Source organism: Taylorella equigenitalis ATCC 35865 (assembly GCF_000276685.1).
GTDB lineage: Bacteria > Pseudomonadota > Gammaproteobacteria > Burkholderiales > Burkholderiaceae_B > Taylorella > Taylorella equigenitalis.
Window position 1 is genome coordinate 461,374 of sequence record NC_018108.1, and the last position, 115,343, is coordinate 576,716.

Consider the following 115,343-nt stretch of genomic DNA (forward strand, 5'->3'; position numbering starts at 1 on the left):
AGTTTGCCATGTTAAATCCTAGTGATGATATTGTGGATTGGGTTTTACGCACTGTTCCTACCATGGGTGCAGGTTGGTGTCCTCCTGGGATGTTGGGTATTGGAGTTGGTGGCACAGCAGAGAGGGCTATGCTTATGGCTAAGCAGGCTCTTATGGAAGATATCGATATGTACGAACTTCTCGCTCGAGGTCCGCAAAATAAACTTGAAGAACTTCGCATTGAGTTATACGAAAAGGTTAATGCTCTCGGTATCGGTGCTCAAGGATTAGGGGGCTTGACCACAGTTCTTGATATAAAAATCAGGACATTTCCAACCCATGCTGCTTCTAAGCCTATTGCCATGATACCTAATTGTGCAGCGACTAGGCACGTTCATTTTGTATTGGATGGTTCAGGGGTGGCAGAGTTGCCAGTACCATCGTTAGATTTATGGCCAGATGTAGAGTGGGCTCCTGACTATAACAAATCTAAGCAAGTGAATTTAGATGAGTTAACTCGTGAGGAGATTGCTAGCTGGAAGCCTGGTCAGACATTGCTTCTTTCAGGTAAGATGCTCACTGGACGCGATGCCGCACATAAGCGAATTCAGGATATGCTAGCAAAAGGCGAGACATTGCCAGTTAACTTTGAGGGCAGAGTAATTTATTACGTTGGTCCTGTAGATCCTGTACGAGATGAGGCGGTCGGTCCTGCGGGTCCTACGACTTCCACACGTATGGATAAATTTACCGAAACCATGCTTAGCAAAACAGGTTTGCTTGCGATGATCGGAAAAGCAGAACGTGGTCCTGTAGCTATTGAAAGTATTAAAAATCACAAATCTGCTTATTTAATTGCTGTCGGAGGGGCTGCTTATCTTGTATCTAAAGCGGTCAGAAGTGCTAGGGTTGTTGGTTTTGAAGATCTTGGCATGGAGGCTATATATGAATTTGAAGTTAAGGATATGCCAGTAACCGTCGCAGTTGATTCTAATGGTGACTCAGTTCATACTTCAGGACCTAAGATGTGGGCTCTTAATATAGAAAAGATTGCTAAAGGTCAAAATAAGTAGTCTTAATTAAGGGTTTTTCATAGTTACACTTGTAACCTCTTTATTTAAAATTAAAACACTAAGCCACATAGACTTAGTGTTTTTTTATTTAATGAGGTGCCATATGAAAAATTTTAGTAAGTCGTTTTTAGTTTGTGTCTTAGCGATGAGTTCCTTTGGTGCCCATTCTGCAGGAAAAACACTAATTTATTGCTCTGAGGGTAGTCCTGCAGGGTTTGATGGAGCACAGTACTCGGCTGGTACTGATTTCGATGCTTCCTCTAATAATGTTTTTAATGGTCTGCTTATGTTTCCACGAGGTGAGACTAAGGCTGTCCCAGCTTTAGCTGAAAGTTATGAAGTTTCTGAAGATGGGCTGATTTACACCTTTAAATTGCGTAAAGGAGTTAAGTGGCATACGACTAGCTACTTTACGCCTACACGTGAATTTAATGCAGATGATGTTGTATTCACTTTTGACCGATTAAGTAATAAAGAAAACCCATTTAACAAAGCCTATAAAGTAGATTTTCCATACTATACAGATATGGCTTTAGATAAAATCATCAAATCCGTAGAAAAAGTAGATGATTACACAATTAAATTAACCGTTAATAGGCCTGATGCTACATTGATCCAAACTTTGGCTATGCCTATAGTTGCAATTTATTCTAAAGAATACGCAGATAAGCTATTAGCTGACGGAAAAGCAGAGATGATTAACCAAGCTCCAGTTGGGACTGGTCCATTTGTTTTCCAGAGATACCAAAAAGACTCTCAAATTCGTTATAAAGCTAATAAAGAGTATTGGAATAAGGACGATATGCCGTTAGTGGATAATTTAATATTTTCTATTACAAAGGATCCTTCTGTAAGAGCTCAGAAACTTTATGCAGGTGAGTGCCAAATCATTGCCCAACCACTTCCAGCAGACGTCGATAAAATGAAAGCCGATTCTAATCTAAAAGTTCTATCTCAACCTGGATTTAATGTGGGATATTTAGCTTATAACTCAGAGAAAAAGCCTCTTAATGATGTAAGAGTGCGTAAGGCTTTGGATATGTCCATTAATAAGGAAGAAATACTTAAATCCGTTTTCCAAGGTCAGGGTGAGTTAGTTTCAAATTTAATGCCAGTTTCTCAATGGAGTTATAACGAAAAAATTAAAAACCGTCCATATGATGTGGAGGGAGCAAAAAAACTTTTAGCAGAAGCTGGTTATCCAAATGGATTTGAAATTGAGCTTTGGACATTGCCAGTATCACGCCCTTATAACCCAAATGGTCGTTTGATGGGTGAGCTTATACAATCAGATTGGTCTAAAATCGGGGTTAAGGTTTCACTTAAAACTTATGAGTGGGGTGAGTACTTAAAACGAGCTCAAGAAGGGGATCACCAAATCGTTATGTCAGGATGGACAGGGGATAATGGAGACCCTGATAACTGGCTAGGAAATCTATCATCATGTAGTGCCATAGGTGGAAGTAACTATTCCCGTCTATGTATCAAAGAGTACCAGACTCTTTTAGATGAAGCACGATCAGAGACTGATGTTGCTAAACGTACCGAGCTTTATAAAAAAGCTCAAGAGTTATTCTTTGAAAACGTCATAACAACTAATATAGCTACTTCAGTTATTAATGCACCTATGCGTAAAAATGTTGAAGGTTTCAAAATCAGCCCATTCGGTTCAACTCAATTTACCGGCGTGAGCTTAAAATAATTTTTTAATGGAGTTTACAAATGAAAAAAATCTCACAAAAATTTCTATTATCCTCGATGCTTATGGCATTTGCGGGTGTAGCTAGTGCTGCTGGAGGTACTTTAGTATATTGTTCTGAAGGTAGCCCAGCTGGTTTCGACACGCCTCAATACACTGCTGGAACGGATAATGATGCTTCAGGTCGTAATGTTTTTGATAGCCTATTGTCATTTCCTCGCGGTGAATCAAAATCAGGTCCTGGATTAGCTGAAAGTTATGAAGTTTCAGAAGATGGTCTTGTATACACATTCAAATTGCGTAAAGGAGTGAAGTGGCACTCAAATAATTTCTTTAAGCCTACACGTGAATTTAATGCAGACGACGTAGTATTTACCTTCGATCGCTTGGCAAATAAAGATAATTTCTTTAATAAAGCATACCCTGCATCATTCCCATACTACACAGATATGTCATTGGACAAAATCATTAAAACTGTAGAAAAAGTGGATGATTACACAGTTAAGATGACCCTTAATAAACCAGATGCTACTCTTACTCAGACACTTGCGATGGCATTTGCAGTTATTAACTCTAAAGAATATGCTGAGCAACTAGTTAAGCAAGGTAAACCAGAGCTTATCAACCAACAACCGATTGGTACAGGTCCTTTTGTTTTTGTTCGTTACCAAAAAGATGCACAAATCCGCTATAAAGCGAATAAAGACTATTGGGACAAAGACGATATGCCTTTAGTGGATAACCTAATCTTTGCTATTACAAAAGACCCATCAGTTCGTGCTCAAAAATTAAAAGCGGGTGAATGCCATATCATGTCTCAACCACTTCCAAATGATGTGGCAGAGATGAAAAAGAACGATAAATTAAAAGTTATGCAAAGCCCTGGTTTCAATGTTGGGTACATTGCTTATAACACAGAGAAAAAGCCATTTTCAGATCCTAAAGTTCGTATCGCATTAGATATGGCTCTTAATAAGAAATCAATTCTTGATGCTGTCTACGCAGACCAAGGTCAATTGGTTCCAAATCTTATGCCTGAAACTCAATGGTCATTTAACAAAGATGTTAAAGTTCGCGACTATGACGTTGAAGGTGCGAAAAAACTTCTTGCTGAAGCGGGCTATCCTGATGGTTTTGAGTTAACACTTTGGACATTGCCAGTTTCTCGTCCATATAATCCAAATGGTCGCTTGATGGGTGAGTTAGTTCAATCAGACTGGGCTAAAATTGGCGTTAAAGTTACTCTTAAAACTTATGAATGGGGTGAGTATCTAAAACGTGCTAAAAATGGTGAACACCAAGTGGTTATGGCTGGTTGGACAGGGGATAACGGGGACCCAGACAATTGGTTGGGTAATCTAGCTTCGTGTGATGCTGTAGGTGGTTCGAACTATGCACGCTTCTGCTATGCTGATTTCGATAAGCTAATCACAGAAGCTCGTTCTAATACTGATACTGCTAAACGTACTGAGTTATACCAAAAAGCTCAAGTGGTATTTCATGAGCAAACTCCTAGCTCAACTATCGCTACTTCTATCGTTAGTGTACCTATGAGTAAAAAAGTTGAAGGCTTCAAAATCAGTCCGTTTGGAGCTTTTGAGTTTAATGGTGTAAGTATTAAATAATAGAAATATCTAATATTATTTCTTATAAATTTGTATTAGTAGTTATACTTAGTTAGCCTCAAGGTGGATATAGATTCCGCTTTGAGGCTGTATACTTATCGGCGTTAGTTTTTTGGAATTACTTGATGTTTGCATTCCTTGTTAGGAGGATTCTTCTCCTTATCCCCACATTTTTTGCTATTACAATTCTAACCTTCCTTTTGATTCATGCCATACCTGGTGATCCGGTTCAAATCGCATTGGGTGAGAGATCGGCAGATCCTGAAGTTTATAAAAGCATGATTGAACGATTGGGTTTGGACAAGCCTTTATATGTGCAGTACTTTAACTATTTAGGCGATTTATTTTCTGGTAATTTTGGAAAATCTTTTGTCACATCAACAAGTGTTTGGGATGAATTTACTTCCCTATTTCCAGCCACATTAGAGCTAGGGATTATGGCATTAATTTTTGGAACTGTATTTGGGATACTACTTGGAGTTCTAGCGGCTGTTAAGCGAGGTTCAATTCTAGATCATGGTGTTATGGGATTATCACTTACTGGATATTCTATGCCTATTTTCTGGTGGGGTTTGATGCTTATTATGTTTTTTTCAAGCTACTTAGGATGGACTCCTGTTTCAGGACGTCTAGATCTTGTTTATGACGTACCTCCTGTAACCGGATTTATGCTTATAGATTCATTCTTGGCAGAGAGGGCAGATGAATTTAATGATGGTGCATTTCTTGATGCGGTGCATCATTTGATATTGCCAACCATAGTATTAGGAACTATTCCACTTGCCGTTATTTCTCGTATGACTCGATCTTCAATGCTTGAAGTTATGGGTGAGGATTATGTTCGCACTGCGAGAGCTAAAGGCCTATCTCCTCGTCGAGTTATTTTTGTGCACACATTGCGTAATGCACTAATTTCTGTTGTAACTGTTATTGGATTGCAGATTGGTACTCTTTTAGGCGGAGCGGTCCTCACAGAAACCATCTTCTCTTGGCCTGGTATCGGAAAATGGCTTGTAGACTCGATTTTTCGTAGAGATTATCCAGTAGTTCAAAATGGTTTATTGATAGTTGCAGTTCTAATTATTGTTGTTAATCTACTTATAGATGTAGTTTATAGAATTGTTAACCCTCGCATGAGACACGCAAAGTAGGAGTATAAGATGAATAATAACGAGACTAATACTGTGCCTGCATCCGAATCAGCTACTGTGCCTATAACCGTATCCGAGCATGTGTCTACATCTGGATCTGTGCCAGTATCCAATCCTGTGCCTGCATCTAATTCTGTGCCTACATCTGGGCATACAAGTACATCTGTGCCCGTACAAAACAAAAGCTCGGCACTTGATATAAGAGAGGCTGTACAAGCCGATATCGAGAAAAATCGAGAATCCTTTGATTATCCTTCTCCTTTAAAAGATTTTTTGAATCATTTTTTCAAAAACAAAGGTGCAGTGATTGGCCTTCTGTTTTTGCTACTTATGATTTTGGTCGCAATATTTGCACCATATGTTGCTCCCTACAGTCCTGTGGAGCAGTTTAGGGATCATATGTTGCAGCCTCCAGTTTTTCAAGAGGGTGGGACTTCTCAATTTATTTTAGGTACTGATGAAGCGGGTCGTGATATCCTCTCCCGTATCATACATGGTGGTAGGTTATCTCTTTTTATCGGTATCTGTGCCGTTGTATTAACGCTTATTCCTGGTGTGATATTAGGACTACTTGCAGGTTTTTATCCTAAAGTGCTAGGTAAGCTTATTATGCGTTTTGCTGATATTATGATGGCATTGCCTTCAGTATTGCTTGCCATTGCTATTATGGCAATAATGGGTCCTGGAATTGTGAATGCCATGATTGCAATTGCTGTTGTAGGTCTGCCAGGTTATATACGTTTAGTACGTGGGTCAGTAATTAGTGAATTAAATAAAGACTATGTTACTGCAGCTAAATTATCTGGTGCTAGCATTTTTAGATTGATGTTTGTGGCAGTGTTTCCAAACTGTATGGCCCCGATTATCGTTCAAGCTACTCTTGGCTTCTCATCTGCAATTTTGGATGTGGCGGCCCTAGGCTTCTTGGGGCTAGGGGTACAACCTCCATCTCCTGAATGGGGTACTATGCTTGCCACTGCCCGTGACTACATATCAAGAGCATGGTGGGTGGTTACATTCCCTGGGCTTACAATTTTATTAACTGTAATTGCGATTAATCTTATGGGTGATGGTTTACGTGATGCACTAGATCCAAAACTTAAACAGGCTGCTTAATTACTGGGATTCACGATGTCATTATTAGAAATAGAAAATTTATCAGTAAGGTTCGGTACAGAGCAAAAACCTTTCTATGCTGTTGATGGTTTAAGTATCAACATGGACTATGGAGAAATTCTTGGTATTGTTGGTGAATCAGGGTCTGGCAAATCGGTCACGATGATGGCTTTTATGGGGCTTTTAGCTTCGCAAGGAAAAATTACTGCGGATCGTATTCGATTTGACGGTAAGGATATGCTTAATATTAGCAATAAAGATAGAAGGAAAATAATTGGCAAAGATGTTGCCATGATATTTCAGGATCCGATGACCGCTTTAAATCCTAGCTTCACGGTGGGCTTTCAGATTAAGGAAGTTTTGAAACTTCATATGGGTCTTAAAGGCAAGGTTCTTCATAATCGTGCAGTGGAACTTATGAAGATTGTTGAAATTCCTGAGCCTGAGTCTCGTCTCGAAGCATATCCACATCAATTATCTGGCGGTATGAGCCAACGCGTAGCCATTGCTATGGCGATTGCCTGTGAACCTAAATTGCTTATCGCCGATGAGCCTACAACTGCTCTCGATGTAACGATTCAGGCACAAATTATGGAGCTACTTCTTAATCTCCAAAAAAATAACAATATGGGTTTAATTCTTATTACTCACGATTTGGCAGTTATTACTGAGATAGCACAAAAAGTCTGTGTTATGTACGCAGGTCAAGAAGTTGAGCTAGGTAAAGTTCCAGACACGTTTTACAGGCCAGCCCATCCTTATACGGAAGCTTTGCTTGCTTCTATTCCAGAAGCAAGTCAAGGAGCGTCGCGATTAAAAACATTGCCAGGCATTGTGCCAGGTCAGTACGATAGACCAAAAGGATGTTTACTTTCCCCTCGTTGCCCATATGTTGAGGAGAACTGTTTACACCACAAGGTGCCTCTAACATACGGTAAGGATCGGGTGGTTCGATGTATCAAGCCTCTTATAGATGTGAGGGGCGAATCTAAAATTGATCTAAATACTATGGAGGTTCAAAATGTCTAATAATACACAACCTCCTGTCGTTTTAAAAGTTCAGGACCTCACAAAATTTTATGAAGTTGGATTGGGGCTATTTAAAGGCAATGCTACCGTTAAAGCCCTAAATGGTGTTAGTTTTGAACTTAGAGCGGGTAAAACGCTGGCAGTAGTAGGTGAGTCTGGGTCAGGTAAATCCACACTCGCACGTCAACTAACTATGATTGAGCATCCTACATCTGGTCAGATGTGGGTGGACAATGAAGAGATTGATTTTAATAATTCATCTCAGATAAAGGGTATGCGTAAAAAGGTTCAGATGGTTTTCCAGAACCCATACGGATCTCTAAATCCTCGACGCAAAATTGGAGAGCAGCTTGCAGAGCCACTTTTGATTAATACTGACTTGACGGCCTCACAACGGCGTGAACGTGTAAATGACATAATGAAGGTTGTTGGGCTTAGACCTGAACACTACTACAGATATCCGCATATGTTTTCCGGGGGTCAGAGACAGCGCATTGCCATAGCAAGGGCTATGATTCTAAATCCTAAAATTGTTATTGCGGATGAGCCTACTTCGGCACTTGATGTATCAATACAAGCACAGGTGCTCAATTTGTTTATGGACCTTCAGGAGCAGTTACATACTGCGTATGTGTTTATTTCTCATAATCTTTCTGTGGTCGAGCATGTGGCGGATGATGTTCTTGTTATGTATCTTGGAAAAGCGGTTGAGATTGCACCTAAGGAAAAATTATATTCGTTTCCTAAGCATCCATACACAAAGGCATTGCTATCTGCTACGCCTTCAGTAAATCCAGAAAAAAAATATGAGCAAATAAAAATTGTAGGTGAGCTTCCGAGCCCTATAAATCCTCCCTCTGGCTGTTCATTTCATAAGCGCTGTCCGCATGCTCAGCCAATCTGTTCTCAAAAAGAGCCAGTATTGCGTGATGTTGATGGAAGCATGGTGGCATGTCATTTTGCAGGAGAAGTTTAGGTATGCTTCCTAACTTGATGAAGGTAGTTGAAATTTCTGAAGCTGGTGGACCTGAGGTCCTACAGGTTAATGAGAGGGCATTGCCACAACTTGAAGCGGGAGAGGTTTTAATTAAGGTCGTAGCTGCAGGTGTAAATAGACCCGATGTATTTCAGCGCATGGGCATATATCCGCCACCAGATGGGGCTTCGGATTTGCCTGGTCTTGAAGTGTCAGGTGTTATTGTGGATGGCGATTTTGGTGGCAATGGTTTTCATATAGGCGACCGTGTTTGCGCACTTACACCAGGCGGTGGATATGCTGAATATTGCAAAGCTCCTGCATCGAATTGTCTGCCATTGCCCAAGGGAGTAGACTTTATTGGGGCTGCCAGTTTGCCAGAGACGTATTTTACTGTCTGGTCAAATGTTTTTGATATAGCTCATTTGGAAACTGGGGATTCACTGCTTGTGCATGGTGGGGCTTCAGGTATCGGCACTTCTGCTATTCAAATTGCAACTGCACTAGGACATAAGGTGTATGTAACTGTGGGTTCTGATGAGCGTGTAATCGCTATAGAGGCTTTAGGTGCGACCAAGGGTATAAACTATAAAACTCAGGATTTTGTTGAGGAAATATTGAAACTTACTGACGGTAATGGTGTAGATGTTGTACTTGATATGGTCAGCGGAGAATATTTAAATCGCGATATTAAATGTGCAGCTATTGATGGTCGCATAGTTGTTATAGCTCAATTAGGTGGTAGTAGGGCTGAAATTAATAGTGGTTTGCTCATGCGCAAACGTGTTACTCTTACTGGGTCTACATTAAGACCAAGATCTGTTGAATACAAAGCCAAAATAGCTAAGGAACTGAAAGAGCGAGTGTGGCCCCTAATAGAAAAGGGAATGATTAAACCTGTTATAGATCGTGTTTTTGATTTTCAAGATGCCTCAAAAGCCCATGAATACATGGAGTCAGGCAATCATATAGGTAAAATAGTTTTAAAAATTTCAGATGAAATTGCGTAACGCTCAAATCGAAGACCTTGATTCGATTCTCGATTTACAGCATATTGCCTACCCTGAGTATCTGCACGAAAGTAGGGAAACGTTTCAATCTCGCATCTCCCACAGTCCGCAAAATTGCTGGGTCGTGGAAGACGATAAGGGCATAATTTGTGCATATCTTCTTGCGATAATTGAGGATATATGCAATATACCTAGCCTTGGTCAGGTTATAAAAAAGTCCACGCTCGCAGATTGGAATGAGGCTCAGAATGCAGGTCAGACGAAGGCTCAGAATGCAGGTCAGATTGTGCTTTTCCTTCATGATATGGTTGTGTCGCCTGATTGCAGGGGTCAAGGCATTTCAACTATGCTTTTGGACCATGAGCTAGCAGTCTCTCATTCACAGGGAGTTTCAGAAGCATATCTCGTTGCAGTCCAAGGAGCAGACCGCCTTTGGGCTAGGTATGGTTTCAATTTAATTGATGGCAATGCCCTTGCTTTCGATCTTTCCTCCTATGGACCCACAGCTAAGCTTATGCATATGCATATTTCCCCACATAAGTAATTACATATTTAGCTAAAATATGGTTTTTTTTAGTTAAGTAATTTAAAATAATAGATTACATTTTAAAAAATTTACTAAATTGGGTTTAATCTTGGATGCATTAACCATACCTCTTATAGTTGGAAATTGGAAGATGAATGGCAGTATACAAGCCAATCATACCCTTTTGTCAGCACTACTAGACGGTATTGCTTTGTGGTCACTGCCTATAAAGCAAGAGGTGGTTGTTTGCCCTCCATTCCCTTATCTTCATCAAGTTCGCGATATTTTAGCGATGGATGGTGCTGATTCATTTGATCCGATTTCTTTAGGGGCTCAGGATTTAAGTTTTAATCAAAATGGCGCTCACACGGGTGATGTTTCGGCTGAGATGCTTAGAGATTTTGGATGTGATTGGGTTATTGTAGGTCACTCCGAGCGTAAGGCTACTCATTCTGAAAGTACTGCTGTTGTAGGCCTAAAGGCTAAGATGGCAGTTGATTATGGTATTACGCCTATCGTCTGTTTGGGTGAGAGCCTTGAGCTTCGAGAAGCTGGGCAGGCTTTGCATGCTATTGATGTTCAACTTCAGCCTATACTTGAATTTGGACCTGATCTTATTAAGTCTTGTGTCTTTGCTTACGAGCCAGTTTGGGCTATTGGCTCAGGAATCATTGCGAATAGTGAGCAAATTTTTGAGATGCACTCACATATTCGAAAGCAAATTCAGTCGGTAGTAGGTCAAGAGGGTAATCCAATACGCATTATTTATGGAGGCAGTGTTAAGCCCGAACAGGCTAAAGAATTATTTAGTTTAGATTGTGTTGACGGTGCCCTTGTAGGTGGTGCTTCTTTGAACCCAGACGAGTTCTTGAGCATTATTGAGGCATCTTCTTAAAAGAGTTTATTTATGTCATCTTATTTATTTCCTATTTTAGTTGTTATCCAAGTAATTAGCTCATTAGCAATTATTGGTTTAGTTCTTTTGCAACAGGGCAAAGGGGCTGACATGGGATCGTCTTTTGGCGGCGGTTCTGCAGGTAGTTTATTTGGAGCGGCTGGGTCAGCGAATTTCTTTTCTCGAATGACTAAGTGGGCTGCTGTAGCATTTTTTGCATCAACTTTGGGATTGGCTTGGGTAAGCTCAGGAGGTGGCATAAAGGCACCAAAACCAACTGACGGAGGTAGTGTTATGGAAGGCTATTCCGCTACACCAGTTGTGCCTGGGGCTGGTAGTGTTGCTGGTAGTGCAGTGGTTGGTGGTGACGAGGGTAATTCTACGACTGGTAATGCGGTGCCATCTGTACCCAAGGCTGACGGTGGCTCTGATACTGGATCTACCAATGTAGAATCGGGCAATGCGGTGCCAAGCATTCCTCAAACCAACAGCAAGCCAAATACCGATAACAAAACTCAGGAAGTTCAAGAAAACAAAACTTCTGTTGACACTCAAACTCCTGCTGAGCTCAAAAAAGAGGACGATGTAAAATCAGAATCTGAAGTTAACGCTGAAGTTAAACCTGAAACTGAGGTTAAACCAGAGCCTGAAGCTAAGTCAGAGCCAGAAATTAAAACTGAAGGCGATAATAAAACCGATAGCGAAAAGGATTCATTAATAAATCCAACTAATCCTCAGTAAATTCCTCAAAGCACCCGTGGTGGAATTGGTAGACACGCTATCTTGAGGGGGTAGTGACCACAGGTCGTGCGAGTTCAAGTCTCGCCGGGTGCACCAATCGCATTAATCGTCAAAATATCCACTTTTAACAATCATTACATAACTTATTGATTTGCAAGTGTTTTAGAGGTTCTGCACGTTCCAATAATATACTTGAAATTGCATAAATTATGCATTTTAAAAATGAAACTGCACCAAAATTGCACCAAGAATTGCACACAAAATGCACCAAGAATTGCACACAAACTGCACACAAAAATCATTAAAATTCTAAAGTTTATCTAGTGAGGTTTTAGATGGAAAAATAAATGAAGGTTTCGCCCTTGTCTGAGAATTTCCTATGAAAACTTCCAATAAATCCTCTATTACTAATTCGATTTCTTTTAATAAATTCTCAATGGTATCAGATTCAACGATTAAAGATTTTAAGTCAGGGCTAGTGGCATAATAAACATTAGCCTCTTCATCGTGCTTGATAATAATACGTAAACTTAGAGGAATACCCAGCTTAGCAAAGGACTTCCAAAACGGCAATCCAATTCGATAACCTAACATATTAAATTTCGATAACACCCAATTATCATAATCTCACAATAATATAATTTTACATTGCCATCATTTGGTTTAAGAACCAACATAAAAGGAGGTTCTCCTAAAAAAAAGAACCCCACTATAACCTCACTACCTCAAACCATTATTGGTATACAAATCTCTGCCTAAATATTTACGGGTTTTGAATTCGTTAAAAGCAATCATTAGTAAAGTAATACCCCAAAATATAGGGTACTCAATACCACCCCCGTTCCATGTCCATGCAAATCCTTTGACGGTTACAAGGGCATAGGCAGCTAAGAACAGCACAGCAGCACCCCCGATAGCTGCCCACCTTGTGGCAATTCCCAACACCAAAGCAATCCCTGCAAGCATCTCTGCTATAAATGCAATAATCACGAAAGTAGAAGCTGGCTCAAATCCAGCCTTTGCGAAAAAGCTCAAAGTACCAGGGTTCAACGCCCCATCCACCCACTTGCTCAATGCATGTGGAAAAAAACTTAAACCAGACCATATACGTAAAATGTTCCAAGGATTCCCTAAATTGAAAGATTCACCACGAATAGCAAAATCACTTTTATAAAACATATTTCCTCCTAAATGACCTTTTTGCAATTTATCCCTATTTTATATAGGGTTATACAAAGTGATGCAATCCATATTCCAAATTAGGGAAATCTATAGCAACAAAAAATGCCTAAAAAATTTATTGATTTCCAAAAGCAACCCATATATATGTGTTAATATCATCTCGTTAGTCCAATAGGACTTTAGTTAGGGCTTAGCCCTTTTTACTCAGAGGAGTTACATTATGTCATTAAAAAAATTTGCTCTAGTTGCTGCTCTTTCTGCTTTCGCTGCACCAGCTTTTGCAGCTGAGTGTTCAACAGTTCTTGAAGCAAACGATGCTATGCAGTACAACAAAAAAGAAATCGAAATCAGCAAATCTTGCAAGGATTTCACAGTTGAACTTAAACATGTAGGTAAAATGCCTAAAGCAGCTATGGGTCATAACTTTGTGCTAGTTAAAAAAGCTGATTCTAAAGCAGTTGCATTAGACGGCGGTAAAGCTGGTCCAGCTAAAGATTACATCCCAGAAGGTGATGCTCGTATCATCGCTCATACTAAAATGATTGGCGGTGGTGAATCTGATAAAGTGACTTTTGAAGTTTCAAAATTAGATCCAGCTACAGAGTATCAGTACTTCTGCACATTCCCTGGTCACCAATCTATCATGATTGGTAACATTAAATTCGTAGACTAGTTTCCAGTCTAAGTATTTTTGCCCGCCTTGTGCGGGCTTTTGTTTTTTTACAACATTAACATTTTGGCAATGTTTTCTGATTCTACAATTTGAATTCCCTTTAAAAGTTAAAGTAATTTATTAAGTTTTATAGGCTCTAAATGAGAATAAGCAAATTTTCCATAGGAATGCACAGGTTGTAAAAAAATCACAAAAAACTAAATATTTGTCTCATCTTTGCACATAAAACAACATTTATTTGGTTTTTTTTAAATAAAGACTAGCAAGAAGTCTTAAAATTTGTTTGAATATCATTAACTTCCCAAACGGGGATAATTTTTAGGGTTGTAGATATTTAAGTATTTAGATGTTTGCTACTCTGTTTTTCAAATCTTACGGAGATTTATAAATGAAAAAGACTTTATTAGTTGCTGCTCTACTTGCTGGCTTCGTTGGTGCTGTAGAAGCTAAAACTTCTGTAACTCTATACGGTCGCATTGATGCTGGTATCGGTTACTCTCAATCTACTGATCGCTATGAAGGTCCTAACGGTGGCGAAAAACGTGATTCAACTTTTGGTGCTATCGTAAATGGTCAAAGTTCTTCTCGTTGGGGTTTAAAAGGTTCTGAAGACTTAGGAAACGGTCTTTCAGCTATCTTCCAATTAGAACAAGGTTTTGATGGTGTTGTTGGTACTAACAAAAAATTAGCAGATAACAAATTATTTGATCGTAAAGCTATCTTAGGTCTTAAAGGTGGTTTCGGTACTTTAACTGTTGGTCTACAAAACAACATCGCTGATGACATTATTTCTCAAGGTTTAGATTGGGGTCTAGCTGATGCTGGTGATGCTCACGGTGCTTTATCTTATCGTATTTCTAAACTACCTACAGTCAAATACTTATCTAACGATAACGGTGGTTTAGTATTTGGTATCCAAGTAGGTCACAGCCGTGCAGAAATTAAAGATCAACAAGACGTTAATGTTGGTGCTACTCGTGTAGTTACTACTGACTCATACTTCGGTATCGGTTTAGGTTATACTCAAAACAAGCTATCACTTGGTGTCGCTTTCGATATGGAAACAGGTCGTGTTAAAAACACTGACGCAGCAGGTAACACTGTAACAACTAAAACTGATGCTAAAGCAGTTACAATTGGTGGTGGATACGATTTCGGACCAGTTGAGTTGTTCTTAGGTTATGGTCGTCAATGGGACGGTTGGATTAACGGTAATCCTTTAGGCGTTAAGGTTATGGTAGATCCAGCTCATCCAACAAACGATCCAGAACCAATCTCTAACATGTGGTTCGCTGGTGTTTCTGCACCAGTTGGTGAAGCATCTAAAGTTCACTTCAAATACTGGGGTGGTAATGCTACTGGAAACGATAACGTAGATAACACTACAGTTATGGGTCACGGTTTCTCTTTAGGTTTCGAACACAAGTTATCTAAACGTACTAACGTTTATGTTCAAGGTTCATATGCATACACTAAAGGCGACTGGGAAGGTGCTAGATCAGACTCTAGTTCAGAAGTTAAAGTTGGTCTTCGTCACCGTTTCTAATCTAAATTATTCTTAAATAATTAGATAGTCTACCCCCGAGATTTCGGGGGTATTTTTATAATTTTATTTAAAATAAAATTCTTTTAACTACCCCCCATAAGTGGTAAAATCAAGCAGCTTCAAAATAAATTACAAATTATGACTGCAGAATATTTTCCTGTTTTACTTTTCATTGTTATAGCAACTGTATTTGGAGCTTTTCTCGTTTTTACTGGTGCTATGCTTGGTCCTCATAAGCCTGATTCCGAAAAAAATTCACCTTACGAGTGTGGTTTTGTTGCATTTGAAGATGCTAGGATGCGCTTTGATGTTAGATATTACTTAGTAGCCATTCTTTTTATTCTATTTGATTTAGAATTAGCTTTCCTATTTCCCTGGGCTATTGCAAATGATCATATTGGTCTTGTTGGTTTTGGGACAGCCCTGCTTTTCCTTTTCATCTTAACTGTAGGGTTCGTCTACGAGTGGAGAAAGGGTGCATTGGATTGGGATTAATTCAGGAATAGTTTATGTCTGATACCTCTAATAATAAAGGTTTTTTAGTAACCTCTACGGATTCTGTATTGCACTGGTTGCGTACCGGATCCATGTGGCCCGTCACATTCGGTTTAGCCTGTTGTGCCGTCGAGATGATGCATGCAGGTGCTGCTAGATATGATCTCGACCAATTTGGTATTATCTTTCGTCCTAGTCCTAGACAGTCAGATATTATGATTGTTGCAGGTACTCTTACTAATAAGATGGCTCCCGCATTACGCAAAGTCTACGACCAGATGGCAGAACCTAGATGGGTTGTATCTATGGGTTCTTGTGCTAATGGTGGGGGATATTATCACTATTCTTATGCCGTTGTTAGAGGGTGTGATCGAATTGTTCCCGTAGACATTTATGTGCCTGGTTGTCCTCCTACTGCAGAAGCTTTAATATACGGTATGCTTCAACTTCAAAATAAGATGCGTCGTACGCTTACTATTGCCAGAGAGAAATAGAGGAAAGTATGAGGGACATTGAAGATTTAAAAGCTAGCCTTATTCAGAGTATAGGAGATAAATTCCCTATAGTTGAACATGTACATGAGATTACTATTGATGTACCATCTTCCGATTGGGTTCAAACCTGTATTACCTTAAGGGATCATGTAGATCTTCGGTTTGATATCGCAGTTGATTTGTGTGGGGTTGATTACTCTAAATATGGTTTTCCAGGGAACTCTACGATTAGTAAATTTCCTAATAGATATGCCGTAGTTCTGCATCTTTTAAGTACAGTGCATAATAGTCGTGTCCGTGTTAGAACCTTTGCTCTAGATGACGAGCTTCCTATGGTCCGTTCTTTGACTGATGTATGGGCAAATATTGGGTGGTTTGAGCGTGAAGCCTTCGATATGTTCGGTATCGTGTTTGAGGGGCATCCAGATTTGCGTCGCATACTTACCGATTATGGATTCATCGGTCACCCGTTACGCAAAGATTTTCCAGTTTCTGGTTACGTTGAGATGATATTCGATGAGGAGCAAAATCGTGTCGTATATCAACCAGTTTCAATTGAGCCTCGTGAAATTACACCTCGCATTATTCGCGAAGAGGGATATGGAGGTATAGATAATGTCTGAATTACAAAACTATACTCTTAATTTTGGACCTCAACATCCTGCAGCACATGGTGTGCTTCGTCTAATTCTTGAACTTAACGGTGAGGTTATACAAAGAGCGGATCCCCATATAGGTTTACTGCACAGGGGTACAGAGAAGCTTGCAGAGTCTAAGACGTTTTTACAAACATTGCCATACATGGATCGTCTTGATTATGTGTCCATGATGTGTAATGAGCATGCATATGTTATGGGGATTGAGCGACTTCTTGGTATAGAGGTTCCGATTCGTGCTCAGTATATTCGTGTGATGTTCGATGAGATTACGCGAATTCTCAATCATCTTATGAGTTTAGGATCTCATGCTCTCGACGTGGGTGCCATGGCTGGTATGCTGTACATGTTTAGAGAGCGCGAAGATTTGATGGATTGTTACGAAGCGGTATCTGGAGCTCGTATGCATGCTGCCTACTATCGTGTAGGTGGTGTATATCGAGATTTGCCTGAGACCATGCCCAAGCATGAAATCGATTCCAAATATAGAAATGTCCGTGAGATGAAACGTCTAAATCAAGCACGAGAAGGTTCTTTGCTCGATTTCATTGAGGATTTCACCCAAAGATTCCCTAAATGCGTTGATGAGTATGAGACACTTTTAACTGATAATCGTATTTGGAAGCAGCGCCTAGTTAATATTGGAATTGTTGAACCTGAAAGGGCTAAAGCTCTAGGTTTTTCTGGGGTTATGTTGCGTGGTTGTGGTATAGAGTGGGACTTACGTCGTAAGCAACCGTATGAGGTTTACGATAAGCTAGAGTTTATGACACCTGTAGGGGTTAACGGTGATTGTTATGACCGTTATTTGTGTCGTATAGCCGAGCTTCGCGAAAGTAATAAAATTATTGCCCAATGCGTAAAATGGCTTAAGGAAAATCCTGGTCCCGTGATTGTAGATAATCATAAAATTGCTCCTCCAAAGCGTGAACTTATTAAATCAGGGATGGAGGATTTAATTCACCACTTTAAATTTTTTACCGAAGGTTTTAAAGTGCCTGAAGGAGAAGTTTACTCTTGTGTAGAGCATCCTAAGGGTGAGTTTGGAGTCTATATAATTTCAGATGGAGCTAATAAGCCTTATCGTTTAAAAATAAGGGCTCCTGGGTTCGTACATTTGCAATCTTTCGATGAGATGACCCGTGGTCATATGATTGCAGATGCGGTTACTGTTATCGGAACCCAAGATATTGTATTTGGTGAAATTGATCGCTAGTTGTGCTAGCAAGTTATTTGGTAGAACTGTATGTTGCTTTCTAATAAAGCTTATGAATTAATAGATGCTGAACTCAAGAAGTATCCTGAGGATCAGAGACAGTCTGCAGTGATGTCCGCTTTACGAATCGCTCAAACTGAGCTGAATTGGGTATCTCCCGAGGTTGTGCAGGATATTGCCACTTATTTAAATATGCCCGTTATGGCTGTTCAGGAAGTTGCTACTTTTTACAACATGTATGAGCTTCAGCCTGTGGGTAAATACAAAATTACAGTCTGTACCAATTTGCCATGTGCTTTGAGAGAAGGCGTTCAAACCATAAATTATCTACAAGAGAAACTTGGGATTGGCATAGATGAAACCTCGCAGGACGGACTGATTACCATTAAATCAGGTGAGTGTATGGGTGCGTGCGGGGATTCTCCAGTACTTCTTATAAACAATCATCATATGTGTGTACGTATGGATAAAGCTCGTATAGATGAACTTATAGATGATATTTATAAAGAAGAGGGTGTAGAGCCAGCATTTAAAACTGTGGCTTCTATTGAGGAGTCTTCTACTAAAGTTGCTTCCCTAGATCCAAGTTCTATCGAAGCACCAAGTGGCTCTCCTAATGTGGTTAAAGTAGACCCCTCTCAAACTATGACTTCAGGACTTAGACCTGCTGATTCTGGAGAGGCATTATGAGCTTCATAGAAAAATACTCTCAAGGACTTAATTCTAATCCATCGGGTAATCTAGATGATAGTATGATTTTCCATGGTCGCCATATCAAACCTCAGATATTGGCAGATTTAGATGGTTCTAATTGGCATCTAGAAGATTACGTAAAACGTGGTGGATATGAGGCGATTAAAAAAATACTTACCACTGGATTAAAGCAAGAAGACATCATTGCCGAGCTTAAAGCTTCTGGACTTCGTGGTCGTGGGGGTGCAGGATTCCCGACTGGTTTGAAATGGAGTTTTATGCCTAGGGCTTTTCCTGGGCAAAAGTATATAGTTTGCAATTCCGATGAGGGAGAACCAGGAACTTTTAAAGACCGTGACATATTAAGGTTTAATCCTCATTGCATTATTGAAGGCATGATTATCGGTGGTTTTGCTATGGGTGTAACACGTGGCTATAACTACATACATGGTGAGATTTTTGAAGTTTATGAGCGTTTCCAAGAAGCTATTCATGAAGCGAGAGCTGCTGGATATCTGGGTTCTAATATTCTTGGAACTGATTTTTGTTTTGATCTAGAAGCTCATCACGGTTATGGTGCTTATATTTGCGGCGAAGAAACTGCCTTACTTGAATCTATTGAAGGTAAAAAAGGTCAGCCTAGATTTAAGCCTCCATTTCCAGCTAGTTTTGGTCTTTATGGTAAACCTACTACCATTAATAATGCTGAGACTTTTGCGGCAGTGCCATGGATTATCCGAAATGGTGGACCTGCATATTTAGAAGTCGGATTGCCTAATAATGGGGGTACGAAACTATTTTCCATTAGTGGAGACGTTGAAAAACCAGGTACCTATGAAATACCCCTAGGTACTCCATTTTCAAAATTATTGGAATTAGCTGGTGGCATGAGAGAGGGACGTCCATTAAAAGCTGTTATCCCAGGGGGGTCAAGTTCACCAGTATTGCCTGCAGAAATCATGATGCAAACCAATATGGATTATGATTCAATTTCCAAAGCAGGATCCATGTTAGGTTCCGGTGCTGTAATAGTTATGAATGACACTCGTTGTATGGTTAAGTCTCTACTTCGTTTATCTCATTTTTATCAGGACGAAAGCTGTGGTCAATGTACACCTTGTCGTGAAGGTACTGGATGGCTATATCGTTTAGTACATCGTATCGAGCACGGACACGGAAAATTAGAAGATTTAGATCAACTCGATAGAGTTGCGGGAAACATTATGGGACGCACGATATGTGCATTAGGAGACGCTGCGGCCATGCCCGTTCGTGGTTTCTTAAAACATTATCGTGATGAGTTTATCTACCATATCGAAAATAAAAAGTGCCTTGTTGCACCTTATAACTAGGACTTTTATATATTATGATAGAACTTACAATCGATGGCAAACCAGTACAAGTCGAAGACGGTACGATGATTATCCAAGCTGCAAATAAACTTGGAATCTATATACCGCATTTTTGCTATCACAAAAAATTATCTATCGCTGCTAGTTGTCGCATGTGCTTAGTTGAGGTCGAAAAGGCCCCTAAAGCTGTGCCAGCCTGTGCTACTCCTGTTACTAATGGAATGGTGGTTTACACAAAATCCCCTAAAGCTAAAGCAGGTCAGGAAGCAGTTATGGAGTTTCTGCTTATTAATCACCCGCTTGATTGTCCTGTTTGTGATCAGGGCGGTGAGTGTCAGTTGCAGGATTTGGCTGTAGGGTACGGCTATTCAACTTCACGTTATGACGAAGAAAAACGTATCGTTCTCCATAAAAATCTGGGTCCATTAGTTTCAGCTGAAGAAATGTCTCGATGCATTCACTGTACTCGTTGCGTTCGATTTGGTCAGGAAATTGCTGGTCAGATGGAATTGGGTATGGTTTATAGGAACGAAAAGTCTGAGATTACTAACTTCCTAGGAAAAGCTATTGAATCTGAGCTTTCGGGTAATATGATTGACGTTTGTCCAGTAGGTGCCTTAACTTCTAAACCTTTTAGATTTGAAGCTCGTACTTGGGAGCTCGCACGTAGAGAAACCATTAGTCCTCACGACAGTGTGGGTTCAAACTTAATTGCACAAATTAAAAACAATGAAGTTTTACGTGTATTGCCACTGGAAAATGAATCCGTTAACGAATGTTGGATTTCAGATAGGGATAGATGGTCATATGAAGGTCTATTGTCTGAAGATCGTTTATCTAGCCCTATGATAAAAACTTCTAATAATGTGTGGAAGGAGGTTGATTGGGCTGAGGCTTTGAATTACGTTGCAGATAACCTTAAGGATAAGGAGTCTCTCGGTGTACTAGCTAGCGAAAACAGTACATTAGAGGAATTGTATTTACTCAAAAAAATAGCAAATCATTTGGGTTCTCAAAATATTGATACAAATTTAAGGGCTAATGATCAAAATCTTGCTAAGTGTATCGATGGAGTGCCTTGGTTGGGAGTTCCTATCGAGGAATTAAGCCGTCTAGATTCTGCGATTGTAATTGGTTCAAATTTACGTAAAGATCATCCCTTATTTGCTCAGCGATTAAGGCAGGCTGCACGATTTGGGGCTTGCATTGCTACCATAGATAGCTACGGCGAGGATCCGAAAATTCCTTTAGTAGCTCGCATTAATGCTAAACCATCTGAGCTTGCTTCTAAAATTTCTCAATTAACTGATGTTTTCAATAATCACAAAGAAGGTGACCAATTCGACACAACTGATGTAAATCAATTGATAGCATCTCGTGTGAGTGGATTTGAAAATTCTCTTGTCCTTGTTGGCAGTGCTGTCACGAACGCACCTAATGCCAGTGAGTTATTGTTCGAAGCTCAAAATTTGGCGAATGCTATGGGAGCCAAGCTAGGCTTTTTAACATCAGGAGCTAATACAGTGGGTGCCTATACTGTTGGAGCTGTTGCTAGAACTGGTCTATCCGCAAGTCAAATGATTGATAAAAAGCTTTCTGCGTTTATTGTTCATAATTTAGAGCCAAAATTTGATATGGAATATGGTCTGAAAGCTGAGTCTGTTCTTAAAGACTCGTTTGCCGTGGCTCTGACGCCGTATGCTTCTGATGCAATGGATTGGGCTAGGGTAATATTGCCAATAGGACCTTTTACTGAAACTTCTGGAACCTTTATTAATGCTGAGGGCAGACGCCAATCTTTTAAAGGTGTAGTTTCTGGTCTCGGAGAATCTAGACCAGCTTGGAAAGTGCTTAGAGTATTAGCGAATCTATTGGGTGTGCCTGATTCTAACTTTAACGATTCTGAAGAGATTGCTAATCAAGCACTTTTAGAGACTCGTCAAAATCAGCTTTCAAATAAAATACTTGAGATGTCTGAGTTATCATCTGCTGAGGATTCTTCTACTGAAGAACCTTCTATTTCAGAAGTAGCATCTGATGAAGAGTTTAAATTTGAGCGTGTTGCTGAAGTTCCTATCTACAAAACGGATTCGATTGTACGGCGAGCATTATCACTGCAAAAAACTGAAATCAGCACCTCACCTTTTGTTCAATTGAGTAAATCCGATATGGATACATTAGAGCTCAGTAGTGGTGATAGTATTAAAGTGTCTTCAAAATTAAACTCTGCTACTTTTACTGTAGAGCTTAATGAGTTATTGGCAGAAGGCACGATACGCATTTCTCAGGGATTTGAGGAGACTATCAAATTGGGTAATTCCTACTCTATGATTAAAGTGGAGCGTATGTAATGAATATTTGGTCATGGTTTACTGACGGTATTGCTCGACTTCATGTTTGGGGAGCGGACTTTTTTGGTCCAACCTTATGGATGATTATTTGGTATGTTTTGATGATTTTAGTCATCATTTTACCTATAGTTATTTTGGTAGCATTTTTAACTTTGTGGGAGCGTAGGCTTATTGCGTATATGCATGTGCGTCGTGGACCTAATCGTGTTGGTCCATCTGGATTGCTCCAACCGTTTGCTGATGTTTTAAAGCTTTTAACTAAAGAAGTAATCATTCCCGCTAAAGCAAATAAAGTATTATATTTATTAGCAACCCTAATCACACTAGTACCAGCTCTTGTAACATGGGCTGTTGTGCCTTTTGGACCAGAAGCAGTTCTTGCTGATATAAATGCAGGTCTGCTTTTCGTTATGGCAGTTACTTCATTGGGTGTATATGGAGTTATTTTGGGTGGATGGGCTTCAAACTCTAAGTATCCTTTGATAGCTGCTATGAGGGCTTCTGCTCAGATGATTTCGTATGAATTGGCTATGGGGTTTGTACTCCTTACTGTATTGCTAATATCTGGCACGCTAAAGATGAATGGTGTTGTTCTTCAACAAACAGAAGGGTGGTTTGCTGAACATGGAATTACCTTTATGTCATGGAATTGGTTGCCATTATTTCCATTATTTATTATTTACGTGATTTCATCTGTAGCAGAAACTAATAGGCATCCGTTTGATGTTGTAGAGGGTGAATCAGAAATTGTAGCTGGTCATATGGTTGAGTACTCTGGTATGGGTTTTGCTATGTTCTTTTTGGCAGAATACGCAAACATGATACTTTTGTCTTCTATGGCATCTATATTCTTCCTAGGTGGTTGGACTAGTCCACTGAATTTTGCACCTTTTACATATATACCAGGTTGGATTTGGCTTGGTTTAAAAGCATTTGTTGTGGTTTCTTTCTTTATATGGTTTAGAGCTACATTCCCTAGATATCGCTACGATCAAATAATGCGTTTAGGTTGGAAAATTTTTATTCCTCTTACTGGTATATGGTTTTTAATCATTGCCATATGGAAAAATTCTCCGCTTAGTATTTGGAATTAGGAGTTGTTGTGAGTTTTGCTAAATCATTTGCTGGACTTTTTCTAACTGAACTCTTAAAAGGGATGGCAGTTACTGGAAAGTATTTTTTTAAACCCAAGTTCACACTTAGATATCCATACGAAAAGACTCCTATGTCACCTCGTTTTCGTGGACTTCATGCCCAAAGACGATATGAAAATGGGGAAGAGAGATGTATTGCATGTAAGCTTTGCGAAGCAGTTTGTCCTGCTATGGCTATTACAATTGAATCACATGAACGTGAGGATGGTGCTCGTAAGACATCTAGATACGATATTGATTTAACTAAGTGTATTTTCTGTGGTTTCTGTGAGGAAAGCTGTCCTGTGGAAGCTATCGTTGAAACTCACATCCATGAGTACCACGGCGAAAAAGCAAGCGACTTGTACTTCACTAAAGATATGTTGCTTGCAATCGGTGACAAATATGAACCTGAAATCGCTGCTCGAAGAGCGATAGACGGTAAGTACCGATAATAGGTGTATGAGATATGACATTTACTGATATTTTATTTTACTTATTAGCTATAGTTCTGCTTTATGCAGGTGTGCGGGTAGTACTTGCAAGGCATCCAGTCGTGGGCGTACTTCATTTGATATTGGCATTTTTTAATGCATCCATGTTGTGGATTTTAATTGGAGCAGAGTTCTTGGGCCTACTATTAATAATTATATATGTAGGTGCAGTCATGGTGCTTTTCTTATTCGTAGTGATGATGGTAGATGTGGTGCCAGAGACCTTGCGTAAGGATTTTCGTACTTACCTTCCTATTGGCTTAGTGGTAGGTGGTGTCATGGTTGCAGAGATTGCGTTTATCCTTGGATCTGCTTATTTAGATTCCTCATCACCTAAATCATGGCCAGATACTTATAACAATACATTGGCCCTTGGTATTGAGATGTATAGTAAGTATTCTTATCCTATTCAAGTTGGTGCATTAATTCTTCTAGTGGGTATGATTGCAGCAATTGCTTTGACTCTACGTGAACGCAAAAATCGTAAATATGTTTTAGTTAGTGATCAGTTGAAAGTAGAAGCTAAAGATCGTGTTAGATTGGTTAGCCTGCCCTCAGAGCCACTTACCGTGCCTAAGCCTGAAGTTATTGAAGAAGAACCCATTGCTGAGCAAGCACCTAAGAGTGAATCTTCTAAGAGTGATGCTCCTAAGAGTGAAGCGAAACCAAATAGCCCTAAGGTTGAAGCCAATAAAGCAGAAACATCAAAATCTGATGCTCCTAAAACAGATGCAACTAAATCAGAAGCTAAAGTGGAGGTTAAATAATAATGTCCATTACACTTGCACACTATTTAATCCTAGCCGCTATTTTATTTGCACTGGGAGTTTTTGGGATATTCTTTAACCGTCGTAATTTAATTGCTCTTCTTATGTCTTTGGAGTTGATTTTATTAGCGGTTAATATCAATTTTGTGGCGTTTTCATTCTGGCACACCGTAGATGGACTACCTGATTCTGCAGGTCAAATTTTTGTATTCTTTATTTTGACTGTGGCCGCCGCCGAAGCCGCCATAGGTCTAGCAATACTGGTCTTATTGTTCCGTAAACTTAATTCTATTAACGTCGATGACGTTTCGCAATTGAAGGGCTAAGGTTTATGAATATGTCTACACTTTCACCAACTTTACTCATAGCAATTGCATTAGCTCCCTTGTTAGGTGCAATCCTATCTGGCCTATGTGGTACTAATTTTCTTGCAAACTTTGTATCTCGAAGAGGAGCACATTTAATTACAATTGTACTGGTTGCATTTTCTGCTTTAGCTTCTGGATACGTTTTATATGAAGTAATAGTAAACAATGCCTACTTCAATGAGATGTTTTACACATGGTCCCAAATCGGATCTCCTACTGATGAATCGCATTTTGCTATAGAAGTAGGATTTCTAATTGATCCATTAAGTGCAATGATGATGGTCGTAGTTACATCAGTCTCATTGATGGTTCATATTTACACAATTGGATATATGGCAGATGATCCTGGGTATCAAAGATTTTTTGCTTATATTTCACTATTTACCTTTTCAATGCTCATACTTGTTATGGGTAACAATATGCTACTACTGTTTTTCGGTTGGGAGGCAGTTGGTTTAGTTTCTTATTTGCTTATCGGATTTTGGTTTACTAAAGAAACAGCAATATTTGCAAATATGAAGGCATTCTTAGTAAATAGGGTTGGTGACTTTGGGTTCTTGCTTGGTATTGGTTTATTATTTGCCTACTCTGGATCTCTAAATTATTCAGATGTGTTTGCACAGGCAGATCGCCTAGATCAAATTACAGTTATGGGTGATTGGCATTTGCTTACCCTAGCTTGTATTTGTCTATTTGTGGGGGCAATGGGTAAATCAGCACAAGTTCCATTACATGCTTGGCTTCCTGATTCTATGGAAGGTCCTACCCCTATATCAGCCCTAATTCACGCAGCTACAATGGTTACAGCGGGTATATTTATGGTGGCTCGATTCTCACCACTATATGAATTAGCTCCAAGTGCCTTATCATTAATTATTATTGTTGGGGCCATAGGTGCATTATTCTTGGGTTTACTTGGTTTAATTCAAAATGATATTAAACGTGTAGTAGCGTACTCTACTTTATCTCAACTGGGATATATGACTGTCGCTCTGGGAGCATCGGCATATTCAGTTGCTGTTTTCCATCTGATGACACATGCCTTTTTCAAAGCTCTATTATTCCTAGGAGCTGGGTCAGTTATTATAGGAATGCACCATAATCAAGATATTCGTTATATGGGTAATGTGCGTAAGTACATGCCTATAACGTGGATTACATTTCTTATAGGTACTCTGTCACTTGTCGGTACTCCTTTCTTCTCTGGATTCTATTCAAAAGAACACGTAATTGAGGCAGCTAAACATGCAGATGTGTGGGGTGCTGGTTTTGCTTACTGGGCAACTTTAATTGGCGTGTTTGTAACTTCACTCTATTCTTTTAGGTTGTATTTCCTAGTGTTCCATGGAGATGAACGCTACCATTTAGCACCTGTCGAAGATCATCATGATGATGGACATGTCGAACATGATTATGGACATTCTAAACCTCATGAATCTCCATTAGTAGTCACTATCCCATTAATTCTTTTAGCTATTCCTTCAGTTTTTGTAGGTGCATGGGCAGTTGACTATATGCTATTTGGTGGATTCTTCAAAGAGGCCATTTTTATCGACTCTAATGTACATCATGCCTTAAAAGAACTTGAGCATCATTTCCATGGTTGGGTTGAATATGGTATGCATGCATTTACGACAGTTCCTTTCTGGTTGATGATTGCAGGATTTGTAGTTGCATTTTATTGCTATGTCATCGATAAGACATTGCCATCCAGAATTGCTAAATCTATACCTGGTGTGTTGCGTGTCCTAGAAAACAAATACTATGTGGATTGGGTATATGAAAACATATTCGCTGCGGGAGCTCGTAAAATTGGACGTTTCCTCTGGAATGCCGGAGATAAAGGCATAATCGAGGGTGTGTTTATTGGAGGGGCTACACGCATCGTAAACTTGCTAGCTGCAACTGGACGATTCTTCCAGTCTGGGTATATTTACCATTATGCGTTCGTGATGATTGTGGGTCTCATGGTTTTAATAACTTTGTTCTTAATTATGAAGTAAGGTAAGCATATGACATCTTCTATTCCTTGGCTAACCTTATCGATTTTTGTACCTGTTATCGCAGGGCTATTTGTGCTTTTCTTTGGTAGTGATGAGAGGGCAGAGTATACCCGAAGGATGGCTTTAATAGGTGCTATTGTTAGTTTTGTAGTTACCATACCCTTAATTGCAGGATTTGATGCATCTACTTCAAACTTTCAATTTGAAGAAAATATCGCTTGGATATCTGCATTTAATGCTCACTACCATTTAGGTGTAGATGGTATAAGTGTGTGGTTTATTTTATTAACAGCCATAACTAATATTTTAGTTATTGTTGCTGGCTGGGAGGTCATTAAGTCACGTATATCTCAATATATGGCGGCGTTCTTGATACTTTCAGGATTAATGATAGGGGTTTTTGCATCCATTGATGGTTTACTATTTTATGTATTCTTCGAGGCTACTCTAATTCCTATGTACATTATCATAGGTGTTTGGGGTGGTCCAAATCGCGTCTATGCAGCCTTCAAATTCTTTTTATACACCCTTTTAGGTTCATTACTAACTCTGGTTGCATTTATTTATCTATACAGTCAATCAGGCACATTTGATATTGCTCAGTGGCAGGACTTACCACTTGCGTTAACCCCACAATTATTTATATTTTTCGCATTGTTTGCTGCATTTGCAGTCAAAGTTCCTATGTGGCCAGTACACACATGGTTACCAGATGCCCACGTTGAGGCTCCTACTGGAGGCTCCATGGTTTTAGCGGCGATTATGCTTAAACTTGGTGCATATGGCTTTTTGAGATTCTCACTGCCAATCACACCCGATGCATCTCAGGAAATGGCATGGCTTATGATAACGCTTTCTCTTGCGGCCATTATATACATTAGTCTCGTTGCGATTGTTCAAGAGGATATGAAAAAACTTATTGCCTATTCTTCAGTTGCACATATGGGCTTTGTTACTTTGGGGACATTTCTCTTTACTTCAATTGGTATAGAGGGTGCCATTATACAAATGATTTCACACGGTTTTGTATCAGCAGCTATGTTCATGTGCATAGGTGTTATGTATGATCGTTTGCATTCAAGACAAATCAAAGACTATGGTGGTGTTATTAATGTGATGCCTAAGTTTGTCACTTTCTTTGTGCTTTTCTCAATGGCAAATAGTGGCCTTCCAGGTACTAGTGGATTTATCGGTGAATTCTACGTTATCTTAGCAGCTGTTCAACATAATTTCTGGATAGGTCTTCTAGCAGCTACATCGCTTATTTTGGGTGCCGCTTACTCATTATGGATGGTCAAACGTGTTGCCTACGGTCCTATACGTAATGTTCACGTAAGAGATATGTTTGATATTGATTCTCGTGAGTTTGCGATACTTGCTATATTGGCATTGTTTACGATATTTATGGGTGTTTACCCACAAGCATTTACTGATGTAATGCATGCTTCTGTTCAAAACTTACTTGAGCATGTGTCTCATTCAAAACTTTAAGGGCTATATGAATGGATAATCAATTTAATTATGTTCTTGCACTACCTGAGATCATACTTTGCGTATTTGCGATATTGATTCTCTTAAGTGATGCCTTTTTTCGTTCCGTTGATAGTGTCACTAGCTATTTATTATCGATTGGAACTCTAGTTTTAACGCTTGTAGTCACGTTATTTCAATGGACTCAAGATGTCAGTGGATTGACTTTTTACAATAATTTTATTGTCGATTCATTTGCACATTTTCTTAAAGTTTGTTCAATTATTGCCGTACTTGTGACTTTTATATATGGTCGTAGATATGTAGTTGAAAGGCATATGGTTAAGGGCGGGGAGTTCTATTCACTAGCCTTATTCGCATTGCTAGGACAGTTCGTGATGATTTCCGCTTCTAGTATGCTTACGATTTATCTTGGCTTAGAGTTGATGTCGCTTTCATTATATGCCTTAGTAGCCGTCCGTCGAGATAGTTTATTAAGTATCGAATCTGCTATGAAGTACTATGTTTTAGGATCATTAGCTTCTGGCTTTATGCTTTATGGTATTTCACTTCTATACGGATCAGTGCATGGTCTTGGTTTAGCTCAGATGGCTTCTGTTTTAGCTAGTGGTGAATACCACCCTATGGCTTTTTACTTGGGTATGGTTTTTGTTGTTGCTGGCATTGCATTTAAATTGGGTGCCGTACCATTTCATATGTGGTTGCCAGACGTATATGGTGGAGCTCCTACCATCGTAACTCTTACAATCGCTTCAGCTCCTAAATTAGCTGCTTTTGCTATGGCAATGCGCTTTTTAATCGAGGGTATGCATACTCTACATGATATTTGGCAGCCGATGTTAATTATTATGGCAGTACTATCACTTGTTATTGGAAATTTAACCGCCATAATGCAAACCAACTTCAAACGTATGCTTGCATATTCAACAATTTCACACATTGGTTTCGTGCTACTTGGTTTGCTTTCAGGAGTTGCAGATGATCAGTTAAATTCAGGAGCTTATGGTTCAGCTTTGTTTTATATAATCATCTACGTACTAACTACATTAGCTACTTTTGGCGTGATTCTATTTATGAGTAATCGAGGGTTCGAAGCTGATGAAATTTCGGACTTAGCTGGTCTTAATAAGCGTTGTCCACTTTTGGCGTTTGCTATTTTATTACTCATGTTTTCGCTTGCTGGAATTCCGCCACTAGTTGGATTCTATTCTAAACTCGTGGTCCTTCAAGCGGTACTATCAGCTGGATATGTAAGCTTAACAGTAGTAGCAGTTATTTTCTCTTTAATAGGTGCTTTCTACTATTTGCGTGTGGTTAAAACAATGTATTTTGATGAACCTCCAGCAAACCCTGTACCTTTAGCTCCAGTTAGTGCTGCGGGATATGGAATTTTTGCATTAAATTCTGCATTAATAGTTTTACTCGGTATTACGCCTGGTTGGCTTATGAGCCTATGTGTTCAGGTTATTGATCAGTCTTTAAGATTTACCAACTGATAGATGTATCCTAACTATTCCATTTGGATTATTTTAGTAATCGCTTTTGTAAGTGCAAATCTTTCATTTTTATCTGAAAGAATGTTTGCATTTTCTCCTATGAGAGTTTCCAATGAACCCTCATCTAAATCTTCATTGTTTTATTTTGTTAGATTTTTAATATGGCTTAGTTTCTTTTTATGTGCGGCTTATTTATCTAGCAATGTTCTTCTTGATTTACCGGTTCGTGTAGCTGGTTTATTGATTATGGTCGTGTGCTTTGTAATTCCTGGAATTGCCACTAGAAAACACGTTCAGTTTAAAAACATTTTTATTAATTTGTATGAGCTGATTTTCTTTTTGATATTTGTAGGGTCTGTAGGGTTTTTTATCGAAGGCTACTATGCGAATTCAGTACCTCTTGGTTGGCAGTTTTATGCGGTAGGAATATGCATATTTCTACTTATGGCATTTCCGGGTTTTGTGTGGCGTCATCTGATGAACCATCCTCATCTTCCAAAACACAAACTTCAACAAGAGGTTTAATTAATCTTTGGCTTGGCTTCTAAATCCACTCAAGCACTATGTCCAGCCCGCCAAAATTAATACAGCAATTCACATCATCAGAATCCTGAACTGCAGGCTTGGCATGGTAGGCCACTGCTAAATAAGCCTCGTGCATCATATGCAAATCATTCGACCCATCCCCTATGGCAATGCATTGAGCTTTCGTAGCTTGCATTCGGTCCCTGGCATCGATTAAATACTTAGCCTTTGCAAAACCATCCACGATATCCCCTAAGACCTCACCAGTTAAATACCCTTCTTTATCTATACCAAGAGTATTAGAATGGACTTCAGAAATACCTAATTTTTTTTGAAGGGCATCGGTAAAAAATGTAAATCCGCCAGATACCAAAAGAGTGTGTACTCCAGCCTCGTGTGCGGTTTTAAGCAAAACCTCTGCTCCTTGATTAAGTTGTAGTCGCTCCTTCAAAACTCGCTCTAGTACATCACTATGAACCCCACGAAGCATACTTACGCGACGCCTTAAACTTTCTTTGAAATCGCGAATTTCCCCTCGCATCGTGGCTTCTGTAATCGTAGCAATATCCCCGCCACGACCTGCTAAAGCCGCAATCTCATCTATACATTCAATATTAATAAGCGTGGAGTCCATGTCCATTGCCAAAATTTTAATATCAGCCCAAGATGGTGTGCCTTCTGGAAGGTAAGCAAAATTCAGACCTTTTGAGCGTGCATCGCCCTTAGCTTTAAGTAGCGACCCATATCCATTTAAATCCTTTAAAATTAAGCTATTCACACAACCTCCTGAGGTGTAAGGTGAAGTATTAAATCACGTACAATTTGAATCCGTCTCTCAATCTCAAAATTATCCTCGAATTCAATCCGTAGCTTAGTTGGTCCTTGCAATTTTATCTTTCTGTTTTTTTGAATTAATTCAATAATAATCGCAGGGTCAATTATCTCCTGACTTATATCAAAGTGCAGGGTGGCAATATCCTCGCTAACATCCACTTTTTTTATTGCTAGTTTTTCAGCTAATATACGCAGTCTATGCGAATGTATAAGCAATTTAGCAGCCAATGGTATCGGCCCAAATCTATCGACCAATTCTGCTTGCATATCTATAACATCACCTTCGGTTTTTTGCAATGCAAGTCGTTTGTATATCGTAAGGCGAGAGTGTACATCGGGACAATATTCTTCTGGTAATCGAGCTGAGGTATGTAAATTAATTTCAGTACCCAAATCAAATGGTGACTCAAGATCGGGTTCCTTACCGTTTTTCAAAGCATCCATGGTTTTGTTAAGCATATCAGCATAAAGTGTAAAGCCCACTTCATGGATATTGCCAGATTGTTGTTCGCCTAAAACTTCTCCTGTTCCGCGGATTTCAAGGTCATGCATTGCAAGATAAAATCCTGCTCCTAATTCCTCCATAGCCTGTATCGCCTCAAGACGCATCTTGGCTTGACGTGTGATAGCCTCATCTCCTGGTGTTAATAAATAAGCATATGCTTGATGATGTGACCTACCCACACGACCGCGTAATTGGTGTAACTGTGCCAAACCTAACTTATCTGCACGATTTATTATTATTGTGTTAGCGGTTGGAACGTCAATGCCTGTTTCAATAATCGTGGTACATAACAACAAATTAATCCGTTGATGATAAAAGTCCTTCATAACAGCTTCAAGTTCACGCTCACTCATTTGCCCATGAGCCACACCAATCCTAGCTTCTGGCAATAACTCCTCAAGCATAGCCTTTCTGTTATGAATGGTATCAACTTCATTATGTAGAAAATAAAGTTGCCCACCGCGCTTTAATTCACGCAAAACAGCTTCGCGTATCGTACTTTTATCTTCTCGCCTAACAAATGTCTTAATGGCTAATCGTTTTTGTGGTGCTGTGGCAATAATGGACAAATCGCGTATTCCCTCAAGTGACATACTTAATGTGCGCGGTATCGGAGTTGCCGTTAGGGTCAATATGTCAACCTCAGCCCTCAAAGCCTTTAAAGCCTCTTTTTGTCTTACACCAAACCGATGTTCTTCATCAATAATAATCAAACCTAAGCTTTTAAATTTAACTTTATTTGATAAAACTTTATGTGTCCCTATAACAATATCAACGTTGCCATCCGAACAGCCATTTATTGTTTCATTTAATTCTTTTCCAGTTCGGAATCGAGAAAGTAATGCTACGTTTATAGGCCAATCAGCAAACCGATCTATAAATGTTTGAGCATGTTGTTCTGCTAGCAATGTTGTGGGACACAGAATAACAACCTGTTTATTGTTAGCGACTGCAATAAAAGCGGCTCTTAAGGCAACTTCAGTTTTACCGAAGCCTACATCACCGCACACAAGCCTATCCATGGGTTTATCGCTAGCCATATCTTCTAAAACTGAGTCTATTGCTTGTTGTTGATCAGGAGTTTCCTCAAAATCGAAGCCTTCTGAAAACTGGTGATAGTCTTCAAGTGGAATTTTGAATTTGTATCCCTCGCGCATAGCTCTTAATGCGTATAGATTAAGAAGTTCTGCAGCAGTATCTCTAACTTGTTTGGCAGCTTTTTTGCAGGCTTTTTCCCATTGACCAGAACCAAGTCTATGAAGTGGAGCACTTTCGGGATCGCTTCCAGAATAACGGGAGATTACGTGAAGATGCGAAACAGGAACATATAATTTCGTGTCACCCTCGTAGTTAATTTGTAGCATCTCAACGGTTTCCCCATTTACTTCTAGATGCACAAGTCCTTGATATCTACCAATCCCATGTTGAGCATGCACAATCGGATCGCCAACTTGAATTTCCGACAGGTCGCGAACCATTGCATCAACATCTGTGTGCTTTTCTCTTTTTCTTTTAATGTGTGGTAGGGCGGCTGTATCAGGAAATAAATCGTTTTCTGAAAGAATATGTACATCAATATCGCTTAGAGTAAACCCCTTGTTTATAGGGGCTACAACCATAGCAAAATTTGCTGTGCCACTGATGAATGAAGCTATATCAAGGTTCTGAAGAACTACGTCAACTGATAGACCTGACTCATATAATCTTTGAGACAGAATTTCTCTGCGTCCAGCAGAATCGACACAGAGGAGTACTTTAGTATTGTTAACAGATAAAAGATTTATAAGATCAGCAAAGGGCTCTGGACTTCTTTTTCGTACAGATATTTTCGGAGGCTCTTTTATAGCAATTTCAGGGGAGGCAATATCCGAAAGATGGAGTCGTTGGAATTTATTTAGCTTCTTAAAAAACTCCTCAGCTGTTAAAAATAACTCATGAGGGGCTAAAACAGGGCGTTCGCGGTCGGAATATAAAAATTTATAACGCTTTTGAGTGTCTGCATGAAACTCACTAATTTGCTTATTTATGTCACCTATAGTGAGAGTGATTGCATCAGTAGGCAAATAGTCAAAAATAGTGGCCGTTTCATCGAAAAAAAGTGGAATGTAATACTCAATCCCAGCGAAATTTATACCATTGCCCACATCGCGGTATGGTATGGCTTTTGTGGGATCGCCCTCAAACTTTTCCCTAAACTTGTTGCGGAAAGTATTTCTAGCTTGCTCATCAAAAGGATATTCTCTACCAGGTAGTAGCTGCACTTTATCAACGGATAATGCACTTCTTTGGGTGTCAACATCGAATGTGCGTATGGTTTCAATTTCATCATCAAACAAATCCAATCGATATGGAATTTGTGATCCCATAGGATATATATCGATTATTCCGCCACGTACTGAATATTCTCCCGAAGCCGTAACTTGATTTACGTGCTGATAGTTTGCGTCTGTGAGTTGTGAGATAAGTGCTTGTTCATTAATTCTATCTCCACGCTTAAATAAAAATGAATAAGCCCCTAAAAAACTAGGTGGTGATAATTTATATACAGCAGTGGTAGCTGGAATAAGAACCACATCAACTTTACTATGATGAAGTAAATTTAAAGTTTTTAAACGCTCTGAAATTAAATCCTGATGCGGAGAAAAAGTATCATATGGCAATGTTTCCCAATCTGGAAACAGCTGAACGTTTAATTCGCCATTAAAAAGTTTAATTTCGTTTAGAAGACGGTGGGCCTCTAGTGGATCCGCACAAAATATGGCAATGCACTTTTTCTGTTCACGGGCTAATTCGCTAATCCACAAGGCATCGCTAGATCCATGTAGTTTTGGAATATCAAATCGATTACCAGTTTTTAGATTTTTCGGAATCTGAATGGAATCAAAAATGTTAGAAGCGAAGGAGGCTGACACAACAGAGATAATCTATTAGAAAGCTAATAATTATAGCTTAGTATAATGTTTGTAAGATTAAATTAGACACCAATTAATATGTCAATATTCGCAATCATACCAGCTGGGGGTGTTGGTCTAAGAGCTATTAAAAATAATTTAAACACCCCAGTGGAGCATATCATCCCAAAGCAATACAAACTAATTTCAGGACTGCCTATGATTATGCATTCAGTTAAAACACTTAGTGATTGTGCAGATATTAAGTCCATACATATTGGTATATCTGATAGTGATGAATTTGCGTATGAATTGGAGTTACCAGAACATTGCCACTTGCATACTACAGGAGGGCTGAATAGGGCGGATACTGTTTTAAACACTTTGCTGGAATTGGAGTTTACGCAAGATGATTGGGTTCTTGTTCATGATGCCGCTAGACCTGCACTTAAAGCAGAGGATTTGCAAAATTTAATCAATACTTGTTTGAAAACAGGAATCGGTGGGATTCTTGCTAGTAAAGTGGGTGATACCATCAAAGGTTCTGAAGCAGGCTCTAATCTAGTTGCCAGAACTGTAGACAGATCTAATCTTTGGCAGGCTCAAACTCCTCAGATGTTTAAAGCCCTTGAATTAATTAATGCTTTGAAAGGGGCCACAGATTCAGTTACGGATGAAGCTTCGGCAATTGAGTTGTATGGAGGTACAGTCCAATTAGTTCAGGCTAGTAGGCATAATTTAAAGGTCACATGGCCAGAGGATTTTGAAATGATGGAAAGCATGTTAAAAGGTTCAGATGTAAAAGAAGGACCTGATAGGTCTGATATATCTGATAGGACCGATAAGGTGGATAGGACAGAAAGTTCGAATGGATTATATTCCATAAGAGTAGGGCAGGGGTTTGATGTTCACGCCCTCGTTGAAGGTCGACCATTAATTATAGGAGGGGTTGAAATCTCACATACCCATGGTTTGCTTGGCCATTCTGATGCTGATGTTCTTCTACATGCATTGACAGATGCACTTCTTGGGGCGGCTGCTATTGGGGATATAGGTACTTTATTTCCAGATACAGATCCAAAGTATAAAGATTCGGATAGTCGCAAGTTACTAAAAGAAGCATATGAAAAAGTTTCTTCATCAGGATGGAATGTTATAAACATTGATTCTACTATTCATGCACAAGCTCCAAAGATGAGACCACATATACCTGCCATGATAAAAAATATTGCCTCCGACCTTTTTATAAATGAGCAACAAATAAATATTAAAGCGAAAACAAATGAGGGTTTGGGATATCTTGGACGAAAAGAGGGCATAGCAGCAAACGTGTCCGTGCTGCTAGCCAAAAGATAGAGGTTTAGACAGAGTCTTTGCTTGCTAGTACGCCTGCTACGGCATTAACCACTGCCGCTATGCGTCCTACATCCTGAATTTGCTCGGTAGTGTAACCAGCTTCTTTAGCCCCTTTTATATGAGCTTTAATGCAATGGTCGCACTTGCCGATTATTGAAGCAGCTAAACCATATATTTCAAAATGACCTTTTTCGATGCCACCGCTTGTAGCATATGCATTCATGCGAAGTTTCGCTGGTATATTAGCTAACTCTTCGCTTAAATTTGCATATGGATAATAAGTGTTATTCATCCCCATAAGCGATGAAGCAGTTAAGGCACCATGTAACTCAGTCTGATCAAGCCCTTCTTTAAATAGGCTAACTAGATATTTGTCTTTCAAAGCATAGGCAGCAGATAGTGCAACACCTTTCACTTCAACTTCAGATAAGCTTGATCTAGCAATAGTCCCATCTAGGTTTAGCCTTACGTCTTTTGCCCAATCAGGGATTGCTTCTTTAAGTGTATTTAAAAATTCCATATCAACTCCTATTAAAAAGCCCGACTTATCGTCGGGCTCTCAGTAATTTCAATTAAGAAAGAGTAGCACCGCCCGCAGCTCGGTTACAACCGCACAGCTCCTCAGTTTGAAGAGCATCTAGTATGCGAAGAGTTTCCTCTGGGCTACGTCCAACGCTTAGATTATTAACAGTTACGTGCTGAATAACATTATCCGGGTCAACGATGAATGTAGCACGTAATGCAACTCCAGCATTTTTCTCGCGAACACCAAGTTGGTCTAATAAAGAACCAGTTGTGTCTGCAAATGAATAGTGACCTAGTTTGCTTAGGTCGCTATGATCACGGCGCCAAGCAAGTTTAACGAATTCATTATCCACTGAGCCACCCATAAGAACAGCATCACGGTCCTCGAAATCTTTAGCTAAATTGTTAAAACCAACGATTTCAGTAGGGCAAACGAAAGTAAAGTCTTTTGGATAGAAGTAGATAACTTTCCATTTTCCTGGGAATGAGCTTTCAGTAATCTCTTCGAAAGCACTAACGCCATCTTCGTCTGGGTTGTTAAAACCAGGTTTTACACCTGTTACTTTGAATGGGTCTAATTTATCACCAACAGTTTTCATAAATAATCTCCTTTATTTATAGGGGGAATGGGTTAATGAAATATTATCACAAAAACCATTATATATAAATTTTATTAAAAACGCAATTCTGATATAAAAAATTTATCTATCTAGGTCTTCCTTTAGACTTAAGCGTCACCCTGCACAAAAGTCCCACAGGCAGGTTTTTTAGTACTTCAAAGTTGCCATTTACTGATTTTGTTAACTTATCTACTATAGGCAGACCCAAACCAGAACCTTTTACTCCAGACCTAGCTGGATCACCCCGTTCGAAAGGTTTCATAAGACGCCATAATTCATCTGTATTCAGTCCTGGTCCGTTATCCTTAACTTCTATAATTATGTCGCTTAGTTTTCTATAACAATTCAAGGTTATGACTAAAGTTCTGTTTGGTTGTTTTGCGTACTTAATAGCATTATCGATTAGATTACCTAAAATACGATTTAGATTAACTTCAGAAATTTTTGAATATAGGTTAGGCTCAATACTGTAATAGAATTTCCCACCCACGGCATTAATCATAACTTCCTCGGCATGACAAAATAACTCAATAGCTTCAGATATATTCAAAGCATCATTATTTTCTGTTGGCAATGCATTAGAGTACTCCGAAATTTGATGCATTATTCTATCAATCTGTTTTAAATCGGTATCTATGTTATTTTTAGCTTCTTCATCAATACCAGACATTTCAACTTCTAGTCTTATACGTGTAAGAGGGGTTCTTATGTCATGTGAGAGTCCTTTTAACATAATGTCCCTATTTGAATTGATGTCTCGTAGATGATCGAGAGTGTTATTGATAGTAGTATACAAATCGATAACCTCAGGAGATCCTTTTGATGTATCTAATCTAGGAGGTGTTTTATTTGTCTTAATGGCTTTAAAAATCTCAAGTATTTTTTCTAAGGGTTGAAGAAATACCTTTGTATGCAAATAAGAGCCTAATACAGAAATTATTAAAGCAGTAATAATCCACGCAAACCAGTTTGAGATAACAACGTTTCTAAACAATATTGTTGAGATAAAAATCCAAAATTTATGGTCTTCTCCCTCAAATGGGATATCCATACTTACCCACAGCCCTTTTACTCCATTTACTTCAGGTGAAATTATTAGATTTTTATCATCAATTTTCTCTCTAAGGTCAGCTTCAATGATTCTCCATAAACGTGTGTGAGGAATTGGCTTTATAACGTCAGAATCAAATCTTTCACTAATTTCAATATCACCGAGAGTATTGAACTTGTCTATAAAGATATGCTGAAGTTCAGGCTTTACATAATTAAGTGCGTTTGCAGATAAATTGTAGGCACTCATTACCCTGTTACTTATAACTAAAGCTTTATGACCGTGCTGTCCGTAAAGAACAGCACCTAGCCAAATTAGAAGGGAAATAAGACCCGTTAAAAATAGAAATAGAAAGGCTCTTGTAAATAAGCCAAGAGAAATTTTTTTAGGATGTTTATATTCAAATTGTTCCAATGGCATTATTTAAAGCCATTTTCAGGATCGGGTACGAATACATATCCAAGACCCCAAACAGTCTGAATAAATTGTGGGTATGATGGATTAACTTCTATAAGCTTTCTAACTCTTGAAATTTGTACATCAAGACTCCTATCAAAGTTTTCGTACTCCTTACCGCGAGCCAATTCCATAAGTTTGTAACGAGAAAGAGGCTCTCTTGGGTGGCGTGCAAATACCTTAAGAATCGCAAATTCACCCGTAGTCATAGGAACGGGTTCATCGTTTTTAGTAAGGGTTCTAGTTGATAAGTTTAGTTTGAAAGGTCCAAAATTTACTACTAAATCTTCTGTACTAGGAGCTCCAGGATGCTCAAACTCTACTGTGTTTCTTCTAAGCACTGCATTAATACGTGCAAGCAATTCGCGGGGGTTAAAAGGTTTAACTATATAATCATCCGCCCCCATCTCTAAACCAATAATCCTATCAATATCTTCAGATTTTGCAGTTAGCATGATGATAGGTGTCATATCATTAGTAGCTCGTAATCTTCTACAAATAGATAAACCATCTTCACCAGGAAGCATAATATCAAGAACAATAATATTGAAATTTTCTCTCTGGCAAGCTTTAGACATCTCTTTGCCGTCTTCAACGGCAGTTACTGTATAACCTTGCTCAGTTAAATACTTTTTTAGTAGTTCTCTAAGTCTGGGATCGTCATCGACCACTAGAATTTTTTTATTAGTTGTGGAATTCCCTTGCATGTAATTTCTCGTCAAAATTTTAGAAAGTAATAAAATATTTTATGAAAAAATATGCTCATTTTAATATATGTATTTAATATCAATTGAAAATGCCGTGTCTCCAGCTAGCATTGCCCTAGACTTTAAGGGCAGTGTACATCCAGTAGAAATCAAACTTGATGCAAATCTGAGCCAGTCAGAAGCTATGATACCAGCAATTGATAGTCTTCTAAATAGGTACAAGATAGATAAAAATCAATTAGAAGGGGTGGTATTTTCTCAAGGTCCAGGTGCATTTACCGGTATAAGAGTGGCTGCTGGTATCGCTCAAGGGATTTCTCTTGGGTTGAATATACCTTTAATAGGTGTTAATTCTCTAGAATCAACTGCATTTCATTTTGCAAAAGAAATTCAAGGATTCATTTTCGTACTTAATGATGCGAGGATGGACGAAGTTTATCTTGGGGGATTTTTCGTAGACAGTGCGAAAAGACTGCATGAAGTTTTAGAACCTCTACTATTGCAAAAAGACATAGCACTACCTTATATTGATTCATTAATGGACGGTCTTAGACTTCAAATGAAGATGACTTCAGAAGCACACCATTTTAATGACTATACTCTAGTAGGTGATGCTGCTGAATATTTTCCAGACGTAAAATTCCTATATCACAAAACCTGTGCAATTGATTTAATTGAATTTGCAAAAGCATCTATTAAAAACAGTTTTACACAGTTAGGTAGAAAAAATAAAGATAATATTTTTGAGGTCCCATTGCCTATATACCTTAGGAAAAAGGTTGCATTTACTAGCTCTGAGAGAAAGAAGGGGTATGGGGGAAATCCTAAAAGTGAAACACCAGAAATTCCCCAAAATATAATGCAATACTCAAAGCTTGCTCAAAGATTTAGGGATGCTGGTGTTGTAGTGAAACCGATGGCTTTAGAGGCTATTGATGAAGTACACGAACTAGATGTAAAAGTTCATGTAACCCCCTGGTCACGAGAATCTTTTTATAGTGCTTTTTATAATGATGACTATAAGAATATAACTCTTTATAAGGATGGTAAATTGATTGGTGTAGCAGTTCAATTACTTTACCCTGAGGAATCACACCTTATGACTATCGGTATAGATAGTGCATATAGAAATAAAGGGTATGCAAAGCTTTTAATGGACCTTATGCATCTATATGCACTTGATCAAAAATTTAAATTGAAAAATGAACACTATCAACAAATCCTTGAAGTTAGGGTGACGAATAATTCTGCAATTGAGCTCTATAAAAAATATGGATATGAGCAGATAGGGTACCGTAAAGGATATTATGAGCTTCCAGATGGAACTAAAGAAGATGGAATTGTCTATGCGAAAAGAATTTAATTCGAACCAAATTCAATGGTTAAAGCAGCTAGGCGTAGACGGTCTTTGGGGACAGAATTTCAATGTTAAAGTTCATCATGAAGCACAACCCAAAGTTCAAATTGAATCGAAAGTCCCTAACTCGCAAGTCTTTGCGTCCCAAATATCTGCTGGATTACCCGTCGGACAAATTTCAGTTAAAAGATTGGGCATTGCCTCCAAGGAATCTCAAAATTTTAATTCACAATCATTTCAAGATGAAGTTGAGTCTGTACCTGAGGTTGTTTCATCTACAGAAAAGCATGCTATTGATTCAATCAAATCTCTAGACGAACTTTATTTTTGGTATATCAAAACTTATAGGGATTGGGGCTATGCGGAAGATGAGCATGACCTAATTAAAACTGTACCTAAGGACTTAACTAATGTAAAACTTATGGTTTTTGAGGAGAGTCCGTCAATGGAGGATATATTAGTAAGTACTCAGTTCGTTGGAAAGCCAGGGACTCTTTTAAAAAATATGCTTTCTCAACTTAGCTTAAGCTTAGATGAGATTTATACAACTTCAGTGTACAAAACTGATATGACGGCACCAGATGAAGAGAGTAGAGATTTACTGGTCATAGAAGCATTTAAAAAAGAGATCGAGTTAGTAGATCCGCAAGTTATATGGTGTTTTGATAGATCAGTATTATTTAAATTTTTGAATAATAAAAAAATCACTATAGATCAGGTTCGATTTAATTTATCTTTAAACAACAAATATTATCCAATAATATGTAGTTTAAACCCACGCATCTTAATTTCTAATCCAGTTCAGAAAAAGGATGCTTGGAGGGGTTTAAACTTAATTGCACAGGAACTTCAAAACAATCATTTATGAATTTTTTTGAGTAAGTCGTCCATGGCTTCTAGAGCCAATCTCATCAAAAGCTTCTTTATATTTTCTACTATTGTGTTTGTATAGCAAAATAAGAAAGAACATCGACGCAGAGACTGTAATTCCAAAAATCCAGATAATTTTGTAGATATCCAACCCTGAGTGAACAAGCCATCCATATATACCAACAAATAGCAGAATATTTAATTGCTCATTAAAATTTTGCACTGCAATCGAATGACCAGCAGATAATAAAACATGCCCTCTATGTTGAAGAATTGCATTCATAGGTACAACAAAGAATCCTGAAAGTCCGCCAATAAAAATAAGCACTAAATATACGGCCCATAATTGTTTTACAAAGATTAAACAGATGGTGACCAAGCCCATCGCAACGCCCACAGGAAGTACATTAAATGCTTTTTTTAGAGGCACTTTGCCAGCTATACCAGCACCTAAAACTGTACCTATGGAGGCAATACCCATCAAAAAAGCAGATTCAGATGTGTCATAACCTAAATGAACCTCGCCCCATTTGATAATTACTAATTGAACAACAGCACCTGCACCCCAAAACAATGTAGTAACCGCCATAGAAACTTGTCCTACTTTGTCCTTCCATAAAATACCGACATAGGAACTAAAAACTTTAATTAGAGTGAAAGGATTTTTAGGCTGTTTTGGATAAATGTATTTAGTTCGAGGAATAAACAGATTGCATACTGAAGCTGATATGTATACTAAACCAATAATTAGGATGGCAATCATGGCTGGGTATTGTTGGAAATTTTGAAAAATCCAAAACTGCAATGCCCAATTTACAAATTTATGATTAATTAAAAAACCGCCAAGTACAAAACCTAAAATAATCGAAAGTACTGTTAGGCCTTCCATCCAGCTATTTCCGCGGACTAGGAATTTGGGATGTAAAAGTTCAGTTACTAAACCATATTTTGCTGGAGAATATGCAGCGGCTCCGACACCAACCAGTCCATATGCTACAGTAATCATAAGAGGCTGGGTGTGCTCGGAACCAGTTCCAAAAAAGCCAACAGCAAACATAGTAAGACAGCCTAGAATCTTAATGCCGTTTGTCACGAACATAACTCTACCTTTGGGGTATGTATCAGCTACAGCACCTATATGTGCAGCCAATACTACATATGAAGCCGCAAAAGCCCATTTCAAAGCAGAATCGAGCCATTTAGGTCCAGAAATTTCATGAATAAGTTCTATAGCGGCTATAAAAAGAGCATTATCGGCTAATGAGGACAATGCTTGAGCTAATAAAAGGGTGTAGAAGCCTTTTCTCACGGGTAATACCTACGGGGATTTGAACGCAAAATATTATAGAAGTTTTAAATATCTTTTTTTAAGTAAAATTCTAATAATAATAAATCATATTGAAGTAATCCCGTGAGATTAACACATATTAAACTTTCAGGTTTCAAATCTTTTGTAGAAACTACAGACATTGCCATCCCTAGTAATTTAGTTGGTGTCGTTGGACCTAACGGATGCGGAAAATCAAATATTATCGATGCGGTTAGATGGGTTTTAGGTGAGAGCAAAGCCTCAGAACTTCGGGGCGAGTCTATGCAGGATGTTATTTTTAATGGCTCTACTAATCGTAAGCCAGCAGGGCGATGTTCTGTTGAATTAGTGTTTGACAATGCGGACGGACGCCTGCAAGGGCAATGGAGTTCATACACTGAAATTTCAATAAAACGTGTATTAACACGTGATGGTTCGAGTAGTTACTTTATCAATAATCAAAATGTTAGACGTAAAGATGTATATGATGTTTTTCTAGGCACAGGTCTAGGTTCAAGGGGGTATGCGATTATTGGTCAGGGTATGATTAATCGCATTATTGAGGCAAAACCTGAAGAGATGCGAGTTTATCTTGAGGAAGTTGCTGGTGTTTCTAGATATAAAGAAAGAAGAAGGGAAACTGAAAATCGTTTATCAGACACTCACGAAAACTTACAAAGGGTAGAAGACATCGAGTCCGAACTTGATAAACAAATTGATAAATTAAATGTTCAATCTGAGGTGGCTTCAAAATACAACCTTCTAACCTCAGAAGCTCAAAAAATGGAGCATGTCTTTTGGTTTCTAAAAGAAGCAAATGCATTAAGTGAACAGGTTTCTATAAAAGAAAAATTAGCAAGTAGTTCCACAGAACTTGAGAAGCTAATGTCTAATATACAGAATATAGAACTCGAAGTAGAGAATAAACGCTTGGCTTATCAGTCTATAAGTGACAGTTTAAGAGAGGTCCAAGGCGAATTCTATGAGGCTAATAATACCGTTACTAAACTTGAAGCGGAAAGTAAGCACCTAACAGATGCCAAAGTTCGACTTAATGATCAAAATAAACAAATTGAAGAAAAACTTAAGCAGTGGAATGATCAAGTTAGTTTTTTAGAAAGTGAACTAAACAAAATTTCCCAAGAAATCATAAGTAAAAAAGATTTAGTAGAAGAAAAAAAGAAATCGGAAATTTCGCTTTCAGCTGGATTGCCTGAACTAGAGAGCATTGCCCACAAATCATCTAAAAGTAAGGATGTACAAAGATCTGAGATAGGTAAACAGGAACAAAAAATAGCCATAATTAGACAAAAAATACAAGACTTAGATCGCAACAAAAGTAGATTATCTTCGAAATTAGAATCTCTTAAAAAAGAGAAAACTAATCTAGAAATTCCACAATCCGATGGGTCAGTACAGCTTGAAGAGCAAATAAATACCCTAAAAACAAAATATAAAAAATTCGAAACTGAGTACTTTGATTTGGAAGAGTCTTTAGCTTCAGCTGCTACTAAAGTTAACGATACTAGAACACAGGCTGATGAGGATTTAAAAGTATATTCGCAAAATAGTGCAAAGTTACAAGCTCTAAAAAACCTCCAAAATGAAATTCAATCAAAAGGTGCTCTTGAAGCTTGGCTTAGAAAAAATAATCTTTCTAATTCTAAACGTTTATGGCAGGACTTACATATAGAGCCTGGTTGGGAGGTTGCTCTAGAGTCGGTTCTTAGAGAGAGACTGGTAGGAGTTGAAGTTGAAAATCTAGACGATGTAAAGCAGTATTTAGCTAGTAAACCGCCTGCAAGATTTAGTTTTTATAAAAAATGTAAAGAGTTTACGGAAATAAAAAACAATAATTTTGTATCTTTATTTTCAAAACTAAAAGTATATGATCAAGATTTAAAAAATTCACTTAGTAGATGGCTTGATGGTGTCTATGTTATAGAGAATCTAGATTTGTTTGATGCTGAAATTCTTAAACTTAATGTAGGGGAGAACTTAGTTAGTAAAAACGGTCATATTGTTGACCCTACTGGTGTTTTGCTATATGCCCCTGAAAATGAGCAGGCAGGTATACTTGCAAGACAACAGGAAATCGAGAATCTGGAAAAACTTGTTAAAGCTCTTAAATTGCAATCCGATCAGTCTCATGAGAAATTAGAAGAGTATTTAGGGGAATCGAAGAAATTTCAAAATTTATTAAACGAGTCTCGAACTGAGTTGACTAAATTAACAAATCAAATACATGGGCTCGAGATTAATCTCAACACTCAGAAAAGCAAACTCGAACAAGCATTAATGATGAATGAGCGTTTGGATAGAGAGTTAAATGAAGCACAAACGCAAATAAACGAAGTTGAGAAATCACTTGTATCTCATGAGTCGAATCTTGAAAATGACGAACAAGTTCTCACCAAATTAAAAGATAAATTTAGAGAGCTTCAAAATGAAAGTGCTCAAAAATACGACGAGTACAACGTTTTGATGAAAAAAGTTCAAACGGTAAGATCGGAAATACGTGAGGCAAATTTAATTATTAGCTCATTAGAAACAAGAAAGACTGAGCTTGAGAGAAATAAGGGCATTGCCACCAAACAAATTGAAAGCCTAACTATTGAAAAAGAAAGATTAAACAATGATTTGCTTGGGTTTGATGAAGGGGCTTGTGAAAGTGCACTACAAGAAGCTTTAGGTCTTAGAGAGCAAAAGTCTAAGCATCTCAATGAAATTAAAATTTCACTTGATAATGTGGCATTTGAACTAAAAGCTACGGACGAAAATAGACTTAGAATATCGCATCAAATTGACCCTTTGCGTGAGACCATCACAAAATTGCAGTTGAGTGAACAAGCGGCTCGCATTCAAGCTCAGCAATTTTCTGAAAAATTAGAAGAAGCTCAAGTGGATAGAGCTCAGTTGAAAAACGAATTAACAGAGCTTTCTGCGGAATGGGGTAAAGTAACTTGGCTCCAAGCACAAATTGGAAATAGGCATAAACAGATTGAGGCACTTGGTGCGGTGAATCTTGCGGCTTTAGAGGAGTTAGAACAAGCTAAGGAAAGAAAACTATTTCTTGTTAAACAAATTGATGATTTACAGGAAGCTATTGATACCCTAGAGGAAGCTATAAATAAAATTGATGCAGAAACTCGTGAATTATTATCCGATACATTTGAGCAGGCAAATAGTCATTTTGCAGATATGTTTCCTAAGTTATTCGGTGGTGGCGAAGCTAAACTTCGAATGATTGGGGATCAGATTTTAAGCTCGGGGATTGAGGTTATGGCACATCCTCCAGGAAAAAGAAATACTTCAATCCATTTACTGTCTGGAGGTGAGAAAGCTCTTACAGCCATAGCTTTGGTATTTGCTTTGTTTAAGCTAAACCCTGCTCCATTTTGCTTACTTGATGAGGTTGATGCCCCGTTGGATGACGCTAATACAGAGCGTTACGCAGATTTGGTATCTGAAATGAGCAAGGATATTCAGTTTGTATTTATATCGCATAATAAGATTGCAATGCAGATGGCACACCAGTTAATTGGTGTAACACAGCAAGAACAAGGTGTATCCCGAATTGTGGCTGTAGATATTGATTCTGCTGTAAAATTGGTTGATAGTTAAGTTTAAAGACCGAGGCCTTTAAGTTATGTCCAATATGCAGATCGGCATTTTGTTATTAGGAGCTTTTGCAGTTCTTATTGTTTTAGTCTACAACTGGTGGCAGGAAAAAAAGATTGAAAAGCGTATTACTGAGCAATTTCCAAATACTAGCCAGGACCCACTATTAGGTTCAGATCCGAACCTCGGTATTCATAACACCATTAACCCACGTTCTGCTGAGCCTTCAATTATAGTAAGTTCTATATCATCCTCACGTCAGGAACATGATGATGAATCTATTGATCATATAAGTGAAGCGGTTTTTGATATAAATTTTCCGAATGCCATTAGTGGTAGCAAATTACTGAATCATATACGTGATATGAAATTGGTTTTTAGTAAGCCGATTAGGTTTTTTGCACAGACTCACGATAATTATCATAGATCTTCTATTAAATCTGATGAGTCATATAGTTCATTGCAACTAGCTGTTGTATTGGCAAATAGGAGTGGTCCGCTCACCTCGGAAGAGTGGGATGCAGCTTATTCTTATGCGGATAATGTGGCAAATGCTTTTGATGGAAGCATTGAGTACAAACCCAAAGAGCAAATACTAAAACTTGCTCAGGATTTCGATGTAATTTGCATGGAGCTAGATGCACGTGTAGGCGTTAAGTTAATTCTAAATGGTTCTCAGCCAGTTAAAGCGGTTATAGAAATTGCGGAGAGGCTTGGCTATAGAGAGTTTGGCTTAGGTCATGTAATGTTTGATGATAATCATAATGTTCTATTTCACCTTATGCTTCAAGGGGAGTATAGTGCCCAAGTTCGTTCTGCTGGCATAGAGTATGTAGAACTAATCATAGATGTACCTAACAGCAAACCTATAGATAATCCATTTTCCAATTTATGTGACCATGCATTTAAATTGGCCCAAGCTTTGGATGCAAGAGTTGTAGACGATAATGATAAGCCTTTAACTCCTAATGATCCAGTTATTCCTCAAATTGATGCTCAATTACTTCAGGTCTACCAGGAACTAGCTCAAAACGGATTTCCAGCAGGATCAGAGCGTGCGCGTAGGGTTTATCATTAATTATGTCTGAAGGTGATTTTTCAGATTACGAGGCACTCAAATCTTTAATATCTGTTCACGATAAAGCTTACTACATCGACGATAATCCACAGATTTCAGATGAAGAATATGATGGGTTGATGCGTAAGCTTTTGGATTATGAACAAGCCCATCCTGAGTGGGTTACTTCAGATTCTCCATCCCAAAGAGTTGGAGGAGTTGCTCTTAAAATTTTTAACTCAGTCAGACATGCAGTCCCTATGCTTTCTTTGGGTAATGTTTTCAATCCAGAGGAACTAACTGCTTTTTATAATCGCATGGTTGAAGCTGTGGGCTCTGACGACTTTGAGTTTAATTGTGAACCGAAATTTGACGGTTTGGCTATAAGCATTCGCTATGAAAATGGTGTTTTAAAAACAGCATCCACGCGAGGAGATGGACTAACTGGTGAGGATGTTACTGCACAAGTAAGTACTATTAGAACGGTTCCTTTAAAGTTAAATGTGCCGAGCAAAGAGGCATTGCCAAAGATAATTGAAGTCAGAGGTGAAGCCTTAATGCTTCGAAGCGACTTTGATAATCTAGTGAAGCGACAGGAGGAGGAAGGGCTACAAACCTTCGCAAATCCTAGAAATGCTGCAGCTGGTAGCCTACGTCAATTGGACCCAAAAATTACCGCAAAAAGAAAGCTTAGATTTTACGCATATGGGTTGGGGGAATTTAAATCTTTAGGTTCAGAGGAACCTAAATCACAAAGTCAGCTTTTAGATTATTTGTCAGAGCTTGGATTTGCTGTCACCGAATATAGATCTGTAAAAAAGGGACTTGACGGGCTTTTAAATTTTTTTGAACACATTAAAGCTAAAAGAGACACACTGCCATTTGATATAGATGGAGTTGTATACAAAGTTGATTCATTTGAGCTTCAACAGAAAATAGGTTTTGTTTCTAAGGCTCCACGTTTTGCAATTGCACATAAATTTGCAGCAGAGCAAATGCAAACCAAACTTTTAGACATTGAAGTTCAAGTGGGTCGGACTGGAGCGTTGACACCAGTTGCAAGATTAGAACCAGTGTTTGTCGGTGGTGTTACTGTTAGAAAAGCTACTCTTCATAATGAAGATGAAATAGAGCGAAAAAATCTTATGATAGGTGATACAGTTATCGTAAGAAGGGCTGGTGATGTTATTCCCGAAGTTTTAGAGTCTGTTATTGATCTGCGTCCTGAAGATGCTGTTAAATTTGTTATGCCTACAATCTGTCCCGTGTGTGGTTCAGCAGTTGAAAAGCCTGAGGGAGAGGCTGTTGCTCGATGTACAGGCGGACTTGTTTGCGGTGCTCAAATTACACAAGGTATTATTCATGCGGTATCCCGAAAAGCCTTAAATATAGAGGGTTTGGGTGATAAACATATCCAAAAGCTCGTGAGTACTGAAAAAATCAAAAGGCTTGATGATCTCTTTAAACTAACTGTAGATGACTTAAATATACTCGGTCGTAATGCAGAAGATTCAAAACTTGAGGTTTTAGCCCCTACTTTACATGCACGCATTCAAGCTAGTAAATCAACTACTTTAAGTAGATTTTTATTTGCATTAGGTATTCGTCATGTCGGCGAAACAACAGCTAGGGATCTTGCTAAGTATTTTGGTGATTTATATTCTATTATGCAGGCAAGTACCGAAGAATTAGTTTCTGTACCAAATGTGGGTGAAGTGATGGCTACATCGATTCATACATTTTTCAATGAACCTCATAATCGAGAAGTTATATCTAATCTACTTGAACTTGGATTCGTTTTGAATGCTGAAGAGGAAGCGATTCAAATAAATCCCGCAATTGCAGGTCACAGTTTTGTGGTAACCGGCACACTTGAAAACTGGAAAAGGGATGAAATCTCGCAAGTTATAATTTCTTCGGGAGGTCGGATTAATTCATCAGTCTCAAAGAAAACTGATTATCTTTTGATGGGGGCAGAGCCTGGCGATAGCAAGGTTAAAAAGGCTCAAGAAGTAGGAACCAAGATACTATCCGAAGCTGAATTTATACAGATGCTTGAGCAAAAATAAAGGCCCATGTTAGGGCCTTATTATTATTTAAGATTAGTTTTAATCTTAGCTTTCTTTTTAAGTTCTTCTGTATATTTGTTAACTTTTTCTAGAGATAAAGCATTAACGATTTCTCTTTTAGAAGCTTCAAAAGATGGTAAAGGTGTAGGGCGGATATCATCTACAAGAATTAAGTGATAGCCGAAATCAGATTTCACTGGCTCTGTAAGAACACCAATCTTAGCTTCCTCTACAGCTTTAGCAAATTGAGGAACAAAGTTACTAGAAGGATGCCATCCTAACACGCCACCGCCGCTTGCTGTGCCTTGGTCAATTGATTCTTTTTTAGCAGTTTCGGCAAAGTCAATTTTTTTATCAACTAGTTGTTGATATAGTTCTTTTGCACGGTCTTCGTCTTTAACTAGGATATGACGAACGTTGTATTGTTTTACATCACCTAAAGCTTTAATTTGAGAGTCGTATAGTTTTTTGATTTCTTCTTCTTTAACTGGATTTTTTTCAATATATTTAGAAAGCAATGCAGTAGTTAAAATTTGTTCGCGACTAAACTCAATTTGTTTTGCAACTTGTGGATCCTGATCAATTTTTTGCTTTTTAGCTTCTTGAATTAGAACTTCTCTAGTCACTAAATCTTCTAGTATGCCTTTCTTTTGCTCAGCTGTAATTTGAGCGTCTTTAAAGATAGCTTTAGTAACCTCTTCAAATTCTTGATTTGTAATATTCACCCCGTTAACGGTAGCCACGTTTTGTGCGTAAACAGGCAATGCAAGTAAAGAGGCAACCAGTAAAATTTTTTTCATTTAATAATTTCCTTTATTTAAATAATGTTAGGTGGAAACTTCTGTACGTATAGCTAATGCGTGTATGGGGTCTGGAATAATATCCTTAACCGCATCTAGTACTAGTCGCTGCTGTTCAACCCTACTTAAATCAGCGAATAATGGGCTAGCTATTTGTACTCGAAAATGGCTTAAACCATTATTATATGCTTTATGACCATTATGTAAGTGCGATTCATTGAAAATTTCTAATTCAGTTGGATTCAAACTTTGAAGTCTCTGTCTGAGCATTTCTTCATGTTTTTTACTATCAGGAATCATGATTTTTGTTCTCCTCAGAAATAACGGTCATATGTTTACCAAGCCATAAACTTTGGCCAACCGCAAACACCAAAGTAAGAACAGTTATACCGAACACTTTAAAGCTAGCCCACTGATCTGTAGTAAAGCCACCCCAAAATGCTACGTATAAGTTGGCAATACCTACGAGAGCAAAAAACAATATCCATCCAACAGTCATTTTAGTCCAGGCTTGTTCAGGCATACTGATTTGCTTAGAAATCAATGTTTTTAGAAAATTCCTTTTAAACAACAAACCTATTAAAAGAATTGAAGCAAAACACCAAGTTAATACGGTTGGTTTCCACTTAATAAATGTCTCATCATGAAGCAGAATAGTAGCTCCTCCAAATACAACAATAATTATTAAATTTATCCAGTGAATAGTTTCAACAGGTTTTTTTGTGTAATAGAGATAGAGGATTAGTGCGATGGATGCAGCAATAGCAACACCAGTAGCAACATAAATATCGTAAATTTTGAGTGCAATAAAAAATAGCAATAAAGGTAAAAAATCTGATAGTATCTTTTTCATGTGGTTAGGTGTAATCCCTAATGACTAATGGGAGTATATAAATATACTAAATATTAAGTATAGATATTTACTTACTCTTCACATTTTATTAAACCAATCTTTTTTTCCCATTTTATTTTCGGAGATTAATTATGAAAAGATTTGCATTATTTGCATTAAACGCAGTTCCTATGATGGCCCTTGTTAGTGCGGTATGGGCTCAACAGCAGATTAGAATCGGTGTTTCTGTTTCTGCCACAGGTCCTGCAGCCTCGTTGGGGATTCCGGAGAAAAACACCGTAGAAGTACTGGAAAAAGAATTTAGCGGTATTCCAGTCGAGTATTTTGTATACGATGACACTGGAGATACTGCAACTGCAGTGCGCAATATGCGTAAGTTAATCTCCGAAAACAAAATAGATGCTATGATAGGCAGTTCAATCACCGCACCAACTCTTGCTATGATTGATGTTGCTGCTGAAACTAAAACTCCATTAGTCAGTATGGTAGGGAATAATGTAGTTGTAGTCCCTGTCGAAGGACCTAAGGTTTGGTCCTTTAAAACCTCACCAAATGATGCCTCTATGGCTACAGCTCTTAGAGCTGCTATGAAAAAGCAAGGCATTAAAACATTGGCCTTTATTGGTTTTGCTGATGCTTATGGTCAGGGTTGGCTTGAGCAGATTAAAATTGCACTTAAAGAAACAGATATAAAAATCGTAGCCGAAGAGAGTTATGCACGTAATGATACAAGCGTAACTGGGCAGGTTCTTAAGATTGTTTCTAAAAAGCCAGATGCCGTATTAGTGGCTACGGCGGGTACTCCAGGAGCATTGCCAACTAGAGAACTTAGGACTCGTGGTTTTACAGGTCAGATTTACCATACACATGGATCAGCTAATATCGATTTTCTCAGAGTGTGTGGAAAAGCTTGCGACGGTGTAATTTTACCAGCTGGACCTGTTCTTGTAGGTGATCAACTTGAGGATTCACATCCATCTAAAGGTATCAGCGAAGAGTACAAAAAACTTTACGAGGCTAAATTTGGTGCTGGATCTATGAGTACATTTGGAGCTCATATGTTTGATGCTGATTTAGTACTCAAAACATCTATGAAAAAGGTTCTTGATGCTGGAATCAAGCCAGGGTCTGAGGAATTTCGAAAGGCCTTAAGAGATGCTATGGAGACTTCTAAGGAGGTTATAGGCACTCAGGGCGTTTATAACATGACCAAAGACGACCACACTGGCTTAGATGAAAGGTCACGAGTATTAGTTAAAATCGAAAATAATAAATGGGTATACCAACCTGAACTTTTAAAGTAAAAGGATAATAAATGAAAATAAAAAAATATATCTCTGCCGTCGCTTTGATGGCGGCTTCTACTTCAATTCTTGCTCAGGAAGTTATTAATATTGGGGTTACTGTTCCACAAACTGGACCAGCTGCGTCGCTTGGAATTCCTCAAAAAAATACTCTTGAAGTTTTATATAAAGAAATAGATGGCATACCAGTTAAGTTTACGTTTTTAGATGATGGAGGTGAAACTTCAGCTGCCGTTCGAAATATGCGAAAACTGATATCAGAAAATAAAATTGATATTATGCTTGGTAGCTTAGTAACCGCTCCTACGCTAGCTATGACTGAAGTAGCCCATGAAACTAAAACTCCTTTGATTGGATTCACAGGAAATAAAAATACTGTAGTTCCAATGGACGAAAATAAAAAATGGGTTTTCGAAGCCGCTCAGACTGATGAAATTATGGCTAAAGCCATTTTTGATGCCATTAAAAAGCAAAACGTCAAAACACTAGCAATTATTGGATTTAATGATGCCTATGGTCAATTATGGGCTAGAGAAATGGAAGGTGTTCTTAAAGATACTGACATCAAAATAGTAGCTAATGAGAGTTTTGCCCGTAAGGACACTAGTGTATCTGGTCAAGTATTAAAAATAATTTCTAAAAATCCAGATGCGGTTTTAGTTGCGACATCGGGGACGCCAGGGGCATTGCCAACTAGAGAACTCAGAAATAGAGGGTTTAAGGGAATTATTTATCATACACATGGTTCTGCAAATGGAGACTTCCTAAGAGTATGTGCGACTGCTTGTGAGGGTGTGATTCTTCCTATAGGTCCAGTTGTAATTGCGGATCAAATTGAAGATTCTAATCCAACCAAAGCAGTGGCACTTTCTTATAAAGAACCATATGAGAAAAAATTCGGAGAAGGTTCGGCTAATGCTTTTGGTGCTTATATTTATGATGCATCTTTGTTGGCGAAAGCAGGAATTAGCGAAGTTCTTAAAAAGGGTTTAAAACCAGGAAGCGAGGAATTTAGAGTTGCTTTAAGAGAAGCATTAGAAAATGTGAAAGAAGTAGTTACTACTCAAAGCGTTTTCAATATGACTCCAGAAAATCACTCTGGTATAGATGATAGATCTAGAGTGTTGGTTGAAATTAAAGATAAGAAATGGGTGTATAGACCTGATCTTCTTAAATAGGGACTTAGATGAATTTATATAAGAGTATTATAAAGTCCCTAATTGGGACTGCATTGGTTGCATGTGCGAGCATAAGTGATGCTCAGGATGCAATTAATATTGGAGTTACTGTTTCAGCAACTGGACCCGCCGCATCTCTTGGTATTCCTCAAAAAAATACAGTAGAAATTTTGAAAAAAGAAATTAAGGGAGTGCCTGTTAATTACATCGTTTTGGATGATGCGGGTGATACTTCTACTGCTGTTAAAAATATGCGCAAACTTATTTCCGAAAATCATATTGATGCCATTATTGGTAGTTCGGTAACTGCTGCTTCATTAGCGATGGTTGAAGTTGCCGCAGAGACTAAAACTCCTATGATTAGCATGAACGGGAATATTGTGGTAGTTACTCCTCAAGAGGGTGCTAAAAAGTGGGCATTCAAAACTGCCCAAAACGATGCATTAATGGCTCAGGCACTTAAAACTGCCATGCTAAAACTTAATGTAAAAAAACTAGCTATCATAGGTTTTGCTGATGCTTATGGTGAGAGTTGGGCAAAGGAGATGAAAGCTGCTCTGAAGGATTCTGGTATTGATGTAGTTGCCATTGAAAGTTTTGCACGCAAAGATACTAGTGTTACTGGTCAAGTTTTAAAAATTCTCTCATCTAAACCTGATGCAGTATTAGTTGCGACATCGGGGACTCCTGGGGCATTGCCAAATAGAGAATTAAGATCAAGAGGCTTTCAGGGGCTTATTTTCCATACACACGGATCTGGAAATGGGGATTTTTTAAGAGTTTGTGCCACTGCTTGCGATGACGTGATTCTTCCTATAGGTCCAGTTGTTGTTGCAGAGCAGTTAGACGATGATCATCCTTCCAAAAAAATAGGACTTGAATATAGAAAACTATATGATGCTAAATTTGGAGAGGGTGCTACTAATGCTTTTGGGGCATTCTTATATGATGCTACTTTACTTGTAGAGTCGTCAGTTACTAAAGTGCTTGAAGTAGGTCTCAAACCAGGTACCGAGGAATTTCGAGTGGCTTTACGCGATGCACTCGAGCAGTCTAATAATGTAGTTGCATCTCAAGGTGTATTTAATATGACTCCTGAGGATCACACTGGTTTAGATGAACGATCGAGAGTTATCGTTAAAGTTAAAGATGGAAAGTGGGTGTTACAACCTGACCTTCTTAAGTAAGTTGTAATTTAAGCGTACGGTTGTTTTTACGCAGATGGCTTATATAAGCACCCAAAGTGTTACACCTTAGGGCATTAACTAATTTAATGTTCTAGGGGTACCTATACTTTCTAGCTTTTTATCCCAATTTATACAGCAAAAAGGTAGGTTAATAAGCCTAAATTGTTACAATCGTAAGTCAATCTAAAAAATTTGAGAGATATCCATGGATTGGATGATAGCCAAAATATTGCTCCAAGATGGTCTTGTTACGGGTGTGATTTATGCATTAATGGCGGTGTCATTGGTGCTGGTTTTTGCTGTTACACGCGTTATTTTGATTTGCCAGGGCGAGTTTGTGTCTTATGGTGCTTTAAGTTTTGCTCTTATGGCTAACGGTCAAACACCTGGAACAATTTATTTATTGCCAGTTTTGGGCGTCATTATATTTATAAAGGAAGCTGTTAATAGGTTTAGGGGACGGCATGGTATGTCGTTGCCATGGGCAGCTTTGTATTTTCTAATTATTCCATTTGTCGTGATGTTCGGAGTTCCGATTATTCTTCAGACGGAACCGAACTTATGGATTAAAGCACTTCTTGCACTTGTAATTGTAGTTCCGCTAGGTCCTATGATTTACAGACTTGTATTTGAGCCTGTTGCTTCTTATAGTGTTTTAAATTTACTTATCATATCTATTGCTTTGCATTTTGCCATGGTTGGTACTGGTCTTATTATCTTCGGTGCCGAAGGCTGGCTTGTGCAGGAGCCGTTCTTTGATGGTGAAGTAGAAATTTTTGGGCTTCCTTGGAAGTATCAAAAACTTTTTGTTATTGGGCTTACTTTCCTTACTATTATTGGGCTATGGCTATTATTTGGACAAACCCTAGTCGGTAAGGCATTGCGAGCTACTGCAGTTAATCGTAGAGGAGCTCAACTTGTAGGCATTTCCACTTCCATATCAGGACATACCACTTTTTTGCTGTCAGCTTTTGTAGGTGCTCTGGCTGGAATTATGCTCGTTTCATTTATACAAATTACTTATGAGACAGGATTTATAATTGGCTTAAAAGGGTTTGTAGGAGCCATTATTGGAGGTTTAGTAAGTTACCCTATTGCTGCTATAAGTGCAATTGGTGTTGCGATTATTGAATCCTTCACGACATTCTGGGCTTCCGACTACAAAGAAGTTATTGTGTTTACGTTAATTCTGCCTGTTTTACTCATTCGTTCTCTGACTACTACACATCATGAGGAGGACGAGTAATGTATAGAATTTTCGTTGCTATATTTGCCATCGTTTTGGTAGTTATGCCATTGGTACCAGCTACACCTGAGTTTTGGATTAATCAGCTTAATACCATAGGAATTTCGTCTCTCGTAGCATTAGGCCTAATTATTCTTACTGGGATAGGTGGTATGACTTCATTTGGTCAGGCTGCTTTTATGGGTATTGGTGCTTATACTTCCGCTTATCTTTGTACGGCCTTGGGTTTATCTCCATGGATAGGTCTTCTTTGCGGGCTTTTGCTTGCTAGTTTAATAGCCTTTATTTTGGGCCAACTTACACTTAGGCTCTCTGGTCATTTTTTAGGTTTAAGTACTATTGCACTTAGCTTAGTTTTCTTTTACCTCTTTGGCAATATGGAATTTCTAGGCCGCCACGATGGTATACCTGGCATTCAGCCTATTTCGATATTTGGTTTTAGCTTCATGAAAGCTAGGCAGATGTTTTATCTGATTTGGTTTTGTGTGTTTGCAGGGATTCTTCTAAGTATTAATCTATTAAATTCAAGAAATGGTAGAGCGATTTGTTCCTTAAAGCATGGTGCATCCATGGCCGAATCTTTTGGTATCAATACGCAAAAATATAGAATGGTAGCATTCGTATATGCCGCATTTTTCGCTGCTTTAGCTGGATGGTTATATGCCCATGAGCAAAGGGCGATAAGTCCTAGTGCTTTTAGTTTGAATTACGGCATTGAATATTTGTTTATGGCAGTAATTGGTGGATCTGTAAGTATTTGGGGTGCAGTAGTCGGGGCAGCTCTTGTAATCATTTTGCGAGATCAAATTCAAGCCTATGCTCCATTATTTGTGGATGAAAGAGTAAATGTAGAAATTATCGTTTTTGGTGTGATGATGATTTTAATTTTACATTTTGCTCGTGGTGGTTTATGGCCAATTATGCTTGAAAAGTTTTACCGCCTATTAGGTCAAAAATCTGTTCCATCTCATGAATTAGAAATTAAGCCCGATACACAAGAGCTTCACAAAAGAGAAAAACCTCCTGAGGGTGAGGTCATTCTTGAAGCTCAGAATTTGCGTAAAACTTTTGGGGGATTAGTAGCAGTAAACAATGTGAGCTTTAAAGTTAGGTCTGGCGAAATTATTGGTTTAATCGGACCTAATGGAGCAGGTAAAAGTACAACATTTAACTTGATTACAGGTGTATTGCCACTAACTTCAGGTAAAGTAATTTTCAGAGGTCGTGATATAACTGGGGCTTCAGCCCGTAAGATTGCCACTCTTGGGATTGGTCGTACTTTCCAACATGTGCAATTATTGCCAGGTATGTCCGTACTTGAAAATGTTGCCTTGGGTGCACACTTGAGGGCGCCTTCCACTATTTTGAGTAGTATCTTTCATACCGAGCGTCGCAAAGAATCTCAACTTTTGCAGGAAGCAAAATTTCAATGTGAGCGTGTTGGCTTAGGCGATTACCTTCATGAGCAAGCTGGAAGCTTACCTTTAGGCAAACAACGTATAGTTGAAATTGCTAGAGCTCTTGCATTAGATCCTTCTCTTTTATTACTCGATGAAGTTGCTGCTGGTTTACGTTATATGGAAAAACAGCAATTATCTAAAGTACTTTCAGACCTTAGAGATGAGGGAGTTAGCATACTGCTTGTTGAGCATGATATGGATTTTGTTATGAATCTTACAACTAATCTTGTGGTCATGGACTTCGGTACGAAAATTGCAGAAGGAACTCCTGAGGAGATTCAGACAAATCCAGCCGTTGTTCAAGCATATTTAGGAGTTAATGACGATGTGTAATTTGCTTGAGATTAGAGACCTTTCTACATCCTATGGAAAAGTCAATGCTTTAAATAAAATTGAACTTGGGCTTGATGAGGGTCAGGTAGTTTCCGTAATCGGGGCTAATGGTGCGGGTAAATCTACACTTTTGAATACGATAATGGGCCTATTGCCAAATAATGGTAGAAGCGAAGGGCGAATTATTTATAAAAGAGAAGATATTTCTCAGGATAAGATCGAACACCGTATGTTGGCTGGCATTAGTTTGGTGCCTGAAAAGCGGGAGCTATTTGCAAGCATGGAAGTTGAGGATAATCTGCTTTTAGGCGGATTTCGCAGATTTCTAAAGCGTGATCCTGAATTCAAGAGATCGTTAGAGCGGATTTATGAGTTATTTCCCAGACTCAAAGAACGTCGTAAGCAACTAGCTGGTACTCTTTCAGGAGGCGAACGTCAAATGCTTGCAGTAGGACGTGCACTTATGTCCAATCCAACTTTGCTCATGCTCGACGAGCCATCTCTTGGTTTAGCTCCACTTGTAGTTCGTGAAGTTTTTGAGATTATAAAAAGACTCAAGTCTATGGGCGTTTCTATACTTTTGGTTGAGCAAAATGCACGTTCAGCCTTAAAAGTGTCTGACTATGCTTATGTACTCGAAATGGGAGAAGTTAGCCATCGCGGACCTAGCAACGAACTTCTGAACGACCCTAAAGTAATTGAAAGCTATTTAGGATTTGGAAAACGTGATTAGTACAAACCACCTCTAGTAGGTGGTTTTAAGTGTATTGCTTAAACTTATACTCACACAAATCCTCGATAATGCATGAAGCACATTTAGGTTTTCTAGCTTGGCAAATATAACGTCCATGCAGAATCATCCAATGATGCGAATCCTTTGCATATTTTTTTGGAACGTTTTTAATTAAACCTTTTTCCACTTCCAATACATTTTTTCCTTTCGATATGCCCGTCCTATTTGCCACCCTAAATATATGAGTATCAACAGCCATGGTCGGTAAACCAAAAGCCACATTAAGAACAACATTAGCGGTTTTACGACCTACACCTGCCAACGATTCAAGCTCTTCACGCGTTGATGGCACTTCACCGTCAAATCTTAATATTAAATCTTCACAAGTTCGAAATACATTCTTAGCTTTTGTTTTATATAGACCGACAGTTTTAATTTGCTTCTCAAATTTTTCGAACCCATAATCGATTAGTTGCTGAGGAGTAAATATATGATCCCAAAGTTTAGTCGTAGCAAAATTTACAGATTTATCTGTAGCTTGAGCTGACAATATGACTGACACCAAAAGTTGAAAATTATTTGAGTAATTGAGTTCGGATTGTGGTTGCGGATTTTGCTTATAAAAACGCTCAAAAATTATTTCACGCTTTTGTTTATTCATTTCATTCTTCTTTCGCGTGCTTTTTTGAGAGCTTCCATGATGGATGATTTTCCATCGGAAAATTGATTTTCTGAAAGAGAATTTAGTCTATCTTGTTCTAGTATTTTGTCATCTTCCAGTCTTTTATTTCTAGCATGAAATCTAGTTCGTGCTATTGCAGCATCATCCTCTGTCCAAAGGGCTAAACTCGGATTCATTTGTATGCAATCAACTGGACACGCAAGCACACACAGCTCACATCCTGTACAAAAATCGGGTATTACGGTATGCATCCATTTATTTGCACCTATAATTGAGTCAACTGGACACACTTGAATACATTTCGTACAACCAATGCAGTGCTCTTCAAGTATGTAAGCCTTATGCAAAGGTTTTGTAACCCCACATTCAGGATTCACAGGTTTAATCTCACTGCCATCGATTACCATTGAAAGCCTAGATATAACCTCATCCCCGCCAGGAGGGCATCTATTAATATCAGCCCCTTCCAAAACAATGGCCTTTGAGTATGCAAGACATCCCGCATAACCACATTGGGTGCACTGAGTTTGTGGCAATATACTGTCAATTACATTTATAAGATCTTCATCCGATGAGATCATTTTATACACTACCAATACTTTTCAACAGCAAGGTTACCTATCGCACCTCTACGACCTGTAGCAAAGCCTCTTTCACCAAGAATAACACGTGCTTCGCTTAACATATTTGGATTTCCGCAAAGCATAATGCAGGAACTATGTGGATTCATATCAAGTCCCGATAATTCACTTAACTTATCGCTTTCAAGCAACGAAGTGATTCTTTCGGAAGGCATAATATTACCCGTCCAGGGATGTATATATCCTTTTTCTCGGGTAGGTACTGGCATATAAGTAAATCTTCCTGTGTAATCCTTGTTCACTTCGCTTAGGGCATCTTGGTAGCTTAGCTCTGCACCATGTCGAACTCCATGGACAAGAACAATATTTTTAAACAAATCCCACGTGTTTGAGGTGAAGATTATTGATAAAAATGCAGAAAGTCCAGTACCAGTAGCCAGTAGCCATAATGTATCACCCCCATTAGGAAAATTATCTAGGGTAAGAAACCCAATAGGCATAGGGTGTATGGCAATGTTATCGCCTTCATTTAAGGAAAATAACTTGGGGCTAAATTCACCAGTAGGCACCAAAGTAGCATAGAACTCTAGATAATCAGAAACTTCAGGGTTCACCATTGAAAATCCTCTCCAAATGGTTGGCTCCTGAGGGTTTGAATAATGGTCGGACAAATTCTGATTTGTCGGATCCTGATTTCTTAAAATTTGTATAGGAAGCCCTAGCCTAGCAAACTGTCCCGCCTTGAATTTAAAATCCTTAGGTCTATCCGTCGTGAATGAATGTAACTGTCCATTAATCCACTTAGTAATTTTTTTGATAGTAAGGACATAATATTTGCTATTGTTTGGTGTCATTAGGGTTTAATTAAATATTCGAGCTTGTTAGGTTTACCATTCCACTCATCTGCATCAGGTAGTGGATCAATTGACCTTGAGATAGGTTCAAAAAGTGGCGTTAATTCTGCATTTATTTGTATAAATTGCTGCTGGTCTTTTGGGAGGTCCTCTTCAGCAAATATTGCATTAGCAGGACACTCCGGCACACAGACTGCACAGTCAATGCATTCATCAGGATCGATAACAAGGAAATTTGGACCAGCCTTAAAACAGTCCACTGGGCATACGTCAACGCAATCCGTATACTTGCAACGGATACAGTTGTCGCTAACAACATGAGTCATGGTAAATCCAGATAAAAATAAGAAATTTTTTGATGTAATATATAAATTTAAGTCTTAGATTTTAACCCATTTGAAATTAGAGCTCTAGAAAGTCTTTTTCTCTTATAAGGTTAATTAACTCACTCATCTTTGGGGTTGCCATGATTATTAAGTCCCTTCTCGATACAGATTTATATAAATTTAGCATGATGCAGGCTGTGCTACATCAGTTCCCAAGTGCTCAGGCGGAGTATCATTTTAAATGCAGAACTGAAGGTGTAGACCTTAAACCACTTATACCAAAAATACAGGAGCAAGTTGACTATTTATGTTCGCTTACATTTACCGAAGATGAGCTTCAGTATATGGGTGCACTTAGATTTATAACTTCAGATTTTATAGAGTTTTTAGGTCTTTTCCATTTACCTAGAAATCGTATACATATACAGGTTTCAGATGATGATAATGGGGGTATACAAATCATTGCCAAAGGGTCATGGCTTCATACAATTCTTTTTGAAGTGCCTGTTTTATCTATAGTTAATGAATTGTATTTCAGAGAAAATTATCCAGATTTAGATAAAACTGAGGGACGAAAACGTTTGCAAGCAAAAATTGATCAGGTTCTTACGGCAACAGAACTACCTGATTTTAAATTTGCTGATTATGGTAGCAGACGCCGTTTTTCAGCTGAATGGCATGATGAAGTTGTTAAGACTCTTTTAGAAAAACTACCTAAGCAGTTTGTAGGTACTAGTAATGTCTATCTTGCCAAAAAATATAATACAAAACCCCTAGGTACTATGGCTCATGAATTCTTGCAAGCATGCCAGGCATTAGGTCCTAGACTCAGAGATTCTCAAGTTTTTGCCCTTGAGATGTGGGCTAAAGAATATCGAGGAGATTTAGGTATTGCTCTATCCGATGTTTACGGTTTGAATGCGTTTTTGCGTGATTTTGATATGTATTTCTGCAAGCTATTCGATGGAGCTCGTCATGATTCGGGAGATCCTTATGAGTGGGGTGAACGTTTAATAGAGCACTACAAGAAAAATAGAGTTGATCCACGCACAAAAACGCTTGTATTTTCCGATGGACTGACTTTTGATCTTGCTCTTAATATTGCCAGAAGGTTTGTAGGAAGAGTAAAGACCTCATTTGGTATCGGTACAAATTTAACAAACGATATGGGTGTTAAACCTCTTCAAATCGTTATGAAGATGGTTAGATGCAATGGGCAACCTGTAGTTAAAGTTAGTGATGAGCCTAGTAAAACTATGAGTGTGGATCCTGAGTATTTAAATTATTTAAGGTATGTATTTGATCTTCCACGTGACCAAGAAATCGAGGCAAATGATCATATCTTAAAAAGTAAAGTTTCTACCAAATTTGAGATTAAGGATTAAATCTAGATGAAACATCCCATAATTGGTGGTGATGATTTTTTTGATGAACCATGGCAGAAAACAGTTCTTGAGGATTTATCTGATTCTGAGAGGGATTTTCTAAATGAAGTTTTTACTTTCGTAACGCCATACTTAAAGGATCGTAATCTCAGAAGCCAAGAAGGATGTCTTCGTCACGCAAAAGGTATGTTGGGGATTTTATCCCTATTGCAACTTGATGTTCATACACTAGCTGCCTCAGTATTGGTAGTTGCAGCTCCAGACTCAAATCAAGCATCTGAACAAGCCAAATTTAAGACCAAAATTATGGATAAATTTGGTGAGGAGATTTTTGATTTAGTTGAAGGGGCTCAAACCCTTAAGAGGGTTGGACAGGTTGTTAATCAAGCCAGCTTGCCTACGGCACAGCAAGAGCAGTACCAGCAAGAGCTCTTACGCAAGATGTTATTGGCCATGGCTACTGATTTGCGAATTGTTTTAATAAGATTAGCTTCGCGTTTGCAGACACTGAGGTGGTTTGTTGATTCTAAGCTTGAATGTCCCGTTGAGTTTTTACAGCAAAATAGAAATATTTATGCACCACTAGCAAATCGCCTAGGGATTTGGCAAATCAAATGGGAGTTAGAAGATTTATCTTTCCGCTTTGAAAACCCACAGGAGTACAGAGACATTGCCAACAAACTTGAGGCAACTAGGGCCGAAAGAGAGCAACTTATTAAAGATTTTATTGAACGTATCCAAATCTCATTAGATTCCCAGGGGATACGGGCAGAGGTGTCAGGTCGGGCAAAGCATATTTTTAGCATCTATAACAAGATGAAAAATAAGTCTTTGAAATTCGAAGATCTTTACGATTTGCTAGCTATTCGAGTTATAGTTCAAACGGAGCGTGATTGCTATACGACCTTATCGTTCGTTCATTCTAACTATCATCCAGTTATGGAGCAGTTTGATGATTATATTGCCAGACCTAAGCCTAATGGGTATAGATCCCTGCACACTGTTGTAAGAGATTCTAACGGTGCGGTATTTGAGGTACAAATTAGAACTCAGAAGATGCATGAATTTGCTGAATATGGGATGGCAGCACACTGGCGTTATAAGGAAGCAGGATCAAAAGGTGGAGCAGTTAGTGCTTCAAGTCTTTATGACCGTCAAATTTCGTGGATGCGTCAGCTTTTGGCGTGGCGCAAGGAAGTTGGAATAGAGGAGGCGACAGCGAAACTGCCTCCTCCAAAAGATGACAAAACAAAAGAGGTTGCGGAAAACAGAATTTATGTTATGACTCCGCAGTCTAAGTTGCTTGAACTTCCAGAGGGAAGTACACCAGTTGATTTTGCTTATTTGTTGCATACTGATTTAGGGCATAGATGTCGCGGTGCTAAAGTTGATGGTCAATTGGTTTCTCTGAATACACAATTAAAGACTGGACAGACAGTAGAGATCATAGCTGCTAAATCAGGTGGTCCCTCTAGAGATTGGTTAAATCCAGAACTAGGATATCTTAAAAGTCCCAGAGCAAGGGCTAAAGTAAGGTTATGGTTTAATGCTATAGCATTGCAACAAAAAACAAACAACGGACAGGTCCTAGTAGAAAAAGAACTTCAAAGACTAGGAAAGACCTCTGTTAATCTTGATACACTTGCTCAAAGCTTAGGATTCTCACGTCCAGATGACTTGTTTTTAGCTGTTGGCAAAGATGAATTTAGCGTTAAAGCCATAGCTCAAGCGTTCGAAGTTAGTTCTGATTCAAAAGATTCTGTTGAGGATGAGGTCGAATCGGTTACAAAAAAATCTCGAAGTAATAGTACAGAAGTTACTGGTAAAAGTGGAGTTCTAGTTGTAGGCGTTGATTCTTTGATGACTCAGTTAGCTAGATGTTGCCATCCTGCACCTCCAGATGCAATAAGTGGTTATGTAACGCGAGGTAGAGGTGTAACGATACATAGAAGCAGTTGTACTGCATTTGAAAATTTAAAAGTTAAGCATCCTGAAAGGGTAATTGATGTTAGTTGGGGAGATACTGATAATTCTGTTTATCCCGTTGATATTCTTGTGCATGCTTTGGATAGAACGGGTCTAATAAGGGATATTTCAGACGTTTTAGCTAAGCAAAAGGTGAACGTAACAGCAGTTAATTCTAGAAATAGAGAGTCTTATGCCTATATTACCCTTACACTTGAAATTATGTCAGGCGATCAATTATCCAAAGCTTTAACAAATTTAACTAATAATGTTCAGGGTGTTCTATCAGCTAAGAGAATTTAAAATAAGTTAAAATCTTGGATTACCTAGTTAATAGGAATAAAAATGAGTTGGTTAGAAAAAATATTGCCACCGAGAATTAATACTTCAGAGTCGACTGCAAAGCGTGTTCCTGAGGGTGTTTGGGTCAAGTGTCCAGCATGCAACACCACACTATATAGGGACGATTTAGTTCGTAACCTTAATGTTTGCCCAAATTGTGATCATCACCTCAGATTGTCAGCTCAAGAGCGTATTGATTCACTACTTGATCACGATAATCGAGTTCTCATAGGTGATTCAGTTAGGTCTACGGACCCTCTTAAATTCAAAGATAGTAAAAAATACACTGACCGATTAACTGATGCCCTTAAAAAATCAGATGCAACGGATGCAATCGTTGTTATGAAAGGTACTTTAGCTTCTGTTCCTGTAGTTGTTGCTGCTTTTGATTTCGGGTTTATGGGCGGTTCTATGGGGTCTGCAGTTGGAGAGCGTTTTGTGAGAGGAGTGAATGCCGCTCTAGCAGATAGGATTCCATTTATTTGTGTATCTGCTTCTGGTGGAGCACGCATGCAGGAAAGTTTGTTCTCTCTTATGCAGATGGCTAAAACTAATGCATCACTTACTCTTTTATCAAAAGAGAAAATTCCTTTTATAAGTGTATTAACTGATCCTACTATGGGTGGTGTTTCGGCTAGTTTTGCATTTATGGGTGATGTTGTTATAGCTGAACCTAATGCCCTAATTGGCTTTGCTGGTCCACGCGTTATAGAGCAAACAGTTAGAGAACAGTTGCCCGAAGGGTTCCAAAGGGCTGAATTTCTTCAGGAAAAAGGTGCGGTTGATATGGTGATTAATCGCAAGGACCTTAAACAAAAAATTGCATACATTTTGGCTTTACTTACTAAGCAATCCTTTGAAGTTGTTGAAAGACTTTAAATTAATGGATAGTTTTAAATGCACAGTACAAAAAGGTCAGCTTATATTAAGCTGACCTTATTTTTAACTAATTAATAATTTTAGTTTCTACCTGCTCTAGGGGTTCGTTTGAAAGTGGCACTAGAGGCTTGCGTTCGCGACCTAGTTTAACGTCAACTTTAGGTATTTCAACGATTTTAGATGGATCAGTTTCAATCCAAGTCATGCCAATGCTTTCGCAGACACTAAGCAACTCCTCTTTATTAAAAACAAATTTTTGAATTACTTCTTTTTTGGTAATTCTAAATTTATTTTCTGCATGTTCAGTTTGCTCTGATTTTTCTATGGATTTAGGACTCCTATCAGACTTGGAATTTTCCAATTTTCGTGAAATCTTTGAGTCATCAGCTTCAACGTTATCCTTACCTACGCTTTCCGCATCAGAACGATCCATAGCAGATTGTCTACCATCAGAACGATCCATAGCAGATTGCCTACCATCAGAACGATCCATAGCAGATTGTTTGTGCTCAGCAGGTCTTCTACCCTGACTGCGAGGAAGAGGTTTTGGAGCAACTTCTGCTCCAATAGACTGAGGATCAAAATCCGCAATGGTTTCACTTACAGATGGTGCCTCAATATTTTGTCTAACTTTATCGTCTTGAGGTACATCCTCAGAGACAACTCCAGATGGAACACCCTTATTACTAAGTGGTTCTGCAATTGCATTTGGAGTAGCATGAGACAATTCTAAAGATTTTGAATTCTCTTTAATCGATTCAGAGGCCAATATATCTTGCTGCTCAAGCAAAACTTCATTTGGTACAAATGCCTGATTGTTATTATTTTTATTTCGACTACGACCCCGTCTATTTCTGTGACGTTTTGGTTGGTCTGAATCGCTTTCTACAATTTCTGTAGGTTCAGCCGATGGTTGGGTTAATGGGGCTGTTTCGGTCGCAGGCACTACTTCTACCGGTTTGTCGGATTTAGATTTTCCCTTACGACGTCTGTTTTGGGGTTTTTTCTCTAGGGTGGCAATGTCCTCTTGCACCACTTCAGTAAATCCAGAAATACTATTCTCTTCAGATTTCGCTTTACGTGGTTTATTTCTAAGTCGTTCAGAGTCGGATTTAGTTTTTGAAGCAGAAGGACTTGCCTTTAATTCAATTTCATCATTGTTAGATGATTTTTTATGATTCTGACTTTTATGGGTTTTGCTTGAATGAGGTTTTCGACAGCTTTTACTAGCGGGGGTTTTGACTTTGGGAGTTTGCGTAATTTCAGGAGTTTGATCTTTACGTGCAAACCCAAAGAATGACAAGATTTTTTGCCAGAAAGTAAGTTCTGTCGAGTTGGTTTCCTTAGTTTTAGGAGAAGGGGTTGGGGCAGGTGTTTGTCTGCGTATCCCTTTAACAACAGCCTCAGGAGCTTTAGGTTGATCTTTTTTCTCCTGCCATGATGGAATTTCTTCAATAGAATCGTCGGTCAATTTGTAGCTCACTGGAAGTTCATCCATACGAGATTCATCATGACGAATACGTTCAATATTGTAATGAGGAGTTTCTAAATTTTTACTTGGAATCAAATAAATACGTATTTGATTCTTGGCCTCCATCTTGACTATATCTTGACGTTTTTCATTTAGAAGATAAGTTGCAACGTCAACAGGTACCTGAGCATTAACAACGGCTGTATTTTCCTTAAGTGCTTCTTCTTGTAAAAGCCTAAGTACATTAAGTGCACTAGATTCAATATCACGAATAGCCCCAGTACCATTACATCGTGGACAAATTATGTGCGACCCTTCATTTAAGGATGGTCTAAGTCTTTGACGTGAAAGTTCCATAAGCCCAAATTTGGAAATCTTACCCATCTGAACTCTAGCTCTATCAAATTGAATTGCCTCTTTTAATTTAGATTCAACTGCTTTTTGATTTTTACTGTCTTCCATGTCGATAAAATCGATCACTATAAGACCACCTAAATCGCGTAATCTTAGTTGGCGAGCAACTTCCTCTGCGGCCTCAATATTCGTACGCATGGCAGTCTCTTCGATATCACCACCTCTAGTAGAACGGGCAGAGTTTACATCAACTGCAACTAAAGCCTCTGTGTGGTCGATAACAATAGAACCTCCAGACGGTAAATGTACGTGCCTCGAATACGCAGTCTCAATTTGGTGCTCAACTTGAAATCTTGAAAACAAAGGAACCGCATGACGATATCGCTTTATTTTGGCAACATTATCCGGCATCACATCCTGCATAAATGCATTTACTTGATCATAGATTTCATCTGTATCAATCAAAATTTCTGTAATGTCATGAGAAAAATAGTCTCTGAGAGCCCTGATTACTAGAGATGATTCTTGATAAATAAGGATTGGAGCACTGTAGTGGTTAGCTGCATCTTCTATAGCTTTCCATAGTTGCATTAAATAAGTTAAATCCCAATTAAGCTCTTCAGTGGTTCTACCGATACCTGCTGTACGTGCAATTAGGCTCATACCTTCTGGAAGTTCTAAATGAGACATAGCCTCGCGTAGTTCCTGTCTCTCCTCCCAGTCAATACGCCTAGATATGCCACCGCCTTTTGGGTTATTTGGCATTAAAACTAAATAACGTCCAGCCAAAGAAATGTATGTTGTAAGAGCAGCCCCTTTGTTACCGCGCTCCTCTTTTTCAACTTGAATTATTAATTCCTGTCCTACTTCAAGGGCTTCAGAAATACGAGAATGGTCAGTACCTGATTTGTGATAATTACGGGATACCTCTTTAAATGGTAGAAATCCATGCCTCTCCTGTCCATAATCGACAAAGCATGCTTCAAGTGAAGGTTCGATGCGAGTAATTACACCTTTGTAAATATTACCTTTTCTCTGTTCGCGACCAGACGTCTCAATGTCAATGTCAAGTAGCTTTTGACCATCGACAATAGCAACACGGAGCTCTTCCTGATGTGTTGCATTAAATAACATTCTTTTCATAAAAATACTCAAAAAAAACTAATACTTAGGTTTAAGTATTAACCTAGCTCGAGATGATGGAATGTGTATAGGGTGGCAATATAGCAGTTCAATACGACTAACTACTGTAAATTAATAGGAAGAAACTCAATAACTATCAACAAAAAATTTACAGACTACAATCTGCAAACAAAAATTCTATACAATTCTTAAAGCATACCTTGGGTAGACAAATAAAACTACCGCATACATACAGCTTGCTACAACAATATCGATAAAAGACCAACCTAAAATTGCAATATAGAAAATTTTTATTATTGTTATTAATTCTATAAGCATAATTGGGCAAATCTATAGGCGTACAGATTGTAGCATTAATACAATGATTTAGCTACAATTAGAAACGATTTAACCCTAAGCCCTGTATCTATGACCATTTCCCTACCTTCAGTTAAATATGTCCAAGTGGATGATTCATCTGATGGTCAACGTATAGACAACTTTCTTATTAAGTTTTCAAAAGGAGTGCCCAAAAGCCATATTTATAAAGCTATCCGCTCTGGTCAGGTTAGAGTTAATAAAGGCAGAGTTAATTCTGAATGCCGAATTCATACAGGGGATGAAATAAGAATTCCTCCCTTTCGATTACCTCAGGAGCAACCTAAAAGTTTCATACCTACTAGAAACTTTGATATTATTTTTGAGGATGACTACTTCTTAATCATAAATAAGCCTGCTGGTGTTGCTGTTCATGGTGGAAGCGGAGTCTCTTATGGGGTAATCGAACAGATAAGGACTAGCAGACCAGATAGTAAATTTCTAGAATTAGTACATAGACTGGATAAGGAAACGTCCGGTCTCTTAATCATTGCCAAAAAAAGAAGTGCTTTAGTTGCTCTTCAGGATATGATTAGGCAGTCCAAATTACATAAAAGCTATTATGCACTTATAAAAGGAAATTGGCCTGAAAAATTAAAGGATATAAAGTTGCCACTATATAAGTATCTAACCCCACAAGGAGAGAGAAGGGTAAAGGTTGATGCCGAAAATGGAAAATATGCACATTCTAAAGTAAGAAAAGTAGAAAAAGTAGGAGAATTTGAACTTTTAAGTGTGCAGATATTGACAGGTCGGACGCATCAAATTCGTGTACATTTAAGATCAAGTGGATTTCCGATTGTGGGAGATGAAAAATATGGGGACGACGCATTGACACTACATGTTAAAAAACTTGGTTTTAATAGGATGTTTTTACATGCGTATATATTATCCTTTGTTCATCCTATTACTGAGAAGAGACTAGAATTTAAAATCGACCTTCCAGACGATTGCAAATCACTTTTAAAAAAACTTAATATATGAAATATTCCTTGGTGATATTTGATTGGGATGGAACGCTTATGGACTCCACTCATAATATTGTTCTTGCGATTCAAAAAACATGTGCAGATTTAAATTTGCCTATACCAACTAGCAATCAGGCTAGCTGGGTTATAGGTTTGTCCATTAAAGAAGCCGCAAGAAAAGTAGTACCTGATATAACCCCAGCACAAGCACAAGATTTTGCTCAGAGGTATTCATATCATTATTTGACACAAGGCTCAGATATAAAACTTTTTACTGGAATTCCCGAATTATTGCAAAGTCTTAAAGAGAGAGGGGTTTTGACAGCAGTAGCTACTGGGAAAAGTAGGATAGGTTTAGACAGGGCACTAAAACAATTTGGACTAGAACATAATTTTGATACCACTAGGACGGCCGATCAAACAGCAGGAAAACCTAATCCTTTGATGTTAGAAGAAATTCTAGATGAATTAATGGTGCGACCAGAGCAAGCAATTATGATAGGAGATACCTCGCATGACCTTTTGATGGCACGTAATGCAGGAATACATTCAATTGGGGTTGCATATGGAGCTCATAACCGTAAAGAACTAGATGATCTAAGACCTAATCACGTAGTTGACTCAGTGTCCGAGTTAACTCGATTGCTTTCAATTTACACACAAAAGCATAGTTACTAAGCCAAAAACAAAAATATAGTTGGAACCTTTTTAAATTGTGGTGGTTGTGATTTTCTCCACTCCAATATGGTTTTTGTAATTATCTGCTGGTTGTCAGTATGAAGTCCTATAGCTAAACAAAGATGCGTGTCTGGGTTCAGTACGTCTAGTAAAGTTGAAAATACAGCCTCGTTCCTATATGGAGTTTCAATAAAAATTTGGGTTTGGGATAGTTTTTTTGAAGTGCTTTCCCAATTCTTAAAAGCTTGTTTTTTTGTGGCAATATCTATAGGTGCATACCCATGAAAAGTAAATCTTTGCCCATCTAGCCCACTACCCATCAAACCTAACAAAATGGATGACGGTCCTGTCCAGGGTATGACGTCAAGTCCGCTTTTATGTGCATATGCAACTACTTTTGCTCCTGGATCAGCAACTGCTGGACAGCCAGCTTCTGAAACTAGTCCAATAATTCCATTGTTGCATTCAGTAGAAAACCAATTCTTAAAATCCTTTTCGTTGCTCTCATCGGTAAGTGTAAAAATTTTGATTTCTTGTATAGGTTTTTCAGGTTCAATAAGTTTTAGAAAAGCTCTGGCTGTTTTAGCATTTTCCGCTATGAACAAATCTATATTTTTAACTATTTTTATGGCTTCTGAGGGCAACCAGAAATTTATATTTAAATTCCCTAGTCCAACAGGTATTAGGTGTAGAGATTTAACAGTCATACTACTTGAGGCTTAAAGCCAAGTTCTCTAAGAAATTGACTAGTTCTGATTAGTGGAAGTCCTATAATAGCTGTAGGGTCATCACTAGTTATAGATTCCATAAGTGAAATTCCTAGACCCTCAGCCTTTGCACTTCCGGCTGTGTCGAATGCAGGTTCTATACTAAGATAATTTTCGATTTCCTCTATAGATAGGTCACGAAAAATACATCTTGTGAGAATGGTATCCCTCATAATCCCATCCTTATGTAGTATGCATAAAGACGTATAAAAATCCACCTGTTGACCGCTTAGCTCTTTAAGTTGTAATTTTGCCTTATCAAGTGAACCTGCCTTTCCCATCACTTTGTTATTAAAAGTAGCTACTTGATCCGAACCTATTACAACAGAATCTTTATATTGATCGAACACAACTTGAGCTTTTTCCTTAGCTAATCTAATTGAAAGGGCTACTGGAGTTTCAGAGGCAAGTTTTGTCTCATCAATGTTTGGTGAAATACACTCAAATGGTATGTGTAGGCGCCCTAGTAAATCTTTTCTATATCTAGAAGAGGAGGCTAATATTAATTGTGGCAATGTTGATGTCATGTATTTATTGACTTAAAGATTTAAAAATTTTAAAATAATCGATTACTTTAAAATAGTTTAATTTTTTAGTTTTTATAGCTTATTTTACTATATGGTTAGCTATGTGAGCTACATATAAATCTTTAGTAAATTTAAGATTAGGACTTATTTAAAACCAATTTATACTTTTTTTATATTAGATATTAGATTTAAGTCTAATTTTCTAATGGTCTAAGGGTGATTTTGCTATGGATTTTTATGATTTAATCAGAAATCAAAAAACCATTAGTGACACATTTTCAATTACCAAACTTAATCGTGTTCTAGAGGATTATCCTCTTCAGGACCCAAGTTCGCTAGTTGAATGGGCTGTATCAGGCGTAAATCAACCCCACGGTCCTAAACTTATCAAACTAACTATAAAAGCTAATCCTAAATTAATTTGTCAGCGTTGTAATTCGTATTTTGTATATCCTTTGGATATAGATACTACTCTTGAGGTAGTTTCAAACTTAAAGGATTTAGAGGAAGATGTAGATTCCTCGGGGGAGATTGCGGATTCTGAACATGATAAAATATTGACCTCTCAAGCACAAGATATGGTCTCTTTTATTGAAGATGAAATTCTTCTTAATATTCCATATATTCCTAAGCATGAGGAGTGTCCTGAAGAATTAATTCCTCATCCTAAGTTTCAGGAGGAAGTTAAGGAATCACCTTTTGCTATTTTAAAGAAGCTTAAGAATAATTAACTTTTGGAGTCTTACATGGCTGTTCAACAAAATAAGAAAACACCTTCTAAAAGAGGTATGCACCGTTCGCATGATTACTTAACTAATCCTCCTACAGCGGTTGATCCTACATCTGGTGAAGTTCATTTACGTCATCACATCAGCCCTAATGGTATGTATCGTGGTCGTAAAGTTCTAAAAACTAAAAACGACGAGTAATTCCTTAAATTTTTGCAGTGATTAGGATTGCTATCGACTGTATGGGCGGAGATAATGGCATCTCCGTTACAGTCCCCGCAGCAGTGAGATTTGCACAGCGCATAGCCGATGTGCAATTTTTGTTGGTGGGTAATGAAGCTCGTATACTTAAAGCTTTAAATCACAGTAAGCCTAGAGATATCAACCAATTTGAAATTATCCCCTGTGACGAAGTTGTAACAGGGGAAGATGCTGTTGAAGCAGCCTTAAGACATAAAAAGGGTTCCACAATGCATGTTGCCATTAATTTAGTTAATGAGCAAAAAGCAGATGCTTGTGTATCCGCAGGTAATACTGGGGCTCTTATGGCTATTTCTCGCCTTATACTTAAAACTCTTGATGGCATTAAAAGGCCTGCAATTTCTTCTGCGATACCAAATGTAGCTGGTGGTGGTACATATGTTCTTGACCTAGGGGCAAACGTAGATTGCACACCACAACATCTTCAGCAGTTTGCTATCATGGGTACAGCACTTGTGCAAGCTATAGAAGAAATTGAAAACCCTACTTTAGGTCTATTAAATATAGGTCACGAAACCAATAAGGGTAACGAAGTCGTTCGTAAAACCTTTACACTTCTTCAAGAGTCTGGACTTAACTTTATAGGAAATGTTGAGGGAGACGACATCTTTAAAGGCAAATGCAATGTAATTGTCTGTGATGGTTTTGTGGGTAACGTGATGCTTAAAACCTCAGAGGGGTTGGCTAAGATGATTAGCCATAAATTAAAAAAACGTTTTCTCCATTCATTTTTTACAAAGCTTATAGCTTTTATTGCAAAACCAGTACTTTCTAAATTTAAAGAAGAAGTAGATAATCGCAGGTACAACGGAGCCGTATTTCTAGGTTTAAGGGGCGTAGTTGTAAAAAGTCATGGTTCTGCTGATTCTTTGGCATTTAGACATGCTATCTTTAAGGCTTATTCAGCTATCAAATTTGATATCCTTAACAAAATTAGTGTCAGAGTTGGTGAGCTTCAAGCTTCTGAAGTTCATTCAAATTCTGAACAAGCGTAATTGCAATCAGGTTTTGGAGATATAAACTAATGGTTTATTCAAAAATTCTTGGTTCTGGAAGTGCATTGCCAGAACTTAAAGTATCTAACGACGATTTAGCAAAAAAACTTGCTCAAAAAGGCATCGAAACTTCTGATGAATGGATTAATTCTCGTACTGGCATATCTCAAAGATATATCGCTTCCGATTCAGAAACCACGTCGACCTTAGCTACAAAAGCAGCTAAGCTTGCTATGGAAAATGCTGGAGTAACTGCAGATGACATCGATTTAATTGTACTTGGTACATCAACTCCTGATCACATTTTCCCTAGTACTGCCTGCCTAATTCAAGCTAATTTAGGCGTCGAAAATGGGGCGGCTTTTGATGTTCAAGCTGTTTGTAGTGGATTTCTTTATGCATTAACAGTAGCAGATAAATTCATTAAATCAAATGCTTCAAAGATGGCATTAGTTATCGGTGCTGATACTCTTACGAAAATTCTTGATTGGAATGATAGAAGAACTTGCGTGCTATTTGGCGACGGAGCAGGAGCTGTCGTATTAGGAGCTTCGGAGGAAGCGGGGATTATTGCCACACAAATTAATTCTATGGGTTCTTTAAATGGAATTTTAAACACCCCTGGTAATATCCGTCATGGGCAAATTGTGGGAGATCCATTTTTACGAATGGATGGTCAGGCTGTGTTCAAGCAGGCAGTCACTAAACTTGAAAAATCTGCACTTGAAGTATGTGAAATGGCTGGAATCTCCACTTCAGAAATCGATTGGTTTATACCTCATCAGGCAAATGCAAGAATTATCTCTAGTCTAGCTCGTAAATTGGATCTACCTGAAGAGCGTGTAATAATGACTGTTTCAGAACATGCAAATACTTCCGCAGCTAGTGTGCCATTGGCCCTTGATTATGCTTTTAAAAATGGTTTGATTAAGAGTGGTCACTTAGCTATGCTACAAGGTGTGGGTGGTGGATTTACGTGGGGTTCCGCATTAGTTAGGTTTTAAAGGATTATTATGAAAATTGCTATTGTATTTCCAGGTCAAGGGTCTCAGACAATTGGTATGCTTGATTCTTGGGTGGATAGTCCTGTAGTTCAAAATGTTTTAAAAAAGGCCACAGAGGCATTAGGGCAGGATATTGCCACCCTAATTCATGAAGGCCCTGAGCATGATCTAAATCTCACGACAAACACTCAACCTGTTATGCTGGCTTCATCTTATGCTTTATATAAAGCCTATGAGGAAGCTGGATTACCTCAGGCTTCAGTTATGGCTGGTCATAGTTTAGGAGAATATACTGCTTTGACGGCATCAGGGGTTTTTCAACTTGAAGATGTGGTCAAAATTGTTAGAGTTAGGGCAAATTCTATGCAAGATGTTGTGCCTGTGGGTTCTGGTGGTATGGCTGCTATTATCGGTCTTTCAGATGAAAAAGTAATTGAGACTTGTAGAAGGGTTTCGGAGCAATCTGGGGAAGTTGTTGAAGCAGTTAATTTTAATGCTCCTTCTCAAGTTGTTATTGCTGGACACAAAGCGGCCGTTGTAACAGCCTGTGAAGTATGTAAGCAAGAGGGTGCAAAAAGAGCACTTGTCTTGCCAGTATCGGCTCCATTTCATTCTTCTTTATTGGAGCCTGCTGCCAGGGTTTTAGAATCTGAGTTAAGTAAGTATGAACTTCAAAAACCTGTAATTCCTGTGATTAACAACGTTGATGTTGAAATTAAGGATTCACCAGAAGAAATTGTAGATGCCCTCGTAAGACAGGCATGGCATCCAGTTCGTTGGGTTGAAACCATGCAAAAACTTAGTGATTTAGGTATTACACACGTAATTGAGTGTGGTCCTGGAAAAGTACTTTCTAACTTGGCTAAAAGAATATTGCCAGAAATTGAAGTTTTAACTATTAACAATCCTTGCGATTTAGAAAATTTAAAAAGTGTTTTATCTTAAGGTGCTTAAATGAATAATGAATTAAAAGACAAAATTGCACTTGTTACAGGGGCTAGCCGAGGTATCGGTGAGGCTATAGCATTAGAGCTTGCTGCTAGAGGTGCGAAAGTTATAGGTACAGCAACTAGTGAGAGTGGTGCTCAAAAAATTTCTGAAAATCTCTCGCAGTTTGGCGGTGAAGGTAAGGTGCTTAATGTTACCGAAGCAAAAGCTTGCGATGACTTGATTAAAGAAATTGTTGAAATGGGTGGACCTCATATTTTAGTTAATAATGCGGGTATTACTAGAGATAATTTAATTATGCGCATGAAAGACGAAGAATGGGATGAGATTATTCAAACTAATTTAACAGCAGTCTTTAGACTTTCTCGAGCAGTTGTGCGTCCTATGATGAAAGCTAGGGAAGGACGTATTATTAATATTACTTCCGTAGTAGGTATGACGGGAAATATTGGTCAAGCTAACTATGCAGCTGCTAAAGCGGGTGTGGCTGGTATGACTCGTGCGTTAGCTAGAGAATTAGGTAGTCGTAATATTACCGTTAATTGTGTAGCACCAGGTTTCATCGATACAGCTATGACTAAAGCATTAGGAGAGGAGGCTGCTCAGAAGTTGATTACTCAAATTCCTCTTGGAAGATTAGGTTCAGTAAAAGATATTGCATACGCAGTGGCTTTTTTAGCAAGTCCAAATGCTGGATATATAACAGGTGAAACAATCAATGTGAATGGTGGTATGTTTATTGGGTAAATTATTTTAAATTCACCCAAATTTTCATATAATACCCTTTGATTTTGTAAAATTAACTAATATTTATTTGGGACATCCCCCTTGGAGATTTAAATGAGCATCGAACAACGTGTTAAAAAAATCGTTGCAAAGCAACTAGGTTTAAACGAAGACGAAATTAAAAACGAGTCTTCTTTTCTTGATGATCTAGGTGCTGACTCACTTGATATGGTTGAGTTAGTTATGGCTTTCGAAGATGAATTCGAAAACACTATCACTGATGAGCAAGCTGAAACTATCACTACAGTTCAGAACGCTATCGACTTTATCGAAAAAAATTCTAAACAGTAATATCTGTTGGGCGGATTAGTTCTAACAAATTGAGCGTCTCTTAATTTGTTTCTATTAAGCGTTTTGTAAAGTAGCATTGAAGTGCTTTACAAGACGCTTTTTTTTATAAGGAGCATATGTGAAAAAACGTGTAGTAATAACTGGTCTTGGTTTAGTAACTCCCGTGGGAAATGATCTTAAAACCTCATGGCAAAATATAGTTGCAGGTCAATCTGGTGTAACCAAAATTACTCGTTTTGATGCAAGTGAATTCAGCTCTCAAATCGCAGCTGAAGTGAAAGGTTTTGATCCATCACCTTATATTCCTCAAAAGGAAATTAAGCAGATGGATACATTTATACATTACGGTTTGGCGGCTTCATTAGAAGCTTGGAAGGATTCTGGTTTAGAAGTTACAGAACAAAATGCTCATCGCATTGGAGCTATTGTTAGTTCTGGTATAGGTGGGTTACAAAGAATTGAAGCTACTCAAACTGAATTTTTACAAAAAGGTCCACGTAGGATATCTCCATTTTTTGTTCCAGCTTCTCTGATTAATTTGGTTTCTGGACATTTAACTATTAAATTGGGTATTACAGGTCCAAGTTATGCCATAGTCTCTGCGTGTGCTACTGGAGTTCATTCGATTGGGGATGCTGCACGTTTGATTGAGTATGGAGATGCTGACGTTATGATAGCGGGTGGTGCAGAGTCTACAGTTTCACCACTTGGCATTGGTGGATTCGCAGCTATGAGAGCATTATCTACGAGAAATGATGATCCTGCTACAGCTTCAAGACCTTGGGATCAGGATCGCGATGGTTTTGTGTTGGGAGAGGGTGCTGGAGTAGTTGTATTAGAAGAGTATGAGCATGCTATTGCACGTGGAGCGAAAATTTATGGTGAATTTGTAGGTTATGGTATGAGTTCAGATGCTCATCATATCACGGCTCCAAGCAAGCAAGGACCAGCTTTAGGCATAAGAAATGCTCTTAAAAATGCTGGGATAAATCCAGAACAAATTGATTATGTTAATGCTCATGGAACTTCAACGCCTCTTGGTGATAAAAATGAAACTGAAGCACTAAAAATCGCATTGGGAGACCATGCATACAAAACAGTTGTTAACTCGACTAAATCCATGACAGGGCATTTATTAGGTGCTGCAGGTGGAATTGAAACGGTATTTGCTACTTTAGCTGTACGTGATCAGGTGTCGCCCCCAACAATTAACATTTTTAATCAAGACCCAGAATGTGACCTTGATTATTGTCCAAATGAAGCCCGTGATCTTAAGATTGATTATGCACTATCAAATTCATTTGGGTTTGGTGGGACTAACTGCTCAATAGTTATTAAGAGATTTGAGTGAAATTAAGGGCTATTAATTATGGTGTTCTAGAGGATAGATGGGAAGTCAATCTTTCAGTATTTCCTCATTTATATATACATAGTTTTTTAGCCCTATTAATTTTTTTAGCCACATTACCTTTTTTTGGAATTTTATATTCGGCTTGTTTAGGGGTTATTTTTATCCAATTTAGTAAGCAGAGATTGGAGAGAGGTCCTGAGTTATACAAGTATTCATTTAGACCATCTCATATAACTCAATTAATACCACCTAATGGAGTAGTTGATTTAATAAAAGCCGACTTTTATCAATTTTGTTTTTATTTGAAAATCAAATCTAAAAATTCCATTCAAAATGTAATTCTGTTTAAATGGCAAATGGACTTCCACTCTTGGAGGAAATTGAAGATTTTACTTCTCAATAAAAATAATTACCTTTGATTTCAATACAGTAAAATTTTTACTTTTCGTCCTTAGACTATTAGCGACAGACAAACACATAATTTAGGATACATATGAAATTCCAAAAATTGCCACTATATGCATTATTGCTAGGTGCTTTGGTTTCAGCACCAGCTTTTTCTCAAAGCAGTTCATCTTCAACTAGTTCTTGGAGCACGGAAGAGGCCCCGAAAGCTACTACTCCACCAGCTAATCATGACTCCACAAGTGTGACCTTAGGTTTACCTGATTTCACCAAAGTTGTAGAGAAAACAGAAAATAGTGTAGTTAATATCCGCACTATGGAGAATATTAGTACTAGAGGAGGTCGTGGGGGACCAGGATGGTCTTTCCAGGGTGACCCAGATGCTGAAGAGTTTTTTAATTTCTTCTTTGGTCCAGATTTTTTTCCTGAGCCGTTTTCAAAACGATTCGGTCCTGGACCTAGGGATGATTATCCAAATCGTGATTTTGATAGAGGATCAGAGGGTCCAAAATCTAAAAAAGGAGAAAAACAAGTTCCTAGTGGGGTAGGTTCTGGTTTTATCATTTCTAAAGATGGTTATATCATCACAAATGACCATGTAGTCGATAAAGCTGACAAAGTTATAGTTACATTAAATAACGGTAAGGAGTACGATGCTGAGGTTATTGGATCTGATAAACGTACCGATTTGGCTTTGATTAAAGTTGATGCTAAAGATTTAGAGCCTATTGAAATTGGTAATTCTGATGCACTTAAAAAGGGTCAATGGGTATTAGCTATTGGTTCACCTTATGACTTAGAGTCGACTGTTACTTCAGGCATAGTTAGTGCGATTAATCGTGACACAGGTGACTATCTACCATTTATTCAAACAGATGTTGCCATAAACCCAGGTAATTCTGGAGGACCTCTAATCGACCTGCAAGGTAAAGTTGTTGGAGTTAATAGCCAAATCTATACAAGAAGTGGAGGCTCCATGGGTATCTCCTTTTCTATCCCTATTAATGAAGCTATTAATGTAATTAATCAGCTTAAAGATACTGGAGTTGTAGAACGTAGTCGTATGGGAGTTACTATTGGTCCAATTCAAGAAGATGTATATAAAGCTCTAGGGTTATCTAATAACAAAGGTGCTTTAGTAAGTAGCGTTGAAAAAAATGGTCCTGCTGATAGAGCTGGTATCAGAGCTGGAGACGTAATTCTTAAATTTGACGGTAAAGCTATCAATAAATGGACAGACTTACCTCGTATGGTTGGTCAAACTAAACCAGGTAAGAAAACTGAAATCGAAATTTTCCGTCGCGGAAAAAGCGAAACTCTAGCGGTTACAGTTGAGGCTATGGAATCTAAGGGTATTAAATTTGGTAAAAACAAAAAGCCTGAGGTAAAACAAGATAATAAATTAGGTCTTTCTGTAGTTGCACTTGATTCAAAACAAAGGGACAGGCTTAACATTAAAGGTGGTGTCCAAGTATTTGAACTTACTGATGATGCTAAGGAAGCGGGTTTTATGAAGGACGATATTATTCTTACAGTTAATAATGTTGATGTATCTACAGTGGAGGAATTTAATGAGGTGGCTAATTCTCTTCCTAAAGATAAAGTAGTTGCCGTACTAGTGCTTCGTGATAAAATGACGCAATGGATTACTACTACTCCAAGTAAGTAATTTAACCCTAACTTAAGTTGTTTAACCTCGATTAAGTTTTCTTAGTCGAGGTTTTAAATTTTTATTTAACCTCTAATTTGAATGCAAAATATTCGTAATTTCTCAATCATTGCCCATATCGATCATGGTAAATCAACTCTTGCAGATAGGCTAATTCAAAAAACAGGTGGCCTAGCTGATAGAGAAATGTCTGCCCAAGTTCTTGATTCTATGGATATTGAGCGAGAAAGAGGCATCACAATTAAGGCTCAGACTGCCACCCTTAATTACAAAGCTAAGGATGGTAATGATTACATTTTAAATATTATTGACACACCTGGTCATGTGGATTTTTCATATGAAGTTAGTCGATCATTGTCGGCATGTGAAGGTGCACTTTTAGTGGTTGATGCTACTCAAGGGGTTGAAGCACAAACCGTAGCGAATTGTTATACAGCCATTGATCTTGGTGTTGAGGTTATCCCAGTACTCAATAAAATGGATTTACCCTCAGCTCAACCTGAAGAAGCTCGTGCTGAGATAGAGGACGTGATAGGGATTGATGCATCAGATGCAGTTTTAGCTAGTGCTAAAACTGGTATGGGTATTGATGAAATTTTAGAGGTGATTGTTAATAAAGTACCTCCTCCAAAAGGTGATATAGATGCACCATTACAGGCTTTAATTATCGATTCATGGTTCGATAATTATGTGGGTGTAGTTATGCTTATCCGAGTCGTTAACGGATCAATTAAACCCAAAGACAAAATCACCTTTATGGCTACACATGCAAATCATATTGTTGAGCAGTTAGGCGTGTTTACTCCAAAATCTCAACCTAGAAACTCACTATCTGCTGGAGAAGTTGGTTTCTTAATAACGGGTATAAAAGAGCTTGCACACGCTAAAGTTGGAGATACGATTACCAATACACAAAATCCTGCAACTGAATCATTGCCAGGGTTTAAAGAAGTTAAACCTCAAGTTTTTGCTGGGCTTTATCCTGTAGAAAGTAGCGAATATGACCAGCTTAGAGATTCATTAGAAAAATTAAAACTTAATGATGCTGCTTTACAATTTGAACCTGAAGTATCTCAAGCCCTAGGGTTTGGCTTTAGATGTGGTTTCCTAGGATTGCTTCACATGGAGATAGTCCAAGAGAGGCTGGAGCGTGAGTTTGATATGGATCTGATTACTACTGCACCATCAGTAGTTTATGAGGTCGTTAAAAATAATGGTGAAGTATTACATATTGATAGTCCTTCTCGTATGCCTGATCAAGGGACTATCCAAGAGATACGTGAGCCTATAGTGAATTTAACCCTATTTATGCCTCAAGATTACGTTGGACCTGTTATGTCTTTGTGCAATAATAAGCGCGGAATCCAGAAAGATATGAATTATCACGGTCGTCAGGTGCATCTACACTATGAAATGCCACTTGCAGAAATTGTGCTAGATTTCTTTGATAAATTAAAATCTATATCACGTGGATATGCATCTATGGATTATGAATTTTTAGAGTATAGATCTGCAGATGTGGTTAGAGTAGATTTACTTATCAATGGAGATAAAGTTGATGCTTTGTCTATGATTGTTCACAGGGCTTCTGCTAGATTTAAGGGTCGGGAAGTTGTATCAAAGATGCGTGGATTGATTCCAAGGCAAATGTATGATGTCGCTGTTCAAGCGGCTATTGGGGCGGAGATCATTGCCAGAGAAAATGTTAAGGCTCTAAGAAAAAATGTATTAGCTAAATGCTATGGTGGTGATATTACTAGGAAGAAAAAACTTTTAGAAAAGCAAAAAGCTGGTAAAAAACGTATGAAGCAAGTTGGAAGCGTTGAGATTCCACAAGAAGCTTTCTTGGCTATTCTTCAAGTTGAGGATAAATAATGGATATAGTATTTTTAGTTTTAGTTATAGTTACTTTTACTGCAATGGCTTTAGAAAAATATGTTCTAAAACCTAGAAGAATTAGACTTTATGGATCAGAGGCAGATAAGTACTCAAATGGTTTTCTTAACTATATAGGCAGTCTTTTTGGCTTGGTACTTTTTATATTTTTACTAAGGGCATTTGTAGTAGAACCGTTTAGGATTCCGTCAGGTTCTATGCTACCTACTCTTCAAAAAGGGGATTTTATATTAGTAAATAAATTTAAATATGGGCTTCGATTTCCAATTATTAATCAAAAATTAGTCTCTTTAGGCAGTCCAAATAGAGGGGATATTGTTGTGTTTAGGTATCCACTCAATACTAGCCAGGACTATATAAAGCGCATTATAGGTATTCCAGGTGATGTGATAGTTTACGAAAATAAGCAACTTTACGTTAACGGTAAGGCTATTGAATCTATTTCTGATGGCCCATATGTTAAAGCAGAACAACAATCTGGCAAACCAGAACTTTATAAAGAGAAATTATTCTCTATAGAGCATGGTATCCTACAGATGCCTGGCTTATATCCTATTAAACCTATAGAGCAGTTTGAAGGAATAGAATCTTGTAAGTACTACTTACAATCTGCAGTTGAATGTAAAGTTCCTGAAGGTCATTATTTTGTAATGGGTGATAATAGGGATAATAGCCTTGATAGCAGATATTGGGGGTTTGTGCCTGATAAATATTTAGCAGGAAAAGCATTTTTTATATGGTTGAATTTTGAAGACTTTGGTCGTATAGGTCCAATCAAATAGTATGAAATTAGATGAACTACAGAAAAAATTAAATTATTCATTTAAAGATATTAAACTTCTAAATAGGGCTTTAACCCATAGAAGTTTTAGTTCCACTCATAATGAAAGATTGGAGTTTTTAGGTGATTCAATTTTAAATTTTTCTGTAGCCTCTTTATTGTTTAAAAAATTAAAAGATCAGGCTGAAGGCGATTTAACTAGAATTAGGGCTAGTTACGTTAATCAAGATACCCTGGCTAAAATAGCTAACAATTTAAAATTGCAAGACCTTATTAAATTAGGTGAAGGTGAATTAAAAAGCGGTGGTTTTAAAAGACCATCAATCCTAGCAGATGCTGTAGAAGCTATTTTTGGTGCAATTTATATTGATAGTAATATTGAACAAGCCCAAAAGGTGGTTGAAAGCATTTATGAACCACTAATGAAAAATGTGGATTTTTCAACTGTGGGTCGGGATTCAAAAACACTTTTACAAGAATTTGTTCAGGCGAAAAGAGTTCCATTGCCATCATATAAAGTTCTTAATATTACAGGAGCTGCTCACGATCAGGAATTCGAAGTTGAATGTACAGTGGAACTTTTTGATGTTTCTGCACAGGCCGTGGGAGCTAGTCGTAGATCTGCTGAGCAAGCAGCCGCTACTCTAGTTTTGGAAAAATTAAAAAAATAAAATCATTTTCTAAAAAATCTCCAAACAAAAATAGAAAAGTAACCCAACTTACACTTCCTGTTGCTGTTGAACAAGATGCCAAATAAGAATTTAAAAGCAGGGTATATCGCAGTTGTAGGTAGGCCAAATGTAGGCAAGTCTACTTTAATGAATGCCTTAATCGATAGCAAAATATCGATTGTTTCCCGCAAAGCTCAAACCACAAGGCATCGCATTCATGGTGTTCTTACTAAAGATTCAGTACAGTATATTTTTGTAGACACACCAGGATTTCAAACCCGACATGGTGGCACCATGAACAACATGATGAATAGGGTGGTTACTTCTACTTTAAATGATGTAGATGTAATTCTTCATGTGGTTGAGGCTGGTAAATGGAACGATGGTGATGCTCAAATTATTCCTCTGCTTCCGAAAAACAAACCCGCAATCCTAGTTCTAAGTAAAGTTGATCTATTGAAGGATAAGAACTCTTTATTTGCTTTTACTAAGGATATTCTACAAAAGCATACCTATGAAGCAGTTGTTCCAGTAAGCTCAGAAAAAACAATTCAACTTGATACATTACTGGATGAAATTTCCATTAGGTTGCCTGAAAGTGAGCATTTGTTTGATGAGGAAGCAATTACAGATAGAAGTATAAAATTTATTGCTTCTGAAATTATTAGAGAAAAGATTTTTCGATTAGTGGGAGATGAACTCCCTTATGAGTGTACAGTAGTAATTGAGAAATGGGATGAGGAGGCTTCAGGCACTAGCATAAATGCATGTATTTTAGTGGAGAGGGAAAATCATAAACCGATTCTACTCGGTACTAAAGGGATGCATATGAAAAGAATAGCATCCGAAGCACGACAAGACATATCTAAACTTATCGATAAACCCGTATATCTTGAAATATTCATTAAGGTACGTAAGGGTTGGTCTAGCGACGAAGCTCATTTGCGTAATCTTGGGTATGAGTAATGGCAACCCTAAAAAAGAAAGTTTCGGAAGCTAAAGCTTTTGTTCTGCACAGTATATCTTGGAGTGATAACTCCCTTATAGTGAATGTTTTTTCTCGTGAATATGGATTGATAGCGGGCGTTGCCAAAAGTGCTAAAAGACCCTATTCAGTTTTAAGACCTATTAACGCTCATTTTCAACCACTACTCGTAAGCTGGTCTGGGTCTGGTGAACTTAAAACCATTACAAAAGTTGAAACCGATGGATTTTATTGCATTCCAGAACGTGCTTTGATGTCTGCTTGGTATCTAAATGAACTAATCTTGAGAGGAGTAGCCAAAGAAGATCCGCACGAAAAGCTTTTTGATTGTTATAAAGATGCGCTATTAGGCTTGGTTTCAGACACAGACCCGCGTATAGTACTAAGACGTTTTGAGTGGCAATGGCTATGCGAAATTGGTTATGGATTAGATTCGGCAGAACCCGATTTTTACGATTTAAAAAAAGAGCCTGAATTGCGAAATGAACTCAGGCTCAATATATCAAAAGCTTTAAATAGATCGACTCTTAATGTAAGAGAAAATCTAAATCATCTCTCAAAATTAATCGCTACTAGAAGTCATACCGAAGATACTTAGTAAGCTTGAGAAAATATTATATAGACTGATGAAAATACTCATAGTCGCCATAATATAGTTAGTTTCTCCACCATTTATTATTCTTTGAACATCAACAAGTAAATATAAAGAGCAGATAATAACTACAACTGTCGCTAAGGCTAGAGATAGTGCAGGTATGAGCAAGAAAATATTAGCCACAGCACCTATAATGCAAGCAATAAGACCAATAAATAAAAACTTACTTATAAAACTTAGGTCTTTCTTTATAACATTAGCCAAGGTTGCCATGATAAAGAATATAGTAGCCGTAGAGCCGAAAGCGTAAAGGATAAGAGAAGGTCCATTTGCTAGCATAAGGATACTTGAAATTAAGTTGCTTAAGGTAAGCCCCATAAAGAAAGTAAATGCTAACAAGAACCCAACTCCTGCAGCTGAATTACGATTTTTAACTACAAGAAACATGAGACCATAAACACCTATCATAAAAATAGCAAATTGCATAAAAGGTCTCATGCCAGCAAAAATGTTAAACTGCATGCCAACTAAAGCACCCAATGCTGCAACCGCAATAGATATAGCTAGCAATACATATGTCTGACTAAGAACTTTATTCTTAGCTTTAGCAATCGCCTGACCATTTCCGCGGAAAGAATCCTGAGACAATGAATCAGAAGGTCTACCGAAATTATTCATGTGTACTCCAAATTATTGATTTAATTAAGTTTACTATATAAATTATGGGGTCGAAATCCAAAGAAACAATACATTAATATTAATTATATTTAAACTCAAAATATTTAATTTCATGCCCGTCTTGTTTGTATTTAAGTACTCTATCTCGAGCTAATCTTTTTGACTCGCTCTCACTCATAACAAACTCAAGAATATTTTCGAATAAAGTCGCTTCTTTCAAATAATCCGTACTCAAATTAAGCAAAAAATAAGGTTGAGGGTTTAACTTTTTAAACCAGTCATTAATATCTTCATTACATATAATGATTCTAGGGGGAATTACAATATCATCCCCCGCAAAATAATGAGGAATGAAATTGCAATCATCCTTAGACCACAATCTTTCACTAAATTTATTTGCTAGTTTTGGATCGTGGCAATACACCAGTATGCTACGACCCTTTGAATAATGAGCACTCACGGAGTTTACTGACATAGTGATTATGTCATCTATGCTTCTGGCTCCGTGAGCTTCGTATACTTCAGACACTATTATTGATTAAGCAAATATGCCATTAACAATGCAACAGGACGACCAGATGCACCTTTGTTATCGCCTCGGTTCCAAGCAACTCCAGCTATATCAATGTGAGCCCATTTATAATCGCCAATAAATTTTTCTAGGAAAGCAGCTGCCACTGCAGATCCAGCAACGCCACAACCTATATTTGCACAATCGGCAAAATTACTTTTAAGTTTTTCTGCAAATTGCTCATCTAGAGGCATTTTCCAAGCTGTGTCATTTGCAATTTCACCAGCATCAACCAATGCATCTGCAAGATCTTCATCGTTTGAGAAAACGCCAGCATGGACATGACCGAGAGCCTGAATAATTGCACTTGTTAGAGTGGCAATATCAATTACAACCTCGGGATTAAATTTATCCACATAAGTTAAAGCATCTGCTAGCAACAAGCGTCCTTCAGCATCAGTATTAAGAATTTCAATGGTTTTACCAGACATGCTAGTAACTACGTCACCTGGTTTAGTTGCATAACTGCTAGGCATATTTTCGGTAGCTGCTACAACACCGATAATTTCGCGATCAAATCCGATTTCCGCTACAGCCTTAAGAACGCCGAAAACTGAAGCAGCACCGCACATGTCGAATTTCATCTCATCCATACCAGATTTGTTTTTTAATGAAATACCGCCTGAATCGAAAGTGACACCTTTTCCAACAAAGACTAACGGTTTTTTGCTAGATTTCTTAGTTGGAGTATATCTAAGTGTTATAAGGGCAGGCTCCTCAGAAGCACCAGCTGCTACTGATAGAAATGCACCCATTTTTAATGATTCTATTTGCTTACGTCCTAAAACTTCAGCTTTAATTTCTTTGTATTCTTTAGCTAAATCTTTAGCACAATTACCTAAATATGTAGGTGTGCAAATATTGCTCGGCAAATCACCTAATTGCATAGTTAGAAGCATGCCATCTGCAATAGCTTTACCTGTGGCAATGGCATCCTTAACCAATTTAGTGTTTTCTTTAGAAGTAGTAAATCCAAATTTTTTAAGAACATTATGGTCTGGAATCTCTTTGAATGTACTTGTGTATTTGTAGTTAGAGTAGTGAACTTTACGTGCAGCAACTATAGTTGCATCTTTTAGGGTTATTTCCTCGTGATTTTTAAATAAAGCCTCTTCATCTAAAAGTGTGCTTACACCTTCTTTTATGCTGTACTCCTCCATAAAACAAGTAACAGCACAATGAGCATCCTCTAGAGCTTTCATGTCAAATTTATCTTCTTCGCCCATGCCTATAAGTACTACTTTTTCAGCTGCAAAACCAGGAACATCACGCATCATATAAGCATCGCCTAGACCACATCTAAACTCTTTGCGGATGATATTTTTAATTTCTGCACTGTTAGGTAAGTCTTTGGAAATAACGCCGTGTTTTCCCTCTTTAAATACACCAACAAATAAAGCTGGTGTTTTGATTTTTAAAATATCTGCTGTATTATGAACGGTGAATTGCATATCACTCCCCTTTATTAAAATATATCCTTATATTATTACCTATATCTTTGCATGATTCTATTTAAACGCTCAGTTGTTTCCGAAATACTAAATAATGCAGGGGTAGTATTTTCTACGCTTTTGATAGTTTGGCTTAGTGTTCTTTTAGCTAGACTGTTAGCTCAAGCTGCTTCAGGTATCATAGGTCCCGATTTGGTGTTGGGTATTTCGGCTTTCTCTAGTATTACAGCGTTGCCTATTATCTTAATAGTGTCTTTGTTTATTTCTATCATAACTACGGTTTCTAGAAATTACCGGGAGCAGGAGATGTACGTATGGTTTACAACTGGAGTATCCCTTGTAGATTGGATTAAACCAGTACTTAGAATAGCTATTCCAGTAAGTGTAGTTATAGCCATCCTAACTATAGTCACATCACCATGGGCCTATTTGCAAATTGAAGAGTATCGCCAAAGATATGCTCAGAGATCTGATTTTTCTAAAATAGTGCAGGGTCAGTTTTTAGAAACTGATGCAGGAGCTCGAGTTTTCTTTATAGAGCCATCGGAAAATAATAATCACGAATTCGGAAAAATTTTTGCTAGAGAAGTTACAGAAGAGTGGATTAGTATACTTAATGCAGACTATGGGGACTTTAAGACTAATTTTGAAACTGGCGAAAGATATATAGAATTAGGCTCTGGAACTAGATATGACATTAGAATTGGCACACCAGAATTTAGAGCTTCTAAATTTAGTTCTGTAACCATGAATATAAATCAGAAAAATTCATACACGGAAGAGCAGATTAGGACCAGGGCATTAGAAAAAATTAAGGCACGACCTTTTACTCAACTAATTAAAGATAACAATTCTCGAAGTGATTCTCAGATTTTGTGGAGATTGTCATTGCCACTAGCTGCTTTAAATTTGGCTTTATTGGGGATTCCATTAGGATCAGTTAATCCTCGTATGGGTAAATCAGCTGATATATTTATGGCAGCTTTAGTTGGTATGCTTTATATGAATTTACTTAATGTCATGCGTGGTTGGGTAGCCGCTGAGCAGATAGGTCTATGGACTGGGTTTGTGCTCGTTAACGGGTTATTTAGTGCTTTAGCCGTGTTTCTGTTTTGGTATAAATTAAGAATTAGAAAACCTAAAAAACACAATGAATATTCAGCAATTTAGATACGTACTTGAAACTGTAAATAATAACTTTAATTTAACAGATGCCGCTAAGAAACTTCATACTTCTCAGCCTGGTATTTCTAAGTCAATTATTGAGTTAGAAGAGGAATTGGGATTTCAGATATTTGAACGAAATGGAAAAAGACTTAGAGGGTTAACTAAACCAGGAAAAGCAGTCGTATCCGTTATTAGAAGGCTTATTCTTGAAGTTGAAAATATTAAGAGATTAAGCAATGAGTATGTGAGTCATGATGAAGGTGTATTAGTTATAGGCTGTACGCATACTCAAGCGAGGTATTTTCTACCTGAAATTATTTTAGACTTTAAAAAAAGATATCCTGGCGTACAAGTTTCGTTAATTGAAAGTAGCCCACCACAATTAGCAAACATGTTACTTAATGATGAGTTAGATGTTGCCTTTGCTACAGAAACACTTGCACAAGTGCCTGGGGTTGTGATTTTTCCCTGTTATGACTGGCAGCACTTTTTAGTTATGAGAGAGGATCATGAGTTGGCTGAACTCACATCTTCACAAATTAAAGAATTATCTTTGGAAGATATTTCAAAGTATCCGCTTATAACTTATTCAATACAGTTCACTGGTAGGCCATCTATTGATGCGGCCTTTGAAAAAGCAGGCATAGAAAGCAATATAGTCTTAGAGGCAATAGATGCCGACGTTATAAAAACATATGTTGATGTTGGTTTGGGTTTGGGTATTATTGCAGGTATGGCATATGACCCAAGGCGAGATAGGGGGCTTATTGGAATTCCAGTAGGGCATCTTTTTGGACATCACATATCAAAGATAGGATTACGTAAGGGTGTATTTGCTAGAGATTATGTGTTTGAGTTTATCCGGATGTGTGCACCTGGAGTGGAAAAGAAAAAAATTATTGAACTACTGCACGAAAATCTTTTTTAATCTTGATTTGAATCTCTGAATTTAGGCAAAGGGGCATACAATCCACCTAAAAGAAAACTTAGTAATCGCTTTTTAAGCCTTTTATCGCTAAGTTTGGTACTAGTGGCATGTAAATTTTCTGTATGTTCCAGTAGGGCTTGAATACCTGAAATCGCATAAGAAGTAGCTCCCAACATAAATTGGAATCTCCAAAGAATTTCTTCTTCTGGCACATCTGGCATGGCTTTGAAAAATGCTTGTCTATACCTTTCAAATACCAAAGCATTCTCTTGTGCGACCACTGTGGTTACAAAATCACTAGGACTTAACATCGTCTGTTCCAGTATTTTTAAATAAATATTGCCGTCATGGTCATCCTCACCAGCATGTGCTACGAGACTTCCAAAAAAGGCATATATTAATTGAGAAGGTCTTACTGGTTTACCAGCTGCTCTAGCTTCTAATGCATCTAGCTTTTCTAGCCTTTCTTTATTAATTGCTCCCAGCCTTCTTTTAAGTACAGCTGCAATCAAAGCGTCCTTACTGCCAAAGTGGTAATTAACAGATGCAAGGTTAACGCCAGCTAATTGCGTAATATCTCGCATAGAGGCACTCTCATAACCTTTTTCTACTATAAGTTTTTCAGCGGCATTTAGAATTTGCCTTCTAGTTAATATGGCTTTACTTAGCTTATCTTCGCTCATAAGGGGAATTTAAAATAGTAAAACAAACGATTGTTTAAAAATGAAATTATACAAAATAATTATATTTTTACAAATTTCAAATTTCGGTTGAAATGAGAATCATTCTAAATTAGAATTATGTAAATGAGAATTATTATCATTTATGAGGTTTTATGGAAGTTGCAACACAAATGAATGCTGTGGTAGTGGGAGCCGATAGATTAGGCAAGTTACCAGATATTCTAAAGGCACACAATATAAAGATTAATAAGCATATCACAGGTCGTGATCCAGCACACCAAAAGAAAGCATTGTCATTGCCATCAGGTACAGATATTTTAGTTTTATTGACTGATTTCTTAGGTCATAATGTAATGCGATCTTTTAGAAACGTAGCTGAGAAACAAAATATTCCTATTGTCGCATGTAAGCGCTCGGTGTGTAGCCTTCAAACTGCACTTGAACAATGTCCGCATGTATGTGAGCGCTGTCCTAGAAGGGTAAAGGTATGAAAGCACTTAATAATTTTCTTATGCTTATGGTTGGTGTGGTAGTTGTGTGGTCTCTCGTGGGATTTGAATTTCAAGAAAGAGATAGCAGACTTAAAGTTTTCATAAAAGAAGAGCCAAGCCTTAAGATGATATATAACAAAAATTAAGGCACTGTTAAAAGTGCCTTATATTTATCCAAATAGTTTATATTAGTTAAGCCTTCTAGCTCCGTTAAAACGCTTTGACCAGTAAGTCGATATATTTTCTATCCTTACCTTAGCTCCGGTTCGTGGGGCATGTAGGAATTTATTATCCCCGACATAGATGCCTACATGAGAATTACGACGACCGCGAGTATTAAAAAATACTAAATCGCCAGGTTTAAGACTCTCACGAGAAACCTTAGTACCAACTTTAGCCATGTTTGAGGCGATACGCGGAAGCTTAATACCCATATACTTATCCGCTGTGTAATAGATTAATCCAGAGCAATCAAATCCACTAGGAGTGGTACCGCCGTATCTATACTTAACTCCTATGAAGTTTAAAGCTCCCTGCACTAGTTTGCTTGATTTCGCAGTAGCCACTGCTGGCAATGGTTCTGACTTCAAATCCACCTGTATATCTGAAAGATCCTCATGCTCAATAAGGCTTTGAATAGGATCAGGATTAAGGACTTCTGCAACCTCTTTAGAGCTTTCTAAATCTTGAGCAGGTGCGACTGTATCCTCTGGTGCTGATGCTAATGTAGAAGGTTCTGAATCTGATAAAGGAAGGGATACTTTTGAGATAATGTCAGAAATTTCATCTGAATTTGATAAATCTAGCGATTTATCTAACTGACCTATAGTTTGAGAATGAGCAGATAAGGTTATAAGTCCTACGCTTAAAAAACAACATAAATTTTTGTAAATTAAACTTTGACCTATCCCTCTCAAACTAGAAATAACAATAGAATTCAATGACTTAGGCGGATTCATCTTGGGTTGATTATAGTCTGGGATATTACATAAATATTTCTATAGATTTTAAAATAATTACACTTCATTTACAAGGGTTTTACAGAAATATTTAACAATTTAATAGTTTACTTTAATGACCCAACCCAACAGGTAGACATTTAACATGATTACATACCATTATAAACAGGTCCCTCACCACCTTGAGGTGCAGTCCAAACTATATTTTGAGTAGGGTCCTTAATATCACAGGTTTTGCAATGTATGCAATTCTGTGCATTGATTCTAAGTTTCTGACTCCCATCAACTTCTAAAAATTCATACACTGCAGCTGGACAGTATCTTTGTTCGGGACCTGCATATTTTTTTAGATTAATTTCTACAGGAACCGAATCATCCTTAAGTTTTAAATGACAAGGCTGATTTTCCTCATGATTTGTATTTGATAAGAAAACCGAACTCAATCTGTCAAAACTAATAACACCATCTGGTTTAGGATAATTAATTTTCTGCATTTCACTTGCTGGGCGAAGTGATTCGTGGTCAGTCTTTTTATTATGCAGAGTCCATGGAATCATATTTTTCAAAAACTTCTGCTCTATACCAGTCATAATAGTCGCTGTCACAAGTCCTTTCTTAAACCATTGCTTGAAATTACGAGCTTGATTTAACTCTTTATAAAGCCAAGAATCCTTGAAATTTCTTTCATAGTCTTCTAAAACTTTTGATTCAGCATTTCCTATTTGGGTGGCAATGGCCTCCGCCACCATCATCCCAGTTTTAATAGCTGCATGACTACCCTTAATACGTGATGCATTCAAAAATCCTGCCTCACAACCTACTAATGCACCACCTGGAAATACAAATTTAGGCAAGCTTAATAAACCACCAGCTGTAATAGCACGTGCACCATAGGATAATCTTTTACCACCTTCAAGTATTTTGCGAATGTCTGGGTGAGTTTTAAATCTTTGGAACTCTTCAAAAGGTGACATCCATGGGTTGGAATAATTCAATCCAATTGCAAAACCAACCGCTATCAAATTATTATCTAAGTGATATAGAAATGAACCTCCATAAGTGTCTGAGGGCATAGGCCATCCAGCTGTATGAATTACAAGACCTGTTTTAGAATTTTCTGGTTTGACCTCCCAAAGTTCCTTAAAGCCTATGTTATAAGTTTGAGGATCTGAGGACTGATCAAGTTGGAATTTTGATATCAACTCACGCCCTAATTGACCTCTAGAACCTTCCGCAAATATAGTGTATTTAGCATGAAGCTCCATTCCAGGCTGATAGCTAGAAGATGGTGTGCCATCAGAGTTAAGCCCCATATCACCTGTAGCCACGCCTTTGACTGATCCATCATCGTGAAAAACTACCTCTGTAGCAGCAAAACCAGGAAAAATTTCAACTCCAAGAGTTTCTGCTTGCTGACCCATCCATCTGACTACATCTCCTAGTCTGACTATATAATTTCCTTCGTTTCTAAAACAGGAAGGTAGTAAAAAGTTGGGAACTTTATGAGATTTAGTTTCTGTTAAAAACAAAAATTCATCTTCTTTTACTTCAACTTTTAAGGGGGCATTTAGTTCACGCCAATTTGGAAATAGCTCATTTATAGCTATAGGGTCCATAATGGCACCCGATATAATATGTGCACCAACTTCCGAACCTTTTTCAAGAATACAGACAGAAATGTCAGGATTGATCTGCTTTAGACGTATCCCAGTTGCTAAACCTGCAGGACCCGCACCTACAATCACAACGTCATATTCCATAGACTCTCTATCAGACATCCAAAACCTCTTGAAATTTGTGAAAATTTATAAACTTTTGATTTTACAAAAATTACTCTTAACTATAATAATAAATTAGTTTTTATATCGGAAATATCCATGAATCTACCTAAAGAGCGTTTATCAGCATTGCGTAAGTCAATGAAAGATAACAATATTGATATTTGGATTGTTCATTCTGCAGATCCACATTTATCTGAATACCTCCCTAATTATTGGCAGCAGCGAGTTTGGCTTAGTGGATTTACGGGGTCGGTTGGTACAGTTTTAGTTACCCAAGAATTTTCTGGTTTATGGGTTGATAGTCGTTATTGGGAGCAAGCCAAAAATCAACTTCAAGGTTCGGGGATTGAACTTATGAAGGCTGGAGATGTGGATGTTCCCACAATTTCAGAGTATTTACTTCAAAATTTACAAAGCGGTGGAGTGGTTGGGTTTAATCCAGATATGGTTTCAATTAGAGCTTACAAAAATTATTTATCTGAATTAAGCCATGCGAATTTTACGTTTAAATTTGAAGATGATTTAATAGAGCCCTTATGGAGTGATAGGGAGGCATTGCCAACCCAGCAAATTTTTGAACATTCAAGTGAATTTTATGAATTAGATGCAAGCCAAAAATTAAAACTCGTTCGCGAAAAGTTAAAACTAAGTGACGGGGATTTGCACTTAATTTCATCCTTGGACGATGTGGCTTGGATTTTAAATCTCCGTGGCAATGATGTCTCATACAATCCAGTTTTTCTTTCTCATCTAGCTATCACAAATAAGACTTCAATTTTATTTGTAGATTGTCGAAAAATTTCTGATGATATTAAAAAATATTTGGAAAAATTTGGTGTAGAAATTAAAGATTACGCTGAACTTAAATCATTTTTATCTAAACAAAATATATCAAAATTATTAGTTGATCCTGATAGGGTTGCCTATGGGTCGATTTCTAGTTTTAAAGGTGAAGTAGCAGAACTTATCAATCCATCTCGACTTATGAAATCTCGAAAATCAGACAAGGAAATTCAGTTTGTCAGAGAGGCTATGGAGCAGGATGGAGCTGCGTTATGTGAATTCTTTTCTTGGTTTGAAAAAGCTATAAAAAAGGAAAACATAACTGAGCTTACTATAGATGAAAAACTTATAGAATTTAGGTCAAAACGAAAAGGCTATGTTAGCCCTAGTTTTGCGACAATTGCGGGTTTTAACGCCAACGGAGCTATGCCTCACTATAGGGCTACTGAAGAGTCGTATTCTGAAATTAAGGGGAATGGATTTCTTCTAATTGATTCTGGAGCTCAATATTTAGGAGGCACTACGGACATTACTCGTGTGATTCCAGTTGGTGAGGTAAGTGCAGATCAATGTAGTGATTACACTTACGTTCTAAAAGCACATATTCAATTGGCTTTGGCAGAGTTTCCTGTTGCCTACCCATCACCTTTGCTTGATACTATTGCACGAGCACCTCTTTGGAAAGCAGGGCTGGATTATGGTCATGGTACAGGTCATGGTGTAGGTTATTTTCTAAATGTGCATGAAGGTCCTCAAGTTATTGCTCACAGAGCTTATAAACAGCCCTACACTGAATTGTACGCAGGTATGATTACATCAAATGAACCTGGTGTATATAGACCAGGGAAATGGGGTGTTAGGATAGAAAATTTAATAGCAAATATTCCATCTCAAAAAACGGAATTTGTTGAGACACTTAAGTTTGAAACACTCACACTTTGCCCAATAGAAACTTCTTGCGTAGTAAGAGATCTTCTGGATGAGCAGGAGGTTGTATGGTTAAATGAATATCACAAAATTGTACAAGAACGTTTATCTAAGCATCTTTCGGGGGATGCTTTAGAATGGCTTAATAGGAAAACAAAAGCAATATAGTTTATGTTTAAACCAAAATATTTATTGTTTTTAACTCTCTCTGGTTCGGTCTTTGCTCAGCCTATGGTGTCGGGTAATTTGAACACCATAGAGGCACAAAATGCAGCTCAAGTTCATACTGGACCAGGTCATAATCATTTAAAGCAACTGATCAATAGCTTTGGAGAAGTAACTCCAGAAAAAGTTTTGTCAAATTACGCAAATACTGCATTTCGTTATTACGACAATAGTCTTAATGCTGTCGCAGATTTAGAGTACGCAATTACGAGTGCACAAATAGATGATATAGAAACCGTTCGATCTTCATTTGATACGGCTTATGATGCATTTAGTCTCACGGCTATTTTTGAAAATATGGAGGGACCCATTGATGCAGATTCTGGCTGGGTTTTCGAGCAGTATGGCAACCCAAAAAATTCCATATATGAGGATTTTCATAAATTAGAAAAATTAATCAAGGGCAATGATTTTTTGAAACAAAGAGAGGATGCGTTAAACATTGCCAAAGAAATAAAAGCTAATTTATCAAAAATTACCGATGCATGGACAGCAAATATAATCGGTCAGAAGGGGATTTATAGGGCGGCTTTTTTGAATAAGCTAAAAAATGATCCAAGAAATATAGAGCCTAAGAAAAATTTGAATGCAATTAGAAATGGGCTTGCAAGCTATATTAATAAAAATATCGTAAAGATTGATGATATGGATCGTACAGCTTATAACAGCTTTTTGGATATTTTATTTGGGCAAAGGTTTGGACGTAGAACTGGTCATGGGATTTATGACGTTCTTTCAAAAGCAGAACGTCGGAAAATTTCCAAAGCATTGTCAGCAATAAATTCAAGATTTAGACGTATGGACTTACTGATGGTATCTAATTCTGGAGAGCCTAATGTAGTAAAACCATCGGATCAAAAGCGACTTCAAAAAAATAATCGTTATTTAATTTCACAAGCTAAAAAAATAGCAGAGATTCTAAGTGAAACTGAATAAGCTAACAAAAAAACGCCCTTCTATATGAAGGGCGAAATTTTATAAAGGAGTAAATATAATTATTTAAGTTTAGTTTCTTTGTAATCTACGTGCTTGCGTGCTTTAGGGTCATATTTTTTAATAACCATTTTTTCAGTAGCACCTTTTTTGTTTTTTGTAGTGGTATAGAAGTGACCTGTGCCAGCAGTTGACTCAAGTTTGATTTTTTCACGAATTCCTTTAGCCATGATACTCTCCTAAGCTATTAAACTGATTGACCGTTTTTGCGCATATCTGCAAGAACAGCATCAATGCCTTTTTTATCGATAGTGCGTAATGCAGCAGAAGAGATGCGAAGGCGAACCCAGCGGTTCTCGCTTTCAACCCAAAATCTGTGAGTTTGAAGATTTGGAAGAAAACGTCTTTTTGTTTTATTGTGTGCATGAGACACGTTATTTCCGGACATTGGGCGCTTGCCGGTTACTTGGCATACTTTAGCCATGATTAATTACCTCATTATGTTAAAGATCTGTATTTTTGGCTCAGATCAACCTTATGTAAAAAATTAAAATCCTCTATGTTTAAAAAATTTATAAAGGAAACGATAATTTTAGTATAAATTAGGTGCAATCTCAATTAAGTGATTGAAAATTATGGCTTTTTACGTTTGAATAGGTCTTTTTTGTAGTAAAAAGGCATATTGTTTTTGCGTGATTTAGGAATTAGTTCTTTTATAACAAAATAATACCAAGTCCCCAGAATTGCTGTACATATATATAAAGAGATTGTAATCATAGTCCACATAGATGCAATACCAATCGGTGCATTTGGGACTATGAATTCAGTTAGGAATTTTATGTTTCCTCGTCCCGCACCAAATCCAAAATAGTATCCTCCAGCCAAGCCTATTCCGAGTAAGATAATCGACTGCGTTACAAAAGGGACTGTAGCAATTTTGTGAGCTCTTAAGATGTATGGTACATAACATTGCAATGCGTCCGCTAAGTGGAAAAACGGAATAATCGAAATCATTATTAAGGTTATATGAGCAACGTCTGTATTGTTTGTGTATAAATCTACAAGAGGAACTTTAAATAAAATAACAGTCAATGCCAATATTGCATAACCTGCTAATACAAGGTAAGTACCCATTTTTACAGTGTTGTGGGAAAGAATGTACTTTCTAGCACCTATAGCTTGTGCAGCTAGTGCAGAAGTACATATGCTTATGGATTGCGGAATCATATACATTACTGAAACGAAACTTGTAAGTATTTGATGGGCACCAGAAACGTAAATACCTTCTCTTGCTACAAATAAAGCCATAAAAGAGAAAATGCTTATCTCAACAAAGTAAGACCCACCCATAGGGATACCCAGATTTAAAATTTGCTTTATAGGCTTAAATTTGGGTCGCCCTAGATGAAGTAAAAATTTATCGTACACAGGGTTTTTGAAGATGATAAAAAGCCCTACCGTATATGTAATCCAACTTACTATAAGTGTCGAAAGCCCAGCACCTGCACTTCCTAAAGCTGGTAATCCTAATTTTCCAAATATTAAAATCCAATTTAGTAAAGCCTTTGAGAGTGTGCCAACTATACTGATATACATTATGTGTCGTGGATTTTGTGATGAAGTACAGATGGCATATACAGCCCTATACATCATCATAGCTGGCAATGCTAAATAACATATACGTAAATATATAGTAATTTCATCTCTAACGACTTGTGAGACTTCTCCCGAAATCGATAGCCACATATCGGGAAATAGCATAAGTAGCCCAACTAAGAGCGACAATATGAAAGCAAGCCAAGTCCCCTGACCCCAAAAAATCCCGACCTCTGCATTTTTTCTGGCTCCGATAAGTTGGGCAATAATTGGAATAATCGCATGTATCACACCCATTAAACTTATGCTTATGGTCACAAAGATTGCAGACCCTAAACTCATAGCTTGTAGACCAACGGCACTATAGTTACCAATCATCATAGTGTCCAATACGGCATAAGAAATTCCTGCAAGTTGACCGATAAGAATCGGCCAAGTCATAGATATCAATTTCTTAAAAATGGCGTTGCTATATGTGGACATGTGAACCTATTTTTTTAGGAATATAAAATATTCCCCGTGCCTTTCGCTGGCTCTGTGACCCTGCCAAAGAATTTGAGAGTCATCTATAAGAGCTTGAATTTTATTAACGTGATTAGTATGAGTGTTGGCTTGTATCATAGCAAAATCACACTCATTATTGCTAAATTTTAAATTAGAAAAAATATTAAAAACAGCAAGTTGACCTAGCCCTAAATCAATTGGGTTAACACAACTATTTGGTGGCACTAACCCTTTAACTGCTCTGTTTAATTCCTCACCAGTTGAACGATATGACCTTCCATAATTGATTAGAGGTAACCATAAAAGGGATAGTAAAAACCAAACGCAGGTCAACCCTGCTGCGGTTACAATAAGCCCTCTCCATAGCCCTCGTGGTTGTTTACGAATTCGCCAGTTAACCAACATTATCCATAATGCCGAAACTACAATTCCAGCAAAAACGGAAAGCCAATCGATAGTAACTTCATAACCATTAACTAATCGCATAATATTGAAATGTATCTTATGGGGCCAGCCAGTTTGCATTGCCATCCAGCCAAACCAAACTGAAATCAATGCTATGGATACAGTCATTATGCTAAACCAGTCCAAAATATTGATGGCATTGCGTTTTAAAGTGGGTATGCTCATGGCGGCGAGGACTGCATTGCCAAATAGGATAGGGCCGTAATATAAGTCGTACGCAGGGCTAACAAAGAAAATAATTAAAAGATTAACTAGGTAGAATAAAAATGGGATTAGTATATGAAATTCTAATATCCAGCGACGCCACTTATATATAGCAATCAGGGCAAAAGGCCAGCTGGGCCATAAGTACCAGCTAAGGTCGCGAATTTTAATTAGGATAGTATTAAGTTCGGATCCAGATAGAATTTTAAAATTATGCTTAAGCCATCCTTCAAACCATATAGGGTCTTGAGAACTTACATAAAATGCCCAACCTGCAAAGCACGCAAGTGTAATTAAAAATACAAAACTTAATGTAATCTTTGTTTTAGTGTCATAGGCAGGTAGAGTTAAAAGGAGTAAACCTACAACTATTAGTGGCAATGCTCCTATTAAACCGATAGCAGCTAGAGAACCTATAAATGATAGGCTTAGAGCGATAAGTCCTTGGATTTTGTTGTCGATGATTCTAACAAAGCCATAGAATGCTATGGAGTGCAATGCCATAAGAAGAGGGTAGTAGCTTGTCTCATGCATTCGTATAATTATGCCGACAGTTGCTATACCAAAGAAAAATGCAACGTCTGCGAGCATTCTGCCATAGTCTTTAGGTTTGGGTTCGCCACCAAATGAAAGTGGAAGTGGTTGAGCTTCTTTTCTTCTGCCGAGCAAATAGGTTCCATACCATATACCCCATAAAAATAAAAAATAGTATGCGACGTTTGGTATGCGTGCTGCATTAATTTGTGCATCTAATGGGCTTAGGGTAAGTTCCAAAAGTGGGGAGAAGATTGAAATCGATATGGCTCCGATTATTGAATTTAAAGGACCTTCTCCATAAAAGTTTATATCGGATATGTGGGTTGTAATCCAATTAGAAAAATTAAAATCAAATTGATTTACTAGAGTAAGCATGCTTGCAAAACCAGCTGCATCCTCTGTTTTCCATGGGTCACGACCAAAGAGACCAGCAAATATAAAAGCAAACATGACCCAAAATAGGATTCTTCTTGGGAGTTTCGAAGCCGCGGGACTGGCCAATCTTGCTGGAGTTTTTCTAAGTGAATACATAATAAAAAAGGCAAACCCAAAACTAAGTGATGTGTTTGCCTAATATTTTAGTATTAGATTTTGAAGAGAATTATTTTTTAATAGTTCCCTGAGTACGTGCAAAACGTGCACGGAATTTCTCAACGCGTCCAGTTTCAACGATACGAGTTTGAGCACCAGTGTAGAATGGGTGTGACTCTGAAGTTACATCACACTTAAACAAAGGGTAAGTTTTACCGTCGATTTCAATAGTTTCTCGAGAATTTAAAGTTGAGCGAGTAATGAATTGTTTTCCTGATTGCATATCCTGAAAAACAACTTCTTTATAGTCTGGGTGAATGCCTTCTTTCATAATTAATCCTTATAGTAGGGGTCGCCGAGTTAAATATATTTAAAACACGTATCCAAAGTAATCGATTATTTTAACAACTAAAATTTCTAATCCTATGAGAAATTGGAATTAATTCACATTTACTCAACTTTTTGTATCAATTTTTTAACAAAATCAAAATTCAAATAGCAGATGTTAATTGTCGATAAGGCCTAATTCTGCCATAGATGTTGCTTCCACTCTTGTGCATACTATGTGATCTATTAATTTAACATTTACTAACTCTAAAGCCCTTTTGAGTTTTTTAGTTATTTCTATGTCAGCTTTACTCGGTTCGCTTCGACCTGACGGATGGTTGTGTGCCATAACAATATAAGCTGCGTGATGTCTAAGTGCAGATTTGACTATTTCTCTAGGGTAAATTGGTGCGTGATCAATAGTTCCTTTTATTAAAATTTCGGAGTGAGTTAATTTAAAGGAATAATTTAAGTATAGTAATAGACAATTTTCCTCTGATTTGTTTCCTATAGCATGTATGCAATATCTCTTAACTGTGCTTGCCTGTTGGAGGATCGGGTATTCTTTAAGAGGTTCTTCTAGGGTTCTTATAGCGATTTCATTTAGTGCTAAAAGTTGGGTTACTTTTGCTAAGCCTAATCCATGAACTGCATGAAGATCTTCACTTTGAGCGTTTAGCAATTGTCGTAAACCACCAAATTTTTTTAACAAATTTTGACTAAATTCTATAACAGGCTCCCCCTTAGGTCCACTTCTAAGAATTAAGGCTAAAAGCTCCGCAGTTGTCAAAACATTTGCTCCATGCTTTATTAGTCTTTCTCTAGGTTTTTCAGTAGGTATATCTGAATTTAATATCGGCATATGATTAAAATAGAGAACTTAAAATTGAATTTTGCTGGAAAAAATTATTTATGACTAGTGAGGATGACAAAACTGTCCATGCTGATTCTTACTTAACCTTGCACTATAAAATCACTCTGAACTCAGGAGCTGGTGCAGGTGAGGAGTTTATCAATACATTCAGTGGTTCTCCTGCAACTTTATTTATGGGATCTGGTCAATGGGCAGAAACAATGGAGGCCCCTCTTATAGGGCATAAAGAAGGCGACTTAGTTAATTATGAACTAAGTGCTTCCGAGGCTTTCGGTAAGAGAAACCCTGAATTAGTACAAACTATATCAGAAGATGCAGTTATTAATGGATCAGAAGATATTCCTATTTTTGAAATTAACGACAGAGTGGAGTTTGTAGCTCCAAATGGAGCAAAATATTCTGGACTATTTAAAGGACGTGAAGGTGATAAAGTTATTATCGATTTTAATCACCCCTTTGCAGGAAGAGACTTAAAGGTAGAAGTAAAAATAATTGGAATTATGTAATGCAAGAAAACCAACATGCAGAAATATTACTATCTGAGCCACGCGGGTTTTGTGCAGGTGTAGATCGTGCGATTGATATTGTGGAACGAGCATTAGAGCTACATGGTGCCCCGATATATGTACGTCATGAAATCGTTCATAATCGATTTGTTGTTCAATCACTTCGTGCAAAAGGTGCAATATTTGTAGACGAGTTGGATGAAGTACCTGAAGGGTCTATAGTTATTTTTTCTGCTCATGGGGTGTCTTTAAATGTTAGAAGGGATGCAGAAGCAAGAGGTTTAAGAGTTTTTGATGCTACCTGTCCTTTAGTAACTAAAGTACATATAGAAGTAAAAAAAATGCACGAAGCAGGACGGTCAATAATAATGATTGGCCATAAAGGACATCCAGAAGTAGAGGGTACTTTGGGTCAAGCTCGAGGAAATATGTACTTAGTAGAAACAGTGGAGGACGTACAAAACTTAGAAGTTCCCGATCCAGATAATCTGGCATATGTAACTCAAACTACTTTATCGGTAGACGATACAGCATTAATTACTAAAGCATTGCACGATAAATTTCCAAATATTGTTGCCCCTAAAAAGGCTGATATTTGTTATGCAACTCAAAACCGTCAAGATGCAGTCAAAATTATAGCCCCTCAGTGTGATGTGTTTTTTGTGGTCGGTAGTGTAAATAGTTCAAATTCTAATCGTCTACGTGAACTAGCTGAAAGGTTAAAGTGCCCATCTTACTTAATAGATAATCCTGATATGATTAACCCTGCATGGATAGAGGGCAAATCATCCATAGGTATAACTGCGGGAGCCTCTGCTCCAGAAGTACTAGTACAAAATGTTATAAATCGTTTGCGTGAGTTGGGTGCGATTTCTGTACGGAAAGTTGCGGGTATAGAGGAAAATGTATCATTTCCACTTCCTAGAGAATTATCTCGAAAACTTTAAATTCGTTAGAAGTTGATAGGTTTCATAAACTGGAAGCCCCACAACCCCAGTATAACTTCCTTCAATTTTTTCTATAAAAATAGCGGCCATGCCCTGTATGCCGTATGCTCCAGCTTTTCCGAAGGGCTCGCCACTAGTGATATAGGCGGATACATCTCGCATACTAAGTTTTCTAAAATAAACTTTTGTTTTAGATACTGTAAGAGATTTTTGTCCACGTACATTTAGCACAACTGCGGTATGAACCTCATGCATACGACCTGAAAGTTTTAAAAGCATTTGAGAAGCATGATTTTCATCATTGGGCTTACCTAATACGGCCCCATCCAGCATAACGCAGGTATCTGCAGTTAATATGGGGCGGGTTAAGACCGCATTGTTATCTACATATTGCCAAGCTAAATCCGACTTATCCTGAGCTGTCCGAACTACATAATCCTCGGGAGCTTCATCCTGAAATTGTGGCTCATCTTCACCTTCAGGCTTTGGTACTCGGAGGATTTCATGACGTATACCTATTTGATTTAAAAGTTGATGTCTTCGTGGGCTTTCAGAAGCAAGATAAATTGTAGGAATGTCATTTGAGATAGGCGATAAAGAGATTTCTTCGGTCATGCTAAGCTCTGTGATAGGGATGATTATTAAGAATGCTCCAAGCTCTATATATCTGTTCTATTAGAAGTACACGTACCATGGGGTGTGGCAATGTCAAAGACGACAATCTAATTTGTTCATTTGAAGATTTTTTAAACTCTGAATCCAATCCGTCAGGACCGCCGATAATAATTGATACCTCAGGTTTTTCAATCATCCACTTTCTTAGCATTTCAGATAAATCAACCGTAGTCACATTCTTTCCGTGCTCATCTAATGAAACTACATGTGAATTACTAGCAATTGCAGATTCGATTCTTTTAGCCTCAGCACTCATCATCTGAGCTGGTGTTTTACCTAATGTTCGTGGTTCTGGTTTTACTTCGTGAAGTGTAATTTGTATTTCGGGTGGCAAACGCTTTGCATATTCAGAATAGGCATCATCAACCCAAGAGGGCATTTTTTGACCGACGGCAATTATTTTTAGCTTCATCTAATCCACGTCTGGATCGTATGAATGAGAAGGAGGTGCTTCTAAGGTGGATTGTGGAAGTAGTTTCATACGAACTGGACGACCGCCCCAGACTGATTCCAAATCATAATAAGCACGTATATGAGGTTGCATACAGTGGACAACAATATCACCTATATCTAGCAAAACCCATTCACCACTTTCTTCACCCTCAAGAGCAATAATCTCAATATCATGCTCCCTAACAGCATCCGACACGCTTTTAGCAAGCGATCTAGTTTGACGATTAGAAGATCCGCTGGCAATAATAACGCGGTCAAATAAGCTAGTCAGGTGGCTGGTATTAAAAATTTTTATGTTTTGAGCTTTAACGTCTTCAAGGGCGTCAACTACAATTCTTTGAAGTTTTTGAATATTCATTCTTTATAGAGATTGTGGGTGTTTATGTATTTTATAACCTCTGGATGTACCAACCCATCAATTGATTCAGAATTTTTAATTTTTTCTCTAATTTGAGTAGATGATAGGTTTTGCTCATCCATAGGAAGAATATGTACTTTCTTACCCTTATTTTTCAGCTCCTCCTCAAGCTCCTTAGGCACAATCAAGGAGTATTTAGGTCTATGTGCGACTAAGAGGTCAACATATTTCAAAATATCATTCCATCTATGCCAAGTCGTAAAATTCTGAAGCTGATCACTGCCCATAATCCAATAATAATTATGTTCTGGTGGCAATGCTTCTACTGTATCAATAGTGTATGTGAGTCCATCTCTTGAAAGTTCAGTAGTATTTAAGCATATCTTTGGATGTCCTTTTATGGATAATCGGATCATAGCTATCCTATGACCAGCCTCTAAAATTTGCGATTGCTTCTGCCAAGGTTTTTTTGCGGGAATCAGTTGTACTTGTTCAATGGAATCATATTCCAAAGCACTAAGTGCTAAGGAAAGATGGGCATTATGAAATGGGTTAAAACTACCGCCAAATAAAGCAATATGCATTAATTACCTTTTAAAGCTCTCCAGCCTATATCACTGCGATATTGCATACCATCGAAATTCAATGAGTTAATTTTTTGATAGGCAATATCTCTAGCAGATTCTAAGCCTGAACCCAAAGCACAAACACATAATACACGACCACCATTGGTCACTAATTCACCAGTATCAGAAAGTTTGGTTCCCGCATGAAATACAGCACAATCTTCCGAGGAACTTAAATCCCCATTTATCACAGTATTTTTTTTAGGGTTTGTAGGATAGCCTTCGGCAGCGATAACAACACCTAGTGCGGATTTCACATCCCAATCTATAGATACCTGGTCTAATTTAGATTCAATAGCGGCCTCAACAACATCCACGAAATCGGATTTAATACGCATCATGATTGGTTGAGTCTCAGGATCTCCCATGCGACAATTAAATTCAAGTACATTAATAGGGCGGGTTTCATCTGGTCCATCATCAATCATAAGACCAGCATAAAGAAATCCTGTGTACTTAATGCCATCAGCTTTCAAGCCATCTATAGTTGGTCTGATAATCTCATTCATAACCCGATTGTGTATAACATCGGAAACTATTGGGGCTGGGGAGTAAGCTCCCATACCACCAGTGTTTGGACCTTTGTCCGCATCTAATAGGCGTTTGTGATCTTGGCTACTTGCAAGAGGAAGGATGTTATTGCCATCAACCATAACAATAAAACTAGCTTCTTCACCTTTTAGAAAATCTTCAATCACAATGCGAGATCCAGCTTTGCCCATTAAGGCATCGGATAGAAAATCATCAACTGTAGAATGAGCAGTCTCTATGTCCGAAGCTACAACCACACCCTTACCCGCAGCTAAACCATCAGCTTTAATCACTATGGGAGCGGTTTTTGAGTTTAAGTATTTATGAGCTTCTTGGGGGTCTGTAAACGTTTTAAATGAAGCTGTAGGAATATTATGGCGAGTCATAAACTGCTTAGCGAAATCCTTTGAACTTTCAAGCTGAGCAGCTGCCTTAGTTGGACCAAAAATTTTCAAACCTTTGGAACGGAAAGAATCAACAACTCCCTGAGCTAGTGGTGCTTCAGGACCTACTACAGTAAATTGAATTTGGCTGTCATTAGCAAAATTAATGAGATCTTCAATTTCTGTTATGGCAATGTTTTCCAATTTAGGTTCTTTAGCAATACCTCCATTACCAGGTGCTACGTAAACCTTAGATACTTTTGGGGATTTCGATAATCTCCAAGCAATAGCGTGCTCTCGACCTCCAGAGCCTATAACTAATATTTTCATTAATCCGCCTCATCAAATATAGCAGTGGTGTGTACTTCCTGTACATCATCTAAACTTTCTAATTGATCGAGAATTTTTTGCATTTTTATAGCATCATCTCCCTCAAGAACTGTTTCGTTTAGAGGTTTCATTATGATGCCATCAACTTCAGGTGTTAGACCTGCATCGGTGAAGGCTTTTTTCACTGACATGTAGTCACTCGGTTCGCATGTTACTTCAATAAGACCTTCGTCATCGGTCACTACATCGTCTGCACCTGCTTCTAAACCAATTTCCATTATTTGTGATTCATCGCTACCTGGAGCAAAAAGAAATTGACCACAATGCTTAAACATAAAGGCCACACTTCCGTCTTGGCCAAGATTCCCTCCATGTTTAGTAAGTGCGTGGCGAACATCTGATACAGTTCTTGTGCGGTTATCAGTCATACATTCAACAATAACAGCAGCACCTGCAGGTCCATAGCCTTCATATCGAATTTTTTCGTAATTTTCACCATCTGCACCACCTGCACCTCGTTGAATAGCTCGCATAATATTGTCTTTAGGCATGTTAGCGGCAGTGGCTTTATCCCATGCTAAACGTAAAGAAGGGTTTGCATCTGGGTCAGCACCTCCAGCTCTAGCTGCAACTTGAATTTCTCGAATTATTTTTGTCCAAATTTTGCCACGTTTGGCATCCTGACGACCCTTGCGATGTTGAATATTAGCCCACTTACTATGTCCAGCCATAAAAATTCTCTATTCTTAAATTTAAAAAGACTAATTTTAACAAGACTATAGGTTAATTTATAATTAGCTAGATTAATTCTAGTAACTGAGGGATATATGGCAGAACCGATTTTAGTAGCAAAAGGTAGTGAAAATTTCGTTTATATGTTGCCCAAACTGGCTAATAGGCATGGTTGTATAACTGGAGCAACTGGTACTGGTAAAACTGTTACCCTTCAAGTTTTGGCTCAAGCATTTTCTAAAATTGGCGTCCCAGTTTTTATGGCAGACGTTAAAGGAGACTTAACGGGTATTTCTCAACCTGGTGTAGCTAGTCCAAAGCTTATGGAGCGTCTACAAAAGTATGGTCTTCCTACCCCCGATTTTAGTGCTTGTCCAGTAACTTTATGGGATTTATTTGGAGTACAGGGGCATCCAATCCGAGCTACCATAAGTGATATGGGACCTTTATTGCTCTCTAGAATTTTAGATCTTAATGATACTCAGGCAGGAGTATTAAGTCTTATATTTAAATTAGCCGATGATGAGGGTCAGCTTATATTGGATATGAAAGATTTACGTGCCATGCTACAGTACGTTTCTGATCGAAGGGCCGAAATTCAAGAAACCTACGGAAATGTGACACCTGCAACGGTTGGAGCCATTCAAAGAAAGCTTCTTGAATTAGAGCAACAGGGTGCGGATAATTTCTTTGGCGAGCCCATGTTAGATATATTTGATTTAATGAGAGTTGACCATAACGGAAATGGTATGGTTAATATTCTTGCAGCAGATAAACTTATGCGATCACCGAAATTGTATGGTGTGTTTTTGCTTTGGTTGCTAGCTGAGATATATGAAGCATTGCCAGAAGTAGGAGATTTAGAAAAACCTAAATTTGTGTTTTTCTTTGATGAGGCTCATTTGGTATTTGAGGATGCACCCGATGCACTTCTAGATAAGATTGAATTAATAGTTAGATTAAGTCGTTCAAAAGGCATAGGCGTATATTTTGTTACTCAAAATCCTCTAGATATTCCTGAAGCTGTATTAGGTCAATTGGGTAATCGTGTTCAGCATGCATTAAGGGCGTACACTCCTCGTGATCAAAAGGCGGTCCGCACTACAGCTGAAACTATGCGACCAAATCCAAAAATTAATATAGAACAAGCAATAACTGAACTGGGAGTGGGTGAGGCATTGGTGTCATTACTAGATGAAAAAGGTGCTCCTTCTGTTACAGAGCGTGCTTGGATGGTTGCTCCAGATTCACGCATAGGTCCTATTACAGATCTTGAACGTAATCAGCTTAAAAATTCATCTCATGTTTACGGTAAGTATGAAAAAGTTGTGGATCGTGAATCTGCATTTGAAGTGCTACAAAAAAGGGCGACTATGGCTAATGAAGTGGCACAGCAAGAAGCAAATTCGGCGGGTGGAAGTTCTGGTGTAGTTGGTATTTTTAAAGACTTTATGATTGGAAGTACAGGACCTCGCGGAGGGCATAGGGACGGCATTATTCAAAGGGCAGTTAAAAATGAGGCTTCACGTATGACTAGTCGATTAATCCGTGGTGTACTCGGGTCTTTACTTGGTGGCCGTAGATGATGGAGCACTAGTAGATTGGGTCACTAGTTATAGTGCATATATAAGTCTTAGTTTATTAGTAAAAAACCCCAATTTTTTGGGGTTTTTATTTAATTGAAATAGGACTTAAATGTTTCGACTTCGTTATAGGAACCCAAAACAACACTAATTCTTTGATGTAGCTCAGTGGGCTTTATATCTAATATAGGATTAACTGTATCGACAGCTTGTCCCCCTGCTTGCTCGATGATTAGAGACATGGGGTTAGCTTCATACAATAATCTTAACTTTCCTGGTTTTGAAGGTTCACGCTTATCCCATGGATACATAAAGATGCCACCACGTTGGAGAATTCTATGTACTTCAGCGACCATAGAAGCAACCCAACGCATATTAAAATCCTTGCCTCTTGGGCCAGTTGTTCCTGCTAAGCAATCATTTATATAGTTTTGAACAGGTGTGTCCCAATGCCTCATATTGGACATGTTGATAGCAAATTCTTTGGTATCTGTTGGAATTTGAATATTCTCTTTAGTAAGTATCCAGCTACCCAATTCAGTATCAAGTGTGAAGGCTACAACCCCATTGCCAACAGTGAAGACAAGTTGAGTTTGAGGTCCATATAGAGCATAGCCAGCTGCAACTTGTCTTCGTCCAGTGTTAAAGAATATGTCCTTAGTAATTGGGTCAGATGCGAGTTTTTTCTCATCTGCTTTGACAATTGAGAATATTGTGCCTATTGAAATATTAACGTCAATATTAGATGACCCATCGAGCGGATCAAAAAGTAACAAATATTCACCCTTAGGATATTTTTCAGGAATTTTATGAATATCCTCCATCTCTTCAGAAGCCATTGCTAGCAAATGTCCTCCCCAAACATTGGCCTCTAAAAGAACATCGTTTGAGATAACATCAAGCTTTTTCTGAACTTCTCCCTGAATATTTTCGTTATCTGTCGAACCTAAAACATTATTAAGATCGCCCTTACCAGTTAGGTTGGCAATGGTTCTGCATGCTCTGGCTACGGATTCAATTATTAGTCTTACCTCAGGTGCAAGCTTGCTTTCATTGCGTTGTTGCTCAACCAGATATTGAAAAAGTGTTTTCCTAGTTTTCATAATATTAATTAATAGATGAAGCTTTGGAGATGATTTCTCTTACATTAGGAGAGAGTTTCCCTTCAGCTGAAATTTTATCTAATTGAGATTTCATAAATGTTCTATTTGGCTCGTCGTATTTAGACCAGTTATCCATAATTCTTGCGTATCGAGCTGCAACTTCTGGATTCTTAGAATCTATTTCAAGCAAATATTTAGTGAAGAATTCGTATCCAAGACCATCTTCGCTGTGAAATAATTCCATATTGTTCATGCTGAATTGGAAAATTAGTGAACGGGCACGGTTAGGGTTAGATAAATTGAATTGTGGATGTGAAATCAATTTATTTATAGCATCCATACTTGTGGCATGAGTGGCTTGAAGTGCAAACCACTTATCAATTACTAACTGATCGTCTTCAAATTGATGATAGAAGTGGTTTAGGAATGATTTAGTTAATTCATGCTCTGGATGAAATTTCACCAATCCTGAAAGTGCAGCATATCTGTCAGTCATATTATTGGAATTTAGATATTGATTATCTGCTAGGTGCAAGTATTTGTTTGAATCTAGGCAAAGAAGATAATTCAAGCAGGTGTTTTTTAAAGATCTAATTCCATAATTTTTTGCATCAAGAGTATAAGTAGTATTTTCGTTTAGTTTTGAATATAAAGCGAAAAATAAACTTTCTAGTTTTACGGCTAATTCTTTAAAGAATTTTTTCGAAGCTTTTACTAGTTTTTGTGGATTTATAGGGCTTTGCATTTGTGAAAGCAATTTCAGCCCTGGAATTTGCAATAGCAATGATTTGTATGCATCGCTAAGATCTGTATCAGATATATTTAATTGCCAAACTCTTATAACATCATCATCAACTTCTTTTTCAGGTTGAGTTGCCAATGAAAGAATTTCATTTATCGCTAAGGTTTGAGTAGACTCCCAACGAACAAATGGATTCGCATCCTTTGTTGCTAAGGTTATTAATTCATCTTTTGTATAGTTGTATTTAACTTTAACTGGAGCTGAAAAATCTCTTAGAAGCGAAGGGATTGGTTTAGAAGTAACGTTAATAAATGACCATGTCTGTACTTCATCATGTAAATCTAGAATATAGCTATGGGGTTCGTACTCTATGAGAGATGTGCTGTAATTTAGATTAACTGGTTCTACTTTAATAGGGATTCCAAATTCATTAATAAAGCTAATCTTAAATGGAATGTGAAATGGTAATTTTTTAAAGTTTGGATTCAGTTTTTCAACACCTACATTTGGGCAAGACTGTGACAGTTTGACCTGACATGATTTAGTCTCTGGCGAATAATCGATTTCTACATTTACTGTTGGGGTGCCTGCCTGTGAGTACCACCTTCTAAAAATGTTAAGATTTCGTCCAGGGTTTTTCAGTGAATATATAGATTCCATAGCACTTACAAAATCGTCGCAAGTGACCGCATTTCCATCATGGCGGGCAAAATATTCACGCATACCAGCTTGGAAGTCCTCCTCACCCAATAATGTGTGTTGCATGCGTATAACTTCAGCACCTTTTTCATAAACAGTGGCAGTGTAAAAGTTTGCAATCTCTTGGTAAGATTGTGGGCGTATAGGGTGTGCCATAGGGCCTTCATCTTCAGGGAACTGCATAGCACGTAGATTTATAACATCTTGAATTCTATTAACTGCACGGGCACTACTAGCCTCTGTTTCGCTAAGACCTTTAGCCATCATGTCAGCAGAAAATTCCTGATCTCGGAAAACAGTAAGACCCTCTTTAAGGCTAAGTTGGAACCAATCTCTGCAAGTTACGCGATTACCTGTCCAATTATGGAAATACTCGTGTCCGATAACCCCTTCTATACCTTGATAGTTAGCATCAGTAGCAGTTTCAGGGGAGGCTAAAACATACATAGCATTAAATATATTAAGCCCTTTGTTTTCCATAGCACCCATATTAAAGTCACGAGCGGCAACAATCATAAATCTACTTAAATCGAGTTCAAGTCCAAAACGCTCTTCATCCCATCTGATAGCGTTTATTAGGCTTTCCATCGCCCATTCCGTGTTTTTCTTGCTTCCTATATCACTATAAATTTGTAGCAAAACTTCACGGCCAGATTTGGTTTTAATTCGCTCTTCTAATAAGTCAAACTTGCCCCCTACTAATGCAAATAAATAGCAAGGTTTTAAAAACGGGTCATGCCAAATAACTCTATGTTTTCCTTCTGGCAAATCAATAGATTCAATAAGATTTCCGTTTGACAATGTAAAAGGGTACTTATCTACTGGAGCATCAATCGTTACTCTAAATTCCGTCATAACATCTGGACGATCTGGGAAGAAGGTGATTTTTCTGAAACCTTCAGCTTCACATTGTGTAAAAAAGCTATCTCCAGAGATATAAAGTCCCATTAATGAAGAATTTGTTTTGGGGTGGCAATGACTTGTAATCTCAACAGAAAATTCTCTACTTGGAGGTGTGATTATTAAGAGATCATCCGCATATGTGTACTGATCTGTCTCAATATGATTAATTTTTACTGACTTTAAATCCAACCCAACTCCATTCAGTTCGAGAGGGATGACATTAGTAATGTCATCTTTTAATTTAATCTGCATTGAGTTAATAACCGTAGTGCTATCAGGATCTAAATCAAAATATAAACTGACATTCTGTACGTTATATGGGTATGGTTTGTAATCTTCTCTATAAACAGTTTTTTGAGTATCCATTAGAAGCACCTAAATGAGGGTGTAAATCAAAGTATGTATTATAGTCCTGAGCTTAAAATTTGCTTGTTTGCACTATAATGAAATGTTTAAAAATAATGCAAAATTGATCCATTTATGACCTCGATTTTAACTAGTGAGTCACCTATAGTACATGCTAAAAAAATACTTCTAGACGATAACGGAATTTCTTTAGAAGATATCGCTAAAGCTTTAGGTTTAATTCATAGCCACAAGACAAATTATGCTGACCTTTATTTTCAATACACTTGCTCTGAAAATTGGAGTTTAGAAGAGGGTATCGTTAAAACTGGTGGCTTTTCAATTTCTCAGGGAGTTGGTGTCAGAGCTGTCGCTCACGAAAAAACTGCATTTTCTTATTCTGATGAGTTATCTGCAGATATATTATTAAAGAATGCCGATACAGTTAAAAGTATTGCCACCCAAGGAAGTGCTAGTGTTTATATTCCTAAGCAGGGATTAGTAGATACGCAGAAACTATATGCACCTATCGACCCTATAAATTCAATGACTTCTGAGGAAAAGTTAGAAATTTTAAATAAGGTTGAAAAGTATGCCCGTGCCATGAGTCCAGAAATTAAGCAAGTTATGGCTGGTTTGGGCTCTGAGTTTGAAGTGGTTTTAGTAGCCAGCACTGGAGGTCGTTTGGAGGCTGATATTAGGCCTTTAGTTAGGCTTTCACTAACTGTTATTGCAGAACGAAACGGCAGAAGAGAGCGCGGTAATTCAGGTGGCGGAGGAAGGTTTGGACTTAATTATTTTTCAGATGAAATAATTAAGGATTACGTAAAAAAAGCTGTTGATGAAGCTTTGATTAACCTCGAAGCTCAACCAGCTCCTGCAGGTGAAATGACTGTTGTTTTGGGCTCAGGATGGCCAGGGGTTCTTTTGCATGAAGCGGTTGGTCATGGACTTGAAGGTGATTTTAACCGTAAGGGTACAAGTGTTTTCTCTGGTCGTATTGGGGAGCAGGTTGCTTCAAAAGGTGTAACTGTTATCGATGATGGCACTATACCAGATCGTCGCGGATCCTTAAATATTGATGATGAGGGTAATCCGACTCAAAGAAACGTACTTATTGAAGATGGTATTTTATGTGGATACTTACAAGATACACAAAATGCCAGTCTTATGAATATGCCTATTACGGGAAATGCAAGGCGTGAATCATATGCCCATCTTCCAATGCCACGCATGACCAACACTTTTATGTTAGGTGGCACACATAAACATGAAGAAATAATTGAGTCAGTTAAAAAAGGAATTTATGCTGCAAATTTTTCAGGTGGGCAGGTTGACATAACTAGCGGAAAATTTGTATTTAGTGCATCTGAGGCCTATTTAATTGAAAACGGTAAAATCACATCCCCTATAGTTGGGGCTACATTAATTGGCAGTGGTATCGATACTATGAATAAAGTTAGTATGATTGCAGATAATATGTCTCTTGATAGTGGTATAGGTACATGTGGTAAAGACGGTCAAAGTGTACCCGTTGGAGTAGGTATGCCCACAATTAGAGTTGATGGAATTACAGTAGGCGGAACATTGCAAGGCCGATAATCATGACTAAACCAAAAGTTGTTGTTGGTCTGTCAGGAGGAGTGGATTCATCCGTTAGTGCCTACCTTCTTAAAGAACAAGGATATGATGTCCTTGGTGTATTTATGAAAAACTGGGAGGATGATGATGATTCTGAGTTTTGTTCTACACGTCAGGATTGGATTGATGTAGTAAGCGTGGCTGACACATTGGGTATTGATGTTGATGCAGTAAACTTTGCCACAGAATATAAAGATCGTGTTTTTTCAGATTTTTTACGTGAGTACTCTGCAGGTCGTACACCCAACCCCGATGTGCTTTGTAATGCTGAAATAAAGTTCAAGGCATTTTTGGATTATGCTATGAATACTGGGGCAGATTTTATAGCTACTGGACATTATGCACGTGTAAGAGCTATTGATGGTCCTTCTGGTAAAACTTATCAATTGCTAAAAGGCTTAGATCCAAACAAAGATCAAAGTTATTTTTTGCACAGACTAAATCAGGAT

Annotated in this window: 108 protein-coding genes, 1 tRNA gene and 2 pseudogenes (2 of these 111 only partly in view); 72 read left to right on the forward strand and 39 right to left on the reverse strand. The window is 37.9% G+C overall.

Going from position 1 to position 115,343, the window contains the following annotated elements; genetic code table 11:
* The 12 genes and pseudogenes from KUI_RS02115 to KUI_RS02170 form a co-directional block, all read left to right on the forward strand.
* Positions 1-1,052, forward strand: partial view of a fumarate hydratase gene (locus tag KUI_RS02115; protein WP_014840200.1) — the 3' portion only. 475 nt of this gene lie to the left of the window's left edge; 1,052 of the gene's 1,527 nt are visible here — the last part of the coding sequence; the start codon falls outside the window, past its left edge; the stop codon is at positions 1,050-1,052.
* 103 nt (positions 1,053-1,155) lie between these two features.
* Positions 1,156-2,754 carry an ABC transporter substrate-binding protein gene (locus KUI_RS02120; protein WP_014840201.1) on the forward strand — a complete coding sequence of 533 codons (1,599 nt, stop codon included), beginning with the start codon at positions 1,156-1,158 and terminating at the stop codon, positions 2,752-2,754.
* 20 nt (positions 2,755-2,774) lie between these two features.
* The gene (locus tag KUI_RS02125) at positions 2,775-4,376 is read left to right on the forward strand and encodes an ABC transporter substrate-binding protein (RefSeq protein ID WP_013522190.1); all 1,602 of its coding nucleotides are present in this window, start codon (positions 2,775-2,777) and stop codon (positions 4,374-4,376) included.
* Between the two features lie 125 nt (positions 4,377-4,501).
* Positions 4,502-5,527: an ABC transporter permease subunit gene (locus tag KUI_RS02130; protein WP_013522191.1), complete on the forward strand. Its 1,026-nt coding sequence runs from the start codon at positions 4,502-4,504 to the stop codon at positions 5,525-5,527.
* Between the two features lie 9 nt (positions 5,528-5,536).
* Positions 5,537-6,643 (forward strand): ABC transporter permease subunit, encoded by a 1,107-nt coding sequence (locus KUI_RS02135; RefSeq protein ID WP_014840202.1) that lies wholly within the window; start codon positions 5,537-5,539, stop codon positions 6,641-6,643.
* 15 nt (positions 6,644-6,658) lie between these two features.
* Complete coding sequence (locus KUI_RS02140; protein ID WP_013522193.1) at positions 6,659-7,672, forward strand: ABC transporter ATP-binding protein; 1,014 nt, start codon at positions 6,659-6,661, stop codon at positions 7,670-7,672.
* The gene (locus tag KUI_RS02145; RefSeq protein ID WP_013522194.1) at positions 7,665-8,648 is read left to right on the forward strand and encodes a peptide ABC transporter ATP-binding protein; all 984 of its coding nucleotides are present in this window, start codon (positions 7,665-7,667) and stop codon (positions 8,646-8,648) included. The genes KUI_RS02140 and KUI_RS02145 overlap by 8 nt, the downstream gene beginning before the upstream one ends.
* Positions 8,649-8,665: 17 nt before the next feature.
* On the forward strand, positions 8,666-9,658 hold the full coding sequence (locus KUI_RS02150; RefSeq protein WP_044954034.1) for an NAD(P)H-quinone oxidoreductase: 993 nt from the start codon (positions 8,666-8,668) through the stop codon (positions 9,656-9,658).
* Positions 9,645-10,202: a GNAT family N-acetyltransferase gene (locus KUI_RS02155; protein ID WP_013522196.1), complete on the forward strand. Its 558-nt coding sequence runs from the start codon at positions 9,645-9,647 to the stop codon at positions 10,200-10,202. Before KUI_RS02150 ends, KUI_RS02155 begins: the two co-directional genes overlap by 14 nt.
* Positions 10,203-10,293: 91 nt before the next feature.
* Positions 10,294-11,079, forward strand: coding sequence for a triose-phosphate isomerase (gene tpiA, locus KUI_RS02160; RefSeq protein ID WP_225972004.1), 786 nt, complete (start codon positions 10,294-10,296; stop codon positions 11,077-11,079).
* 12 nt (positions 11,080-11,091) lie between these two features.
* Positions 11,092-11,326: pseudogene (gene secG / locus KUI_RS08435) on the forward strand (preprotein translocase subunit SecG); the annotation flags it as partial.
* A 504-nt stretch (positions 11,327-11,830) separates the two neighbouring features.
* Positions 11,831-11,916 (forward strand) — tRNA-Leu (locus KUI_RS02170).
* 213 nt (positions 11,917-12,129) lie between these two features.
* Here KUI_RS02170 and KUI_RS02175 read toward each other — a convergent pair.
* Positions 12,130-12,414 carry a DUF1902 domain-containing protein gene (locus KUI_RS02175; RefSeq protein ID WP_014840205.1) on the reverse strand — a complete coding sequence of 95 codons (285 nt, stop codon included), beginning with the start codon at positions 12,412-12,414 and terminating at the stop codon, positions 12,130-12,132.
* 126 nt (positions 12,415-12,540) lie between these two features.
* On the reverse strand, positions 12,541-12,999 hold the full coding sequence (locus KUI_RS02180) for a DoxX family protein (RefSeq protein ID WP_174263866.1): 459 nt from the start codon (positions 12,997-12,999) through the stop codon (positions 12,541-12,543).
* A 223-nt stretch (positions 13,000-13,222) separates the two neighbouring features.
* Here KUI_RS02180 and azu point away from each other — a divergent pair, with 223 nt between their 5' ends.
* From azu to KUI_RS02265, 17 genes are all read left to right on the forward strand, one after another.
* Positions 13,223-13,675, forward strand: a complete 453-nt coding sequence (azu, locus tag KUI_RS02185; protein ID WP_013522201.1) for an azurin — start codon at positions 13,223-13,225, stop codon at positions 13,673-13,675.
* Between the two features lie 388 nt (positions 13,676-14,063).
* Positions 14,064-15,221 carry a porin gene (locus KUI_RS02190; protein ID WP_014840207.1) on the forward strand — a complete coding sequence of 386 codons (1,158 nt, stop codon included), beginning with the start codon at positions 14,064-14,066 and terminating at the stop codon, positions 15,219-15,221.
* Between the two features lie 138 nt (positions 15,222-15,359).
* Entirely contained in the window at positions 15,360-15,716 is a 357-nt protein-coding gene (locus KUI_RS02195) for an NADH-quinone oxidoreductase subunit A (RefSeq protein WP_013522203.1), read from the forward strand.
* A gap of 14 nt (positions 15,717-15,730) precedes the next feature.
* Complete coding sequence (locus tag KUI_RS02200) at positions 15,731-16,210, forward strand: NuoB/complex I 20 kDa subunit family protein (RefSeq protein ID WP_013522204.1); 480 nt, start codon at positions 15,731-15,733, stop codon at positions 16,208-16,210.
* 8 nt (positions 16,211-16,218) lie between these two features.
* Positions 16,219-16,833: an NADH-quinone oxidoreductase subunit C gene (locus tag KUI_RS02205; protein WP_013522205.1), complete on the forward strand. Its 615-nt coding sequence runs from the start codon at positions 16,219-16,221 to the stop codon at positions 16,831-16,833.
* Positions 16,826-18,082 (forward strand): NADH-quinone oxidoreductase subunit D, encoded by a 1,257-nt coding sequence (locus KUI_RS02210; RefSeq protein ID WP_013522206.1) that lies wholly within the window; start codon positions 16,826-16,828, stop codon positions 18,080-18,082. Before KUI_RS02205 ends, KUI_RS02210 begins: the two co-directional genes overlap by 8 nt.
* Before the next feature lie 30 nt (positions 18,083-18,112).
* Complete coding sequence (gene nuoE, locus KUI_RS02215; RefSeq protein ID WP_013522207.1) at positions 18,113-18,772, forward strand: NADH-quinone oxidoreductase subunit NuoE; 660 nt, start codon at positions 18,113-18,115, stop codon at positions 18,770-18,772.
* The gene (gene nuoF, locus KUI_RS02220; protein WP_013522208.1) at positions 18,769-20,127 is read left to right on the forward strand and encodes an NADH-quinone oxidoreductase subunit NuoF; all 1,359 of its coding nucleotides are present in this window, start codon (positions 18,769-18,771) and stop codon (positions 20,125-20,127) included. The genes nuoE and nuoF overlap by 4 nt, the downstream gene beginning before the upstream one ends.
* 14 nt (positions 20,128-20,141) lie before the next feature.
* Entirely contained in the window at positions 20,142-22,478 is a 2,337-nt protein-coding gene (gene nuoG, locus KUI_RS02225; RefSeq protein ID WP_014840208.1) for an NADH-quinone oxidoreductase subunit NuoG, read from the forward strand.
* Complete coding sequence (gene nuoH, locus KUI_RS02230; RefSeq protein ID WP_013522210.1) at positions 22,478-23,572, forward strand: NADH-quinone oxidoreductase subunit NuoH; 1,095 nt, start codon at positions 22,478-22,480, stop codon at positions 23,570-23,572. Before nuoG ends, nuoH begins: the two co-directional genes overlap by 1 nt.
* Before the next feature lie 8 nt (positions 23,573-23,580).
* Positions 23,581-24,066, forward strand: coding sequence for an NADH-quinone oxidoreductase subunit NuoI (nuoI, locus tag KUI_RS02235; protein WP_013522211.1), 486 nt, complete (start codon positions 23,581-23,583; stop codon positions 24,064-24,066).
* 14 nt (positions 24,067-24,080) lie between these two features.
* On the forward strand, positions 24,081-24,872 hold the full coding sequence (locus KUI_RS02240) for an NADH-quinone oxidoreductase subunit J (protein WP_014840210.1): 792 nt from the start codon (positions 24,081-24,083) through the stop codon (positions 24,870-24,872).
* A gap of 2 nt (positions 24,873-24,874) precedes the next feature.
* Positions 24,875-25,198 (forward strand): NADH-quinone oxidoreductase subunit NuoK, encoded by a 324-nt coding sequence (gene nuoK, locus KUI_RS02245; protein ID WP_013522213.1) that lies wholly within the window; start codon positions 24,875-24,877, stop codon positions 25,196-25,198.
* 5 nt (positions 25,199-25,203) lie between these two features.
* The gene (nuoL, locus tag KUI_RS02250; RefSeq protein ID WP_014840211.1) at positions 25,204-27,243 is read left to right on the forward strand and encodes an NADH-quinone oxidoreductase subunit L; all 2,040 of its coding nucleotides are present in this window, start codon (positions 25,204-25,206) and stop codon (positions 27,241-27,243) included.
* Positions 27,244-27,252: 9 nt separating this feature from the next.
* Positions 27,253-28,734: an NADH-quinone oxidoreductase subunit M gene (locus tag KUI_RS02255; protein WP_014840212.1), complete on the forward strand. Its 1,482-nt coding sequence runs from the start codon at positions 27,253-27,255 to the stop codon at positions 28,732-28,734.
* Positions 28,735-28,745: 11 nt separating this feature from the next.
* On the forward strand, positions 28,746-30,230 hold the full coding sequence (gene nuoN, locus KUI_RS02260; protein WP_013522216.1) for an NADH-quinone oxidoreductase subunit NuoN: 1,485 nt from the start codon (positions 28,746-28,748) through the stop codon (positions 30,228-30,230).
* A 3-nt stretch (positions 30,231-30,233) separates the two neighbouring features.
* Positions 30,234-30,755: a DUF2818 family protein gene (locus tag KUI_RS02265; RefSeq protein WP_014840213.1), complete on the forward strand. Its 522-nt coding sequence runs from the start codon at positions 30,234-30,236 to the stop codon at positions 30,753-30,755.
* 19 nt (positions 30,756-30,774) lie between these two features.
* On the opposite strand, the gene serB is transcribed toward KUI_RS02265, so the two are convergent.
* Together serB and mfd are read right to left on the reverse strand one after the other, a co-directional pair.
* Positions 30,775-31,533, reverse strand: a complete 759-nt coding sequence (gene serB, locus KUI_RS02270) for a phosphoserine phosphatase SerB (protein ID WP_014840214.1) — start codon at positions 31,531-31,533, stop codon at positions 30,775-30,777.
* Positions 31,530-35,006 (reverse strand): transcription-repair coupling factor, encoded by a 3,477-nt coding sequence (gene mfd / locus KUI_RS02275; protein ID WP_014840215.1) that lies wholly within the window; start codon positions 35,004-35,006, stop codon positions 31,530-31,532. The genes serB and mfd overlap by 4 nt, the downstream gene beginning before the upstream one ends.
* Positions 35,007-35,084: 78 nt before the next feature.
* On the opposite strand from mfd, the pseudogene KUI_RS08620 reads away from it, so the two are divergent.
* Both KUI_RS08620 and ispF read left to right on the forward strand, forming a co-directional pair.
* Positions 35,085-35,762: pseudogene (locus KUI_RS08620) on the forward strand (IspD/TarI family cytidylyltransferase); the annotation flags it as partial.
* Between the two features lie 105 nt (positions 35,763-35,867).
* The gene (gene ispF / locus KUI_RS08625) at positions 35,868-36,341 is read left to right on the forward strand and encodes a 2-C-methyl-D-erythritol 2,4-cyclodiphosphate synthase (RefSeq protein WP_225972118.1); all 474 of its coding nucleotides are present in this window, start codon (positions 35,868-35,870) and stop codon (positions 36,339-36,341) included.
* Positions 36,342-36,345: 4 nt separating this feature from the next.
* Here ispF and KUI_RS02285 read toward each other — a convergent pair whose 3' ends face one another.
* From KUI_RS02285 to ompR, 4 genes are all read right to left on the reverse strand, one after another.
* A complete protein-coding gene (locus tag KUI_RS02285) occupies positions 36,346-36,861 on the reverse strand; it encodes a carboxymuconolactone decarboxylase family protein (RefSeq protein WP_013522221.1) in 516 nt (171 codons plus the stop codon).
* Between the two features lie 52 nt (positions 36,862-36,913).
* A complete protein-coding gene (locus KUI_RS02290; protein ID WP_013522222.1) occupies positions 36,914-37,465 on the reverse strand; it encodes a peroxiredoxin in 552 nt (183 codons plus the stop codon).
* 106 nt (positions 37,466-37,571) lie between these two features.
* Complete coding sequence (locus KUI_RS02295) at positions 37,572-38,957, reverse strand: ATP-binding protein (RefSeq protein WP_014840217.1); 1,386 nt, start codon at positions 38,955-38,957, stop codon at positions 37,572-37,574.
* Positions 38,957-39,700: an osmolarity response regulator transcription factor OmpR gene (ompR, locus tag KUI_RS02300; protein WP_013522224.1), complete on the reverse strand. Its 744-nt coding sequence runs from the start codon at positions 39,698-39,700 to the stop codon at positions 38,957-38,959. The genes KUI_RS02295 and ompR overlap by 1 nt, the downstream gene beginning before the upstream one ends.
* A gap of 67 nt (positions 39,701-39,767) precedes the next feature.
* On the opposite strand from ompR, the gene KUI_RS02305 reads away from it, so the two are divergent.
* Positions 39,768-41,063: a bifunctional tRNA (adenosine(37)-N6)-threonylcarbamoyltransferase complex dimerization subunit type 1 TsaB/ribosomal protein alanine acetyltransferase RimI gene (locus KUI_RS02305; RefSeq protein WP_014840218.1), complete on the forward strand. Its 1,296-nt coding sequence runs from the start codon at positions 39,768-39,770 to the stop codon at positions 41,061-41,063.
* A complete protein-coding gene (locus tag KUI_RS02310) occupies positions 41,047-41,925 on the forward strand; it encodes a uracil-DNA glycosylase family protein (RefSeq protein WP_014840219.1) in 879 nt (292 codons plus the stop codon). The genes KUI_RS02305 and KUI_RS02310 overlap by 17 nt, the downstream gene beginning before the upstream one ends.
* Here the strand turns inward: KUI_RS02310 and lplT are convergent.
* Complete coding sequence (lplT, locus tag KUI_RS02315; RefSeq protein WP_013522227.1) at positions 41,920-43,236, reverse strand: lysophospholipid transporter LplT; 1,317 nt, start codon at positions 43,234-43,236, stop codon at positions 41,920-41,922. The genes KUI_RS02310 and lplT overlap by 6 nt on opposite strands.
* 102 nt (positions 43,237-43,338) lie before the next feature.
* Between lplT and smc the strand changes: the two genes are divergently transcribed.
* The 3 genes from smc to ligA are packed head-to-tail and all read left to right on the forward strand — an operon-like array spanning position 43,339 to position 49,983.
* Complete coding sequence (smc, locus tag KUI_RS02320; RefSeq protein ID WP_014840220.1) at positions 43,339-46,860, forward strand: chromosome segregation protein SMC; 3,522 nt, start codon at positions 43,339-43,341, stop codon at positions 46,858-46,860.
* A 25-nt stretch (positions 46,861-46,885) separates the two neighbouring features.
* A complete protein-coding gene (locus KUI_RS02325; RefSeq protein ID WP_014840221.1) occupies positions 46,886-47,935 on the forward strand; it encodes a cell division protein ZipA C-terminal FtsZ-binding domain-containing protein in 1,050 nt (349 codons plus the stop codon).
* 2 nt (positions 47,936-47,937) lie between these two features.
* Positions 47,938-49,983, forward strand: coding sequence for an NAD-dependent DNA ligase LigA (gene ligA, locus KUI_RS02330; protein ID WP_013522230.1), 2,046 nt, complete (start codon positions 47,938-47,940; stop codon positions 49,981-49,983).
* A gap of 23 nt (positions 49,984-50,006) precedes the next feature.
* On the opposite strand, the gene KUI_RS02335 is transcribed toward ligA, so the two are convergent.
* Genes KUI_RS02335 through KUI_RS02345 form a run of 3 tightly spaced genes read right to left on the reverse strand, consistent with a single transcriptional unit; the run spans position 50,007 to position 51,636 of the window.
* Complete coding sequence (locus tag KUI_RS02335; protein WP_013522231.1) at positions 50,007-50,783, reverse strand: peptidylprolyl isomerase; 777 nt, start codon at positions 50,781-50,783, stop codon at positions 50,007-50,009.
* 27 nt (positions 50,784-50,810) lie between these two features.
* Positions 50,811-51,083: a BolA family protein gene (locus KUI_RS02340; RefSeq protein ID WP_013522232.1), complete on the reverse strand. Its 273-nt coding sequence runs from the start codon at positions 51,081-51,083 to the stop codon at positions 50,811-50,813.
* Positions 51,073-51,636, reverse strand: a complete 564-nt coding sequence (locus tag KUI_RS02345) for a septation protein A (RefSeq protein WP_013522233.1) — start codon at positions 51,634-51,636, stop codon at positions 51,073-51,075. Before KUI_RS02345 ends, KUI_RS02340 begins: the two co-directional genes overlap by 11 nt.
* 131 nt (positions 51,637-51,767) lie before the next feature.
* Here KUI_RS02345 and KUI_RS02350 point away from each other — a divergent pair, with 131 nt between their 5' ends.
* From KUI_RS02350 to KUI_RS02375, 6 genes are all read left to right on the forward strand, one after another.
* Entirely contained in the window at positions 51,768-52,940 is a 1,173-nt protein-coding gene (locus KUI_RS02350; RefSeq protein WP_013522234.1) for an ABC transporter substrate-binding protein, read from the forward strand.
* Between the two features lie 11 nt (positions 52,941-52,951).
* Entirely contained in the window at positions 52,952-54,118 is a 1,167-nt protein-coding gene (locus tag KUI_RS02355) for an ABC transporter substrate-binding protein (RefSeq protein WP_013522235.1), read from the forward strand.
* Positions 54,119-54,126: 8 nt separating this feature from the next.
* Entirely contained in the window at positions 54,127-55,305 is a 1,179-nt protein-coding gene (locus tag KUI_RS02360) for an ABC transporter substrate-binding protein (protein ID WP_014840222.1), read from the forward strand.
* A gap of 205 nt (positions 55,306-55,510) precedes the next feature.
* Entirely contained in the window at positions 55,511-56,551 is a 1,041-nt protein-coding gene (locus KUI_RS02365) for a branched-chain amino acid ABC transporter permease (protein WP_013522237.1), read from the forward strand.
* A complete protein-coding gene (locus KUI_RS02370; protein ID WP_013522238.1) occupies positions 56,551-58,344 on the forward strand; it encodes a branched-chain amino acid ABC transporter ATP-binding protein/permease in 1,794 nt (597 codons plus the stop codon). The genes KUI_RS02365 and KUI_RS02370 overlap by 1 nt, the downstream gene beginning before the upstream one ends.
* Positions 58,337-59,077, forward strand: coding sequence for an ABC transporter ATP-binding protein (locus KUI_RS02375; RefSeq protein ID WP_013522239.1), 741 nt, complete (start codon positions 58,337-58,339; stop codon positions 59,075-59,077). Before KUI_RS02370 ends, KUI_RS02375 begins: the two co-directional genes overlap by 8 nt.
* 25 nt (positions 59,078-59,102) lie before the next feature.
* Here KUI_RS02375 and nth read toward each other — a convergent pair whose 3' ends face one another.
* The 4 genes from nth to fdxA are packed head-to-tail and all read right to left on the reverse strand — an operon-like array spanning position 59,103 to position 61,520.
* Positions 59,103-59,738 carry an endonuclease III gene (gene nth / locus KUI_RS02380; protein WP_013522240.1) on the reverse strand — a complete coding sequence of 212 codons (636 nt, stop codon included), beginning with the start codon at positions 59,736-59,738 and terminating at the stop codon, positions 59,103-59,105.
* Positions 59,735-60,340, reverse strand: a complete 606-nt coding sequence (locus KUI_RS02385; RefSeq protein ID WP_013522241.1) for an RnfABCDGE type electron transport complex subunit B — start codon at positions 60,338-60,340, stop codon at positions 59,735-59,737. Before KUI_RS02385 ends, nth begins: the two co-directional genes overlap by 4 nt.
* An 8-nt stretch (positions 60,341-60,348) precedes the next feature.
* The gene (locus tag KUI_RS02390) at positions 60,349-61,194 is read right to left on the reverse strand and encodes a ferredoxin--NADP reductase (protein WP_014840223.1); all 846 of its coding nucleotides are present in this window, start codon (positions 61,192-61,194) and stop codon (positions 60,349-60,351) included.
* Complete coding sequence (fdxA, locus tag KUI_RS02395) at positions 61,194-61,520, reverse strand: ferredoxin FdxA (protein ID WP_014840224.1); 327 nt, start codon at positions 61,518-61,520, stop codon at positions 61,194-61,196. Before fdxA ends, KUI_RS02390 begins: the two co-directional genes overlap by 1 nt.
* Positions 61,521-61,660: 140 nt before the next feature.
* Here fdxA and pncB point away from each other — a divergent pair, with 140 nt between their 5' ends.
* Genes pncB through accD form a run of 3 tightly spaced genes read left to right on the forward strand, consistent with a single transcriptional unit; the run spans position 61,661 to position 66,091 of the window.
* Complete coding sequence (gene pncB / locus KUI_RS02400; RefSeq protein ID WP_013522244.1) at positions 61,661-62,905, forward strand: nicotinate phosphoribosyltransferase; 1,245 nt, start codon at positions 61,661-61,663, stop codon at positions 62,903-62,905.
* 6 nt (positions 62,906-62,911) lie between these two features.
* On the forward strand, positions 62,912-65,173 hold the full coding sequence (locus KUI_RS02405; protein ID WP_013522245.1) for a RelA/SpoT family protein: 2,262 nt from the start codon (positions 62,912-62,914) through the stop codon (positions 65,171-65,173).
* Positions 65,174-65,215: 42 nt separating this feature from the next.
* Positions 65,216-66,091 carry an acetyl-CoA carboxylase, carboxyltransferase subunit beta gene (gene accD, locus KUI_RS02410; protein WP_013522246.1) on the forward strand — a complete coding sequence of 292 codons (876 nt, stop codon included), beginning with the start codon at positions 65,216-65,218 and terminating at the stop codon, positions 66,089-66,091.
* A 67-nt stretch (positions 66,092-66,158) separates the two neighbouring features.
* Here accD and KUI_RS02415 read toward each other — a convergent pair whose 3' ends face one another.
* A complete protein-coding gene (locus KUI_RS02415; protein ID WP_406848862.1) occupies positions 66,159-69,059 on the reverse strand; it encodes an Rne/Rng family ribonuclease in 2,901 nt (966 codons plus the stop codon).
* A gap of 408 nt (positions 69,060-69,467) precedes the next feature.
* On the opposite strand from KUI_RS02415, the gene KUI_RS02420 reads away from it, so the two are divergent.
* Together KUI_RS02420 and KUI_RS02425 are read left to right on the forward strand one after the other, a co-directional pair.
* Positions 69,468-70,400, forward strand: a complete 933-nt coding sequence (locus KUI_RS02420) for an RluA family pseudouridine synthase (RefSeq protein WP_013522249.1) — start codon at positions 69,468-69,470, stop codon at positions 70,398-70,400.
* Complete coding sequence (locus KUI_RS02425; protein ID WP_014840225.1) at positions 70,397-71,062, forward strand: HAD-IA family hydrolase; 666 nt, start codon at positions 70,397-70,399, stop codon at positions 71,060-71,062. The genes KUI_RS02420 and KUI_RS02425 overlap by 4 nt, the downstream gene beginning before the upstream one ends.
* Here the strand turns inward: KUI_RS02425 and KUI_RS02430 are convergent.
* Together KUI_RS02430 and KUI_RS02435 are read right to left on the reverse strand one after the other, a co-directional pair.
* Positions 71,059-71,769, reverse strand: coding sequence for an SAM-dependent methyltransferase (locus tag KUI_RS02430; RefSeq protein WP_013522251.1), 711 nt, complete (start codon positions 71,767-71,769; stop codon positions 71,059-71,061). The two genes, KUI_RS02425 and KUI_RS02430, sit on opposite strands and share 4 nt — an antisense overlap.
* Positions 71,766-72,356 (reverse strand): Maf family protein, encoded by a 591-nt coding sequence (locus tag KUI_RS02435; RefSeq protein ID WP_013522252.1) that lies wholly within the window; start codon positions 72,354-72,356, stop codon positions 71,766-71,768. The genes KUI_RS02430 and KUI_RS02435 overlap by 4 nt, the downstream gene beginning before the upstream one ends.
* Positions 72,357-72,583: 227 nt before the next feature.
* Between KUI_RS02435 and KUI_RS02440 the strand changes: the two genes are divergently transcribed.
* The 14 genes from KUI_RS02440 to recO all read left to right on the forward strand — a co-directional run bounded on the left by KUI_RS02440 (position 72,584) and on the right by recO (position 85,725).
* Positions 72,584-73,087, forward strand: a complete 504-nt coding sequence (locus tag KUI_RS02440; protein ID WP_014840226.1) for a YceD family protein — start codon at positions 72,584-72,586, stop codon at positions 73,085-73,087.
* Between the two features lie 15 nt (positions 73,088-73,102).
* A complete protein-coding gene (rpmF, locus tag KUI_RS02445; RefSeq protein WP_013522254.1) occupies positions 73,103-73,285 on the forward strand; it encodes a 50S ribosomal protein L32 in 183 nt (60 codons plus the stop codon).
* A 17-nt stretch (positions 73,286-73,302) separates the two neighbouring features.
* Positions 73,303-74,340 (forward strand): phosphate acyltransferase PlsX, encoded by a 1,038-nt coding sequence (gene plsX / locus KUI_RS02450; RefSeq protein ID WP_014840227.1) that lies wholly within the window; start codon positions 73,303-73,305, stop codon positions 74,338-74,340.
* A 29-nt stretch (positions 74,341-74,369) separates the two neighbouring features.
* Positions 74,370-75,344, forward strand: coding sequence for a beta-ketoacyl-ACP synthase III (locus tag KUI_RS02455; RefSeq protein WP_013522256.1), 975 nt, complete (start codon positions 74,370-74,372; stop codon positions 75,342-75,344).
* A gap of 9 nt (positions 75,345-75,353) precedes the next feature.
* On the forward strand, positions 75,354-76,289 hold the full coding sequence (fabD, locus tag KUI_RS02460) for an ACP S-malonyltransferase (protein WP_013522257.1): 936 nt from the start codon (positions 75,354-75,356) through the stop codon (positions 76,287-76,289).
* 9 nt (positions 76,290-76,298) lie between these two features.
* Positions 76,299-77,039: a 3-oxoacyl-ACP reductase FabG gene (fabG, locus tag KUI_RS02465; protein ID WP_013522258.1), complete on the forward strand. Its 741-nt coding sequence runs from the start codon at positions 76,299-76,301 to the stop codon at positions 77,037-77,039.
* 93 nt (positions 77,040-77,132) lie between these two features.
* On the forward strand, positions 77,133-77,369 hold the full coding sequence (acpP, locus tag KUI_RS02470) for an acyl carrier protein (RefSeq protein ID WP_013522259.1): 237 nt from the start codon (positions 77,133-77,135) through the stop codon (positions 77,367-77,369).
* Positions 77,370-77,487: 118 nt separating this feature from the next.
* Positions 77,488-78,720 (forward strand): beta-ketoacyl-ACP synthase II, encoded by a 1,233-nt coding sequence (gene fabF, locus KUI_RS02475; RefSeq protein WP_014840228.1) that lies wholly within the window; start codon positions 77,488-77,490, stop codon positions 78,718-78,720.
* A gap of 493 nt (positions 78,721-79,213) precedes the next feature.
* Positions 79,214-80,794, forward strand: a complete 1,581-nt coding sequence (locus tag KUI_RS02485; protein WP_013522262.1) for a Do family serine endopeptidase — start codon at positions 79,214-79,216, stop codon at positions 80,792-80,794.
* An 81-nt stretch (positions 80,795-80,875) separates the two neighbouring features.
* The gene (gene lepA, locus KUI_RS02490; protein ID WP_013522263.1) at positions 80,876-82,669 is read left to right on the forward strand and encodes a translation elongation factor 4; all 1,794 of its coding nucleotides are present in this window, start codon (positions 80,876-80,878) and stop codon (positions 82,667-82,669) included.
* A complete protein-coding gene (gene lepB, locus KUI_RS02495) occupies positions 82,669-83,472 on the forward strand; it encodes a signal peptidase I (RefSeq protein ID WP_013522264.1) in 804 nt (267 codons plus the stop codon). The genes lepA and lepB overlap by 1 nt, the downstream gene beginning before the upstream one ends.
* A gap of 1 nt (position 83,473) precedes the next feature.
* Positions 83,474-84,142, forward strand: coding sequence for a ribonuclease III (gene rnc, locus KUI_RS02500; protein WP_014840230.1), 669 nt, complete (start codon positions 83,474-83,476; stop codon positions 84,140-84,142).
* Positions 84,143-84,217: 75 nt separating this feature from the next.
* Positions 84,218-85,108 (forward strand): GTPase Era, encoded by an 891-nt coding sequence (gene era, locus KUI_RS02505; protein ID WP_014840231.1) that lies wholly within the window; start codon positions 84,218-84,220, stop codon positions 85,106-85,108.
* Positions 85,108-85,725: a DNA repair protein RecO gene (recO, locus tag KUI_RS02510; protein ID WP_014840232.1), complete on the forward strand. Its 618-nt coding sequence runs from the start codon at positions 85,108-85,110 to the stop codon at positions 85,723-85,725. The genes era and recO overlap by 1 nt, the downstream gene beginning before the upstream one ends.
* Here recO and KUI_RS02515 read toward each other — a convergent pair.
* From KUI_RS02515 to KUI_RS02525, 3 genes are all read right to left on the reverse strand, one after another.
* Complete coding sequence (locus KUI_RS02515) at positions 85,690-86,400, reverse strand: Bax inhibitor-1/YccA family protein (protein ID WP_013522268.1); 711 nt, start codon at positions 86,398-86,400, stop codon at positions 85,690-85,692. The genes recO and KUI_RS02515 overlap by 36 nt on opposite strands.
* Before the next feature lie 79 nt (positions 86,401-86,479).
* On the reverse strand, positions 86,480-86,929 hold the full coding sequence (locus tag KUI_RS02520) for a DNA polymerase III subunit chi (protein ID WP_014840233.1): 450 nt from the start codon (positions 86,927-86,929) through the stop codon (positions 86,480-86,482).
* 2 nt (positions 86,930-86,931) lie between these two features.
* Positions 86,932-88,422: a leucyl aminopeptidase gene (locus KUI_RS02525; RefSeq protein WP_013522270.1), complete on the reverse strand. Its 1,491-nt coding sequence runs from the start codon at positions 88,420-88,422 to the stop codon at positions 86,932-86,934.
* A 51-nt stretch (positions 88,423-88,473) separates the two neighbouring features.
* Here KUI_RS02525 and lptF point away from each other — a divergent pair, with 51 nt between their 5' ends.
* Both lptF and KUI_RS02535 read left to right on the forward strand, forming a co-directional pair.
* Positions 88,474-89,592 (forward strand): LPS export ABC transporter permease LptF, encoded by a 1,119-nt coding sequence (gene lptF, locus KUI_RS02530; RefSeq protein WP_013522271.1) that lies wholly within the window; start codon positions 88,474-88,476, stop codon positions 89,590-89,592.
* Positions 89,573-90,517 carry a CysB family HTH-type transcriptional regulator gene (locus KUI_RS02535; RefSeq protein WP_013522272.1) on the forward strand — a complete coding sequence of 315 codons (945 nt, stop codon included), beginning with the start codon at positions 89,573-89,575 and terminating at the stop codon, positions 90,515-90,517. Before lptF ends, KUI_RS02535 begins: the two co-directional genes overlap by 20 nt.
* Here KUI_RS02535 and KUI_RS02540 read toward each other — a convergent pair.
* Positions 90,514-91,200, reverse strand: coding sequence for a TetR/AcrR family transcriptional regulator (locus KUI_RS02540; protein WP_013522273.1), 687 nt, complete (start codon positions 91,198-91,200; stop codon positions 90,514-90,516). The genes KUI_RS02535 and KUI_RS02540 overlap by 4 nt on opposite strands.
* A gap of 152 nt (positions 91,201-91,352) precedes the next feature.
* On the opposite strand from KUI_RS02540, the gene KUI_RS02545 reads away from it, so the two are divergent.
* Together KUI_RS02545 and KUI_RS08285 are read left to right on the forward strand one after the other, a co-directional pair.
* Positions 91,353-91,691 (forward strand): DUF2325 domain-containing protein, encoded by a 339-nt coding sequence (locus KUI_RS02545; protein ID WP_013522274.1) that lies wholly within the window; start codon positions 91,353-91,355, stop codon positions 91,689-91,691.
* The gene (locus tag KUI_RS08285) at positions 91,688-91,837 is read left to right on the forward strand and encodes a hypothetical protein (RefSeq protein WP_013522275.1); all 150 of its coding nucleotides are present in this window, start codon (positions 91,688-91,690) and stop codon (positions 91,835-91,837) included. Before KUI_RS02545 ends, KUI_RS08285 begins: the two co-directional genes overlap by 4 nt.
* Positions 91,838-91,879: 42 nt before the next feature.
* On the opposite strand, the gene KUI_RS02555 is transcribed toward KUI_RS08285, so the two are convergent.
* Together KUI_RS02555 and KUI_RS02560 are read right to left on the reverse strand one after the other, a co-directional pair.
* Positions 91,880-92,650 carry a C40 family peptidase gene (locus tag KUI_RS02555; protein ID WP_013522276.1) on the reverse strand — a complete coding sequence of 257 codons (771 nt, stop codon included), beginning with the start codon at positions 92,648-92,650 and terminating at the stop codon, positions 91,880-91,882.
* 149 nt (positions 92,651-92,799) lie between these two features.
* Positions 92,800-94,428 carry an electron transfer flavoprotein-ubiquinone oxidoreductase gene (locus KUI_RS02560; RefSeq protein WP_014840234.1) on the reverse strand — a complete coding sequence of 543 codons (1,629 nt, stop codon included), beginning with the start codon at positions 94,426-94,428 and terminating at the stop codon, positions 92,800-92,802.
* A 99-nt stretch (positions 94,429-94,527) separates the two neighbouring features.
* On the opposite strand from KUI_RS02560, the gene KUI_RS02565 reads away from it, so the two are divergent.
* Complete coding sequence (locus tag KUI_RS02565; protein ID WP_014840235.1) at positions 94,528-96,309, forward strand: aminopeptidase P family protein; 1,782 nt, start codon at positions 94,528-94,530, stop codon at positions 96,307-96,309.
* A 3-nt stretch (positions 96,310-96,312) separates the two neighbouring features.
* Positions 96,313-97,302: a hypothetical protein gene (locus KUI_RS02570; RefSeq protein ID WP_013522279.1), complete on the forward strand. Its 990-nt coding sequence runs from the start codon at positions 96,313-96,315 to the stop codon at positions 97,300-97,302.
* Between the two features lie 59 nt (positions 97,303-97,361).
* On the opposite strand, the gene rpmG is transcribed toward KUI_RS02570, so the two are convergent.
* The 6 genes from rpmG to radC all read right to left on the reverse strand — a co-directional run bounded on the left by rpmG (position 97,362) and on the right by radC (position 102,325).
* Positions 97,362-97,529 (reverse strand): 50S ribosomal protein L33, encoded by a 168-nt coding sequence (rpmG, locus tag KUI_RS02575; RefSeq protein WP_013522280.1) that lies wholly within the window; start codon positions 97,527-97,529, stop codon positions 97,362-97,364.
* 17 nt (positions 97,530-97,546) lie between these two features.
* A complete protein-coding gene (gene rpmB / locus KUI_RS02580) occupies positions 97,547-97,783 on the reverse strand; it encodes a 50S ribosomal protein L28 (protein ID WP_014840236.1) in 237 nt (78 codons plus the stop codon).
* A gap of 149 nt (positions 97,784-97,932) precedes the next feature.
* Positions 97,933-99,378 carry an MATE family efflux transporter gene (locus KUI_RS02585; protein WP_015555164.1) on the reverse strand — a complete coding sequence of 482 codons (1,446 nt, stop codon included), beginning with the start codon at positions 99,376-99,378 and terminating at the stop codon, positions 97,933-97,935.
* Positions 99,379-99,384: 6 nt separating this feature from the next.
* On the reverse strand, positions 99,385-101,055 hold the full coding sequence (locus KUI_RS02590; RefSeq protein ID WP_225972005.1) for a hypothetical protein: 1,671 nt from the start codon (positions 101,053-101,055) through the stop codon (positions 99,385-99,387).
* Between the two features lie 151 nt (positions 101,056-101,206).
* Positions 101,207-101,467, reverse strand: coding sequence for a type B 50S ribosomal protein L31 (locus tag KUI_RS02595; RefSeq protein WP_013522284.1), 261 nt, complete (start codon positions 101,465-101,467; stop codon positions 101,207-101,209).
* Positions 101,468-101,641: 174 nt separating this feature from the next.
* A complete protein-coding gene (gene radC / locus KUI_RS02600; protein ID WP_014840239.1) occupies positions 101,642-102,325 on the reverse strand; it encodes a RadC family protein in 684 nt (227 codons plus the stop codon).
* A gap of 50 nt (positions 102,326-102,375) precedes the next feature.
* Here radC and KUI_RS02605 point away from each other — a divergent pair, with 50 nt between their 5' ends.
* Together KUI_RS02605 and ispH are read left to right on the forward strand one after the other, a co-directional pair.
* On the forward strand, positions 102,376-102,843 hold the full coding sequence (locus tag KUI_RS02605) for an FKBP-type peptidyl-prolyl cis-trans isomerase (protein WP_013522286.1): 468 nt from the start codon (positions 102,376-102,378) through the stop codon (positions 102,841-102,843).
* Positions 102,843-103,790, forward strand: coding sequence for a 4-hydroxy-3-methylbut-2-enyl diphosphate reductase (gene ispH / locus KUI_RS02610; RefSeq protein ID WP_014840240.1), 948 nt, complete (start codon positions 102,843-102,845; stop codon positions 103,788-103,790). The genes KUI_RS02605 and ispH overlap by 1 nt, the downstream gene beginning before the upstream one ends.
* On the opposite strand, the gene KUI_RS02615 is transcribed toward ispH, so the two are convergent.
* The 6 genes from KUI_RS02615 to KUI_RS02640 are packed head-to-tail and all read right to left on the reverse strand — an operon-like array spanning position 103,773 to position 107,877.
* Positions 103,773-104,405, reverse strand: coding sequence for a Maf family protein (locus KUI_RS02615; protein ID WP_014840241.1), 633 nt, complete (start codon positions 104,403-104,405; stop codon positions 103,773-103,775). The genes ispH and KUI_RS02615 overlap by 18 nt on opposite strands.
* Position 104,406: 1 nt before the next feature.
* A complete protein-coding gene (gene rlmH, locus KUI_RS02620; protein WP_013522289.1) occupies positions 104,407-104,877 on the reverse strand; it encodes a 23S rRNA (pseudouridine(1915)-N(3))-methyltransferase RlmH in 471 nt (156 codons plus the stop codon).
* The gene (gene rsfS, locus KUI_RS02625) at positions 104,878-105,276 is read right to left on the reverse strand and encodes a ribosome silencing factor (RefSeq protein WP_014840242.1); all 399 of its coding nucleotides are present in this window, start codon (positions 105,274-105,276) and stop codon (positions 104,878-104,880) included. It abuts the gene before it with no gap.
* Positions 105,273-105,860, reverse strand: a complete 588-nt coding sequence (gene nadD, locus KUI_RS02630) for a nicotinate (nicotinamide) nucleotide adenylyltransferase (protein ID WP_014840243.1) — start codon at positions 105,858-105,860, stop codon at positions 105,273-105,275. The genes rsfS and nadD overlap by 4 nt, the downstream gene beginning before the upstream one ends.
* Positions 105,860-107,146 carry a phosphoribosylamine--glycine ligase gene (gene purD, locus KUI_RS02635; RefSeq protein ID WP_013522292.1) on the reverse strand — a complete coding sequence of 429 codons (1,287 nt, stop codon included), beginning with the start codon at positions 107,144-107,146 and terminating at the stop codon, positions 105,860-105,862. Before purD ends, nadD begins: the two co-directional genes overlap by 1 nt.
* Entirely contained in the window at positions 107,146-107,877 is a 732-nt protein-coding gene (locus tag KUI_RS02640) for a YebC/PmpR family DNA-binding transcriptional regulator (protein WP_013522293.1), read from the reverse strand. The genes purD and KUI_RS02640 overlap by 1 nt, the downstream gene beginning before the upstream one ends.
* Positions 107,878-107,973: 96 nt before the next feature.
* Here KUI_RS02640 and KUI_RS02645 point away from each other — a divergent pair, with 96 nt between their 5' ends.
* Positions 107,974-109,464, forward strand: a complete 1,491-nt coding sequence (locus KUI_RS02645) for a helicase HerA-like C-terminal domain-containing protein (protein WP_014840244.1) — start codon at positions 107,974-107,976, stop codon at positions 109,462-109,464.
* Positions 109,465-109,553: 89 nt separating this feature from the next.
* Here the strand turns inward: KUI_RS02645 and KUI_RS02650 are convergent, their stop codons facing one another.
* On the reverse strand, positions 109,554-110,564 hold the full coding sequence (locus KUI_RS02650; protein WP_013522296.1) for a class 1 fructose-bisphosphatase: 1,011 nt from the start codon (positions 110,562-110,564) through the stop codon (positions 109,554-109,556).
* Between the two features lie 4 nt (positions 110,565-110,568).
* Positions 110,569-113,274 carry an aminopeptidase N gene (gene pepN / locus KUI_RS02655; RefSeq protein WP_013522297.1) on the reverse strand — a complete coding sequence of 902 codons (2,706 nt, stop codon included), beginning with the start codon at positions 113,272-113,274 and terminating at the stop codon, positions 110,569-110,571.
* 114 nt (positions 113,275-113,388) lie between these two features.
* On the opposite strand from pepN, the gene tldD reads away from it, so the two are divergent.
* Both tldD and mnmA read left to right on the forward strand, forming a co-directional pair.
* Positions 113,389-114,855, forward strand: a complete 1,467-nt coding sequence (tldD, locus tag KUI_RS02660) for a metalloprotease TldD (protein ID WP_014840245.1) — start codon at positions 113,389-113,391, stop codon at positions 114,853-114,855.
* Positions 114,856-114,857: 2 nt separating this feature from the next.
* On the forward strand, positions 114,858-115,343 hold the 5' portion of the coding sequence (gene mnmA / locus KUI_RS02665; protein ID WP_014840246.1) for a tRNA 2-thiouridine(34) synthase MnmA. The gene runs 630 nt beyond the window's last position; the window shows 486 of its 1,116 coding nt (coding positions 1-486); it begins with the start codon at positions 114,858-114,860; the stop codon falls past the right edge of the window.

What these genes read in the sequence shown, in the direction of transcription:
- KUI_RS02120 (WP_014840201.1), top strand. Translation starts at nt 1,156, where the DNA reads ATGAAAAATTTTAGTAAGTCGTTTTTAGTTTGTGTCTTAGCGATGAGT.
- KUI_RS02125 (WP_013522190.1), top strand. Translation starts at nt 2,775, where the DNA reads ATGAAAAAAATCTCACAAAAATTTCTATTATCCTCGATGCTTATGGCA.
- KUI_RS02130 (WP_013522191.1), top strand. Translation starts at nt 4,502, where the DNA reads ATGTTTGCATTCCTTGTTAGGAGGATTCTTCTCCTTATCCCCACATTT.
- KUI_RS02135 (WP_014840202.1), top strand. Translation starts at nt 5,537, where the DNA reads ATGAATAATAACGAGACTAATACTGTGCCTGCATCCGAATCAGCTACT.
- KUI_RS02140 (WP_013522193.1), top strand. Translation starts at nt 6,659, where the DNA reads ATGTCATTATTAGAAATAGAAAATTTATCAGTAAGGTTCGGTACAGAG.
- KUI_RS02145 (WP_013522194.1), top strand. Translation starts at nt 7,665, where the DNA reads ATGTCTAATAATACACAACCTCCTGTCGTTTTAAAAGTTCAGGACCTC.
- KUI_RS02150 (WP_044954034.1), top strand. Translation starts at nt 8,666, where the DNA reads ATGAAGGTAGTTGAAATTTCTGAAGCTGGTGGACCTGAGGTCCTACAG.
- KUI_RS02155 (WP_013522196.1), top strand. Translation starts at nt 9,645, where the DNA reads ATGAAATTGCGTAACGCTCAAATCGAAGACCTTGATTCGATTCTCGAT.
- KUI_RS02175 (WP_014840205.1), bottom strand. Translation starts at nt 12,414, where the DNA reads ATGTTAGGTTATCGAATTGGATTGCCGTTTTGGAAGTCCTTTGCTAAG.
- KUI_RS02180 (WP_174263866.1), bottom strand. Translation starts at nt 12,999, where the DNA reads ATGTTTTATAAAAGTGATTTTGCTATTCGTGGTGAATCTTTCAATTTA.
- azu (WP_013522201.1), top strand. Translation starts at nt 13,223, where the DNA reads ATGTCATTAAAAAAATTTGCTCTAGTTGCTGCTCTTTCTGCTTTCGCT.
- KUI_RS02190 (WP_014840207.1), top strand. Translation starts at nt 14,064, where the DNA reads ATGAAAAAGACTTTATTAGTTGCTGCTCTACTTGCTGGCTTCGTTGGT.
- KUI_RS02195 (WP_013522203.1), top strand. Translation starts at nt 15,360, where the DNA reads ATGACTGCAGAATATTTTCCTGTTTTACTTTTCATTGTTATAGCAACT.
- KUI_RS02200 (WP_013522204.1), top strand. Translation starts at nt 15,731, where the DNA reads ATGTCTGATACCTCTAATAATAAAGGTTTTTTAGTAACCTCTACGGAT.
- KUI_RS02205 (WP_013522205.1), top strand. Translation starts at nt 16,219, where the DNA reads ATGAGGGACATTGAAGATTTAAAAGCTAGCCTTATTCAGAGTATAGGA.
- KUI_RS02210 (WP_013522206.1), top strand. Translation starts at nt 16,826, where the DNA reads ATGTCTGAATTACAAAACTATACTCTTAATTTTGGACCTCAACATCCT.
- nuoE (WP_013522207.1), top strand. Translation starts at nt 18,113, where the DNA reads ATGTTGCTTTCTAATAAAGCTTATGAATTAATAGATGCTGAACTCAAG.
- nuoF (WP_013522208.1), top strand. Translation starts at nt 18,769, where the DNA reads ATGAGCTTCATAGAAAAATACTCTCAAGGACTTAATTCTAATCCATCG.
- nuoG (WP_014840208.1), top strand. Translation starts at nt 20,142, where the DNA reads ATGATAGAACTTACAATCGATGGCAAACCAGTACAAGTCGAAGACGGT.
- nuoH (WP_013522210.1), top strand. Translation starts at nt 22,478, where the DNA reads ATGAATATTTGGTCATGGTTTACTGACGGTATTGCTCGACTTCATGTT.
- KUI_RS02240 (WP_014840210.1), top strand. Translation starts at nt 24,081, where the DNA reads ATGACATTTACTGATATTTTATTTTACTTATTAGCTATAGTTCTGCTT.
- nuoK (WP_013522213.1), top strand. Translation starts at nt 24,875, where the DNA reads ATGTCCATTACACTTGCACACTATTTAATCCTAGCCGCTATTTTATTT.
- nuoL (WP_014840211.1), top strand. Translation starts at nt 25,204, where the DNA reads ATGAATATGTCTACACTTTCACCAACTTTACTCATAGCAATTGCATTA.
- KUI_RS02255 (WP_014840212.1), top strand. Translation starts at nt 27,253, where the DNA reads ATGACATCTTCTATTCCTTGGCTAACCTTATCGATTTTTGTACCTGTT.
- nuoN (WP_013522216.1), top strand. Translation starts at nt 28,746, where the DNA reads ATGGATAATCAATTTAATTATGTTCTTGCACTACCTGAGATCATACTT.
- KUI_RS02265 (WP_014840213.1), top strand. Translation starts at nt 30,234, where the DNA reads ATGTATCCTAACTATTCCATTTGGATTATTTTAGTAATCGCTTTTGTA.
- KUI_RS02285 (WP_013522221.1), bottom strand. Translation starts at nt 36,861, where the DNA reads ATGGAATTTTTAAATACACTTAAAGAAGCAATCCCTGATTGGGCAAAA.
- KUI_RS02290 (WP_013522222.1), bottom strand. Translation starts at nt 37,465, where the DNA reads ATGAAAACTGTTGGTGATAAATTAGACCCATTCAAAGTAACAGGTGTA.
- KUI_RS02295 (WP_014840217.1), bottom strand. Translation starts at nt 38,957, where the DNA reads ATGCCATTGGAACAATTTGAATATAAACATCCTAAAAAAATTTCTCTT.
- ompR (WP_013522224.1), bottom strand. Translation starts at nt 39,700, where the DNA reads ATGCAAGGGAATTCCACAACTAATAAAAAAATTCTAGTGGTCGATGAC.
- KUI_RS02305 (WP_014840218.1), top strand. Translation starts at nt 39,768, where the DNA reads ATGTATTTAATATCAATTGAAAATGCCGTGTCTCCAGCTAGCATTGCC.
- KUI_RS02310 (WP_014840219.1), top strand. Translation starts at nt 41,047, where the DNA reads ATGCGAAAAGAATTTAATTCGAACCAAATTCAATGGTTAAAGCAGCTA.
- KUI_RS02325 (WP_014840221.1), top strand. Translation starts at nt 46,886, where the DNA reads ATGTCCAATATGCAGATCGGCATTTTGTTATTAGGAGCTTTTGCAGTT.
- ligA (WP_013522230.1), top strand. Translation starts at nt 47,938, where the DNA reads ATGTCTGAAGGTGATTTTTCAGATTACGAGGCACTCAAATCTTTAATA.
- KUI_RS02335 (WP_013522231.1), bottom strand. Translation starts at nt 50,783, where the DNA reads ATGAAAAAAATTTTACTGGTTGCCTCTTTACTTGCATTGCCTGTTTAC.
- KUI_RS02340 (WP_013522232.1), bottom strand. Translation starts at nt 51,083, where the DNA reads ATGATTCCTGATAGTAAAAAACATGAAGAAATGCTCAGACAGAGACTT.
- KUI_RS02345 (WP_013522233.1), bottom strand. Translation starts at nt 51,636, where the DNA reads ATGAAAAAGATACTATCAGATTTTTTACCTTTATTGCTATTTTTTATT.
- KUI_RS02350 (WP_013522234.1), top strand. Translation starts at nt 51,768, where the DNA reads ATGAAAAGATTTGCATTATTTGCATTAAACGCAGTTCCTATGATGGCC.
- KUI_RS02355 (WP_013522235.1), top strand. Translation starts at nt 52,952, where the DNA reads ATGAAAATAAAAAAATATATCTCTGCCGTCGCTTTGATGGCGGCTTCT.
- KUI_RS02360 (WP_014840222.1), top strand. Translation starts at nt 54,127, where the DNA reads ATGAATTTATATAAGAGTATTATAAAGTCCCTAATTGGGACTGCATTG.
- KUI_RS02365 (WP_013522237.1), top strand. Translation starts at nt 55,511, where the DNA reads ATGGATTGGATGATAGCCAAAATATTGCTCCAAGATGGTCTTGTTACG.
- KUI_RS02370 (WP_013522238.1), top strand. Translation starts at nt 56,551, where the DNA reads ATGTATAGAATTTTCGTTGCTATATTTGCCATCGTTTTGGTAGTTATG.
- KUI_RS02375 (WP_013522239.1), top strand. Translation starts at nt 58,337, where the DNA reads ATGTGTAATTTGCTTGAGATTAGAGACCTTTCTACATCCTATGGAAAA.
- nth (WP_013522240.1), bottom strand. Translation starts at nt 59,738, where the DNA reads ATGAATAAACAAAAGCGTGAAATAATTTTTGAGCGTTTTTATAAGCAA.
- KUI_RS02385 (WP_013522241.1), bottom strand. Translation starts at nt 60,340, where the DNA reads ATGATCTCATCGGATGAAGATCTTATAAATGTAATTGACAGTATATTG.
- KUI_RS02390 (WP_014840223.1), bottom strand. Translation starts at nt 61,194, where the DNA reads ATGACACCAAACAATAGCAAATATTATGTCCTTACTATCAAAAAAATT.
- fdxA (WP_014840224.1), bottom strand. Translation starts at nt 61,520, where the DNA reads ATGACTCATGTTGTTAGCGACAACTGTATCCGTTGCAAGTATACGGAT.
- pncB (WP_013522244.1), top strand. Translation starts at nt 61,661, where the DNA reads ATGATTATTAAGTCCCTTCTCGATACAGATTTATATAAATTTAGCATG.
- KUI_RS02405 (WP_013522245.1), top strand. Translation starts at nt 62,912, where the DNA reads ATGAAACATCCCATAATTGGTGGTGATGATTTTTTTGATGAACCATGG.
- accD (WP_013522246.1), top strand. Translation starts at nt 65,216, where the DNA reads ATGAGTTGGTTAGAAAAAATATTGCCACCGAGAATTAATACTTCAGAG.
- KUI_RS02415 (WP_406848862.1), bottom strand. Translation starts at nt 69,059, where the DNA reads ATGAAAAGAATGTTATTTAATGCAACACATCAGGAAGAGCTCCGTGTT.
- KUI_RS02420 (WP_013522249.1), top strand. Translation starts at nt 69,468, where the DNA reads ATGACCATTTCCCTACCTTCAGTTAAATATGTCCAAGTGGATGATTCA.
- KUI_RS02425 (WP_014840225.1), top strand. Translation starts at nt 70,397, where the DNA reads ATGAAATATTCCTTGGTGATATTTGATTGGGATGGAACGCTTATGGAC.
- KUI_RS02430 (WP_013522251.1), bottom strand. Translation starts at nt 71,769, where the DNA reads ATGACTGTTAAATCTCTACACCTAATACCTGTTGGACTAGGGAATTTA.
- KUI_RS02435 (WP_013522252.1), bottom strand. Translation starts at nt 72,356, where the DNA reads ATGACATCAACATTGCCACAATTAATATTAGCCTCCTCTTCTAGATAT.
- KUI_RS02440 (WP_014840226.1), top strand. Translation starts at nt 72,584, where the DNA reads ATGGATTTTTATGATTTAATCAGAAATCAAAAAACCATTAGTGACACA.
- rpmF (WP_013522254.1), top strand. Translation starts at nt 73,103, where the DNA reads ATGGCTGTTCAACAAAATAAGAAAACACCTTCTAAAAGAGGTATGCAC.
- KUI_RS02455 (WP_013522256.1), top strand. Translation starts at nt 74,370, where the DNA reads ATGGTTTATTCAAAAATTCTTGGTTCTGGAAGTGCATTGCCAGAACTT.
- fabD (WP_013522257.1), top strand. Translation starts at nt 75,354, where the DNA reads ATGAAAATTGCTATTGTATTTCCAGGTCAAGGGTCTCAGACAATTGGT.
- fabG (WP_013522258.1), top strand. Translation starts at nt 76,299, where the DNA reads ATGAATAATGAATTAAAAGACAAAATTGCACTTGTTACAGGGGCTAGC.
- acpP (WP_013522259.1), top strand. Translation starts at nt 77,133, where the DNA reads ATGAGCATCGAACAACGTGTTAAAAAAATCGTTGCAAAGCAACTAGGT.
- KUI_RS02485 (WP_013522262.1), top strand. Translation starts at nt 79,214, where the DNA reads ATGAAATTCCAAAAATTGCCACTATATGCATTATTGCTAGGTGCTTTG.
- lepA (WP_013522263.1), top strand. Translation starts at nt 80,876, where the DNA reads ATGCAAAATATTCGTAATTTCTCAATCATTGCCCATATCGATCATGGT.
- lepB (WP_013522264.1), top strand. Translation starts at nt 82,669, where the DNA reads ATGGATATAGTATTTTTAGTTTTAGTTATAGTTACTTTTACTGCAATG.
- rnc (WP_014840230.1), top strand. Translation starts at nt 83,474, where the DNA reads ATGAAATTAGATGAACTACAGAAAAAATTAAATTATTCATTTAAAGAT.
- era (WP_014840231.1), top strand. Translation starts at nt 84,218, where the DNA reads ATGCCAAATAAGAATTTAAAAGCAGGGTATATCGCAGTTGTAGGTAGG.
- recO (WP_014840232.1), top strand. Translation starts at nt 85,108, where the DNA reads ATGGCAACCCTAAAAAAGAAAGTTTCGGAAGCTAAAGCTTTTGTTCTG.
- KUI_RS02515 (WP_013522268.1), bottom strand. Translation starts at nt 86,400, where the DNA reads ATGAATAATTTCGGTAGACCTTCTGATTCATTGTCTCAGGATTCTTTC.
- KUI_RS02525 (WP_013522270.1), bottom strand. Translation starts at nt 88,422, where the DNA reads ATGCAATTCACCGTTCATAATACAGCAGATATTTTAAAAATCAAAACA.
- lptF (WP_013522271.1), top strand. Translation starts at nt 88,474, where the DNA reads ATGATTCTATTTAAACGCTCAGTTGTTTCCGAAATACTAAATAATGCA.
- KUI_RS02535 (WP_013522272.1), top strand. Translation starts at nt 89,573, where the DNA reads ATGAATATTCAGCAATTTAGATACGTACTTGAAACTGTAAATAATAAC.
- KUI_RS02540 (WP_013522273.1), bottom strand. Translation starts at nt 91,200, where the DNA reads ATGAGCGAAGATAAGCTAAGTAAAGCCATATTAACTAGAAGGCAAATT.
- KUI_RS02545 (WP_013522274.1), top strand. Translation starts at nt 91,353, where the DNA reads ATGGAAGTTGCAACACAAATGAATGCTGTGGTAGTGGGAGCCGATAGA.
- KUI_RS08285 (WP_013522275.1), top strand. Translation starts at nt 91,688, where the DNA reads ATGAAAGCACTTAATAATTTTCTTATGCTTATGGTTGGTGTGGTAGTT.
- KUI_RS02555 (WP_013522276.1), bottom strand. Translation starts at nt 92,650, where the DNA reads ATGAATCCGCCTAAGTCATTGAATTCTATTGTTATTTCTAGTTTGAGA.
- KUI_RS02560 (WP_014840234.1), bottom strand. Translation starts at nt 94,428, where the DNA reads ATGTCTGATAGAGAGTCTATGGAATATGACGTTGTGATTGTAGGTGCG.
- KUI_RS02565 (WP_014840235.1), top strand. Translation starts at nt 94,528, where the DNA reads ATGAATCTACCTAAAGAGCGTTTATCAGCATTGCGTAAGTCAATGAAA.
- KUI_RS02570 (WP_013522279.1), top strand. Translation starts at nt 96,313, where the DNA reads ATGTTTAAACCAAAATATTTATTGTTTTTAACTCTCTCTGGTTCGGTC.
- rpmG (WP_013522280.1), bottom strand. Translation starts at nt 97,529, where the DNA reads ATGGCTAAAGGAATTCGTGAAAAAATCAAACTTGAGTCAACTGCTGGC.
- rpmB (WP_014840236.1), bottom strand. Translation starts at nt 97,783, where the DNA reads ATGGCTAAAGTATGCCAAGTAACCGGCAAGCGCCCAATGTCCGGAAAT.
- KUI_RS02585 (WP_015555164.1), bottom strand. Translation starts at nt 99,378, where the DNA reads ATGTCCACATATAGCAACGCCATTTTTAAGAAATTGATATCTATGACT.
- KUI_RS02590 (WP_225972005.1), bottom strand. Translation starts at nt 101,055, where the DNA reads ATGTTTGCTTTTATATTTGCTGGTCTCTTTGGTCGTGACCCATGGAAA.
- KUI_RS02595 (WP_013522284.1), bottom strand. Translation starts at nt 101,467, where the DNA reads ATGAAAGAAGGCATTCACCCAGACTATAAAGAAGTTGTTTTTCAGGAT.
- radC (WP_014840239.1), bottom strand. Translation starts at nt 102,325, where the DNA reads ATGCCGATATTAAATTCAGATATACCTACTGAAAAACCTAGAGAAAGA.
- KUI_RS02605 (WP_013522286.1), top strand. Translation starts at nt 102,376, where the DNA reads ATGACTAGTGAGGATGACAAAACTGTCCATGCTGATTCTTACTTAACC.
- ispH (WP_014840240.1), top strand. Translation starts at nt 102,843, where the DNA reads ATGCAAGAAAACCAACATGCAGAAATATTACTATCTGAGCCACGCGGG.
- KUI_RS02615 (WP_014840241.1), bottom strand. Translation starts at nt 104,405, where the DNA reads ATGACCGAAGAAATCTCTTTATCGCCTATCTCAAATGACATTCCTACA.
- rlmH (WP_013522289.1), bottom strand. Translation starts at nt 104,877, where the DNA reads ATGAAGCTAAAAATAATTGCCGTCGGTCAAAAAATGCCCTCTTGGGTT.
- rsfS (WP_014840242.1), bottom strand. Translation starts at nt 105,276, where the DNA reads ATGAATATTCAAAAACTTCAAAGAATTGTAGTTGACGCCCTTGAAGAC.
- nadD (WP_014840243.1), bottom strand. Translation starts at nt 105,860, where the DNA reads ATGCATATTGCTTTATTTGGCGGTAGTTTTAACCCATTTCATAATGCC.
- purD (WP_013522292.1), bottom strand. Translation starts at nt 107,146, where the DNA reads ATGAAAATATTAGTTATAGGCTCTGGAGGTCGAGAGCACGCTATTGCT.
- KUI_RS02640 (WP_013522293.1), bottom strand. Translation starts at nt 107,877, where the DNA reads ATGGCTGGACATAGTAAGTGGGCTAATATTCAACATCGCAAGGGTCGT.
- KUI_RS02645 (WP_014840244.1), top strand. Translation starts at nt 107,974, where the DNA reads ATGGCAGAACCGATTTTAGTAGCAAAAGGTAGTGAAAATTTCGTTTAT.
- KUI_RS02650 (WP_013522296.1), bottom strand. Translation starts at nt 110,564, where the DNA reads ATGAAAACTAGGAAAACACTTTTTCAATATCTGGTTGAGCAACAACGC.
- pepN (WP_013522297.1), bottom strand. Translation starts at nt 113,274, where the DNA reads ATGGATACTCAAAAAACTGTTTATAGAGAAGATTACAAACCATACCCA.
- tldD (WP_014840245.1), top strand. Translation starts at nt 113,389, where the DNA reads ATGACCTCGATTTTAACTAGTGAGTCACCTATAGTACATGCTAAAAAA.